The organism is Kurthia sp. ISK08 (assembly GCF_046159805.1).
GTDB lineage: Bacteria > Bacillota > Bacilli > Bacillales_A > Planococcaceae > Kurthia > Kurthia gibsonii.
Window position 1 is genome coordinate 1 of sequence record NZ_JBJXHL010000008.1, and the last position, 110,563, is coordinate 110,563.

Here is a 110,563-nt window from a genome sequence, read left to right on the forward strand (position 1 = left end):
CTTTTTTTGTGTTTCAAGAGGGGGGGAACCCTTGAAAAGATTTAAGGAGGATTGCCAAAGAGCACGACATTCATTTAGAAAGGTTGCTTTTGCTCTTGTATCTCTTTATTCGTTTTTCAAAGTGGAAATTGATCTAAATAATCCTGTATGGTTTTTAGAAAACCATACAGGATTATTTGTGTTTAAAATACTTTTGTTTTAAGTTCTTTTAATATATATGATGTAGTTTAAAAGCTTATTTATATAAGTTGTAAGGCATTTTATATCTTCTAGAGTATTATTTACCTTATGACTATTAAAAGCGCACATAGGGCTTTTATAGAAAGAGTTAGAAATAACATGAAAATATCGGATAATAAAAATTTTCATATTATATCTGAAATAAAAATGAAAATCAAATGTTTTTAAATTAGCTTTCTTCAAAAGTTTGTGAAAAATAAAAATAAGTAATAATACCTAATTTATTTATATGTGAAAATAATCACAAAAGTATGTTAAAAAATTCACAAATATAATAAAAAAGCGTATAAAACGCTTGCTCACTTAATCACAAAAGTAAAAAGCAAATGAAAAGTATTTGTGAAAATGTGAGCAAATGTGAAATATTACAAAATAGTGAACGAAATATCCTTTTTCTTGAAAGCTTGAAATATATCGCATATGATATGGAACTATGAAACGGAAATAATGAACATTCGAGAAGATACGGTTTTTTTCGAGCGAAGGAGGAAATTGAGATGAGTAATGCAAAGTTGAGCAGAGAGTCTTTAGAACTACATGAGAATTTAAGAGGTAAAATGAAGCTACAACCCAAAATTGAGGTGAAGTCTTCGAAAGAATTAAGTTTGGTGTATTCACCGGGAGTAGCAGAACCATGTTTAGCCATTCAACAAAATCCTAAAAAAGTATATGACTATACGATGAAAGGGAATTTAGTTGGTGTTGTATCAGATGGTACAGCAGTACTTGGTTTGGGAGATATCGGTCCAAAAGCGGCAATGCCTGTAATGGAGGGGAAAGCTTTATTACTTCAGCAATTAGCTGGCGTAGATGCGATGCCAATTTGTTTAGACACAAAAGATGTTGATGAGATTGTGATGATTGTTAAAAATATCGCCCCGACATTTGGTGCGATTAATTTAGAAGATATTTCAGCACCACGCTGTTTTGAAATTGAAGATCGTTTAAGAAAAGAATGTGATATTCCTGTATTCCATGATGATCAACATGGTACAGCTATCGTTGTATCAGCAGGTTTACGTAATGCGTTAAAAGTTGTTGGCAAACAAAAAGAAAATGTAAAAGTTGTTATTAATGGTGCAGGTGCTGCTGGGGTGGCAGTGATGAAGCTGTTACTTACAATGGGGTATCAGCATGTAACGGCATGTGACTCAAAAGGAATCATTTATAAAGGTCGCCCGTATGGTATGAATACCGAAAAAGAATATATGGCAAATCTAAGTAGTGCAGAAAATCAAGAGGGTACATTAGCAGATGCTTTAGTTGGTGCAGATATCTTCATCGGTGTATCGGTTGCAAATGTTTTAACAGAGTCAATGATTCAGTCGATGAATCAAGATCCGATTGTTTTTGCATTAGCGAACCCAAATCCTGAAATCACTTATGAACACGCGATGGAGTGGGGCGTACGTGTGATTGCGACAGGGCGCTCAGACTATCCAAACCAAGTGAATAATATGCTAGCTTTCCCAGGTATCTTCAAAGGTGCTCTAGCAGTACAAGCGACAGATATTAATGATGAGATGAAGATGGCCGCTGTAAAAGCCATTTCAGAATTAGTGACAGCTGAACAAATTGAGCGTGGTATTGTTATTCCAAATGTTTTTGAAACAGATGTTACAGATGATGTCGCACAAGCAGTGATGCAAGCAGCAATCGATAGTAAGGTTGCACAAAAGATTCCAAGTCTTATATAATGGAGAAACTTAAACATTATATAAGGAAGTGTCACTTTGGGAAAGAAAACAGTTTGGTATGAAGTTCAGGAAACAGAAACAATTGAAGCATGCTTAGAGCGTATGCGACAAGAAGGCTATATGCCGGTAGGACGTAGAGAAGAACCATTATTTGAGATGCAAAATGGTGAACCTGTACCTGTTCGACAGCTCATTCAGTTTAAAGGTTTAAAAATAGAAGAATAAAAACACGAACGATAAAATAATTTATTTCATAAATAGTTCGCATCTTTGTTGACTTGTTTGCTTTGCATTGTTACAATGTACATGAAAACAACAAATCCCACATATATGCTAGAGGATAGGCTCTAGCGTCTCTACCCGGCACCGTAATGTCGGACTATGCGGGAAGCAACAAGACTTTAGGATATTACAAATATTGCTTAAATGTTTTGTAAATACGAACATTTGTATATTTGAACCCCTTAAGTAGCTGCTTTTCGCACGTAGTCATATGACTATGGTGGAGAGCGCGTTACTTTAGGGGTTTTTTATTTGTTCAAAGGGGCGTATAAAAAATGAATCCGAAAATTGGCGTTATTATGGGCAGTTCAAGCGATTGGGAAACAATGAAACATGCCTGCGATATTTTAGAAGAATTAGAGTTAGATTACGAGAAAAAAGTTGTTTCTGCACATAGAACACCAGATTTAATGTTTGAATATGCAGAAGAAGCAAGAGCAAGAGGAATTCAAGTAATTATTGCAGGTGCTGGTGGTGCCGCACATCTACCAGGAATGGTTGCAGCAAAAACGACGTTACCAGTTATTGGTGTACCTGTGCAGTCACGTGCGTTAAATGGTCTTGATTCATTATTATCAATTGTACAAATGCCAGGTGGCGTACCTGTAGCAACTGTAGCAATTGGTAAAGCAGGTGCGACGAACGCAGGATTACTCGCCGCGCAGATTCTATCAATTACTGATGTAGAAATCGCAGAAAAATTAGAAACCAGAAGACAAGCAATGAAAATGAAAGCAATAGAAAGCACAGGTGACCTAAGTGAGTAAAATCATATTTCCAGGACAAACAATCGGCATCATTGGCGGTGGACAATTGGGAAGAATGATGGCCATTGCTGCAAAAGAAGCAGGATTTAAAATTGCGGTATTAGAACCCGCAATGGACTCACCTTGTGGTCAAATTGCTGATATTCGCATCGTAGCACCATATGATGATGAAGCTGCTTTAGAAGAGTTAGCTGAAGTCAGTGATGTGATTACATATGAATTTGAGAATATTGATTATGCAGGATTAAAAAGATTAACAGAGATTGCGTACGTACCACAGGGGGCAGAACTTGTACAAACGACGCAAGATCGTATTTTAGAAAAAGCTGCCTTAACGAATGCAGAAACACCAGTAGCACCTTATATTACAGCTCGCAATTTTCAAGAGTTAGAGCAGAAAATTGAGCAAGTTGGTTATCCTTGTGTTGTGAAAACAGCACGCGGAGGTTATGACGGTAAGGGCCAGCAAATTGTAAAGACAGCTGAAGATTTATCGCTAGCAAAAGACTTATTCACACATTCGGCTTGTGTGGCAGAAGCATTTATTCCATTTGAAATGGAGATTTCAGTTATCGTACAACGTAATGTACATGGTGAAACATATTGCTTACCAGTTGGTGAAAATATTCATGTGAATCATATTCTGCATGAAACAATCGTGCCAGCACGTATTATACAAAGTACCGAAAAATTAGCCATAGAGGCTGCTGAGAAAATTGCAGATGAATTGAATTTAGTAGGAACACTTGCTGTTGAAATGTTTGTATTAGCGTCAGGAGAAATTTTGATTAATGAATTAGCACCGCGACCTCATAACTCAGGTCATTATTCAATTGAAGCATGTAATATTTCGCAGTTCCATCAACATATTCGTGCCATTTGCGGCTGGCCATTACGTAAACCAAAATTATGGAGTCCATCGATTATGGTGAATATCTTAGGGCAACATGTCGTACCTGTAACGAATTCAATCTCAAAATACCCTGATTGGTCCATTCATCTTTACGGAAAACAAGAAGCAAAGAACAATCGAAAGATGGGTCATGTTACAATAATGACGGATGATGTAAATCATACCCTAGACGAAATCAAGAACTCTGGTATATGGGCAGAGTAGAAGGAGACTTTATTTATGATCGCACGTTATACACGACCTGAAATGGGAGCTATCTGGACAGAGGAAAATCGCTATCAAGCATGGTTAGAAGTAGAAATTCTAGCATGTGAAGCTTGGGCAGAGTTAGGGATTATTCCAAAAGAAGATGTTCAAAAATTACGCGAAAATGCATCGTTTGAAATCGATCGTATTTTAGAAATCGAAAAAGAAACACGTCATGATGTTGTTGCATTTACACGTGCAGTATCAGAAACATTAGGTGAGGAACGTAAATGGGTACATTACGGTTTAACTTCAACAGATGTCGTTGATACAGCTCTTTCTTACCAAATTAAACAAGCTAACGATATTATCCGTAAAGATATTCAAAATTTTATTGATATTATCACTGAAAAAGCAAAAGAACATAAAATGACGGTTTGCATGGGACGTACACATGGTGTGCATGCAGAGCCAACAACTTTCGGTTTAAAACTAGCACTTTGGTTAGAAGAAATGCGTCGTAACCAAGTTCGTTTTGAAGCAGCTGCTAAAACGATTGAAGCAGGTAAAATTTCAGGCGCAGTTGGAACGTATGCAAATATCGATCCATTCGTAGAAGCATATGTATGTGAAAAATTAGGTTTAACACCTGCACCGATTTCAACACAAACATTACAACGTGATCGTCATGCAGAATATTTCTCAGTGCTTGCACTAATCGCAACATCAATCGAGAAGTTTGCAACAGAAATTCGCGGCTTACAAAAATCTGAAACACGTGAAGTGGAAGAAGGGTTTGCAAAAGGACAAAAAGGTTCTTCAGCAATGCCACATAAACGTAATCCAATCGGTTCAGAAAATATGGTTGGTATGGCACGTTTAGTACGTGGTCATATGGTAACTGCATTTGAAAATGTTCCTTTATGGCATGAACGCGATATTTCACACTCATCAGCAGAACGTGTCATTATTCCAGATACAACGATTGCACTGAACTATATGCTAAATCGTTTTGGTAACATCGTGAAAAACTTAACAGTATTCCCAGAAAACATGAAGCGTAACATGACACGTACATTTGGTTTAATTTACTCACAACGTGTGTTACTTGCGTTAATTGAAAAAGGTCTGTCTCGTGAAGAAGCATATGATACAGTTCAACCATTAACAGCTCGTTCTTGGGATGAACAAATTCAATTCCGTCCGTTAGTAGAAGAGAATGAAAAAATTTCTTCATTACTATCACCTGCTGAAATTGAAGACTGCTTCGATTATAACTATCATTTGAAAAATGTAGACATGATTTTTGAAAGATTAGGCTTAAACTAAACAACCTATTTCATTCCATCTCATCAACGGTTCAATTCGTTGATGGGAAAGGAATGGATGAACTTTTAAAAGTTTTAATATTTCAAAAAAACGCAATACTTAAAATTATTTACCGGGGGAATGAACGTGGAAAAAGGTCAACTATTGTATGAAGGTAAAGCGAAAAGATTATATGCGACAAATGAGGAAAATGTATTGTTTGTAGCTTATAAAGACAGCGCAACAGCTTTCAACGGAGAAAAGAAAGAAGAAATTGCTGGTAAAGGTGTTTTAAATAATAAGATTACATCACTTATTTTTGAAAAACTTCATGCAGCAGGTATTCCATCACACTTTATCCGTCAAATTTCCGATACAGAACAATTGGTGAAAAAAGTTGAGATTATTCCAATTGAATTAGTTGTACGCAATATTGCAGCAGGTAGTTTAGCAACGCGATTAGGAATTGAAGAAGGTACAAAACTAAAACGTCCAATCGTTGAGTATTACTACAAAGATGATGCATTAGGAGACCCGTTCATTACAACAGAACATATTGATATTTTAGAAATTGCAACACCAGAAGAAGTGGAAACACTTTATCAAAAAGGCTTAGAAGTAAACGCTGTGTTACAACCATTTTTCCATGAAATCGGTGTAACGCTCGTTGACTTTAAATTAGAATTTGGTCGCGATGAACAAGGCACTGTACTATTAGCAGATGAAATTTCACCAGATACATGTCGTCTATGGGATGAAGAAACAAAGCAACACTTAGATAAAGACGTGTTTCGCCGTAATTTAGGAAGTTTAACAGAAGTATACGAAATCATATTATCTCGTCTAGGAGGATTTACAAAATGAAAAAAGTAAAAGTTTATGTAACACTTCGTGAAAGCATTCTTGATCCACAAGGCTCGGCAGTACAAGGTTCCCTACATAACATGGGGTACGAGGAAGTAGCAGATGTACGAATCGGTAAATACTTAGAGCTACAAGTCGAACCAAAAGAGCGCGACATGGATACGTTAATTAAAGAAATGTGTGAAAAACTACTAACAAATACAGTGATTGAAGACTATCGTTATGAAGTCGAGGAGGCCAACTAACATGAAATTCGCAGTACTTGTATTCCCAGGTTCAAACTGTGACTTAGATATGTATCATACGATTAAAGACGTATTAGGCGAAGAAGTGGAATACGTATGGCATGATGCAACAGATTTAAGTGCATATGACGGTATTTTAGTACCTGGTGGATTCTCCTACGGTGATTACTTACGTTGTGGCGCAATGGCGAACCAATCGAATGTAATGGAAGAAGTAAAGAAAGCAGCAGAAGCTGGAAAGCCAGTATTAGGCGTATGTAATGGATTCCAAATTCTAACGGAAGCAGGATTACTACCTGGTGCGTTATTACGTAATAAGAATTTAAAATTCATTTGTAAGGACGTAAATTTACGCGTTGTAAATAATGATACGTTATTTACAAATCAGTACGACAAAGATGAAATTATCACAATTCCAATTGCACATGGTGAAGGAAACTATTACTGTGACGCAGAAACATTGGAACAACTACAACAAAACAATCAAATCGTGTTCACATATGAATCAGAAAATCCAAACGGTAGTTTAGCGGATATCGCAGGTATTGTGAACGAACGTGGGAATGTTTTAGGTATGATGCCACACCCAGAGCGTGCAGCAGATGAGGTACTTGGGAATGCGCAAGGTCTTGCTTTATTCAAATCAATTGTAAAACAGTGGAGGGAATCAAATGTCAACCAAGCTTGAGCCAACAGCACAACAAATTAAGGAGCAAAAATTATATGCTTCTATGGGGTTAACAGATGAAGAATTTGCGTTAGTGGAATCGATTTTAGGACGCACACCGAATTGGACAGAGACAGGTTTATTCTCTGTTATGTGGTCAGAACACTGCTCATATAAAAACTCAAAACCAGTTTTACGTAAATTCCCAACAGAAGGAAAACACGTACTACAAGGTCCTGGTGAAGGTGCAGGGATCGTTGATATTGGTGACGAGCAAGCGGTTGTATTTAAAATGGAATCACATAACCACCCTTCAGCAATTGAACCATACCAAGGTGCAGCAACAGGTGTTGGTGGAATTATTCGTGACGTATTCTCAATGGGTGCACGTCCAGTAGCAATGTTAAACTCACTTCGTTTTGGTGAATTAGATGCTTCAAAACGTGTGAAATTCTTATTTGAAGAAGTTGTTGCAGGAATCGCTGGTTACGGTAACTGTATCGGTATTCCAACAGTAGGTGGCGAAATTCAGTTCGACCCTTGCTACGAAGGAAATCCTCTTGTGAATGCGATGTGTGTTGGTTTAATCGACCATAAAGACATTCAAAAAGGTATTGCTTCTGGTGTTGGGAACACAGTGATGTATGTAGGTGCAAAAACAGGTCGTGACGGTATTCATGGTGCAACATTCGCTTCAGAAGAATTAGACGAGAATGCAGAAGAAAAGCGCCCAGCAGTTCAAGTAGGTGATCCATTCATGGAGAAACTATTATTAGAAGCTTGTTTAGAACTTGTGAAGTTCGAATCATTAGTTGGTATTCAAGATATGGGTGCAGCAGGCTTAACTTCTTCAGCAGCAGAAATGGCTTCTAAAGCAGGCATGGGTATTGAGATGAATCTTGATGCTGTTCCACAACGTGAAACAGGTATGACAGCTTATGAAATGATGTTATCTGAATCTCAAGAGCGTATGTTAGTCGTTGTGAAAAAAGGTGAAGAACAACCAATCGTTGATCTATTTGCAAAATACGGATTAGATGCCGTATCAGTAGGTGTTGTAACAGACGATAAAATGTTCCGCTTAAAACATAAAGGTGAGATTGTTGCAGAAGTGCCAGCAGATGCATTAGCAGAAGATGCACCTGTTTACCATAAACCTTCAGCAGTTCCAGCTTATTATACAGAGTTCCAACAAATCGAAAATGTAGAACCAGAAGTAACAGATTATAAAGAAACATTAAGTGCATTATTACAACAAGCGACAATTGCTTCAAAAGAATGGGTTTATGAACAATATGACCATCAAGTAAGAACAAATACGGTTGTAAAACCAGGTTCAGATGCAGCGATTATTCGCGTACGTGGTACGAATAAAGGTTTAGCAATGACAACTGACTGTAACTCACGTTATATCTACTTAGACCCTGAAACAGGCGGTAAAATTGCAGTTGCAGAAGCAGCACGTAATATCGTATGTTCAGGCGGTCGTCCATTAGCAATTACAGACTGTTTAAACTTCGGTAACCCAGAAAAGCCTGAAATCTTCTGGCAAATCGAAAAATCAGCAGACGGTATTGCAGCAGCATGTCTAGCATTAGAATCTCCTGTAATCGGCGGTAACGTATCACTTTATAACGAACGTAGTAATGAAGCTATCTACCCAACACCGACAATCGGTATGGTTGGTTTAGTAGAGGATTTACAACACGCAACAACACAAGAAGTAAAGCATGCAGGTGACTTCGTTTATGTAATTGGTGACACGAAAACAGAATTCGGTGGTTCAGAATTACAAAAATTAATGAACGGTCGTATTTTCGGACAAGCACCATCAATTGATTTAGAAGTAGAAGCAGCACGCCAAAAAGCATTACTACAAGCAATTCAAGCAGGACTTATTGCATCAGCGCATGATGTAGCAGAAGGTGGTTTAGCTGTGGCAATCGCAGAAACAACATTCGGTACAAACTTAGGTGTGAATGTAACGTTAGAAGGATCAGCAACAACTGCTCTATTCAGTGAATCACAATCACGCTTTGTTGTAACTGTAAAACCAGAATTTGCAGCACGTTTTGAAGAAGTGGTAGCAGATGCAAAACAAATCGGTGTCGTAACAGAAGAAGCCAACATTGTCATCAATTCATCCGAACAACAACCGTTAATTGAAGGCACTGTAGCAGAATTCCAAGATGCTTGGAAAGGGGCAATACCATGCTTGCTGAAATCAGAGGCTTAAATGAAGAATGTGGTGTTTTTGGGATTTGGGGTAATCAAAGTCCAGCACACCTAAGCTACTATGGTTTACATGCTTTACAACACCGAGGTCAAGAAGGCGCTGGGATTGTTGTATCAGATGGTCATCATCTAAAAGCAGTTAAAGGCGAAGGACTTGTAAATGATGTATTCAACGAAGAAAAGTTAAAGTCTGTAGACGGTAAAGCAGCGATTGCACATGTTCGCTATACAACAGCAGGAGGGGCGGGGATTGAAAATGTTCAACCCCTTCTTTTCCACTCATCTACAGGTAGTTTATCGATTGCGCATAATGGTAACTTAGTAAATGCGAATCGCTTGAAAAAATATTTAGAGCGACAAGGTAGTATTTTTCATTCAAGTTCAGATACGGAAGTATTAGCGCATTTAATTAAAAAGAGTACACATGCAACATTCAGCGAAAAAGTTAAAAATGCATTGACGTTATTAGAAGGCGCGTATTCATTCTTAGTGATGACGAAAGACGAGATGATTGTAGCGCGTGACCGTAATGGTTTACGCCCACTTTCATTAGGTAAGCTAGGCGAGGCTTATGTCGTAGCATCAGAAACATGTGCATTCGATTTAATTGGTGCTGAAACAGTTCGTTCAGTGGAACCAGGTGAGATGCTGATCATCAATGATGAAGGTGTTCAATCAGTTCGCTTTGCAGAAATTCAAAATCGTGCGATGTGTGCGATGGAATATGTCTACTTAGCACGACCAGATTCTAATATTGATGGCATTAATGTGCATATGGCACGTAAACGTATGGGTAAACAATTAGCAAAAGAATGCGCTCATATCGAAGCGGATGTAGTAACAGGCGTTCCTGATTCAAGTATTTCTGCTGCGATTGGTTTTGCAGAAGAAAGTGGTATTCCTTATGAATTAGGTTTAATTAAAAACCGTTATGTTGGTCGTACATTCATTCAACCAACACAAGAATTACGTGAACGTGGTGTGAAGATGAAATTATCACCAGTTGTTCAAGTCGTAAAAGGCAAACGTGTCATCATGGTAGACGATTCGATTGTACGTGGTACAACATCACGTCGTATTGTCAAAATGTTAAAAGAAGCTGGCGCAGCAGAGGTACATGTTGTCATCAGCTCACCACCAATGACAGATCCATGTTATTACGGTATTGATACATCAACACATGAAGAATTGATTGCTTCAAGTCATTCAGTGGATGAGATGTGTGAAGCGATTGGTGCAGATTCCTTAACATTTTTATCAGTGGAGGGCATGGTTGAATCGATTGACCGTCCATATGAAGGGGAGAATAAAGGACTTTGCTTAGCTTGTTTCACAAGTAAGTATCCAACAGAAATTTTCCCAGATACGATTTTACCGCACGAAAAAGAATTATTAGTCTAGGAGGCCAAGATCTTGTCAAAAGCATATGAACAAGCAGGCGTAAATATTGAAGCAGGTTATGAAGCTGTACAACGTATGAAATCACATGTAGAACGCACAGCAAGAAAAGGCATCATGGGTACATTCGGTGGTTTTGGTGGTATGTTCGATTTATCTGAACTGAATTTAAAAGAACCTGTATTAATTTCAGGTACAGATGGTGTAGGAACAAAATTAAAATTAGCATTTATGGTGGATAAGCACGACACAATCGGAATTGACTGTGTTGCGATGTGTGTAAATGATATTGTCGCACAAGGCGCAGAACCACTTTATTTCTTAGATTATGTAGCAGTAGGTAAAGCAGTACCAGAAAAAATCGAGCAAATCGTTAAAGGTGTAGCAGATGGTTGTGTACAATCAGGGGCTGCATTAATCGGGGGCGAAACAGCAGAGATGCCTGGCCTATATGAAGAAGATGAATATGATTTAGCTGGATTTGCAGTAGGTGCAGCTGAAAAAGCAAATATTGTAACAGGTGAAAAAATCCAAGAAGGTGACGTACTTGTAGGGATTGCTTCAAGTGGTGTTCACTCAAACGGTTATTCACTTGTTCGTAAAATTATGTTTGCAGATGCAGGCTTCACACCAGATACAGTTGTAGCAGGTTACGAGCAACTTGGTCCAATTGGTGAGGCATTATTAACGCCGACAAAATTATATGCAAAACCGGTACTAGATGTATTAAAAGAAGTGGATGTACATGGTATGGCACATATTACAGGCGGTGGTTTCTATGAGAACTTACCACGTATGATGCCAGCAGGTTTAGCAACGGAAGTTGATTTAGGCACTTGGCCAGTTCTACCAATCTTTGATTTACTAGCAGAACAAGGAAAGTTACAACAAAAAGATTTATATAATGTGTTCAACATGGGAATCGGTTTTGTCTTAGCTGTTCCAGCAGCACAAGCTGAAAAAGTCATTGAGTTAGTCGAAAAACATGGCGAAAAAGCTTACACAATTGGTCGTGTGGTTGCTGGTGAAGGTGTGCGATTCAACGGTGAGCATGATGGGAGTTTAGTGTAATGACTAAAAAGTCCATTGCAGTATTTGCTTCAGGTAGTGGTTCGAATTTTCAAGCCATTGCTGAAGCAATTGAACAAGGGGAACTGCAAGCAACGATTCGTTTAGTTGTAACAGATAAACCAGATGCGTACGTGATCGAACGTGCAAAAACAAAGGGGATTTCAGTACTAGCCATTCGTCCAAAAGATTTTTCTTCTAAACAAGCTTATGAAGCAGCGATTTTAGAAGTATTAGAAGAAAAAGAAGTGGAGTGGCTTGTACTAGCGGGATATATGCGTTTAATTGGTGAAACATTATTAGACGCATACCGTTCACGAATCGTGAATATTCATCCTTCATTATTGCCTTCTTTCCCAGGGAAAGATGCAATTGGACAAGCACTCGATCACGGTGTGAAAGTGACAGGTGTAACGGTTCATTATGTAGATGAAGGAATGGATACAGGCACGATTATTATGCAAAAGGCTGTTGATGTGATTGATGGAGATAGAGAGCGAACAGAAGCGGCAATTCATGCAGTTGAGCATGATGTGTATAAAGCAGCTTTACAAAAATTGTGGCATTAAATCTTTACATATAGGGAATTTCCCGCTTAAATCTGAGGAGGAAAAATTGTGACAAAAAGAGCGTTAATTAGTGTTTCGGATAAATCAGGTGTATTAGAATTTGCAAAAGAACTTGTAGCATTAGGCTACGAAGTATTATCAACAGGCGGTACGAAAAAACATCTTCAAGATAATGGTGTACCTGTGACATCTGTTGATGAAGTAACAAAATTCCCAGAAATCTTAGGTGGACGTGTAAAAACATTAAATCCGATGATTCATGGTGGACTTCTTGCAAAATATGATGACGCTGAACACCAAGCACAAATGAAAGAACATGGTATTGAACCGATTGAGATTGTATGCGTTAACTTATATCCATTTGTTGAAACAATTTCAAAACCAGATGTAACATTCGAAGATGCAATTGAAAACATCGATATTGGTGGTCCAACAATGCTACGCTCAGCTGCAAAAAACCAACAATATGTAACAGTAATTGTTGATGCAAATGACTATGAAGGTGTCTTAGCTGAATTAAAAGATGCAGGTCAAACAACTTTACAAACACGTCGTCGTTTAGCAGCAAAAGTATTCCGTCATACAGCAGCATATGATTCATATATTTCGAATTATTTATCAGCAGAATTAGGCGAAGAATTCCCTGAACAAATGACTTTAACTTATGAATTAAAACAAACATTACGTTATGGTGAGAACCCACATCAAAAAGCTGCGTTCTATCAAAAACGTCTTGCTTCTGATTTCTCTGTTGCTTACGCAGAGCAATTACATGGTAAAGAATTATCATATAACAATATTCAAGATGCAAATGCAGCACTTCAAATCATCAAGGAATTTAAACAACCAGCAGCTGTCGCGGTGAAGCACATGAACCCATGTGGCGTTGGCACAGGTGAAACGATTGCAGAAGCATTCAATAAAGCATACGAAGCAGACGCAACATCCATCTTCGGCGGTATTGTTGCGCTAAATCGTGAGGTTGATGCAAAAACAGCAGAGCAATTAGCTTCTATTTTCTTAGAAATTATTATTGCACCTTCTTTCTCAAAAGAAGCAATTGAACTATTAACAGTGAAGAAGAATATTCGTTTACTAACAATCTCTTTCGATCAACATACACAAGATGCATTTAATACAGTATCTGTAGAAGGTGGTCTATTAGTACAAGAGCCAGATCGTTATGGTTTTGATGAAGCAGATATTCAAGTTGTAACAGATCGTCAACCAACAGAAGAAGAATGGGCGGCTATGCGCTTAGGCTGGTCTGTTGTGAAACACGTGAAGTCGAATGCCATTGTAATTACAGATGAGCAAATGACACTTGGAATTGGTGCGGGTCAAATGAATCGTGTAGGTTCTGCAAAAATCGCTTTAGAACAAGCCGGTGAAAAAGCAGCGGGTGCAGCACTTGCATCTGATGCATTCTTCCCAATGCCAGATACAGTTGAAGCAGCTATTGAAGCGGGCATTACGGCAATCATCCACCCAGGTGGTTCAAAACGTGACCAAGAATCAATTGATGCAGCGAATAAAGCAGGCATCACAATGGTTTTAACAGGCGTTCGTCACTTTAAACATTAATCTAAATTAAATTGGGGCTGTCCTATCATATTGGATAGTCCCTATTTTTAACAGGAGGAATAAGGAGTATGAAAGTTCTTGTAATTGGTAGTGGCGGTCGTGAACACGCGATTGTCAAACAGTTTAAAAAAGCACCATCTGTTGAGCAAGTTTTTGTCGCACCAGGAAATGACGGAATGAAAGAAGATGCAACCATTGTGCCAATCGCACAGTCTTCTTTTGATGAGTTAATTAATTTTGCGATTACAGAAGGAATCGGTTTAACATTTGTTGGACCTGAGCAGCCTTTAACTGAAGGAATTGTCGACGCATTTGAAGAAGCAGGTCTTCGTGCATTCGGTCCTCGTAAAAATGCAGCACAATTAGAAGGTAGTAAATCCTTTGCGAAAGATTTAATGAAGAAATATGAAATTCCAACAGCAGCATATGAAACATTCTCACAAGTAGATGAAGCTGTTGCTTACATTCGCGCACAAGGTGCACCAATTGTGATTAAAGCAGATGGTTTAGCAGCAGGTAAAGGTGTTATTGTTGCGATGACGGAACAAGAAGCCATTGAAGCAGTAGAAGATATGATTGGCAACCAACGTTTTGGTGATTCATCTTCTCGTGTTGTTATTGAGGAATTTTTAGATGGTGAAGAATTCTCGTTCATGTCATTCGTTCATGCAGGACAAATCTACCCAATGGCGATTGCACAAGATCATAAACGTGCATATGACGGCGACAAAGGACCGAATACAGGAGGTATGGGTGCTTATTCACCCGTTCCACAAATTCCGCAGTCAATTGTTGATGAAGCATTTGAGACGATTGTGAAGCCAACTGTTACAGCGATGGATGCAGAAGGTACACCATTCACAGGTATTTTATATGCAGGATTAATTTTAACGAAGAATGGTCCAAAAGTGATTGAGTTTAATGCACGCTTTGGTGATCCAGAAGCACAAGTCGTATTACAACGTATGGCTTCTGATTTCGGCTTATTTATGGATGCACTTCTTGCGGGTGTTCCATTTGATTTACAATGGTCGGATGAATCGGTTCTAGGTGTTGTCATTGCTTCAGAAGGTTATCCGCAATCTGTTGAAAATGGACATGCACTACCGAACTTAACGGAGTTAGCGAAGACACATAATATCTTCCATGCAGGAACAAAAGCAGCAGGAGAAGGTTTTGTCGGAAACGGTGGTCGTGTCTTATTAGTAACATCGACAGGCAAAAACTTAAAAGAAGCACAAGAAAAAGTATATGCAGGATTAGCACAGAAAGATTGGCAACATTTCTTCTTTAGAAAAGATATCGGTTGGCGAACTTTTTCAGCTGTAAAATAAATAATCTAAATAAAGGCAGAGGATGACTTCATCTTCTACCTTTATTTTTTCACTTGTTAAATCTAAAGTGTATAGTTATGTAAATATTTTTATAACTTAAAGGTTAATGATAGCGTTTTCATAGACGAAGTTATAAAATAGAATATGCATAAAATAGAAAATTAATTCGAAATTCAACAAAAGTTTGTACATTCTAAATTAAGCTTGTTCCATGAACGACGAGTGTGATAGCATATTATCACTCATGCGTTGTATTCATTAATCATCATAAATTAATGCAACAGACTTATAGGAGGAGATGTTTAAGGTATGAAGCACATAAATTGGAAAATACATGACATACGCGAACAAGTCGCAGTCATTGATGGAAAGAAATCTCCTTCAATGGTGATTACGAATGCTCGCTATTTGCACAGTATTTATAAAGATTGGGTAGAGGGAAATATTTGGATTTTAGGAGAGCGTATTGTATATGCAGGGCCTAAAATGCCACCGAAGATGGAAGGCACAGAAATCGTGGATGCAGCAGGTAAAACAGTTGTACCGGGTTACATTGAGCCACATGTTCATCCATATCAACTCTATAACCCATTAACATTAGCAAACTATGCAGGACAGACAGGAACAACGACATTCCTTTCAGATAATTTAACATTATTTTTATCATTAAAAAATGAAGAAGCATTTCGTATTATGGATGCATTAAAAGAACGACCATTCCACTTTTATTGGTGGATGCGTTACGATTCACAAACAGAATTGCTACGAGAACACAATCTCTTTACATCAGCTTCATTAATGGAATGGGGAGAGCGTCAAGATGTATTGATGGGCGGCGAATTAACAGCTTGGCCACGATTACTAGCTGGAGATGACCAGTTATTGTATTGGCTGCAAGGTACGCGTGCGCATCATAAAAAGATTGAAACACATCTACCAGGTGCTTCTTCACGTACATTAGCTCGTCTAAAATTATTCGGTGCAGATGGTGACCATGAAGCGATGACAGTAGAAGAAGTAGAAGAACGTATTCTACACGGCTATGCGGTAACATTACGTTATTCATCGATTCGTCCAGATCTTCCTGATTTATTAAAGGGAATTGTGGAACGAAAACTGAAAATCTTTGATCATTTAATGATGACAACAGACGGTGCAACACCAAGCTTTTATGAAAAGGGCTTAATGGATCAATGTATTCAAGTGGCACTCGATGCAGGTGTAGAGCCAATTGATGCATATCAAATGGCATCTTACAATATTGCGAACTACTATGATGTGACACATTCACATGGTCTAATTGCGACAGGTCGCTTTGCTACATTGAATATTTTAGAAGATGAATACCACCCAACACCAACAGATGTATTATCAAAAGGTGTATGGTTAAAGCGCTCAAATGAACGTGTTCATACGATGGAAGATATTGATTGGGGAGATTTTAAAGAGTTTTCAATGCCGGTCGAATTAACAGAGGATGACTTCCAATTCTCAATGCCATTTGGAATTGAGATGGTGAATGATGTCATTACGAAGTTGTATAGCACGAACTTGCATACAAATGAAGGTACATTAAGCTACGACAATGATGAATGTTATTTAATGCTTGTTGACCGAGAAGGTAAATGGCGTGTAAATACACTTATTAAAGGTTTTGCTAGCTCATTACAAGGCTTTGCGACGTCGTACTCTTGTACGGGCGATATTATTTTAATTGGTAAAGATATTCATGCGATGCACCAAGCTTTCAACGAAATGAAAAAAATGGGTGGCGGAATCGTCTTAATCGATGATCATAAAGTGCTAGCTTCTATTCCACTAACAATGGGTGGATATGTGTCAAAACAACCAGTTGAAGAAATTATCGAACAAGAAAAAGAACTAAAAGAAGCATTAAAGGAACGTGGCTTCCATCATGGCGATGCCATCTATACATTATTATTTTTACAATCAACACACTTACCATATATTCGCGTAACGCAGCGTGGTATTTTCGATGTATTGAAAAAACGCGTACTCTTCCCATCTGTAATGCGCTAAAATACTTTAACGATTTACAGAATAAAAGTGTTAATACTTTTTTCTAATCAATTCTGGTGATAAAATAGAATTGTAAAGAGAACGATGCAATTATAGAATAGAAGTGGAAGGGGGCCCTCGTTTACGATGCAAATTGAAAAAATTAAGGGTCATCAAACAGACCAATTATTTAAAGCTGTATTAGAACTAAAAGATTTAGACGAGTGCTATAAGTTTTTTGATGATTTATGCACAATGAGTGAGATTCAATCACTTGCGCAACGTTTTGAAGTAGCGCACTTATTACGATTGAAAAAAACATATGAAACAATCAAAAACGAAACAGGTGCATCTACAGCAACAATTTCACGCGTACGTCGTTGTTTCGATTACGGAAATGATACGTATGATGAGATGCTTGGACGTTTATATCCAGATGAACAACCATTTGACGCATCTCGTAAATAGGCTTTCAGCTTAAAAAGAACAGAAAATGTTAAAACAACATGAAGATGTGTTTTGACAAGACAAAATGAGAAATCGCAGTTTCGAGCGATTTCTCATTTTTATTGAATCCCTTCATTTTCATGTGAGTTTTAGTATACTAATGATAAGAATAGAGAGAATGGGTGGTAAGAGTATGGAATTTAAAAGTTGGCAGCATGTTTTTAAGTTAGATCCTGCGAAAGAAATTTCGGATGAACATTTAGAGAAAATTTGTGAATCAGGTACGGACGGCATCTTAGTAGGTGGTTCAGATGATGTGACAGAGGATGGTGTACTGGACTTACTCGCGCGTGTACGTCGTTATTCAGTACCTGTTATCTTAGAAGTTTCTACAATTGAATCGGTCACACCAGGTTACGATTATTTCTTCATCCCAACGGTATTGAATAGTACAAAAACAGAGTGGGTGAAAGATTTACATCATGAGGCTATTAAAGAGTTTGGTGAGCTGATGAACTGGGATGAACTTGTTGCTGAGGGCTATGTTATTTTGAATCCAGACTGTAAAGCAGCAACCTTAACAACTGCAAAAACAGACTTATCACTCGAAGATGTTGTAGCCTATGCACGTATGGCAGAACATTATTTTAAATTACCAATTCTTTATTTAGAATATAGCGGTATGTATGGCTCAGAAGAAGTAGTAGAAGCTGTATCCCACGAATTAGAACAGACACAACTGTTTTATGGTGGTGGCATTTCGGAGCCAGAACAAGCACAAAAGATGGCGCAATACGCGGATACAGTCGTTGTAGGGAATATTATTTATACAGATTTAAAAAAGGCTTTAAAAACTGTTAAAGCTGTAAAAGGTACGATATAATTTAAGAACAAATGTTTGTAGAAGGATGGTGCATGATGAATCAACTAACAAAAAATTTATTAAAAGGTATGAACGAACAACAAGCTGAAGCTGTTCAAGCTACAGAAGGACCTTTACTAATCATGGCGGGAGCAGGTTCTGGTAAGACGCGTGTATTAACACATCGTATTGCTTACTTGGTAATTGAAAAAATGATTAAACCGTCAAATATTTTAGCCATCACATTTACGAATAAGGCAGCACGTGAAATGCGCGAACGAATTGATGGTATTTTAGGTAACGGTACAGGCGATCGCATGTGGGTTTCGACATTCCACTCGATGTGTGTACGTATTTTACGTCGTGATATCGACCGAATTGGTTATAATAAAAACTTTTCGATTTTAGATACAACAGATCAGCTTTCTGTTATTAAAAATGCATTAAAAGAATTGAATATGGACCCGAAACAACATGAGCCACGTTCCCTTTTAAATGCGATTAGCTCAGCAAAGAATGAAGGCATTACATCAAGTGATTTTTCACAACAAGCTGACGCAAATAATCCATACGACCAAGCTGTAGCGAAAGTATATGAAAACTATCAACATCGTCTACGCAAAAATCAATCACTGGATTTCGATGATTTAATTATGATGACCATTCGATTATTTAAAGAAGTACCAGATGTGCTTGAGTATTATCAACAACGCTTCCAATACATCCACGTAGACGAATATCAAGATACGAACCATACACAATATACGTTGGTTAAGTTACTAGCAAGACAACATGAAAATATTTGTGTGGTAGGAGACTCAGACCAATCGATTTATCGTTGGCGCGGAGCTGATATTCAAAATATCCTATCATTCGAAAAAGACTACCCAACTGCTAGAACAATTATGTTAGAACAAAATTATCGTTCAACTAAAACGATTTTAAAAGCAGCAAATGATGTGATTCAAAATAATACAAGCCGCATAAAAAAAGAGTTACGAACTGATAATGAAGAGGGCGAAAAAATTGCGGTGTTCCGCGCATATGATGAAAAAGCAGAAGCGCAGTTCGTTGTCAAAACGATTCAAGAGCAAATGCTTATGAATAATCGTAAGCCAGAAGATTTTGCGATTCTTTATCGTACGAATGCACAATCACGTGTTATGGAAGAAATGCTTGTAAAATCGAATATGAGCTATACGATTGTTGGCGGTACAAAATTCTATGATCGTAAAGAGATTAAAGATTTACTAGCTTATTTACGTCTTATTGCAAATAATGATGATGACTTATCATTAGCGCGTATTATTAATGAGCCAAAGCGTGGTATTGGTGCGACATCATTTGACCGTATTGCAGTGAATGCATTAGAAGCGGACCGTTCGATTTTCGATGCACTAGCAGAAGTCGACTTTATGGGACTATCAGGGAAGGCGACAAATGCTGCGATTCACTTCCACTCAATGATTCAAAATCTAACGCAAATGCAAGAATATATGTCTGTCACAGAATTAGTTGAAGAAATTTTAGAGCGCTCGGGTTATCGCGAGATGTTAAAGAATGATAAGACGATTGAAGCACAAAGCCGTTTAGAGAACATCAGTGAATTTTTATCGGTAACACAAGCATTTGAACAACAAAGTGAAGATAAATCACTAGTTGCATTCCTAACAGACCTTGCATTAATTGCAGATATTGATTCACTTGGTAAGGAAGAAGAACAACAAGGAACAGGTGTCATCTTAATGACGATGCACTCAGCTAAAGGTCTAGAGTTCCCAGTAGTTTTCATTATCGGTATGGAAGAGAATGTCTTCCCACACTCACGTTCATTACAAGATGACGATGAGATGGAAGAGGAAAGACGCTTGGCTTATGGTATGAAACGTTTGTCAGAAATCGCGTAAATCGTGAAGGATTGGCAGGGTTAGTAAAAATTTTACTAGCAACAACTGATATTATGACACCACGGCGGAGAACCCAAATAATCTCCGTGACTAGATGGAAGCTAATACTCCCACATGCAATACTGGTAACAGATTGTGTGAAGTTGGGTGAAGACGCATTAAGTAGCCCTAACAGGTCAAGCTGAGGAAAGGTTAAACATACTGTGAACATGGTGCGGGCTGGGAACTGTATATGGTTAGGATTTAGATAGCTAATGACGAACCACTGAATGTACGTCTCGTAGAGCGGGCGATAGAAATATTGTCTAATTAACTATATTCCAAAAGGTTTATCGTATGGAATTCTGATGGATAGAACTAACGGGTTGTTCTACTGGAAAGATATAGTCGGGATAAAGGTGGAACCTAAGTACAGTTATACACCTAATAATATCGGAACGTTTGAGACCCCTAACGTTTAGTAATTGCTTGGGGATTGCAAATTGCATGAAAGAGCATGAATAGGGGAGTCAGTAGGGGCATAGTACTGCAGAAGCTTCTGTAATGGAAGTGGAGGGAAGGCCCCAAGTCTAACATCAATAGTAATCGCTATCCCATGTGGAAAGAAGGCGATGAATATGAAGGTCAAAGACAAGGATATTTGGCGATATGGTATTAATGATGTCGAACAAATATTATTTGATAAAGCATTAACTAAAACACGATTTAACCACTTGTGGCAATATGTCATTGATGAAAGAAATATTATTTGTTCAATTAAAATTATAGGTAGTAATAAAGGCAAGAAAACAGCAGGTCCAGATGGTATAACCTTTAATGACATTATGAAATTAGATATTGAAGATGTTATAAAGGAAATCAAAAATCGATTATTTGGTTCAAAACGAGGTAAAGCAAGGCATGTAATGATACCGAAAAGCAATGGAAAAATGCGATCTTTAGGCATAACCAATTTATATGATAGGATTGCACAACAATGTGTTAAAAATATCCTTGAACCTATTCTTGAAGCACAATTTAATCCTGAAAGTTTTGGATTTAGGAAAAATCGTAATGCTCAAGAGTGTATGTCCTATATCGCAACTACTTTACAATATAATAATGAAGGTCATATATACGATTGCGACTTGAAAGAATACTTTGATACTGTAAAAATTGATAAAGTACTTGATAAGTTAAAGTTAAACCACAATATACATGACTTAGCATTTCTAAAATGTATAAAGCGATTAATGTGGATTGACCTGATACAACCAAAAGAAAAATATAATGGAGTTGGATTAAGACAAGGAACAATTTTAGGACCAATACTCGCCAACGTTATGTTTCATGATTTTGAGCTTCGCCTTCATAAAATAAATGATTTTGAGCGAGAAAATGGTCGTCAAATTATCCAAAACCCCAATATTCATAAAAACCATGGTAAAAATTACAAACGTGGACGTGAATTTTACTTTAATTGGTTGAAACATCGTAGAGTAGTAAAAATTATTCGATACGCAGATGATTTTGTATTAATTAGCAAAGGGAAATATGATATATACGATGCAATAATGATGCTAGAAGATTGGTGTAAAGAAAACGAATTAGAAATAAATCGTGATAAAACAAAGTTAATACCAATTCATGGTGATGCACAACTGAAGTTCTTAGGATATAAATATCGAAAAACATACAGTACCAAACAAAATTCATTTATCATTTCGGTAAAAGACCAAAAGAAACTTTGGAGAGAAACTAAACTTAGGCTTGAATGGTGTTTATGGAAAGGCAATTTGGATTACTTCATCGTATATATAAGAGGAATATTTAATTATTACAATATCTGTACGAATTTAACATGGCTAATAAGTAGAATACATTTATTGCTTATAAAAAAGATGTGTAGAAGTCGACAAAAAGTACAAATTGATAAAGTTCGAAATCCTCATGTTAGCTTTATCATAAATGGACAACTACTTAATCTGTGGGAAATGAGACAACATAGTGTGAAAAGTACAGCAGATTATATGTATGAAGTACACAAACTATGGGAACCGAATCAAACGAGATATAAGGCACTTGAATGGTTGGACTATTTCTTTGAAAATCGAACAAAAACAGGGAAAAATAGTAGTAACATTATTTATATCCCAAGTCTCTTGAATCAACAAAAGAAAGATCCGATTTTAGATAAAGAATATCTATATATGGATCCACAAGAAATTCATATACATCATAAAATACCGTTAAGTCTAGGTGGTACGGATAATTATAGTAATCTCATAATGTTGAGTAAAACATCGCATAAATTCGTACATGATGTGAATTTGAAGTTAAAAGATTTACCTGCCTATATTAATTTAAAACAATTGAACAAATATAGAAAATTATGTGGTTATGAAGTATTAAAATAATGCGAATTTGACTATTGATGATTAGATGGAGCGCCGTGTGCGGGGAAACTCGCAAGCACGGTGTGGGGTGGGGGAAAACCTGGAGATCATATCAAAGGGTTACCTATCACCATTCGGCATTACAAGAGCGGAGCAGCAGTTAATTATTACATGTGCGCAAACACGTACTTTATTCGGACGTAGTAGCTTTAATAGTCCATCTCGCTTTATTCAAGAGATTGATTCTGCAATTTTAGAAGAAATTGCTTCTACAAGTTTCGGTTATCAAGCAACTTCAAGAGAGCCACGTCGTCAATCATCTGGCTATCGCAAGCCAATGAATACAGGAACAAAATTAAAAACAACAACGAATTATAAAGAATCTGGTGGCGATAAAGTAACATGGGCTGCTGGAGATAAGGCATCACACAAAAAATGGGGTATTGGTACAGTAGTAAGTGTAAAAGGTGAGGGTGAAGGAATGGAACTCGATATTGCCTTCCCAAGTCCAACAGGCATCAAGCGTTTACTTGCGAAATTTGCACCAATTGAAAAAGTATAGTCTGAAATAGATGGAGGAAAAAGAATGGACAGAAAAGAACTGGAACAGAAAGTCGCAGAATATAATCGGTTATTACATGAATACGGACATGCCTATTATGTATTAGACCAACCGACTGTACCTGATCATGTATATGACAAGATGTTGCATGAATTACTTGCGATTGAACAAGAATATCCGGATTTGATTTATCCAGATTCTCCAACCCAACGTGTCGGTGGCGAGATTTTAAAAGGATTTAATAAAGTAGAACATCGTTATCCGATGCTTAGTCTAGGGAATGCGTTCAGTGAAGCCGATTTAAAAAGCTTTGATGAGCGTGTTCGCCAATCGATTGGCGATAATTTCTCTTATGTATGTGAATTAAAAATAGATGGTTTAGCCATCTCACTAATGTATGACAATGGTCTATTTGTTCGCGGTGCAACACGTGGAAATGGTTCTGTAGGGGAAGATATTACAGAGAATTTAAAAACAGTGCATTCGATTCCTCTTCGCTTAAAAGAACCAGTGACGATTGAAGTGCGCGGCGAATGTTATATGCCGAAGAAGTCATTCACCAATTTAAATAAAGTACGTGCAGAGCAGGGGGAAGAATTATTCGCGAACCCACGTAATGCAGCTGCGGGTTCTTTACGCCAGCTTGACCCGAAAATTGCAGCAAAGCGTAATCTTTCAACATTCATCTATGCTATTGGCGGTAGTGGTGAAGATTATGGTCTCGCAAGTCACAGTGATGCACTAGATTATTTAGATCAACTTGGCTTCACTACGAACCACGAACGTAAAAAATGCCAAACAATTGAAGAAGTATTTGCATACATTCAAGAATGGACAGAAAAAAGACCAAACTTAATTTATGAAATTGATGGGATTGTAGTAAAGGTAGATCGCTATGACCAGCAACAAGAGCTTGGGAATACAGTGAAAGCACCGCGTTGGTCAATCGCTTACAAATTCCCCGCTGAAGAAGTCATGACGAAAGTTTTGGATATTGACTTAACAGTTGGACGTACAGGTGTTGTTACACCAACTGCGATTTTAGAACCTGTTCAAGTTGCTGGAACAACTGTCCAGCGTGCAACGCTACATAATGAAAACATCATTCGCGAAAAAGATATTCGTATTGGTGATGCGGTCATTATTCGTAAAGCTGGTGATATTATTCCAGAAGTAAAACAAGTATTATTCGACCAACGACCTGAAGGACTAGAGCCTTTTACAATGCCGACGCACTGCCCAGCTTGTGGCAGTGAATTAGTACGTATTGATGATGAAGTTGCGCTCCGTTGTGTAAATCCAAGTTGTTTTGCACAAGTCGCAGAGGGATTATCGCACTTCGTTTCACGTAACGCGATGAATATTGAGGGTATCGGTGAACGTGTAGTTAGTCAGCTACTACGCGAAGGACTTGTGAAAGATGTTTCAGACTTATATACATTAAATAAAGAAGAATTAATTGCCCTTGAACGAATGGGTGAAAAATCTGCACAAAATTTATTGGATGCAATTGAAGCTTCTAAGAAAAATTCACTGGAACGATTGTTATTTGGTTTAGGAATTCGTCACGTAGGTGCAAAAGCAGCACGCCTATTAGCCGAGGAATTTGAATCAATTGATGCATTAATGGATGCGACAGTGGAGCAGTTGACAGAAGTATTTGAGATCGGTGATAAGATGGCTGATTCCATTGTCATGTATTTTGAAAAAGAAGAAGTTCGTGAATTAATCGAACGTTTACGCCAATTAGGCGTCAATGTATATTATACTGGTAAGAAAATCAATACCGAAGAAATTGATAGTGTATTTAATGGAAAGACGATTGTATTAACAGGTAAGCTTTCACAATTAAATCGCTCAGAAGCGCAAAAGAAAATTGAAGAGCTTGGCGGCAAAGTGACAGGGAGTGTGAGTAAGAAAACAGATCTTGTCATTGCAGGTGAAGATGCGGGCTCTAAATTAACAAAAGCTGAACAACTCGGAATTGAAGTGTGGAATGAGGAACGTCTCATAGAAGAATTATCTTAAATGAAGGAGTTTTAGGAAATGATGAAAAAACGCCGCTTAATTCCTGCGATACTAGCTGCTGCTTTATTAGCTGGATGTACAAGTCCTCTTTCAAAAGAAGAGAAGAAAGTTGTAACGCAAGACAAAGATGATAGTCAATCAACGATTGTGCCGAATACGGTCACAGAAGGTAAATATTATCGTACATTATTACCTTATAAAGAAAGTGCAAGTCGTGGTCTCATTGTATCGAATATCTATTCAAACTATGATATTCAAGAAGCAGAACAAGGATTAACACGTATCTCGCGTAATGTATATGATCCAGACGAATACTTCTTCCAAGAAGGACAATATTTAGATAAAGAAACCGTACAATCGTGGTTGGCGCGTAGAAATCAATCAGCTGAAGGTCTAAATCCAAGCGATAAAGGTATGAGTCCAACAGAGCGTGCAAAAAAAGCTCCTGTTTACTTAGCACACATTATCGAACAAGATTATTTAAAACAATCGGGTTCGAATAAAGTGAAATTAGCAGGTATTTCAATTGGTTTAGCGTTAAATTCAGTTTACTACTATCAAAAGGAAGATTATGGCGCAACGTATGATGAGCCGATTCCAGATGCTACATTAAATGCAGAAGGCAAAAAAATTGCTGAAAAAGTTGTAAAGCGTCTACGTGGTATGGATGGTTTAGCGAATGTACCAATTACGATTGGACTGTATAAACAATCTGCACGCGGAGATATTGTACCAGGAACGTACATTGCCTATGCAGAAGTAGGCGAAGGTAAGTCAACAATTAGCGATTGGAAAAATGTTAGCGAAAAGTATTTACAGTTCCCAATGTCAAACCCTGAAGATAAGTACCGTGAAGTAAATGACAACTTCATCGCATTCAAAGAGAAAATTGATTCGTACTTTACAAACTCAGCGAATATCATTGGTACAGGTTACTATACACAAGATCGTATGCAGAGTTTAAAAATCAAAATTCCAATTAAGTTTTATGGTTCTTCAGAAATTACAGGTTTTACACAATATGCAGCTTCTGAAGTCGTGAAACAATTCCCGAAAGATTTAAAAGTAGAAGTAAGTATTACGTCTGTAAATGGACCAGAGGCATTGATTGTGAAAAAGAGTGGCGAATCCGAAACGTTTGTCCATCTTTATAACGAATAAAAAAACGTAAGTGATGTGACATCCATCACTTACGTTTTTTCATGTACTAAAACCGATGTTAAGCTGTGAACAAACTCAAAACTTTTAGAAAACCCTTTATTTTCAAGATGTTACGAGCGCTTTACTACATAAAAGTACCTTGCTTACTGTATGAAAGAAATGATATTATCATAGGTATGGTTATCGAATTTGGAGGTGTAATAAATGGCAAAACTTTCAGTAGAAGAAGTGAAACACGTAGCAAAATTGGCTCGTCTTGCAATCACTGAGGAAGAAGCGGAAAAATTCGCAAGTCAACTCGCTGCAATTACTGATTTTGCGGCACAATTGAACGAATTAGATACAACGAATGTAGAACCAACAACGCATGTTCTACCGCTTGTAAACGTACTTCGTGAAGATGTGGCAGCAGAAGGTTTATCACGTGATCTGATGATGAAAAACGTCAAGGAACAACAAGATGGACTAGTTAAAGTACCACCAATTATGTCTGAATAAATTAATTGAAGGAGGAACAATACGGATGTCATTGTTTAAACATACATCTGCTGAGATGCAAGAACTTCTAAAAAACAAAGAAGTAACAATTGCAGAATTAACAGCAGAAGCATTTGCTCGTATCGATGCACTTGATGGCGAAGTAGGTGCGTTTTTAGCACTAAACAAAGAAGTAGCTACTGCACAAGCAGCTGAGATGGACAAAGTACCTTTCGAAGAACGTGGACCACTATTTGGTTTACCAATCGGTGTAAAGGACAATATTGTAACTGAAGGACTTGAAACAACTTGTGCTTCAAAAATTTTAGAAGGATTCAACCCAATCTATGATGCAACAGTCGTACAAAAATTACGTGATGCAGGCATGATTACGGTTGGTAAAGTTAACATGGATGAATTTGCGATGGGTTCTGCAAACGAAAATTCAAGCATCAAACCTGTTCACAATCCTTGGAATTTCAATCATGTACCTGGTGGTTCTTCAGGTGGTTCAGCAGCAGCAGTAGCAGCAGGCGAAGTACCATTCACATTAGGTTCTGATACAGGTGGTTCAATCCGTCAACCAGCAGCATTCTGTGGTGTAGTAGGTATGAAACCTACATATGGTCGCGTATCTCGTTACGGTTTAGTAGCGTTTGCATCTTCTTTAGATCAAATTGGACCAATTACACGCAACGTGCGTGATAACGCATTATTATTAGAAGCGATTTCAGGCGTTGATGCAAATGACTCAACTTCTGCAAACGTAGAAGTACCAGATTTCGCTGCACAATTAACAGGCGATATTAAAGGTCTTAAAGTAGCTGTACCAAAAGAATATTTAGGTGAAGGTGTTTCTGCTGGTGTGAAAGCACAAGTACAAGCAGCGATCGACAAGTTAAAAGAACTTGGCGCTACTGTAGATGAAGTATCACTTCCACATTCTAAATATGCTTTAGCAGCTTACTATATCCTTTCTTCTTCTGAAGCTTCATCTAACTTATCTCGTTTTGACGGTATCCGTTACGGTTTCCGTGCAGAAGCAGATAACTTAGAAGATTTATACTTACAAACACGTGCGCAAGGTTTTGGTGATGAAGTAAAACGCCGTATTATGTTAGGAACTTACTCATTATCAGCTGGTACGTACGATGCTTATTATAAAAAAGCACAACAAGTTCGTACATTAATCAAACAAGACTTTGATGAAGTATTCAAATCGTATGATGTCATTGTTGGACCTACAACACCAACAACTGCATTCAAACTAGGCGAAAATATCGAAGATCCAATGACGGTTTATGCGAATGATATTTTAACGGTTCCAATTAACTTAGCAGGTGTTCCAGCTATCTCAATTCCATGTGGTTTTGACGGTGACCTTCCTGTTGGTTTACAAATCATTGGTAACTATTTCGAAGAAGGAACTGTTTACCGTGTTGCAGATGCATTCGAACGCGTAACAGACTTCCATACAAAAACACCTCAAACTTGGGAGGTAAAATAACATGACAAATTTTGAAACAGTTGTCGGTTTAGAAGTACACGTTGAGTTAAAAACTAACTCAAAAATTTTCTCACCATCTCCAAACCAATTTGGTTCTGAACCAAATACAAATACATCAGTAATCGACTTAGGATATCCTGGCGTATTACCTGTTGTGAATAAAGAAGTTGTGAACTATGCGATGCGTGTAGCTCTTGCGCTAAACATGGATATTAACCAACATACAAAGTTCGACCGTAAAAACTACTTCTACCCTGATAATCCAAAAGCATATCAAATTTCACAATTTGATAAACCAATTGGTGAAAACGGTTGGATTGAAATCGAAGTAAATGGCGAAAAGAAACGTATCGGTATTACACGTATTCATATGGAAGAAGATGCCGGTAAATTAACACATGGTGCGAACGCTTCATTAGTGGATTATAACCGTCAAGGAACTCCACTTGTTGAAATCGTTTCTGAGCCAGATATTCGTACACCAGAGGAAGCATATGCGTACCTTGAAAAACTAAAAGCGATTATCCAATATACAGGCGTTTCAGACGTTCGTATGGAGGAAGGTTCTCTACGTTGTGACGCGAACATCTCAATCCGTCCTTACGGTCAAGAAGAATTCGGTACACGTACAGAGCTTAAAAACTTAAACTCATTCAACTTCGTTCGTAAAGGGATTGAGTATGAAGCACAGCGCCAAGAAGCTGTACTAAAAGCAGGCGGCGAAATTAAGCAAGAAACACGTCGTTTCGACGAGAAAACAAGTAAAACTGTATTAATGCGTGTAAAAGAAGGTACGGATGATTACCGTTACTTCCCAGAGCCTGACTTAGTAGATATCGTAATTGACGACGCATGGTTAGAGCGCGAAAAAGCGATGATCCCAGAATTACCTGACGCTCGTAAAGAACGTTATGTAGCAGAGATGGGCATCCCAGCTTATGACGCACACGTATTAACTTTATCAAAAGAAACAGCGGATTTCTTTGAAGCGACTGTTGCAGCTGGTGCAGATGCAAAATTAGCATCAAACTGGTTAATGGGCGAAGTAAATGCTTACTTAAACGCAGAGCAAAAAGAATTAGCTGATACAGCTTTAACGCCAGAAGGTCTTGCAGGTATGATTAAATTAATCTCTGCAGATACTATTTCTTCTAAGATTGCGAAGAAAGTTTTCAAAGAGCTTGTTGAAAACGGTGGTAACGCAGAAGAAATCGTTAAGGCAAAAGGTTTAGTACAAATCTCTGATGAAGGTGCTTTATTAGCCATGGTGACAGAAGTCCTAGATAATAATGCACAATCAATTGAAGATTTTAAAAATGGTAAAGATCGTGCGATTGGCTTCCTAGTAGGTCAAATTATGAAAGCATCACGCGGTCAAGCTAACCCTCAAATGGTAAATAAATTACTAATTGAAGAAATTAACAAACGTTAAGTAAGTTGAAAAAGTCGTTCATGGTTCGTTTGATACCACTGAACGTCTTTTTTATTTTTTTAAGAAGTATTTATTTTAAATGGGGTAATAAAGTATGGAAAAGATTTGTGACTATTTTCCACTATCATTTGCCCTTTTTGTAATATAAAATTTATATTGGTGTAATAAATGTTATATTTAATGAAAAAAATGAAACTTTTTAAACCTTAAATCGTTAGAATAAAAGGTGGAAAGGAGCGTACAAATGGTAAATAAAGAAAAAAAAGAAGAAGAAAAAATGAGTGTTCCGCGAGCAATTGGTCAAACGTTCTTTTATTTTGCCATTATGGTGTTACTTGTATTAATTTACGGTTTCCATGATATGAGCGCGGGTCCATTTATATATACCGAGTTTTAGTGAAAGGAAGTGCATATTATGAATGTGCTACAACAAATTGCATCTGTTGCAAAGGAACATCCAGAAAAAGTAGCGTACCGATCAGCAGGTCAAACGGTTACTTACGGTGAACTTTGGGAACAATCAAATGCATTGGCGCATACCATAAAAAAAATGAATTTGCCTAAAAATAGCCCGATTACAGTTTACGGACATATGTCTCCTAAACAAATTATCGCATTTTTAGGAGTTGTAAAAGCAGGTCACCCATATATCCCACTCGATATTTCGATTCCTTTAGAACGAATTTCACATATCGTTGAGGCATCGAAATCTTCATTTATGATCACAACGGAGCAATTCGATTTAGAAATTGCTGTGCAACAACAAACAGCTAATGATTTGATTGTAAAGGGAGAAGGAGCTCAAAACGATCCAACTACATGGGTTAGCGAAGATGAAGTATTTTATATCATCTATACATCAGGTAGTACAGGAAAGCCAAAAGGCGTACAAATCTCTGAATCAAATTTACGACATTTTGTTGCATGGATTAACGAAGCTTGCTCGCTTCCAAATGGTGTGTATTTAAATCAAGCACCTTACTCCTTCGACTTATCCGTAATGGACCTATATCCAGCCTTAACAGGTGGAAGAGAGTTACATGCGATAACAAAATCTCAAATTGAAAATGCTGGTTTATTATTTGAAGAATTGCATGATTCCTCAATTAATGTGTGGACATCTACACCATCATTCGCGAAGATTTGTTTAATGAATCCAGAGTGGAACGATGAACAAATGCCTGATTTACAAACATTCTTGTTCTGTGGAGAGGTACTACCATTACAAGTTGCTAAAGAATTAAAACAACGATTCAAAAAAGCGACAATCTATAATTTGTATGGCCCAACAGAGACAACAGTAGCTGTGACAGCTGTTGAAGTAACAGATGATATGATTGAGACATATGAACAATTACCAATTGCGCCAGTCGATACAGGGATTTTAAAAATCATGAATGAACAAATGGAAGAAGTAACAGATGGGGAAAAGGGTGAACTTGTCATCTTTGGACCAACTGTAAGTACATCAGGTTACCTGTATGCAGAAGAACAGACGAATAAAGTTTTCAAAACGCATGAAGGCGAACGTATTTATAAGGCAGGCGATTTAGGATATATCCAAGATGGACATATTTTCTACGCAGGGCGTTCAGATTTCCAAATTAAATTACATGGTTATCGTATGGAGATTGAGGAAATCGAAAAGCAAATTGAAGCTTTAGACGAGGTCGGTGCATGTGTCGTGTTACCTGTTAAATCAGGAGAAGAAGTAACCGCACTTACAGCATGTGTTGCATTGCACAATGAAATGACTGAGAAGCCATTTAAAGTGACAAAGAATTTAAAGGAAAAGCTGTTAAAAGCCATTCCAAACTATATGGTTCCGAAAAAGTTTGTCTATTTAGACTCACTACCACTCAATATGAATGGTAAAGTAGACCGTAAAAGATTGGCGGTTGAAGTAGGCTTATGATTCCATATAGTGATTTTCTATTCTTCTTAATTACAGCAATTGCGCTGTTACCAACGATTATTCTTGGTTTCTTAGGAAAATCATCTCGAAAATATAATCTGTTTATTACAGTTGTTATGTTAGCATTGATTTTCGGTCTAGATATGGGGAATTATACGATTAATTGGAAGGCAACCATTTCGATTTTATTATTTACACTTTTCCAAGTGTTATTAATTAAGGGTTACCATTCGTATCGTAAAAATAAAAACCATACAGCCGTTTTTGTCATTGGTGTATTACTAGCGATTTTACCGTTAGTTCTTGTAAAAGTTTTACCGTTCTTTAATTTACACATCTTCGGATTCTTAGGTATCTCATATATTACATTTAGAGCGGTACAAATGATTATGGAAACACGAGACGGCATGATGAAGAAGGATATTCCAATTACAGAATTGGTTTATTTCCTACTATTCTTCCCGACTGTTTCATCTGGTCCAATCGACCGTTGGAAACGATTTGATCGTGATTTTAAAAAAGTACCAACGAAAGAGGAATACCGAGAGCTAGTTTATAAAGGGATTAATAAGATTTTCTTAGGTTTCCTTTATAAATTTATTTTAGCCTTTTTACTTTATAACAAAATCTTAGTGTTCTTACCGGATCGTACATACGGTGTTCTAGATTCTTTTGGAGGGCATCTAGCGTACATGTATGTATATAGTCTGTATTTATTCTTTGATTTTGCTGGGTACAGTTGTTTTGCGATTGGTGTCAGTTATCTAATGGGTATTCGTACACCTGAAAACTTCAACTTACCATTCATTAGTCGAAATATTAAAGAGTTCTGGGAACGTTGGCACATGAGCCTGTCATTCTGGTTCCGTGACTACGTATACATGCGCTTTGTATTTTGGATGATGAAAAACCGTTGGATTAAAAATCGCTATACAGTATCGTATATCGGTTACTTCTTATTGTTCTTATTAATGGGTGCGTGGCATGGCTTAGAGCTTCACTACATTGTGTATGGTCTGTATCAAGCATTACTCATTATTTGTTTCGATGTATTCGAACGATGGAACAAGAAGAAGAAGTTTTGGAAAAATAATAAGTGGACGCATGCGATTTCAGTATTCATTACATTCAATTTTGTATGTTTTGGTTTCTATATTTTCTCAGGCGCACTATTCTAATACGTAAGGGAGATTTTAAAAATGGACAAAGAAAAAGTAATTCAAATTATTGCAGATGTTTGTGAAGATGATGTTGTTTTAGAGGAGCGCGATTTAGATTTATTCCAAGAAGGTTTACTTGATTCATTCGGTACAATCAACTTGTTAGTAGCATTCGAAGATGAATTAGGCATCAATGTACCAATTACAGTATTTAATCGTGAAGAATGGAATACACCGAATAATATTGTAATGCAATTAGAAGAGCTTGCATGAAAAAAGTAACGTTTGTACCGCTGTTTGTTGCGGTTGCACTCTTTCTAGTCTTCTTATTCTTTCCGAATAAATGGCTTGAAAAAATGATTTCAGATGAACAAGTAGATGCTGCAAAAACAGAAATGAATCCACTTGTTTATCAAGGGAAATATATGCAATCGCGTATGTTACAACAAGATAATATGATGCCGATTTTAGGTTCATCTGAACTTGTACGATTTGATCCATTCCATCCGTACAATTATGCAAAAGCTACTGACGCACCATACGATACGTATCTTGTAGGGCGTGGTGGTATGCAAAGTCTAGTTCACTTTTTAAATATTGTGGAACAGAAGAAAAACTTAAAAGATAAAAAAGTTGTATTCATTGTTTCACCACAGTGGTTTGTAAAAGAGGGATTAGATGAATTCCATTTTTCACCGAACTACTCGATGTTGCAATCTTATGATTTAGCTTTCAATAAAGAAATCGATTCAGAGATTAAAAAGCGTGGTATGAAGCGTCTGCTAACATTTGATACAGTTAAACGTGATACAGTACTACGCACCATGTATGAATATGAGTTATCCAACCATAAAAAATATCCGATTGTCGGTAAAATGGCGATGGCTGTCGGAAGTATGACGCGTAGTATTCAACATAAAAAAGACTTGTATTATTCGCTATTTATTGGACATGATCCACGTAATCTAAAAGCAGATGACACATTAGTGAAAGGTCGTACATTTGAGCAACAACTTGCTAATGCAGAAGCATTCGGTAAGCCGCGTGTGAATAACGAATATAGTATTAAAACAAGCTATTATGATAAAAAAGTTAAGCCTAAGCTACAAGAATTAAAAGGTTATAAAAAAGACGAAGAATATACCAACTCACCAGAGTATGCAGATTTAAAATTAGTTATGGATGCTTTTAAAGATGCAGGTGCAAAACCAATGTTTGTTTCTATTCCGATGAATGGAAAGTGGTATGATTATGCAGAATTTGATAAAGAACGTCGTGATGATTATTACGCAAAAATGAATAAATTCTTGCGTGAATCAGGTTATGCTTATGTAGATATGTCACAACATGAAAATGAAAATTACATGTTCACAGACACACTGCATATCGGCTGGAAAGGCTGGGTTTACATGGACCATGCGATGGATGATTTTTGGAATCACAATCGCTAAATAAAAGTGCCTGACACAAAAGTATTTTTAACATAGCAAATCCCGTATGATTTTTCAAAATCATACGGGATTTGTTCGTTCAGATCAATTTTCGCTTCGAAAAACGCTTTCCGCGGGCATGGCTTCAAACTCCTCGTCACTGCGTTCCTGTGGGGTTTTCAGCTCATGCTATTCCCGCAGGAGTCGTTTTCTACGCGTTCAATTGATTTGATTATTCGTACTTGAGACCTATTATTTTGTTCTGTCTCAGGCTCTTTTTTTATCGCGGTAAGATATGTTTAAATTGTTTTCGGATGTCATCTAGCTGCTCCAATTTTAAAAGAGACTTTTGCGATTGTTCCTTCCCAATAGCAATTATAATATTTTCAATTAAAAAAGTAGGTGCAATCATTGAGTGAAATTCCCATAGTTCTCCTCTACTAGCAAATAGTAAATAATCTGTATAATGATTGAAATCTGATACAAGACAATCTGTCATCACAATAGCAGGTATCTGTAATGCCTTTGCATATTCTAATAACACTTGTGATTCAGGGTGCATTTTGACAAAACCAAATACAAAAATAAGATCTTCACTCGTGAAATGAATTAATTCCTCATAAATTTCATGTCCACTTTTAGGTAGTAATTTAATCGAGAAACCTAATCTAGAAAGACGAAAATGTAACAAGTTACCTAAACCTTCTGATGGACCAGGACTATAAATATAAATATTTTTTGCATGAATCATTTTTGACACCATTATTTGAAATTGTGATTCATCAAATTGTGCTAGCGTAAGTTCTAAATGTTTTTTACTTAAATCCATCATTTGCTGTTGTAAAGTGGAAGACTCCATTTGATCCATAATGTTTTCAAGCTTGTGTGCTGGTGAAACAGTAATTTCATTTTTATAATTTTGTTTAAAATCTTTAAAGTTCTTAAAGCCAATTTTACGCCAAAATCTTGAAACGGTAGCGTTACTAACGTGTAAAGACTTCGCAATTTCATCCTCTGTAAAAGTGAGGATATGCAATCCATTCTTTGAAATAAAGTCAGCAATATTTTTTTCATTTGGTGTTAAGTCAAATTGATCAAAATGTAGGTGTTGCATCTAAATCACTCCTTCTCTTATTCATTTATAGCATATTTTCACTTTTAAATGAAAAAAATTTTTCATTTTTTATAAAAAGAATATTAATTTACATAACGTTTTCAATTATCTGGAATTAAATTTACAATTCACTTCTATACTAAGCTTATCAACTAAAGGAGGTAAGTGTATGTCTGTGAATACTACGTATCAATTAACACAGTCACAAAAAATGATGGTTTTTGTTTTATCAATGTCTCTCTATGGTTTATCCAATATGTTTACGGAATTAATCCCATCCGTACAATTGGGTGTAATTGAATTGTCTGTCGAATATTTTGCTTTTATTCCTTTAACACTCTGCATTTTATTTCATCCTTTATACGCAGCAATTGGTGCATCGCTTGGAGAGATTATATTTGGTGAATTGATGTTAGGACAGTTTGGCGGTATTGGTGAGTTAGAAAAATTCATTACTTTTTCTTTAGGAATGTTCATTGCAGGAATATTAGTGCGTAATCCACTTAATCGTAAACAAATTATTATAGCAGTATTTACAGGATTATTAGTACATCACTTGTTAGGAACGATGATTGATATCGGAAAAGTATGGGTAGGTGTAGAAGAATTTGAAGCAGTTCCTGGACTTGCTGAAAGTATTGTGGTTATCGAAGGAGTCGCATTATTAAATGACTTACTATTTTCTGGTGTACTATTCGCATTACTACCTACACTTTACTTAGTTCCAAGACTGTATGGAAAAATTGAGCCTTTACTTGGGATGAAACCACGTGACCGAAAAGTAGAATATTCTATTTTTCAAATTGTTACACCTAAGTTAGTCGCAGTGTCAATTTTATTATCTGCTATCGCCATTTTATCAGAGTTTTTATCAGAGACAGAATGGGCATTCGGTGAATGGGAGCCAGAATTTTTAGGTATATTTGGTGAATGGTTTATATGGATTCCAATTGGTATTGCTACGATTGTAGTCTTAATTACAATCCAAGTCATGCGTTCTAAATCGAAAAAGAATTTAAAGGGGAATGAAAACCTTGGCTAAACCGATCATTCAAATGAAAGATGTTACATTTACGTATCCAGGTGCAGAGAATCCGATATTAAAAAAAGTAGATTTAACAATCTATGAACATGAATTTGTGGCGATTATAGGTGGAAATGGTTCAGGTAAATCAACCTTATGTAAAACATTCAATGGGCTTATCCCTCAATTTTATGTAGGTGACTTTGAAGGAGATGTTTGGCTAACGGATTTTCATACTGCAGAACATTCAGTGGGTGAATTATCAAAACATATCGGTTATGTCTATCAAGACTTTGAAAATCAAATTATGCGACCTACTGTTTTAGATGATGTTTCCTTTGTACCTTTAAATTATGGTTTGAAAGATTATAAGGAAAGAGGACTATGGGCTTTGGAAGTAACAGGACTCAGTTCAATTGCTAATGAATACATTTGGCAATTAAGTGGAGGTCAAAAGCATTTGTTAGCGATAGCTGGTGTGCTCGCAATGAAACCAAGAATCTTAATAGTGGATGAACCAGTTGCGCAATTAGACCCTCAACATGCAGAAGAAGTATATCGAGTGTTGAAAAAATTAAACGAAGAATTAGGCATGACAATTATTGTAATTGAACATCACACAGAATTCATTGCCGATTACTGTCATCGCGTCATTTTAATGGATCAAGGCTCTATTCAATGGACAAAGCCAACAAAACAAGCACTTTCAAGTATTAAAGATTTAATTGCACGCCAAATATATCCACCACAGGTAACACAAGCAGCTTATCAAATGGATCAAAAAAATATAAAAAATCTTCCTATAAATTTAGAGGAAGGAATGCAATACTTTATAAATTTAATGAAAAAAGAAAAGAGAAATCAACAAGTTATAACATCTTTATTTCCGAAAATTGAGCGATTGCCACTTATTTCATTTCAAAATGTATCGCTAGAGTTTAAAGACTTTCGAAAGCAAATAAAACAGGTATTAACAAATATTCATACGTCAATTTATGAAGGGGAGCGTATTGCAATTGTTGGAAATAATGGTGCGGGTAAATCTTCATTAATTAAATTAATAACAGGAATTACAAAACCGACTCGTGGAGAAATTCAGATTTGTCATTTACAAGCTAGTCGTTCCACACCAGAAAAACTAAGTCAACATGTCGCATACGTTTATCAAAATCCAGAAGAGATGTTTATAGAAGATTCAGTTAGAAAAGAAATTGAGTTATTTTTAAAATCTAGAAAAGTTGAAAACTATCCAGAAAAAGTGGAACAAATTTTAAAGGACTTTTCATTAGAAAAAATCCAACATGATGATGCGCGTTTATTAAGTGGGGGACAAAAAAGACGCGTATCTTTAGCGATTGGTGCAGCCATGCGTCCGGAAATCATGTTATTGGATGAACCAACCGCTAACTTAGATATTGCTACGAAAAGGCACGTTATTCAAATGTTGAATTCGTTGAAAGAGCATGTCAAAACCGTAATGATTGCTTCACATGATATGCAACTTGTTTCTGAATGGGCGACTAGAATTTTAGTTATGCACGAGGGAAAGGTTATCGGAGACGGTACGAGAGAAGAGATTTTTAGCAATCCTTCTTTACTTGAAAAAGCCGGACTAGTAATGCCACAAATTATGAAGTTGAGTCAAAAAATGAATTTAGAAACACCTTCTTATACAATTGAAGATTTTTGTGAAAACTTTATTTGTTTAGAAAGTGATGGTGTAAAACATGAATATGTATAAAAATTTAACAGAAAAATTTTCACTTGAATATATTAAAGGAGAGCTATTAAAAACAGCCTATGGTGGAAGAGGAACTTATTTAGGAAAACTGGATCCACGAACGCTCATTATCTGGTATGGATTTTTCGCTATTGTTCCCTGGTTTATTCATAATAAAATAATTCTCGTTAGTTTTCTTGTACTTATGTTAGGTATGACATATCTTGCGAAAGTGAGTCCCATGATTTTATTTGTACTTGGTATAGGATTATTGAGTGAGGTGGGTGTACTATTTATTGTTTCCATGTTATTTGGTGGAGATCTTACTTCCGTCGAACCAATGTTTTGGTTAACGATTAAACTGGCTGTTATATCATTAGCGAGTGTAGCAGTATTTACTAGTTTAGATCCTGAGGAGTTTAGTGATGCTCTATTAAGAATGGGTGTACCTGCCCAACTTTCATTCAGTGTATCTTATTGCTATCGTATTTTACCTACATTAATGGAGGAGTTCCATAAAGTTATTTTATCTTATCGTTTGCGTGGTAAAGCACCTAGTAAAGCAGGGTTTTTATACTGGAGATCAATTGTTTATTATATGAAAATCCTTATCTTATCGTTTTATCCTCTTATTTTAAATGGTGCTAAACGATCTCGTACAACTGTAGAAGCACTTGAAACAAAAGGGTTTGGTGGTGTGACATCCAACCAGCAAATGAAACAATTAAAAACTTCATATTTTCGTTTTCGAAAGACTGATTATACGTTTTTGAGTGTTTCCGTTTTATATATTATTACTAGTTTTACATTAAGTATTTATTATTAAAAAAGGACGTGCATAGAGATGAATTTTGATTTTCATACACATGGTAAGCTTTCAAAAAAGGTAGATTTTTCATTAGAATATTTTAAAAAGATGATTCACAGTGCGAAAGAGAGCGGATTGAATGGTTTTGCACTGACAGAACATTTTAATACGCATAATTTTGAAGATGTTTATAATACACTTGACGCACACTATTCATATACAAAGAATTATTATGAAGTAGATGGATTAAAAATCTTTCCTGGTATGGAGGTAGATATCCGAGAAGTAGGACATATTCTCATTATTGCAGATCGTATGGATATACGTGCAATGCGTATGTTATTAGAGAATTATACAAGTAAAGAGCAATTTATTCCTTTCCCCCAATTATTTGAGTTGGCTGCACCATTTAATCCGTTAATTATTGGAGCACATCCATACCGCGAAAGCACACCTTTATACGAATTAGATCCTAGTTTGTTACAGCAACTCGATGCTTTTGATTTAAACGGAAAGGATTTACATTCAATCGGCATTGAAAAGAATCAGGAACTGGTTTATCGTTTTGCTGAAAAACTAAATAAGCCTGTAGTAGGTGGTAGCGATACACATCATTCTTTACAATACGGTTGTTTATGGAATCAGTTAAATAAAGAGTGTCACACAGTAAAAGATTTGAAAAAAGTTATATCAAATGGTGATTATACGATTCACATAGCAAGTGATTTAGATAGTCGTGTGAAAAATGCCACAAAACAAAAAGCTATTGAGAAAAAAGCGATGGAGAAACAGCAGGTTTAATGTACTTTAAAAAGAGTTTAGTATAGACAAATGGGCTGAGGCATAAGTACAGAAAACAACCATCCCACATGAGCATAAGAAAAACTGGAATCGCGTTGTAGCACGGTTCCAGTTTTTTTTGTTGTGAACGCTAAAAAAGAGAAGTGAGATATTTTGTTCCAGCTTGTTTATTCTATTGAAAATCCTTTTGTTTCCTTCTTTTTTATGAAGCTTGTCGTTTCTGACGAATTAATAGGAATACACCATACACACAAGCGACTGCTGAGATGCCTGTTAGCATGAAGTAGAAGTTGTGTCCGCCGAATACATTATACACATAACCACCAATTGCGGATGCTACCATACCTGAAAACCCAAAGAATAAGAGTGCAAGTAAAGTTTGTCCTGTTGCACGCCATTCGCGTGGTACTAATTTATATAAGTACTGAATTGCCGCTGTATAAAAGATTGGGAATGTTACCATCTGTAGCAGTTGTACAGCAATTAATGCATAAGGATTATCCACAATTCCTGATAAGAAGAATCGTACTACATAGAAGAAGATGGAAATCGTGATGAGTAATAATTCTTTCCCAGGCTTTAACCACATAAAGCTTAAAGCGAAGATGACAATTTCACTTGCCGCTGCGATAAAGAACGCAAGCCCAACAAGTTTGTTATCGCCATTCAACGTAATTACGTGAATACCTAAAAATGTATCATTCATACGTGCAGAGATAGAAGCGATTAATATTAATAGAAGAAACAGTAAAATTTCTTTATTTAAAATTAATTTTTTAAAACCTTCAATCGTTACAGGTACAGGGCTTGGTGGTGCATCACGTAATAACCAGACAGATAGAAAGGCAAGTATTCCAGCTACAGCAAATAAATAAGAAATACTATGTAGACCAAACCAGTCCATTATGTAGCCGACAATTAATGATAGAACTGCATAACCAAGTGCGCCATATGTGCGAACAGAGCCATAAGAGATTTTTAATGTTTCAGCTGTTGTAAAACTTAATGATTCACAAAGTGGATCTAAAGGCATTAAAAAAGCATACACCACTAACGTAAAAATAACGATCCAGGTCATGCTAGATGCTTGATATAAGAAAAAACCACTAATGGTTGTGAGAAAAATTAAAACGAGCATTACTTTACGAATCGTTTTCAAACGATCACTAATCATACCGAATGTAGGTTGCACAATGATTGTAATAAGACTACCTACACTAATTAAAAGCCCTACTTTTGTTTCCGACATTCCCTGTGCTTTCATAAAAACGGGAAGAAACGGAATAAAGAGGGCGAGCATTCCAAATAATAAAAAATTATAGCTTTTGATGAGTGACTTTTGGATAAAATCAAGTCCTTTCAGTAAGAAGAATAAGAAATTCAGTTTAGTTAAAAATATGGAAATAGTCAATAGTAAATGAATTTGTTACAATAAAGACACAAAAGAAATAAAAAGAACGAGGAGGGAATGGAATGAAAACAGAACAACAGTATTTTGAAGAAGGAAAACCACTTGCTTTATATATGGACGAAATGTCGACTTTAAAAGATAATTCATATCGTGTTTATAATGGATTTACATTACCAGAGGACGAGGCTTTTATTGAGGCATTGAAAGCGAAAAAGCCAAACATTTTAGTGATTACAGAAGATTGGTGTGGAGATGCGATGATTAACAATGCCATCTTACGCAAGATTGCAGAAGCTGCTGACTTAGACGTACGTGCAGTATTACGCGATGAGAACCTTGATTTGATTGACCGCTATCTAACAAATGGTGGACGCGCTATTCCGATTTATATCTTCTTATCTGAAGAAGGTGAAGTTTTAGGAACATGGGGACCACGCGCACCTGAATTACAAGCTTACGTGATGAAGTGTCGTCAAGCATTACCACCAAAAGAATCAGAAGAATTCGATGCCGCTCAAAAAGAGATGTACACAATGATTGGTGAGGAAAATGCTTCAAACGATCAATTTTGGCATTGGGTGTATGCAAGTCAAAAACAAGCTTTAGAAAAAGTAATCTAATTTCATATAATAACGCATATTCCATTCGAAAAGAGTGGAATATGTATTTTATGGAAAAAAATGAACGAAAAGTGCAACATCTTAAGTAGAGAATTCGTTTTAGCAATAGGGGAAATTTTGAGAAGCAGGAAGGTATAAGAATGAAAAGAGCAAGAATCATATATAATCCAACTTCTGGGCGTGAAGCTTTTAAAAAACGTCTACCAGAAGTATTAGAGAAGTTTGAAATTGCTGGTTATGAAACTTCTTGTCATGCAACAACTTGTGAAGGAGATGCGACTGTAGCAGCGAGAGAAGCGGTTAAAAGAGATTTTGAGTTAATCGTAGCAGTTGGTGGTGACGGCACATTGAACGAAGTCGTTGCAGGTGTAAGTGAGTTTGAAAATCGTCCGAAAATCGGTTTGATTCCAATGGGAACAACGAATGATTTTGCCCGAGCTGTCCGAATTCCACGAGACATTAACAAAGCAGTCGATATTATCTTACAGGGTGATACATTACCCGTTGACGTCGGCTTAGCAAATGACCGTTACTTTATTAATATTGCAGGTGGTGGTCGTATTACAGAGTTAACCTATGAAGTACCAAGTAAATTGAAAACTGTTTTAGGTCAACTTGCATATTATTTAAAAGGTATTGAAATGTTACCATCGATCAAAGCAACGAATATGCGTATTGAATATGATGGTGAAGTTTTTGAAGAAGAAGCGATGATGTTTTTAATCGGTCTAACGAATTCAGTTGGTGGATTTGAAAAGTTAGCGCCAGATGCAAGTATTAATGATGGGTTATTCTCCGTATTCATCTTAAAAAAATGCAATATCGCTGATTTTATTAAACTTGTTACACTTGCTGTACGCGGTGAACATTTAAAAGATTCACATGTGATTTATACAAAAGCAAAAGAGGTAAAAGTTTATTCAGAGGATAAGATTCAATTGAATTTAGATGGTGAATATGGTGGAGATGCACCAGCTGTGTTTAAAAATTTAAAACGCCATATTGAATTATTTGTACCAATTGAAGATATTCGTGCAGAAGATCGTATAGAAGCAGAATAAGTTTAGAAATATGGAAGCTGTAGAAACATTTTGAGATAAATGTTTTCTACAGCTTTTTATTGTTCTATAGAATTTAAACAGAAAATGAGTTTGTAAGAAAAATAAGAAGGGGTTAGCGGACAATAGGTACGTCTTTTTTATATTGTCTGTTTACAACTTCATTAATATTTCACAATAAAAAATCACGCGTCATTTTAAAAATCAAGGGCATTTGTGTGACATTCATCACTGTCACATGAATGGCAATTTTTCCTCACACTTTTCACATGAATACGTAGCATTTCTGTCAAGAGTTAGCGATTTAAAGCTGTTTTAAAGGGGTATAATAAGCGTATGAAGGGGAGAAGCCTATGTACAAAAAGCAAGAACGGATTCTAATTTGGACTTGTGGCATTGCAGCAATTATTATGCTCATATCAATTGTAGTTAGTTACATTTTTTAGCTAAGGAGGCTAAGCAACATGGTGAATGAAAGTTCAGTATTTTTCAGTCGTCTGTTAACAGAATTCACGTTAACATTCCACATTATCTATGCAACAATCGGTGTCGGAGTACCCTTAATGATTATGATTGCACAGTGGCTTGGGATTAAAAAGAACGACGAACACTATATTTTACTCGCACGACGTATTGCGCGAGGCTATGTAATTACCGTAGCAGTTGGGGTTGTAACAGGTACCGCATTCGGTTTACAACTATCACTCTTATGGCCAAGTTTTATGGAAGTAGCAGGTAATGTTATTGCGTTACCACTCTTCATGGAAACATTTGCGTTCTTCTTTGAAGCAATTTTCTTAGGAATTTACTTGTACACATGGGATCGATTTGAGAATCAGAAAAAACATTTCTTATTATTAATTCCAGTAGCAGTTGGTTCAGCAATGTCAGCAGTATTCATTACAATCGTAAATGCATTCATGAACTCACCTCAAGGGTTTGATATTCAGGATGGTCAGTTAACTAATATTCAACCGATTGTAGCGATGTTCTCACCATCTATGCCTACAAAAGTAGGGCATGTACTTGTATCAGCCTTTATGACATCAGCGTTCTTACTTGCAGCGATTGCAGCGTATCGCATGATTCGCGGTTCAAGACATGCTTATTATAAGAAATCACTTTTCTTATTTATGAAGATTGGTTTAGTATTCTCTATTGCAACAGCCATTGTCGGGGACTTCTCAGCAAAATATTTAGCAGAATACCAACCAGAAAAATTAGCAGCAGCAGAATGGCATTTTGAAACAGAAAAAGATGCCGACCTCATACTCTTTGGGGTGCTAAATGAAGAAACAGAGCAAATTAAATACGAAATTCGTATTCCAAAAATGTTAAGTTTCCTTGCACATAATAACTTTAACGCAGAAGTAACAGGTCTAAATGCATTCCCGAAAGATGAAACACCACCGCTTTACATTCACTATCTATTCGACTTCATGGTAACAATTGGCGTATTCATGATTCTATTAAGTTTAGTGTATGTCATTGCGAAAATTAGAAAATGGTTATTCGTTGATTCAAAATGGTTCCGCTGGCTCATCGTACTTGGTGGACCACTAACATTCCTAGCAATTGAAGCAGGATGGTGGTTAGCAGAAGTTGGACGTCAGCCGTGGATTCTTGTGAAGTATATGAAAGTCGCAGATGCCGCAACAACGAGCGGAAACGTCGGCTTAATGGCTATTCTATTCGGTATTCTATATGTCATTCTTGGAATCGGTAGTGTGGTCGTATTAGTTAGAATGTTTAAATCAAACCCTGTAGAACGTGAATTAGCGGATCGTAAAATGGAAGGCGGGGATTCGAAATGAACATCGAAATTTTAGGGATTACGGTACTTTGGATCTTCCTATTCGGTTATATCCTTGTTGGTTCAATTGACTTCGGTGCAGGATTCTTCAACGCACATGGAATTATGACGGGGAAGCAACACATCCTGTCTAAAATCATCCAACGCTATTTATCACCAGTATGGGAAGTAACGAATGTATTCTTCGTATTCTTCTTCGTTGGAATTATCGGATTCTTCCCGAAAACAGCTGTTTACTTCGGTCAACCGATGTTGATTCCAGGAAGTATCATCTTAATTCTTTTATGTATTCGTGGTTCGTATTACGCATTTGAAGCATACGGTGCAAGAGGACATAAAGGATATGCAACGATGTACGGTATTGCAGGTGTCTTAATGCCAGCCGCACTATCAATCGTATTAACAATTTCAGAAGGTGGATTTGTTGATATTGTAAAAGGACAACCTGAATTGAACTATAAAGCATTATTCACAAGTCCATTAACGTGGAGTATCGTTGTACTATCTATCTCAGCTTGTCTGTATATCTCTGCAACATTCCTAACATGGTATGCGAATGAAGCAAAAGATATGGCAGCGCGTGACTTACTACGCAAATATGCGTTAATTTGGGCAATTCCATTAGTCATCTCAGTAATCGGTATTATGGTTGAATTAAAAAGCCATAATCCAGAACACTATGATCGTATGGTAGACCTATGGTATCTACTCGCACTATCAGCGCTCATGTTCATCGGTACAATCTATCTATTATTCAAAAAGATGAAGTTTGGCTTAGCAATTGGATTAGTAATCGGGCAATTCCTACTTGCGTTCTTCGCATACGGTATTAGTCATTACCCATACTTGATGTATCCACATTTAACGCTATATGATTCATTCACAAATCAAACGATGGCGATTGCGCTCGTTGTTACATTCATTTTAGGTCTGTGTTTACTTGTACCAGCCATGTGGTTAATTTTAAAACTATTTGTCTTCAATAAGAACTATGCAGAAGGTAAAGAAGATCATCACGCTTAAAGGAGTGTGTTCCAAATGGAAAACTTTTTAATATTCTATGCACCATTTGTGATTGTTGTTGTTTCGATTATCATCAGTTTCTGGATTGCAAAAATGGATGGTCCAGCTACAAGAGATGAAAAAGAATAGTTCGTATAGGGAAGAGGGAGTCGATTCAATCGATTCCTTCTTTTTTGCCTGTTTGTTTCGTGGTACAATAATAAGATTGAATGAAGCAACTGTGCATACGCTCGTTACGGCGTTTTGTATCACTGGATACAAGTAAGTTAAAAAGGAGAACGCACATCGAAAAGACGTAACATTATAAGCTTTTATAAATTTTCGATTGCGAATGTGAACAATGACTGTACCTGTAAAGAAGAATGACCGATTAACGGTTCATATAGAAGATTTAACGCATGACGGTGCGGGTGTCGCAAAAGTAGACGGTTACCCGCTATTCATCCAAGGTGGTTTACCAGAAGAAACAGCCGAAGTACATGTATTAAAAACATTGAAAAATTATGGTTTTGCGAAAATAATCGACATCACCGAACCATCACCAGATCGTGTCGAAGCACCCTGTCCGATTTTTCATCAATGTGGTGGTTGCCAACTACAACACTTGTCATACGAAGGACAACTAAAGTGGAAACAAAACATGGTTGAAAATGTGATGAAACGAATCGGTAAGCTCGATGTACCTGTGCACCCTGTAAAAGGAATGACAGAGCCATGGCATTACCGTAATAAAGCGCAAATTCCATTCGGATTAGAGGGAGAAGTACCTGTAGCTGGTTTTTATAAAACGAAGTCACATGCGATTGTTGATACGAATCGCTGCTTGATTCAAACAACTGAAGCAGATGCCATTTTAGAAGGGTTAAAGCCGAAACTATGGGCGCTCGGTTTAACCCCTTATGACGAAAAAACAAAACAAGGCTTACTTCGCCATGTCGTCGTTCGTAAAGCACGCACGACGGATGAAGTGATGGTCGTACTCGTAACGAAGAAACGTAAACTCGCGCAAAAAGAAGCCATCATTGAGACGATTCGTACACTTGTACCAAATGTACGCTCGATTATGCAAAATGTGAACGGACAAGATACGAATGTGATTTTCGGTAACGAAACACTACCTCTATGGGGCGACGAAGTAATTGAGGATTATATTGGAGATGTCCGCTTTGAAATTTCAGCACGCTCATTCTATCAAGTGAACCCAATCCAAACAGAAGTATTGTATGAACAAGCATTAGCTTACGCAGATTTAACAGGTAATGAGACCGTAATTGATGCGTACTGTGGTATCGGAACAATCTCGTTATTCCTTGCGAAACAAGCCAAATCCGTGATGGGTGTTGAGATTGTGCCACAAGCGATTGAAGATGCCAAACGTAACGCAGCACTGAATGGCTTTACGAACACATACTTTGAAGCAGGCCCAGCAGAAGAAGTGATTCCTCGCTGGTATAAAGAAGGCAAAACAGCAGATGTACTGATGGTAGATCCACCACGAAAAGGCTGTGACGAAGCACTTTTAACAACCATCTTAGAACAAAAGCCGAAGAAGGTTGTCTATGTATCATGCAACCCAGCAACACTAGCCCGCGACCTTCGAATTCTCGAAGACGGCGGCTACAAAACAAAAGAAGTACAACCAGTCGACATGTTCCCGCATACAGCGCACATTGAGACGGTAGTATTGATGTCGAGGCTGTAATATAAGCTGTTTTATTTCTAAAAAAATAAGGAGAAAAACTTATGTTAAGAAAAGCAATAATATCCGATTTGAATACAATAACGCAATTAGCAATCCTTCTATGGCCGGATAATGAATTTGATGACCTAAGGCAGGAAATGAAAGAATTGATTTTAGATAAAGAGGCTGTATTTTTTTTGTATTTTGATAATGATATTCCTGTCGGGTTTGCACAATGCCAGCTTCGACATGATTATGTTGAAGGTACAGACAGCAGTCCGGTTGGCTATTTAGAAGGTGTTTTTGTAATGGAGAATTATCGAAATAAGGGTATTGCTACGCAATTGCTCCAACACTGTGAACTGTGGTCTAAAGAAAATGCTTGTACTGAGTTTGCCAGCGATTGTGAAATTAGCAATGCAGAAAGTTATGTTTTTCATATGAAATTCGGCTTTCAAGAAGCCAATCGTATCATTTGCTTTAAAAAGGATATCACACTACAAAGTTAGAAATCACTGGAAGACAAATCTACACAAAACACAAATGACTGTACTTTTTCTGTTTGAGGAAACAAGTCCATAAAGCCGCTTTTTGATAGTCATGTGGTCAGATTAGATGTCATAGCTCGGTGAGTGGTCGGGTTGGATGTCGGCGTTGGCAAGTGGTCGGGTTAGATGTCGGGGGTCGCGAGTGGTCAGGTTGGATGTTTTTTCGGAAACTTTTGAGGTTGTGTGGTCGGGTTGGATGTTGGCTAAAAAACATTGCTATTGTAACGATAAATTAGAATTTGAACGGAGAAGGTGCATGGTAAATAAAAAAGATGCCATTGAGATAATTTTATACGCCGAAGAAAATGGAATTGCCATTTGGTTAGATGGTGGCTGGGGCGTTGATGCTCTTTTAGAAGAAGAAACAAGGCTCCACAACGATATTGATTTATTTGTGGAAGAAAATAATAGTAAAAAGTTTATTGAAATAATAAAAGAAAAAGGTTTTGCGGAAGTTACAGAAGCATATACCACTACAAATCACACGATTTGGAAGGACGCTCAAGACAGGATAATTGATTTTCATATATTTAAATTCAACGAACAAGGATACATTGTTTTTGAAGGAGAAGCATATCCCCCAAAAGTGTTTAGTGGTATTGGGAAAATAGGCGATAAAATGGTTAGATGTATTGATGCTGAAAATCAAGTATTATTTCATCTGGGCTATGAGCATGATGAAAATGATATGCATGATGTAAAACTATTGTGCGAGAAATTTAATATTCCTGTTCCTAGTGAATACAAGTAACTGAAAAATTCCAATTTCTCTATCAATAGTTCAATAAATTAGAAAACTACATGAAAGAGAATCGACTAAACTGTACACAGAATGTCGGATGAGTAAACGCACCCTTTGATAATATTGATGATGAAAGGAGGTTGTTCAATGGATTCTTTGAGAAGTATGAATAATGCATTGGCATATATTGAAGAGCACTTAACAGAAGAAATTGATTATAGTGAAGTATCTAAAATTGCTTACTGTTCAGAGTATCATTTTAAGCGGATGTTTTCTTTCTTAGCAGGCATAAGTTTATCAGAGTATATTCGGAGAAGAAGACTGACATTGGCTGTACTAGATTTGAAAGATAGGGATTTGAGAATAATTGATGTAGCCGTCAAATATGGCTATAATTCGGCTGATTCATTTTCCCGTGCTTTTCATTCCCTGCATGGCATTCTCCCTTCTGAGGCAAGAAGTGAGAATACACAATTAAAAGCTTATCCTCGAATGACCTTTCAATTATCAATTAAAGGAGGATGCGAAATGAACTATCGTATTGTTGAAAAAGAGTCATTTAAGTTAGTAGGATTTAAGAAGAGAGTTCCAGTTATTTTTGAAGGTGTCAATCCAGAGATTGCAAAAATGACCGAACTTTTAACACCGGAGGTTATTAAACATTTAAAAGCAATTTCAGATATGGAACCAAGAGGTATCATTAGTGCTTCTACTAATTTTTCAGAAGGTAGAATGGAAGAGAAAGGAGAATTAGATCATTACATTGGAGTAGCAACATCAAGTAATGATACTGCAGATTTTGATGTATTAAAAATTGATGCTAGTACCTGGGCTGTATTTGAATCAATTGGACCATTTCCGGAAACACTTCAAAATGTGTGGGGTAGGATATACTCAGAGTGGTTTCCATCTTCAGGATATGAGGCAGCCCCAGGTCCTGAAATTTTGTGGAACGAGAGTCCAGATACCGGAAATCCAAAGTATCGAAGCGAAATCTGGATTCCAGTAAAGAAAAAAGACTATTAATTATATCAATGTTAATGGTTGAGGGTGCTCCTTAGTTAGAGTGCCCTTTTCTTTAACAGCGGTATAGAGAAAGTCGATATTTTCCCACAAACGAGAGCCAATATTGGATATGTTTCCATTTACGAGCGTGGATATTTTCCCAAGTTCGAGGGTGGGTAAAAATAGAACTAAAATGCCGTTTTGACAGCTATTAAGACCTCTCAAAACATGTGGAGGTGGTAGCGTTGATGTCAAGAGTAGATGAATAAGTGTAGTTAAAGCGTTGATGTAATAAGGTTTATAGGGTTTCGTCTTCGTTTATTTTATGTGAATAAACGGGCGGAATCATTTTTGTTGTTGGTGTTGGAAGTGCTGGAATTTGGGGTTGAGTTGACAGAATGGATGACTTTCTATATAAAATGAATAATATATTTTTCATTTTATATAGAGCGATTTTTTTTAGTGAAAAAATAAAAAACTATTGACAGATTTTAAAAAGTGGTGTATATAATAATTAGAGTTAGCACTCAACGACAGAGAGTGCTAATAATGAGGATGAAAATAAGTAAAGGAGTGGTTATTATGGCAGGATTAATTCCATTCAACAGAAAGCGAAATGATGTAGCGAATACTGGTTTTGAAGATTTTTCCAACATGATTGATGACTTTTTTACAGGTAGCTGGCCATTGCAACGAAGTTTAGCGGCAGATACATTTAAGATTGATATTCAGGACAATGATCCAGAGTACACAATTGAAGCAGAGCTTCCAGGAGTAAAGAAAGAAGATGTAGAGATTACGCTTAACGAAGGAAGACTCAACATTTCAGTGAAAAAAGAAGAAGTTTCTGAAGATAAAAACAAAAAATATATTCATCGTGAAAGAAAATATGCTCAGATGTCACGAAGCATATTCCTTGCAGATGCAAATGAAGAAAGTGTTCAGGCAAAACTAGAAGAAGGTGTGTTGACAATTAAGGTACCTAAAAAGGAACAGGTCGACACCTCTAAACGCATCATGATCGAGTAATGAAAGGACAGTACATTAGCACACTGGCACAACAACATGCCGGTGTGCTAATGCTTTTTAATTGAGAAACAGTAGCGTAAGTTCATTGGTATAAACATCTGAATTAATATAGAATAAAATATAAGTGGAAATAAATGGTATTAAAGACGTAAGTGGTTACTTGAAGAAACAGTTTATGAATCAAATCAAAGCATTGCTTGAAGCTGAAAGTGATCTTTAACGTAGGCATATAAAGTATGATAACAAAAACAAAGGAAACTAACTCTTTTTTATAAATGAAAAGCTGTTCCTAAAACTATTTTAAGCGACTATAGAGAGTTGGATATCAGGTGTGGTGTAAATTAATATTTTTCCTAGCTAATTGTATTATAACTTGACTTTTCAATATTCCTATCGCATTACTAGATACCAATCAAAGGATTGGAGGTAATGCAAATGACTAATGAGCAAAAAGAGAAAATTATTGAATTAAGGAAGTTAGGGATAGGCTATCGCAGCATTGAATTGTCTACACTTGATTGGACAACTCCTATGAGGGAGGTTATTGTTAAATTAAAGCAAGTAGGCGATTTTTTATGACAAGACTTCTGAAAGTTAGTAGTACCGGTCGATGATTAAGGCTGAGCCATTACCTTTGGAAAGTGAGGTATTATAAAAACAGCAATAAGATAAAATTCAATACGAAATTATGGCTCTACAATAAATAACGTTGGTGAAGAAAAAAGCACCGAACTCACATGAGATCGGTGCTGGAACTTCACTAGCGTTATTTTTTATGTCAAACCATAGAAAACAAGTGAGTTTCCCGATAGAATAAAAGTCGACTAAAACCCATACTAAAGGAGAGACTCACTTGCACACTACTCATGATATTAAAAATTTACTAGATATACAAGACCCAAACATCACTTTTTCCGATGCATGCGTGGAAATAAAGCAAGATAGAGGAAAGGTATGTAAATTTATTTCCGCTACACTTACTTATATACCGACCCATTGCGCGGTTTGTGGTATGAAAAATGAACACTTTTCCGTGATTAAAAACGGGACACAAACCTCTCGCATCACGCTGCCACTCACGGGGGTGCATCGTACCTTCCTTTTACTTAAAAAACAGCGCTTCTTTTGTAAAAGCTGGTCCTGTACTTTCGTGGCGCATTCGTCTATTGTCGATCGCCATTGTTTTATTTCCAATCAAACGAAAGCACGCGTTACGATGAAAGCGACCGAAGCGCAATCCATCACGTTGATTGCCCAAGATGCGATGATTTCGGTGTCTTCTGTACAACGCTTTATTCAAGCGTATGCGAACGAATGCTTGAAACCAACGAATCGACTACCGGAAAACTTGTCGTTCGATGAATTTAAATACGCCAAAGGGCGCATGGCTTTTCAATATATTGATGCCCAAACCGGCACGATTTTAGATATTTTACCGAGTCGCTTCAGTTTTCATATTAAGAACCATTTCTACACGCGTTACAGCTATCGTGAACGCTGTTCGGTCAAAACCATTACGATTGATATGAATGCCGGATATGAAAAACGCATACAAGAACTGTTTCCAAAAGCGAAGATCATCATCGACCGATTCCATCTCGTTCAATTGATCAGTCGTTCGATGAATCAACTGCGAATCCAAGTCATGAATGGTTTTAGACGTGGGCACAACGAAGATCAGAAGAAATATCGTCGGCTGAAAAGATATTGGAAACTACTTTTAAAAAACGAAAAAGACCTGACCTATACCCTTTATAAACAGTTTGGGTTATTTGGGCAAACGACGGATAGGACCGTTGTCGATACATTATTGAACTATGATGAACGTTTACAAGTCAATTATACACTGTATCAATCCCTATTAAATGCCATGAAAGACAAAGATATAAACGTCTTACAAACGCTCTTAAAACAGCCTTTACACGAAGAAATTTCACTCGATTTTAGAAGAAGTATGCGCACATTAAAGCATCACTTAAGTTCCATTGAAAATAGTTTTATGTATCCATTCAATAACGGAAGAATTGAAGGCATCCACAATAAAATCAAAGTCTTAAATCGTGTTGCCTATGGGTATCGTAATTTCACGAACTACCGTCAGCGGATCTTCATTCATTTCAAATTGAAAAGAGCGAGTTGCGTTTCATAAATGAAACACAACTCGCTCGAAAAACCGACTCGTTTATTCTGTTAAATAGTCTCACCAACGTCATTTGACAAAGAACCGAAATTATCTTATTGCTGTTTTTGATTTATATTCCAAACTCTTTTTTAATATAAATTTCTTTATTTAGTGTAACAGTTTATTTACTTTTAACTATTACTTCATCATTTTCAAGTACGATATCTACATGTTTTACGTCTGTATGATCTAAGTAGTAATCTGTGATTTTGTCGCGTACTTCTTGTTCAACAACACGACGTAACGGACGCGCACCCATTTGATCGTCGTAGCCTTTATCAATTAACCAATCTTTGACATCTTGTGTAACGTCCATTGTGATTCCTTTTTTATCTAATGTTTTTTGAACATCTTCTAGTAATAAGTTCACAATGTCTTTTAATGCATCTTTACCTAAATGATTGAATTTAACGATACCATTGAAACGGTTAAGGAATTCAGGGCGGAAGTATTTTTTCATTTCATCCATAATATCATCAAACTCTTCATTTCCATCACCAAAGCCAGCATTAGAAGTACAAATAATAATTGTGTTTTTAAAGTTAATGACATTACCTTGACCATCTGTTAAGTTACCATCATCCATAACTTGTAGTAATAAAGTTAAGATTTGTGGATGCGCTTTTTCAATTTCATCAAATAAGATAACTGAGTACGGGTTACGTCTAACTTTCTCTGTTAATGTGTTTGAATTATCATCATAACCTACATAACCAGCAGTTGTTCCAATCATTTTAGATACAGCAGTTTGATCACTATATTCACTCATATCTAAGCGAATTAATGCATCTTTATTACCGAATAAATCAATTGCTAACTGCTTTGCAAGTTCTGTTTTACCTACACCTGTAGGACCTACGAAAAGGAAGCTACCAATTGGGCGGTTGCCCTCATCAAATCCAGCACGGTTACGACGAATTGCACGAGAGACAAGATCAACAGCCCTATCTTGACCAATAATTTTATCTTTTAAACGCTTATTAATATTTTTCAATCTTTCGATATCACTTGCATCCATTTGAGATACAGGGATACCAGTTAAACGTTCAATTGAATCTAAAACGTCTTTTACAGTAGCTTTAGTATTATGTGCAACATTGCTATTTTTTAGTTTATCTTCTAGTTCTTTAATTTCTTTTTGAATTTTGTCAGCTTCTTTATATTCTTCATTACTCACGGCTTTACTTTTATCATCTTGTAATTGTGTAATGCGCTTTTCAATTTCCACTTTATCTATTGCGGGACTTTGTGCTGACAAGTGAGCTGCAGTAATATCTAGTACGTCAATAGCTTTATCTGGCAATAAACGTTGAGGAATATATTGAATGGATAAATCTACACAAGCTTTTAATACATCATCTGGTAGTTCAACATGGTGATGTTCTTCAAATTTTTCACGTATACCCTTTAGAATATTAAAAGTGTCATCAGCACTTGGTTCATTAACAAGTACTTCATTAAAACGACGTGCTAATGCAGCATCTTTTAAAATATTATTCCGATATTCATCTTGTGTAGTTGCACCAATAACTGAAATTTCACCACGACTTAATGCAGGTTTAATAATATCTGATAGCCCTTTGCTACCAGAATCACTGCCAGTTGAACCTGAACCAATAATTTGATGGATTTCGTCAAAGAATAACACAATATTTTTCGCTTCTTTAACCGCTGCAACTAATTTTTGAATATTTTCTTCAAAAGCACCACGATATTGTGTACCAGCTTCTAAGGAAGAAATATCTATTGAGATGATTTCTTTATCTTTAATAGATGATGGTACATTGCCTTTAACTATAGCTTGTGCTAAACCTTCAACAATAGCCGTTTTACCTACACCAGCTTCACCAACTAAAATAGGATTGTTTTTAGTACGTCTACTTAAGACTTCAGCAGTTTTTTGGATTTCTTTATCACGACCAATTACTGGGTCTAATAAACCATCGCGTGCTTCTTGTGTTAAATTACGGCCAATTTGATTTAAATAATTACCTTCATCATTTTGTCTTTGAGAATTAGATTGTTGAAATGCATGCGCGTTTTGCTCAGCAGAATTCCCACCTTGCTGCTGTCGTAATTGTGCTAATTGTTCCGGAGAAACTTCTTTGCCATTGATATAATATCTTTTAGTACCACTATTGACAGATTCTTGCATATCTTGGAATATTCTTCTGAAAATTGAATCAAAATCATTATTGAAATATCCGTTATTCATACATATCACTCCTAAGAAATTTTAGAAATACTTAAGACAACAATAAATACTTAAGACAACAATTAAATCATATATATTATAATGAACTAATTGTACAAAATGGTACAATAGAACAAAGTGTCCATGATATCCCTTTTTTTAATGAGATAAAATATCTCCTCTTCCATAAAGTAACACTTCATTCTAAGTGTTATTTACAAGCATAATAAAATATACCCTGGAATATCAATACTAAACTGTACAAATTATTTAGAGTGCATCAACTTATATTCAGTAGGTGTTAAATAATCTAATGATTCATGTATTCTAATATTATTAAACCAATGGACATAATCAAAAAGTGCAAGATCAAGTGCTTGTTGGTCAGGGAAATTGGTACCATTAATAAATTCTGTTTTGATTGTTTTAAACATAGCTTCTGCTACTGCATTATCATAAGGGGACCCTTTTTCACTCAAGAATCTTTCGATTCCAAACGTTTGGAGTACAGCCTCAATTAATTGGTTTTTAAATTCATTTCCCCTATCTGTATGGAATAATTGGAGCTCGCTTAGATTGTATGGTACCGAAGCAAAGGCACGCTGAACTAGAGCTGCAGTTTTGTTCGGTCCAGAACTGTAATCAATAATTTCACGATTATATAAATCAACTAAAATGCAGGTATAATGCCATTTTAAATCAACACGAACATAAGTTAAATCACTAACAACGACCTTCAATGTTTCATCTTGTTCAAATTCTCGATTTAATACATTATCAATCTCAGATTCATTGCATTTTGCTTTTTGAGATTTATATTGTGCAATAGTATATTTTGAAACAATTCCTTGCTCTTTCATAATACGGCTAATTCGTTGGCGTGAGTTTGGAACAAAAACATCACATTGGAACAGAATATTATGTTCCTGGAACAAAAAAGAAGTTCGTTACATAGTTAGGAACAGCAATTAACTTATGTCGTATAAGGGTTTGTGAAAAACTTGTTCAAATGTTCCAAGAAAAATATGATATTAGGAAAATATAAGAATATAGGATGAAATCACGCAAATACGCAAATACGCGCGTAAGAAAGTTTAAAAACGTTTGGAACAGGAGAGTTTGGAATGCGAGAAAAATCTATCGAGTTGATAGATTGTCAAATTAACTGCACCACCTGATATTCAAATGCTTCTTGCGTGGTGTTCCAGTTGAGGCACTTTCTTGGTCGATTGTTGATCAATGAAAGTGCTTTTTCTATTTTTGATGGTGTTAGTTGTCCCAAATCCATTCGTTTTGGGAAAAATTCGCGTAAAAGACCATTACTATTTTCATTCGTGCCACGTTGCCATGGCGCGTAAGGATCAGCGAAGTAAATTGGGATGCCGTACTGTTTTTCGATGTCAGCGTAACAGCTAAATTCTTTTCCTCGATCCGTCGTAAACGTTTGAAAACATGGTCTTGGATAACGCGAAATGAGCTGTTCAATCGCCCACTTCATCGATTGCGCCGAGCGATTCGGTATTTGAATGCCGACATCGAAACGTGTTTTTCGCTCGGCGAATGTCGCGATACATCCTTTCGTACCGCGTGCTGAAACGACGGTATCTAATTCCCAATGGCCAAACGTTTCACGCGTTTTGACTTCTTTTGGGCGATGCTGAATAGAAGTTCCAACGTTGAAACGCCCACGTGTTTCGCGTGGTGCCTGACGCTTTCCTTTTTGGCGAAGCACTTGAAGCGTCACGTGAAGTTTCCCTGAATAAAGCCAGCGATAAATTGTTTTGAAAGATAATTTGCCTTGAAACAAGGAACCGACAATCTGTTCAGGAGACCATGTCGCTTTTAGTTTTTCTTCGATAACTTTACGCAGTTTGTCGGTACACTTTGAACGCGCACCACATTTTTTCTTCTGCGCAGCCGCGTGCCATTGCGCCTTTTCAGCTGACCATTCATTCAATCGCTTTAATTCACGAGAAATCGTTGTATGAGAACGGTTGAGATGACGCGCAATGGCACGACAAGAGTACCCTAATCCTTTTAAAACCTCTATTTTCGAACGTTCAGATATGGTAAGATGATAATAGCTCATTCAATATGGCCCCCTGTTGATTTTGGTGTAGGAACTTTAATTATACAGGTTCATATTGAATGGGTCTTTTTTATTTATTTTGAGTGGTGCACTTAATATTACAATTCGTCATTTACAAAATCAAATTTCAGCTGAAGTTATTCAGTTTGAAATTAAAGAGTTATAAGTTGAAATTGTAAGAGAAAAACTTGGACAAATTTCGGTCCAAGTTTTTTTATATGGACTTCATCTGTACTATCCTGAAATATATAATATAAAGAAATATTGTATAGGAGGAAGTTTAGATGTTGCAATTTGTTCAATGCCCAGTATGTTATGTGGAAAATAAACGTCCACTACATGATTCAGTCGAAAATTTTATTTGCCACCATTGTTCTCATGAATGGAGTCAATAAGAAGTGACGGCGTTAGCTTATGAAAACATTCAAAAATTACGTTTATCTGTGAGTAGTTTTGATGCGGGAGAGGATATATATGAATTAGATTTTGTTCAATCGTCTATTCATTTTAAAAGACCCTTCAATCAGCCCTCTATTGATACACACGGTATATTAAGCGAAAAAGAATTAAAACGTATTCGAAAGCGATTAATACAGCTTGACGTACTGAATTGGTCAGACGAATATATCATGGAGCATGTCCTCGATGGCACGATGTGGTCACTGCAAATCGACACACCTTTCGAACGAATTGACAAGCATGGGCATCAAGAATTCCCAAAGTAGTGGGATTCATTTGTACAGTGCTTAGAAAATGCACGTCGAAATGCCACCATTTAATTTTTACCACCACGCCAGAGGCTAGTTCTTCTGGCGTTTTTTTCATGTCTTTTTCTAGTAAAAATCGTTCAATCTGCCTTGCTTTCGTTTAATCCTTTTTCAAAAGGGAAAAAATGTAGGTGTGTATAGCATAAATTGACCGATAAAATGGGAGAGGATGAGTGAGTATGAAGAACGAACATTTAATTGATCCGCGTAAGAAGTTTTCGAATGATGGGTTTCCAGAGCAAGAGCAGGATACGCCTGCTTTACAGCAAAAGATGAAGCCGATGCCGGATTGTGGTGAGACGTCTTATAAAGGTTATGGTCGTTTGAAGGGGAGAAATGCACTCGTAACAGGAGGCGATTCGGGTATTGGTCGTGCAGCGGCGATTGCGTATGCGCGCGAAGGAGCGAATGTAGCGATTCAATACTTCCCAGGTGAAGAAGTAGACGCCCATGAAGTGAAGGAAATCATCGAACAAGAAGGTCAGAAGGCACTTTTACTACCGTATGATTTACGTGAAGATGCGGCTGCTTCTGAGATTGTCGAAAAGACAGTCGAAGCATTTGGCGGTGTCGATATTCTTGTATTAAATGCGGCACAGCAAATTGCACAAGACAGCCTACAGGATTTACACATTAAACAGGTAGAAGATACGTATAAAGTGAATGTTATTAGTATGTATGAAACAGTGAAAGCGGCTGAACCACATTTAGAACCTGGAAGTGCCATTGTTACGACGACATCTGTACAAGCTTTTAATCCTTCTACGCATTTAATGGATTATGCAGGAACGAAAGCTGCGATTGCGAATTTCACTTTGAACTTATCCAGTTATTTTGCGCCAAAAGGAATTCGTGTGAATGGTGTAGCACCTGGTCCAATTTGGACACCACTTCAATTAGATCATGGTCAATTGGAAGGAACGATTCCAAAGTTTGGTCAAGATACATTACTTGGTCGTGCAGGGCAACCTGTAGAGTTGGCACCTGTATATGTCTTATTTGCTTCTGATGAAGGGAGTTATATTACAGGACAAATTTATGGTGTGACAGGTGGCGAAGCGATTGATTTGTAAAATGATGGATTTAATGACTTAAAAAAATCATTTTAAGTGAAAATTTTTATTGTACATTGATTTCAAGTTTGCTAGAATTACTATTTGAAATAGCACACCTTTAAGAACAGTCCAGAGAGACTGAAAAGGGAACAACTTGAGAGCGAACTGTCTACATTTTTAGATGTCTTTGTTTATTCATGCCCTTTTTGTCTACTTTTGGACGAGAAGGGCATTTTTATGTGCTAATAAGTTGCGTCACTCTTTTAAAGGTGGTCCTGTGAGGCCCAAAAGGAGAATGGAGTCTTTTCATCATCCATTCATCATAAAAGAGCTCGGTTACATCTTAGAGAACATTGGAGGATTTTGAAATGGACTATCGTAAAAAGACCGTCGTCGCGTCGGTCGCAGGTTTGACTTTAGAAGGTATGGACATTATGTTCATCTCATTTGCGATGACGATGATTATCGCAGAGTTTCACATTGATTTAGCAACAGGTGGATTGATTTCATCAATCACAAACATCGGCATGTTAATCGGTGGTATTCTATTCGGAGTACTAGCTGATAAATATGGTCGTGTCAAAGTTTTCACATATACAGTTCTACTGTTCGCAGTAGGAACAGCTTTAACAGGTCTTGCGACAAATATTGAACAAGTGTACTTATTCCGCTTCATCGCTGGTCTTGGCGCAGGTGGTGAGTACGGTATTGGTATGGCGCTTGTTGCAGAAGCTTGGCCAAAAAATAAACAAGGTCGTGCATCTTCTTATGTAAGTGTCGGCGCGCAGTACGGTGTTATTTTAGCGGCATTACTAAGTGCAGTCATCTTACCAACATTAGGTTGGCGCGCACTATTCTTCGTAGGCGTAGTTCCCGTTATTTTCGCTTTCATCGTACGTAAAAATTTAGACGAGTCACCAGAGTGGTTAGAAGCTCAAAAATTGAAAAAAGCAAGTAACAAGCGTGAGAAAAATAAATTAGGTCAGTTATTCAACTCATCAAAGACAACATTTACAACGATTGCATTAATGATTATGGCGACAGTACAAATCGCTGGTTATAACGGTTTAATGATTTGGTTACCGTCGATGTTACAACAATCACAAGGCTTATCGGTATCAGGTTCAGCACTTTGGACGATTAGTACGGCAGTCGGCATGATTATCGGTATGTTAACATTTGGTCAGTTCTTAGACCGTTTCGGTACAAAACGTGCTTTCGGTATTTTCTTACTAGCATCAGCGTGTGCAGTGTTCATTTACGCATATGCGACAGGTAGTGCCGGTGTATTAATCGGTGGAGCCATCGTCGGTTTCTTCTCAAATGGTATGTTTGCAGGATACGGTGCATTAATCGGCGGTCTATATCCAACCGAAATCCGCAGTACAGCGACGAATACAATCTTCAACTTCGGTCGTGCAGTTGGTGGTTTCTCCCCAATCTTAGTCGGTTACATCTTACAAAATTACGATATGAAGATGGCGATGCTTTATTTAGCGGGCTTATACATCATCTCATTCGTTATGATGTTAACATTGAAAAAAGGAAGTACAACACAGGCAACACAGCTTGCGAGTTAATCAAAAATGGCTTCGACATGGCAACATGTCGAAGTTTTTTATTTTGAAAAAATCAAGCCTAATTTAGTGCAAAAGGGTTATTTCGTTCGTTTTTCATCGAAAAAAAGACGAAAAAATGTTGGTTGATTCTAAATTTCTCTGATTTCATGCACGTATAATTTGTACTCCAAAATCAAAAGTAGGTATGATGTGAGAAAGAAGTTTTATCTACAAAAGGAGAGATGGCACATGGATGTAAAATATCCAATTGGTCAATTACAAGTACCAGAAGAAGTAATGTTTGAAGATGTTCAAGGGTGGCTTGAACAAATCGACACATACACAGATCGTTTACGAAATATTGTAGACGGATTAAGTGATGAAGAACTTGAAAAAACGTATCGTGAGGGTGCATGGAATGTCCGTCAACTAGTTCATCACATTGCAGATTCACAATTAAATATGTATCAACGTCTAAAGTTGGCACTAACAGATGATTGTCCAACAGTTCCAGCCTTTTTAGAAGAAGAATGGGCGATTACACCAGATACAGAAGTACCTGTGGAATATTCGATTCGCATGCTAGAAGGAATTAATGGGCGTATTATCGCATTAGGTCAAACACTTACAGAAGATCAACTGAATCGTTCATTTATCCATGAACAAAATGGTGAGATTCTCGTCTCAACGAAGATGGCGAAGTTGGCATGGCATGAAGAACATCATTTAGCGCATATTCAAATCGCATTAGAAAAATAATTTAGTGGCTGGGACTTTTCCTAGCCTTTTTACATAGAGGAGTTGTGGTGAGATGAAAACAGTTTATGTAGCTGGTGGATGTCTATGGGGTGTCCAAGCATTTTTTAAAACATTACCGGGTGTAGTTGAGACAGAAGCAGGGCGTGCAAATGGTACAAACTCGACATTAGAAGGTGCATATGACGGTTATGCAGAATGTGTACGTGTTACATTTGATGAACAGGTAGTGACAGTCACGCAGTTAATGGGATATTTATTCGAAGTGATTGATCCGTATAGCGTCAATAAACAAGGAATCGACGTTGGTGAAAAGTACCGTACAGGATTATATAGTACAGAGGCGAAGCATTTAGAAGAAGCGAGAGCGTTCATTGATGCACGTTTGGACCATGCAAAAATCGCAGTAGAAGTGAAGCCACTGACGAATTATGTGCGCAGTGCAGAAGAACACCAAGACCGCCTTGCGCGTTGTCCAGATGACTACTGCCATATCCCGAAAAATCTGTTAGAGAAATACGTTTTGAAAGAAGAATCTCCATTGTGAGGTTCTTTTTTTTTATACAACATAGTTGCAAAATATAGCTAGTTACGATTCGAAATTAACCTGTTAGAGTAAAAGATAAAGGAATCGATTCATCACATGGTATTGTTGAAATAGTAAGGAGGGGGAAGTGGTGGTGAAGTTTGTGGTAACAATTGATGAAAAAATTGAAGATATAGAAGTGCATATCCATGCAGCTAATTATTCAGAAGAAGTAGAAAAGCTAGTAGAATCTTTAAAAACACCTAAGATGAAAATGATAGCAGGTTATAGAGAACAAGAAGTGCATATGTTGAAAATAGAAGATATTTTTTCTATTTTTACAGAGGATGGAAAAGTCTATGTACAAACAGAGTTAGAAGATTATCAAGTTAAAAAGAAGTTATATGAGTTTGAAAGTCTACTATATAAAGAGTTTGTCAGAGTTAATAAATCTACTCTAGTCAATTTACAGTATATTCAATGTATACGCGTTGGTTTATTAGGAACTACAAATCTTTATTTAGAGAACGAAGTCTGTTACCCAATCAGTCGCAAATATTTACGTGAGTTAAAAGATAGGTTAGGTATTGGAGGGAATATGGTATGAGAATGATTCAAAATGGTTTGTTAGGTATGTTAATCGGCTTAAGTATTTCTTATTTTATGGTTGCTTTAAGTATTTCACAGGTGGATGAAGCAATTGCAGGACACGAATTGTTTAATCAAATGATGGTCTCTGGAACTATGGGGACAGTAATTGGTTTTGCTGCTACTATTTTTCAAGTTGAAAAAATTCCTCTTTTTTATCAATTCACGAGCCATTTTCTTTTTGTAATTTTATGTGTATCTATTAGTGGCTATTTTGCAGGATGGTACAATCCTTCAGAATTGAAAAGTTGGTTTGTATTAATTGGGAAAGTAGGCGCTATTTATTTAGTCACTTGGTTTTTTATTTATATGAGTACAAAAAGAAAAATTAATGAATTAAATGAACTAATCCAAAATCGTAAACAACACTAATGTCCATTCGCCTTTCTCGTCGTTCAATGTTAAACTATTGAAGTAAAGATTGTAGGAGGTTTAACATGACAAATAACGATATTTTAATTCGTCTACGTTATGCGTTAGATATTAAAAATACAGATGTAGTAGAGATGTTCCGTTTAGGCGGTATGAAGTACACAAAGGATGACATCTTAAATATGCTGAAAAAGGTGCAAGAAGATGAAGCACCACCAGCAGGTTATATTGAGGTAACGAATGACATGTTAGAAGCCTTTTTAAATGGCTTAATTACATTCAAACGTGGACCACAAAAGCCAAAGCCAGGTCAAGAAAAACCAAAAGTGGAAGCAGTGAAAGATCATGCGAATAATATGCTAATTAAAAAAGTGAAAATCGCATTATCGATGACAAGTGAAGATGTACTCGACACACTATATGATGGTGGTGTAAGTGTATCAAAAGGTGAGTTAGGCGCGATTTTACGTAATCCAACACATCGTAACTATAAAGCTTGTGGCGACCGCTTCGCCCGTAATTTCTTACGTGGTTTAACAATGCAATATCGCGAAGATACAAAAGCATAAATGATGACACCAAAACGCAATTGTGTTTTGGTGTTTTTTTATCTATTTTCTATTCATGTTGTCGATATTATAAAAAAACAACTAGGAGCTACAACATGAAACAATACATACTTATTCTACTTTTATTTTTAAGCTGCCTTACGTTCGCATTTGAAAAGAACGTAAAAGCTAAAACAAACACCATTACTTTTTCGAATAAACAAGTGATGAAAACTTGGTTTTATCCTTATCGAGATCCAGCAGGGAAGGTTGCGCCAAATGAGATTCGTAGTCTACAAGGTTTTACAATCAATACGAAAAAGGATATTTATGTGAGCTATGCGACAGATGACAAAACAACATATGGCTATATTTATCACTATTATTCAACAGGAAAACTAGTAAAGAAAAGTACGCGTCTTGTGATAGGACATGGACAAGCGATTTCTAATTATAAAGGTTCAATTTATGTCGTTGCAGATATTTCAGGTAAGAAAAGCTATCAAATGTACAAAATCGATGAAAAAACATTGCGTGTGAAGCAGTCATGGACACTACCATCCAACATTCACCCGAACGTACTCTACATGCATAATGAACGCGAAGCTTCTGTCGTATCGAAAGTAACAGAGGGTTATCATATCAATCGTATTACATTAACAGGTAAGCAAGCTGTACTGGATACGAAGAAAAGAATCGTTGTAAAAGGATTAGTTGGAACAACAGTTAAAAAACCAGTTCAAGGCTTTACGTATGAAAAAGGGCTTTATTATATTTTGTCAGATGGTCAATATGGTGTGGTTGATGCGAAAGGTAATCTAAAACGAGTAGCACTGCAGACAAAACGAGAACCAGAAGGAATTGGCTTTGTGAATGGGAAAATGGTGATGGCATTTAATAATCTGAATGAACTATTCAAACAAAAATAAAATGCGTCAAATCAATTGGTAGAAAATGATGGGAAACGGTTGTGTGAAAGGGAACTTAGGCATAAAATGAGAACGTACGATATTTCGCCTTTTTTCTTCTGAAAAATCATGATTTATGCAACTTCTTTCGTTTTTTGAGGTCCTATTAGCGTAGAAACCGAACAAGCGGTAGAACCTCAATGACTTTAATCGTTTGAAAAAACGATGAGAGGGTATGGATTGTGTAGCATTGAACAAGAAGGAGTACGATCGTATGACACAACAAAACCGACAAAAACAGACATTAAAAGATGATGTAATCGATCAACTAATGGCGATTGGCGTATATAAAATCAAAGACTTACAACTATATCAAGTTCCATTACATATCCTTGTTCAGGAGTATAGAAAACACGTAAGTTAATTGAAAAAAAGCGAGAAGAATACAAGAAAAAATGTTAAAATGAAGAGATTGAAATAGGACATTGATTGTAATAGATAGGAGAATATAAATATATGTGTGGATTTACAGGATTCGTAGGCGAAGTAGCAAACCCAGATGTGGTTTTAGAAAATATGATGAACCAAATTATTCATCGTGGTCCAGACTCAGCAGGGGCTTATACAGATGGTGAGGCGGCACTTGGTTTCCGTCGTTTAAGTATTATTGACGTAGAGCATGGTAGCCAACCAATTTACAACGAAGATCGTTCACTTGTATTGATTTTCAACGGTGAAATTTACAATTTTGAATCAATTCGTGAAGACTTAATTGCAAAAGGACATACATTTACAACACATACAGATAGTGAAGTATTAATTCATGGTTATGAAGAATACGGTACAAAATTAGTACAAAAACTACGTGGTATGTTTGCGTTCGTTATTTGGGATAAAAATAACAAAAAATTATTTGCGGCACGTGATATGTTTGGTATTAAACCACTTTATTATGCGCAAATGAACGGTACATTAATGTTTGGTTCAGAAATCAAAAGTTTCTTACCACACCCTCATTTCGAAAAAGCATTAAATGAAAAAGCGTTAAAACCATACTTAACATTCCAATTCCCTGTGTTAAACGAAACATTCTTTAAAGGCGTATTCAAAATGCCAGCAGCTCATTATATGACATATGAGAACGGTAAAGTTGAAATTACGCGTTACTGGGAACCAAAATTCAATCCAGAAGAGCGTCCACTAGATGAAATCGTAAGCGAAATTGATGATACAGTACGTGAATCAATTAAGGCACACGAATTCTCAGATAAGACCGTAAAAGTAGGTTCATTCCTATCTTCAGGCGTAGACTCTAGTTATGTAGCATCTGTTTTAAAACCAGATAAAACATTCTCAGTCGGTTTCGCAGCGAAAAAATTCTCAGAAGTAGACAACGCAAAAGCATTATCTGATGAATTAGGCATTGAAAACGTAAGTGAAGTATTAGATCCAGAAGAATGCTTCAATAAAATTGGTGATATTCAGTACATGATGGATGAACCACATTCAAACCCATCAATCGTACCGCTTTATTTCTTAGCAGAACTAGCGCGTAAACACGTAACTGTTGTTCTTTCAGGTGAAGGGGCAGATGAATTATTCGGTGGTTACGAAGAATATGATGATTCACCAACAATGCGTAAATATAAAAAAGTACCAGGATTCATCCGTAAACCGATTGGTAAAGTAGCAGAAGCATTACCAGAAGTACGCGGTAAACACTTCTTAATGAAGGGTGGCTTACCTGTTGAAAAAACATTCATCGGACAAGCACACATTTTTGAAGAAGATGAATCAGCAGCAATCTTAAAACCAGAATTCTTAGATGCGCCAACAGTTGAAGAAATCGTTATGCCTGTTTATCGTAAAAATCCAAACGAAGATGATTTAACGAAAAAACAATTACTAGACTTAAATTTATGGTTAGTAGATGACATTCTATTAAAAGCAGATAAAATGTCAATGGCACATTCAATTGAGCTACGTGTACCATTCTTAGACCGCGAAATTATGCGTGTCGCTTCAAAAGTACCTGCACGTTACCGTATCAATGAAGAAAATACAAAATATGCATTCCGTAAAGCATCTGAACGTGCGTTACCACAAGAGTGGGCAAAACGTAAAAAGATTGGTTTCCCAGTGCCAATTCGTCTATGGATGCAAGAGGAAAAATACTATAACCAAATTAAAGCAACATTCGAATCAGATACAGCAGCGAAATTCTTCGATCAAAAAGCGATTGTACAATTGTTAACAGATCATTATGAAGGAAAAGCGAAAAACCAACGTAAAATTTGGTCAATCTATGTATTCCTTGTATGGTATAACCAATATTTCGGATAATCTGATTGAGGGAGCTAATGACATTGTTTAAGAGAAGTAAAGTCAGTTTGTCTTTGCTCCTCTTTTGCATTTTATTACTTAGTGCATTATTAGGTGGATGTACGAGCATTTTTCCTGCAAAAGATGAGCAATCAGAAAAAGCGATTAAAATATTGATTGTGGAGTTCGGAAGCGGGACGCCTATCCCTAATATGAAAGTGAACATTCGTGACGCGAATACGAATGAGTTGGTTATGGAAAAAACAGCAGATGCCAATGGAGAAGTGGATATCTATGGTTTACAAGACGGTAAGAAGTATCTCTTTACGCCGTCTTCTATTTATGAGAGTGAGAGCGAAGGGATTGCTCAACTTGTCAAAATAGAAGAATCGACAAGTTATATTCGTTTAGAAACGTACTATGTGCGTAATCACAAAGGAGCCAACGTACCTGTTGTTTTACAAAGGCCTGTTTTTCCACATGGGTGTGAAATTACAGCATTAACAGCAGTTCTACAATTTTACGGAGCCAATGTGACAAAAGAAGTCATGGAGAAAAAATACTTACCAAAAGAGCCACTTGTACGAGCAAATGGTGTTTGGATTGGTCCTGATCCAGCGAAGAAATATGCTGGTAACCCTGCAAGCGAAACAGACGGTATGTATGCTTTTGCGCCTGTAATTGAAAAAGCAGCACAAAATTACATCAAGCAAACAAAAAAAGTATTAAAAGTTCGCAACATGACAGGTGCTTCAAAAGAACAAATTTTAAATAAAGTAAACAAAGGAATTCCGGTCATTACATGGGTGACACTTGATTTAACACCGCCGCAGATGAAGCAAGGGTGGACGATTAAAGGAACGGATCATCCCATCGAAATGTATCGTAATTTACATGTTGTTGTCGTGACAGGCTATCAAGATGGAAAAGTTATTGTAATGGATCCATTAAAAGGATACGTCGTCCATAATGAAGAAGACTTTTTTAAAAGTTTTAAAGAGATGAAATCACAAGCAATCGTGCTTGAAAAATAAAGATAAGGCAGATGATGAACAAGTGGCAGAGCAATCATTTTTACCCATTTTAATAGGTTCCGACATGAATGCCTATGGAATGGCACGTGCTTTTTACGAAGCATATGGAATTAAATCCGTCGTTATTGGACGCGCACATTTAACACCAACACAAAATAGTCGTATTTTAGACTTCTACGAAGAACCAAAGCTAAAAGAAGACTTTTTAGCGATTATGCAACGTACTGCGAAGAAATTTGCAGGGCAAAATTTATTATTAATGGGTTGCGGTGATGATTATGTAAAACTCATTATTAAAAATAAAGATGAGCTTGTAAAAGACTTTACGGTGCCTTACATTAATGAAGAATTAATGGATCAAATTCTCTTAAAAGAGAATTTCTACGAGATGTGTGAAAAGTATAATTTCAGCTATCCGAAGACAGATATTGTTACAGCTGAAAACTACGAGAACTTCTCGCCAGATATTCAATATCCAATCATTTTAAAAGCATCGAATTCAGTGGAATACTGGGCTTGTTCATTCCCAGGTAAGAAAAAAGTATTCGTTGCACAAGATGAAGCTGAAAAAACTGCGATTTTAAAAGCAATCTATTCATCGTCTTACCAAGATGCGATGATTGTACAAGAATTCATTCCTGGTGACGACTCATATATGCGTGTATTAAATGCGTATATTGGAACAGATGGTAAAGCGAAATTAATGTGTTTAGGTAATCCAATTCTTGAAGAACACTCACCTGAAGGAATCGGTAGTTACGCAGCAATTATTACAACATATGACAAAGAGTTAATGGACCAAGTGAAGTTCTTCCTAGAAGATATCGGTTTTGAAGGTATTGCCAACTTCGATATGAAATATGATTACCGCGATGGTAAATATAAATTATTCGAAATTAACTTACGAAATGGTCGCTCAAGTTACTATGTGACAGCAGCTGGCTATAACTTAATGCAATATGTAGCAGATGACTACATGCTTGGTAAAAAACAAGATTTAGTCTATGCAGATAATGAGCATTTATGGACGGTTATTCCGAACGGTGTATTATTCAAATATGCACAAAACCCAGAGTTGAAAGCAAAAGCACGTCAACTCATTAAAGAAGGTAAAGTAACGAATTCATTATTCTATAAGGAAGATATGAATGTAACACGCTACGCAAAACTGACATTAAACAGTCTGAACTATTACCGCAAATATAAAAAATACTTTAATAAGAAGGGCTTGTCTTAATCTATGACTAAGAAAACATTAGGTATTATTGGTGGTGTAGGTCCATTAGCAACGATGTTGTTAGGGGAGATGATTGTCCGAAGAACGAAAGCTTCGACAGACCAAGAGCATATGCATTGTATCATTGATAATGATACGAGAATACCTGATCGTACAGCTTATATTTTAGATCATACAAAACCCAACCCTCTTCCTGTCATGGTACAAGATGCGGGGAAATTAGTCGGAATGGGTGTAGATGTAATCTGCATTCCTTGTAATACAGCACATTATTTTTATGACGATTTAGCAAAAGACACAGCCGTACCGATTTTGCATATGATTCGTGAAACTGCACAAAAAGTGAAAAATCTCGGTGCAAAAAAAGTAGGTGTCCTTGGAACAAAAGGAACACTTTCAACGAATTTATATCAAAATGCTTTACGCGAACAAGGGATTGAGCCAATCGTTCCAGATGATGCGTTACAAGATGTATTAATGGAAATTATTTATGAGTATATAAAGGCTGGGCGCAGCATTTCGAGAGAGATGTGGCAGCGTATTGAAGATGCAATGTTTGCAGAGGGCTGTGACTATATTGTATTAGGATGCACTGAATTATCCATTGTCAATCGTGATTTTGCATTGGACCAAGATTCACGTTACGTGGATGCGATGGTAACATTAGCAGATCGTGCGATTGAAGTATGTGGATATGAACATGTATAAATAAGCATCAGAGAGAGGGAGGAATCACAGCATGTATGTGGTTTCTCCTTCTTCTTGCAACCTGAATTCATGGAAACGTAGGAATTTTGTATAAAACAGATGCTCACATAGCGACAATTTATGTTTTAATTAAAGAAGATGAAAGAAGGTGGCGTTAAAATGACTTTTTTAACACAATTAAATGAAGATTTACAAGCAAAATGGAAATTTGAAAAAACAATGCCGATTCAAGATGAGATGATTCCAGCGATGTTAGCTGGACATGACGTAATTGCTGAATCGCCAACAGGAACAGGGAAAACATTAGCGTATGTCTTGCCAATCCTTCAACAAGTAGATGGTACAAAGAAAAATACACAGGCGTTAATCGTTGCACCGTCACAAGAACTTTGTATGCAAATTACAGATGTTATTCGTGACTGGACGGCTGGAACACCGATTACAGTTGTACCGTTAATTGGTGGTGCAAATACAGCGCGCCAAATCGAAAAGTTGAAGAAAAAACCAACAATTGCAGTGGGAACCCCAGGGCGACTAAACGAATTAGTACGTGCGAAAAAATTAAAATTACATGAACTGCGTTACATCGTATTAGATGAAGGTGACCAATTACTTGGACGTGAATCACGTGTGATTGTGAAATCATTCATTGATGGCGCAAATCATGACCGTCAAGTGGCTCTTGTATCAGCTACAATTACAGATGAGATTGAATTAGTAGGCGAACGTCTAATGTCTGAACCGAAGCGTTTTAAAGTACGTCCAGAAGACATTCCAGACCAAGGGAAAGTCATTCATTCATATATGAAAGTAAGCGTACGTGAAAAAACAGAATTACTACGTAAACTATCTCATATTGAAGGGTTACGTGGTCTTGCATTTGTGAATAACTTAGACCAATTACTAATGAAAGAAACAAAGTTACAATATTTAAATGCACCGATTGCTGTACTGCATGCAGAGATGAAAAAAGAAGAGCGTAAACAGGCGCTTGAAGCATTCCGTAAAGGAAAAATCCGTATTCTAATTGCAACAGATGTGGCGGCACGTGGTTTAGATATTATGGGCTTATCACATGTGATTCATGTGGATGTGCCACATAACCGTGAACAATATTTACACCGTTCAGGCCGTACAGGTCGTGCAGGTAAGAGTGGTGAAGTTTTAACACTTCTTACTTCATTCGAAGAAAAAGAATATAAACAATATACACGTGAACTAGAAGACCGTCCGACTGAACGTATTTTAAAAGGTGGACAGCTGATGGATGGTAAGGGTGAATATCCACATGCTTCACGTAAACCAGAAGAATTACGTCGTAAACAACAGAACCGTCGTGGTGGTAATGGTGGCAATCGTGATTCCAAACAAGCAAATGGTTCAAAAAAACCGTATAATCAAGGTGGAAGAAAATTTTCAAGCAAGAAAAAATAAGTAAATAAAGGGGTATGATGAGATGAGTTTTGAAGAAAAATTAGCGCAATTTGCAGAATTAGCTGTAAAAGTAGGCGCAAACGTTCAAAAGGGGCAAACACTTTTAATTAATACTTCAACAGATACAGTTGAGTTTACACGTATGGTTGTGAAAAAAGCGTATGAAGCAGGGGCAGCACGTGTAACTGTTAATTTTTCAGATGAAGCAATTGATCGCGCATTATTTGATTATGCGCCTGAAGAAGAATTTGAAAAATATCCACGCTGGATTGCAGAACAACGCGATGAATTAATCGAGCGTAAAGGTGCATTACTGTGGATTGATGCAGCTGATCCAGACTTATTAACAGGTGTTCCTGTGAATAAATTATCAACACATCAAAAAGCAGCAGGTAAGGCACTTGAAAACTATCGTGATGCTGTAATGAACGACAAAATTGCATGGTCAATTATCGCCATTCCTTCAAAAGCTTGGGCGAAAAAAGTATTCCCTCACTTACCAGAAGAAGAGCAAGTCCCAGCACTTTGGGAGGCCATCTTCAAAACAGTTCGAATTGGTGAAGGTGATGCAGTACTAAATTGGGAAGAACATCTGATTAAATTACATGCACGTGCAGATTTATTAAATGCCAAACGCTATACAAAATTACACTATACAGCACCAGGAACAGATTTATGGATTGAATTACCTGAAAAACATATTTGGCAAACTGGTTCAAGTCGTACACCAGAAAAAACAGAATTTGTAGCGAATATGCCAACAGAAGAAGTCTATACATTACCTTCTAAGTATGGTGTGAATGGCTATGTATCGAATACAAAACCACTTGTATATCAAGGAAATATTATTGATAAATTTACACTGGCATTTGAAGATGGTGTCATTGTCAAAGCAGAAGCAGAGATTGGACAAGACTTATTACAAGAGATGATTTCTTCAGATGAAGGTTCAAAATATCTTGGTGAAGTAGCACTTGTACCGCATGAATCACCTATTTCTGCATCAAATATTTTATATTACAACACATTATTCGATGAGAATGCTTCAAATCATTTAGCTGTTGGTGCAGCATATCCAACATGCTATGAAGGTGGAAGCGAATTATCTGAGGCTGAACTAGACGCACATGGTATTAACTCATCGATTACACACGAAGATTTCATGATTGGTAGCGGTGAGATGGATATTGATGGTATTTTGGCAGATGGTACAGTTGAACCAATCTTCCGTAAAGGAAATTGGGCATTTTAAATAAATAGAAACAATAGTTTAGGTTATAGGTGTAAACACACCATTTGATATGAGTATAAGAAAAACTGGAACCGTGTTGTGGCGCGGTTCCAGTTTTTCGTTGCGCACTCTAAAAAGAAAAGCGAAATGTTTTATCTATTCGTAGACATCTAGTTGACGTATAAACAGGGTAAAATAAGCATACGTGAATAAATGAGGAGCGAATGAACATGAAAGTATTAATTGTTGAAGATGACCAAGCCATTAGCCAAGTGTTAAAGGTTTATTTACGTAAAGCAGGTTTTGAAACAGAACAAGTCTTTACAGGTAGTGAAGTTTTTTTTATATTTGAACGTTTTCAACCAGACCTTGTATTACTTGATGTGATGTTACCAGGAAAAGATGGTTGGACAATTTTAAAAGAAATTCGTGAGCAGTCACAAACACCTGTGATTATGTTGACTGCACTTGGTGACACACATTTTAAATTAGATGGTTTAAATGGTGGCGCAGATGACTACATTGCCAAGCCTTTTGAAGCAGAGGAAGTGGTAGCGCGGATTAAAGCCGTGTTAAGACGCGTGAATCAACCACAACATGCAGTGAAGCAGTTTGGAGCTTTACAAATTGATTCAACAGCGCATCAAGTTCACCTGCACGGAGAAGAAGTGACACTCACGCCACGTGACTTATCCGTACTATTATTTTTAGCAGAACATCCAAATCAAACATTCACACGTGATCAATTATTAGAGAATGTGTGGGGCTGGAACTACGATGGAAGTGACAGAGCAGTTGACTTATCTATTAAAAGACTGCGTAAAGCGTTACAAGCGTGGGCAGCTGATGAGGGTGAAATCCGTACACTGCGAGGATTGGGGTATCAACTACGTGTTCAAAAATCGTAAACGTATCTCACTACAAACGTATTGGATGACGCGTTATTTACTCGTATTACTCATTGGCTTAGCGATTGTGGCATTTATTTCAGCCATGTGGATTCGTCATACGAATGTATCGTATCGCATGGATACAATGGAAGTACTAGCAGAACAAATAACAAACCAATTAACAGATGTAGAGAATCCAACAAATGATGTGCCGAATCGTTTTATTGGCGATCCTGAGAAGTTCTCAAGACAAGATATAAAACCAAAAGTCTATATAACAAATACAGACGGGGATGTACTAAATGAACGTGCTATGGGACCAAAAATTACCAAAATTCCAAAAGAGGTACTAACTTCTTCAGATGAAAAACAGACACTAAAAGACTTAGATGGTATATCGCAAACCTACTATATGGTGAAGAAAAAAGTAGAAATGGATGAGAAGCATGTAGGCTGGGTTGTTGTTATGGAAGATGAAAAAATGATGACGCGCTCGAATCAAGCATATGGTCAACTAGCACTAATGATTGGAGCACTTGCACTCATTGGACTTGGAGCTATCTATTATTTAACTTCTCGATTAGTTCGTCCAATTCGGGAGGTAGCTGTAGCAGCCAAGCAAATTCAAGAAGGGAATTATGCTATCTCTCTGCCAGATCATCCAAAGGAACGAGAAGTATATGAACTTGTCACATCATTTACTGAGATGGCGAATCGTCTTGAACAACTTGAAGCGATGCGTACAGAGCTTTTAGCAGGTGTAACGCATGAATTAAAAACGCCTGTAACAGCAATTGACGGCTTACTTCAAGCATTAAAAGACGGTGTTGTGACTGGAGAGGAAGCACGTGAATTTGTACAGATGGCAATGGTCGAAACGAAGAAAATGAAAACGATGGTAGGTGACTTACTTGCTTTTAACTCGTTTGCAGTCAATGCCATCCCACTTAAATTTGAAACAAAAGAAATCAATTCGTATGTAGAAAATACAATGAAACAATGGCAAACTACACAAGAGTTTGAAGAAGTTCAGATTACATTAGATGAACATGTAGAACCAATTCACCTCTCAATTGATCCTATACGTTTCCAACAGATTTGTACGAATTTATGGACGAATGCAGCACAAGCAATGCATGAACAAGGTCAGATTCATATTCGTCTACAAGCAGATAAAGAAAAAGTGCGTATTTTTGTTCAAGACGAGGGAAGTGGTATTCCAAAAGAAGAACAACCATTTATTTTTGACCGCTTTTATCGAGGGGAAAATAAAAAATATGCAATTCGTGGATTAGGGTTGGGATTACCACTTAGTAAAATGATGGCTCAGTCGATGCAAGGTGACTTACGTTTAGTGCATAGCGATGAACAAGGTACGTGTTTTGTGATTGAACTGAAAAGAAATGAAGCATGACGTCTCGTTGACACATTCCTTCTTTATAGTGAAGATAGTTCAAAAATAAGGAGTGTCAAATAGATGAAAAAGAGAATGATCTGGGCAATCGCTATCATCTTTGTTTTAGTTGTTGGAAGTGGTGTATATTATGCAACAGCCAAAACAGGATATGTCGCAAAAGTAGGCGATACGAAAATTACACAACAGCAACTGAATAATGTTTTAAATAAACAATATGGTAGTGCAGCGCTTGAAACATTAATTCAAGATCAAGTAATTACACTTGAAGCAGAAAAACAAAAAGTAACAGCAAGTGATGCAGAAGTAGATGCACAATATAAAAAAGTCGAAACACAATATGGCGGAGCAGATGCACTTGAATCAGCACTTGAATCAAATAACATGTCTAAATCTGATTTTAAAGCGAATTTAAAAACGTATGTACTCGCATCTAAAATGATTGAGAAGGATTTAGATACATCTGACGAAACATTAAAAGCTTATCTAAAAGAAAATCAATCTACATTCGATACAGCAGCGCAAGTGAAGGCAAGTCACATTCTTGTAGAGAAAAAAGCAACTGCGACAAAAATCAAAAAAGAGTTAGATGCAGGTGGTGACTTTGCAAAATTGGCGAAGAAATATTCAACTGATACTGCCACGAAAAGTAAAGGTGGCGACTTAGGCTACTTTACGAAATCAGAAATGGTGGAAGAATTTGCGACACAAGCTTTCAGCATGAAAAAAGGTGATATTAGTGACCCAATCAAAACAGATTATGGTTACCATATTATCAAAGTAACAGGTACAGTCGATGCAAAAACAGCGAAGTATGAAGAGGTCAAAGACAAAGTAAAAGAAGCGTATATTGAAGCGCAAATTAGCGCACAATATTCAAGTTGGTTAACAGAGAAAATGGCAGACTACGACATTACAAATACACTCAGTAAATAACAAAAGAAGCAGTATGAGAATTATCTCAGCTGCTTCTTTTTCTTACATAGTTGTACTTTTTTGGTTTAATACTTGAATGCCGCGAACGATATTCCAAATGACAATCGCCAATGAGAATAAAGCCATGAAAATGATGAAAATAATGACACCTATACCAAGTGCAGCACCTGTTGAATCACTCATTTCAGCTGATGCAAAGATACCCATTGTTGCTAAAATAATAAAGAAAATAACTGCAGGAACATAAAGTAACAAGTGAGAAATAAGTGCATGTGTTGCGTGTTTTTTTACATCACGATCTTTTACAACGAGCATAACAATCAGCGGTAAAATAAAGCCTGCAAAGAAAATACTGAAGTAACAAAGTGATGATAAAATACGATTATTCTGTTCCATGATAACCCTCCCTTTTGTTCATAATAACTTATATACGTATAAAAATGGAAATCGTTTCATGCTATTGCTATATTTCGTTAAATTCAGTAGAATGAGAGTGTTCAAAAATAATGATGTAAACCACAAGGGGTGCATACGTGCTGAGAGAGAGTTTCGACTCCAACCCTTCGAACCTGTAAGTTAACACTTGCGTAGGAATGTGGATAGAAACCGACATATAACGATGTCAGGCTCTGTCCTGATGTCGTTTTTTTTATCTAGATTACCACAGGAATTGTGTAAGACATCAAATCAATGGAGGTTCATAAAGATGAACAAACAAAGATTATTAATGATGATTGAGGTGGCCATTTTTGCGGCGATTGGTTTTATTTTAGACAAACTATCGTTTTCGATTTGGGCACAGGGTGGTTCCATTAGTTTAGTTATGGTACCAATCGTATTGATGGCGATGCGTTGGGGAACATTACCAGGGCTTGCGACAGGTCTTATTGTAGGGGTACTACAAGTTTTAACAGGTGCAAGTATTTTAACCCCATTACAAGGATTTTTAGATTACTTCTTTGCGTTCACAATTGTCGGGATTGCTGGAGTTTTCCGTCCGATGGTTATTCGTGCTTCAAAACAGAAAAAAGATGGCGCAATGCTTGGCTGGATTTTAGTGGGTACAGCAATTGGTGGAATCCTACGACTGATTTCACATACAGTAGCAGGCGCAGTATTCTTCGCAAGTTATGCGGGCGACCAAAACCCATGGATTTATTCTGTTGTTTATAATAGCTCGTATATGATTCCAGCTATTATTTTAACAGCTGTCGTGATTTATCTATTGTTTAGAGCAGCACCTAAGTTATTCGTTCAAAAGACGTATTAAGAATAAAAACGTAGCGACTAAGAAATCGTTACGTTTTTTATTATATATATATCCACCTAAATAAAAACTTTTACTGAATGTATGAAAGAATGCATAGACTTTTTATATGTATCTACAAAAATTATGATATAGTTAAGAGTAGAATTTTATATAGAAGGGACCGTTATACATGATTGCAACAACTCAACAAGAAATCGATGCGTTATTAAAAGCGGGTCGTGCCATGGCAGAAATTCGCGAGGCAATGAAAGCTGCGACAAAACCAGGCGTTACAACAAAAGAGCTAGATGAATTAGCTGGTAAACTATTTGAAGAAAAAGGTGCAGTATCTGGACCAAAAGCAGAATATGACTTCCCAGGTTTCACATGTATTAGTGTAAACGAGGTCGTAGCACATGGCATTCCAAACGATACACCTCTAAAAGAAGGCGATATGATTAATATTGATGTATCGGGTCATGTGGATGGTTTTTATGCAGATACAGGTATTTCATTTATCGTAGGTGATGCTGAAAAGCCAGAATTACAAAAATTATGTGATGTAGCACAGTCAGCTTTTGATCGTGCTATGACAAAGGTTAAACCAGGTTCTAAATTGAATCAAATTGGTAAAGCTGTAGAACGTGAAGCGCATGATAATGGTTTAAAAGTAATTATGAACCTAACAGGTCATGGTGTAGGACACTCATTACATGAAGAACCACAATATGTATTGAACTATTATGATGCATGGGACGCTACTTTAATGAAAGAAGGTATGGTTTTCGCAGTAGAACCATTCATCTCACAAGCAGCTGAAAATATTATTGAAGGTACAGATGGTTGGGCGTTTTTAACACCAGATAAATCATTTGTAGCACAACTAGAGCATACAGTAATCGTGACAAAAAATGGCCCGATTTTAACAACAAAAATTGATTAATAAAAAGAGGAGAACGATTTTTTCGTTCTCCTCTTTTCTATAGTGTAAAACATGTTAATAGATTGTTCTTGGCTTTTTACGCATAAATAGAATACCAGCAAGTAATACACCACTTAAAAATAATGCAGCTGTTGTTACTAATAATTCCTCAAAGTTATTTTGTACAGCAATTCCTAAATAGAACCAGATGAATAGAATCGGGAAGTAAGGATCGTAATGATGAAAGCGGATGTGAAGTGCAATGGCTACAAAGACAGTCAATAAGATGACGGCCCATAGCGGTTGACTTAATCCAAAACCATCCCAACGTGCTGCAACAAGTAAGATTGCTAAATTGAACATAATAAGTAATACGAGCCATGCTAAATAAAGTGATATAGGTAGGCGTGTGGTCATCGTATTCTTTTCAGGTAGTAATAAATACATACCTGCAAGTGCAAGTGTACTGAATACGAGTATCATACATGCGATGATGAACTGACTATTTTGCCAGTAATAAATCCAAACGATTGAAAGGACCATACTAATTGTAAATAAAAAACTTTGTACATGTGTAATCGCAAATTGTTTCTTTGCAAACATTTGCCATTGTTTGTAAATCCAATATAATATAGAGAGATAGATGAGTGCCACTACATAAAAGACATAGTCGGATGGATAAGCTAGAATGGTATAGCTATTTGCAACATCCACTGTCGTTTGACCATTGAATGGAAGAATGGCAGCAGATACGCTGACAATCATCATTGCTAAAAAACTGATTGTCATTAACAATAGTCTGCCCAAAAGATCTCCTCCTCATCAAGATTTTTCGTATTTAAAAATACTAACTATCATTATACACGTCTTTCATAGTGCAATCATTTTCAATTTGGTGAACGTTTCATAAAAAAAGGGTATATATAATCAGATTCAGGAAAAGGAGTGTTTACATGACTCAATCTTTAGAAGAATTAAATATGGATAAGAAGTTTAATAGTAAGAAGTCGTATAAAAAAGAATTAAAAAAATTACAGCTAAAAATGTTAACGTTACAACAGACGTTGCATCGTAATAATATCGGTTTAATTATTGCCTTTGAAGGAATGGACGCAGCTGGAAAGGGTGGCGCGATTAAGCGCTTGATTGAACGATTAGATCCGCGTGGTTATGTTGTACATCCAATTTCTGCTCCAAAGCCACACGAATTACGTCACAACTACTTACAACGTTTCTGGCGTAAGCTACCGTTTAGAGGAAGTATCGGTATTTTTGACCGTAGTTGGTATGGTCGTGTATTAGTAGAGCGAATTGAAGGTTTTGCAACGGAAGCTGAATGGACACGTGCTTACCGTGAGATTAATGAGTTCGAGCGTGTACTGACAGATGATCACTATATTATTTTGAAGTTCTGGCTACAAATCACAGAGGAAGAACAATTGAATCGTTTTAATGCACGTGAGAAGGATCCATATAAATCTTGGAAGCTAACAGATGAAGATTGGCGCAATCGTAAAAAATGGCCTCAGTATGTTCAAGCAGCAAATGATATGTTTGCTAAAACAGATCATCCGAATGCACCATGGATTTTAGTTGCAGGTAATGATAAAGAATATGCAAGAATCAAAGTATTAAAAGAAACAATTAAGCATTGTGAATCGAAAATTAAAAGTATGGGAATTGAGATTGATTACCCAGATGAGAAATAGTTTTTTAGTTAAAAGCTGATGAAATTGTGTAGAGAGAGATGATGTGGCATGCTTTACTTAGAGAGCGAACGCTGTATATATCGCGTATTAATTGAAGAAGATGCGGAAGCATTAACAAACCTAGTTGTACAAAATAAGCGATTTTGGTCCATCCATGAGCCACTTCATAGTCCTGAATATTACACGAAGAATTTTCAATTGAAGCGAATTAACGATTCGATGCATCAAATGAATATGCGTCGAGAGTATAGTTTTGGAATCTTCCTTAAAAATACGAAAGAGTTAATCGGTCATATATCGATTTATTCCATTAAGCGCTTGCCTTTTTCGAGTGCGTTCATCGGTTATTCCTTAGATGAGCGCTTTACTCGTAAAGGAATTACAACAGAAGCGGTGGAATGTATTACAAAATTCGGCTTTGAAAATTTGGATTTACATAGAATTGAAGCCTATGTATCGCCAGCAAATGAAGGGTCTTATCGTGTGCTAGAAAAAGTCGGTTATCAACGTGAAGGATTGTTAAAACAATTACTTTATATTAATGGTGTATGGGTAGATCATTATCTATATGCGAAGCTCGCAGAGGAACATTGAAAAGGTAAGACACTTTGGTATAAGTGGAAAAGACAATTTAAAAAGAAATTTTAAAAAAGAACCGCTGTCTTATCAAGGCAGCGGTTCTTTTTATTATTATAGGTCGTAACCGTTTGTTACAAGTTCAAGTTCGCCTGTTTTTGGATCAATGATTAAACCATGTACAGGTACATCTTTTGTGACTAAAGGATGATTACGTACAACATTTACGCTGCGTTTCACTTCTTCTTCTAAATCAGTGAAGCCTTTTAACCAATCCTCAACATCAATTCCTGTATGTGAGATGATTTCAAACGTTTTGTCATCTACCCCACGTGATTTAATTTCGTTGATAACTTTTGATGGATCCATTGAATTCATACCACAGTTTTTGTGTCCAACTACAAGTACTTCCTCTGCTTTTAAAGCATAGACTGCAACTAGTACACTTCGCATGATACTGCCGAATGGATTATTAATTTGTGCCCCCGCTGTTTTGATCATTTTCGCATCACCATTTTTAATGTTGATTGCTTTTTGTAATAATTCAATTAAGCGTGCATCCATACAAGTTACAATTGCTAACTTTTTATTCGGTACTACATCCGATACATATGATACATAATCTTGGTTTTCTACAAACTTTTTGTTAAACTCTAAAATCTCATCTAATTTTCTCATTACAAACTCCCCTCCCACATTTAATTTTATCTAAAAAAAGTAAAAAATTAAACGTTTATGGTAAAAATGCATAAAAAGAACGATTATTTAAGGTAATGTAGTGTTTCTGTTGAGAGACCTGTACCAATCGCAACCGCTTCAAGAGGAGATTGTGCTCTGTAAACTGGAATAAATAGTTCATTTGCTAACCATTCATCTAATCCTTGTAGTAAAGATGTCCCGCCAGCAAGAACGATACCACGTTCTACAATATCACCAGCAAGTTCTGGTGGACAAGATTCTAGAGTACGACGAATCAGTTCTAAAATCGCTTGGAATGTTTCAGATAAGCAATCTTGTAGCTGCATCGAATCAATTGTAATACTACGTGGTAATCCTGTGACTAAGTCACGTCCTGTTACGGTCATTTGTGCTACTGCATGTTCAATTGGTGCATGCCCAATCTCAATTTTGATTTCTTCAGCAGTTTTAGCACCAATTAATAAATTGAATTCTTTGCGTAGATAGTGAATGATATCATCGTTAATTGAGTCGCCACCAATTTTGGCAGTTGCCGTTGTTACAATACCACCTAATGAGATGATTCCAACTTCAGTTGTACCACCGCCTAAATCAACAATTGCGCTCGCTGTAGGCTCGTTTACAGGTAACTCTGCCCCAATAGCTGCAGCAACAGGTTCATCAATTAAAAATGCCTCTTTAGCTCCACATTGGCGTGCAGCATCCTGAATAGCTAAACGCTCAATCGATGTTGCCCCAGAAGGTGCACAAATAACGATGTTCGGTTTTTTAAATCGTCCTTTGTCTTTAAAGACGCGATCTAAAATCGTTTTTAAAAGAGCAGTTGCCATATCAAAATCTGCAATGACACCATCTTTAAGTGGATGACATACTGTAATATTCGGTGGTGTTTTTCCAATCATTGCTTTGGCTTCATGACCAATCGCAATTACTTGTTTTGTCGTTGTATTGACAGCCACGACAGATGGCTCATTCAAAATAATACCTTTATTTTTTACGTACACTAATGTGTTCGCTGTACCTAAATCAATTCCAAGAGCTGAAGATGTAAACATCAAACAACGCCTCCTCTAGCTTTATATAAATATCTAATATGATAAAAAAATAACAAATCAGTCGTTTTAATAGTATAAATGAAGAAAAAAGGGAATGATAGTTTAAATATGAAGGATAAAAAAGGAAATAAAAATAGAGTTGTTGATATATCAATATGTAAAGGCTTTTATTAGGATAAAAGTCTACTATTTAATCTTTTAAAATGCGCTAAATGTGTTAGAAGAAGAAAAAATATTTATCCTACATTTTAATAAAAAATTGCTTTTTTATGATGTCATATAAAAAAACGCCTCGTCTTAAAGACGAAACGTTCTTTTAAATGTTTCCACTAGAGATTAAAATGCCCAATTTCCGTTACGGAATACAGGAATACGTTCACCATCTTTTGTAATACCATCAATCTGCATATCACCAGAACCAATCATAAAGTCGACATGTGTCATACTGCGATTTAATCCTGCTTTTGCGAGTTCTTCTTGTGACATTTCTGTTCCGTTTTCTACACAAAAAGCATAGGCACTACCAATCGCTAAATGGTTTGAAGCATTCTCATCGAATAGTGTGTTGTAGTAAAGGAGACCAGAGTTTGAAATAGGTGAATCATGTGGTACAAGTGCTACTTCACCTAAGAAGTGAGATCCTTCATCTGTTGCAACTAAATCCTCTAATACTTGCTCACCTTGTTCAGCTGATATATCTACAATACGACCATTTTCAAAAGTAATTTTAAAGTTGTCAATAATTGTTCCACCGTAGCTTAATGGTTTCGTACTGCTTACATAGCCATCTACACCGTCTTTAAAAGGCGCTGTGAAAACTTCTTCAGTTGGGATATTCGCCATAAAATCAAAACCAGCTTCATTCTTACTACCGCCACCGCTCCAAATATGGTGTTCAGGTAATTCGATTGTTAAATCAGTACCAGGTGCTGTGTAGTGAAGCTTGTGGAAGTGATAACGATTCAATTCATCTACCTTCGTACTAAGCTGTTCATCATGTGCTTGCCAAGCTTCAACAGGTTGTTCTAAGTCAGCGCGTGTCGCTTTAAAAATAGCTTCCCATAGAGCAGGAACTTGTTCTTCAGTTGGTAAGTCGGCAAACATCATAGCAGCCCAGTCTTTTGAAGGTGCTGCAGCGACAGTCCAACTAATTTTGTTTGCTTGTGAAGCTTGACGATATTTTTCTAATCCTTGACCTGCAGCTTTTTGGAATGCCGCAATTTTTTCTGGCATAATACCTTTTAATAAGTCAGGACTAGATGATTTTACTTTAATAAAAGCAGCCCCATGTTCAGCTAGCCATTCTTTTTCAACTGTTTGCCAAATAGGGAAGTGATTGAATTCTTCAAGTGGTGCATGTTCAAAATGTAAACGACTAATAACATCATCATCATAATGTACAAATACTTGTTTTGCGCCTGCTTCATATGCTTTTTTAGCTAATGCTTGAGCAAGCTCTGTATTCTCAACTGTCACATCAATAAATAGATATTGATCTGGTTGAAGATTTGATCCAACACGAATTAAAAGTTCTGCATAATTTTCTAATTTTTCTTGAAAACGTAACATTTAAACCCATCCTTTGTTAATATAGAATTAATAGAAACTTCTATTCTATTTTCAACTATTTCGGGTAACGAATCAAGTTAAACATATAAAATCAAAAGAATAATAACAACTGGTACTAAACACTCTATTATATGTAATTTGGCAGTGAACGTTTGTACATAGAAATTTTCATGAAATATCCAATGAATGTAGTAGATGTTTATTAAGATTTAAGAATTTACACCGAAATATAAAGAAGAATGACGACTTTGGAGGTTCTGAAATGGATATATCATCAGTTATAGGGATTATACTTGGACTTGTCTCTCTTATTGTAGGGATGTTCTTTAAGGGTGTAACACCGGATGCCTTACTTAATCCAGCGGCGCTCTTTATTATCATTTTAGGAACGATTGCTACTGTTGTAATTGCCTTCCCAATGAGTGAGCTAAAGCGCATACCAAAATTATTTGGTGTTTTATTTAAGGATAAAAAATTAGTAAGTGATTTAGAAATTATTCAATTATTCTCAAGTTGGGCAGATTTAGCTCGTCGAGAAGGTTTGCTTGCCTTAGAGAGTAAAGTGGATGAAGTAGACGATTCATTCCTTAAAAATGGTTTAACATTAGCAATTGATGGTCAAAATGCAGATTACATACGCGATGTGTTAACAGAAGAAGTAGAATCAATGGAAGAACGTCATAGTGCAGGAGCGCAAATCTTCACACAAGCAGGTACTTATGCGCCGACACTAGGTGTATTAGGGGCTGTAATTGGTCTGATTGCAGCATTAAAAGAATTAGATGATGTTGAAAAATTGGGTTTAGCGATTTCAGCTGCCTTCGTTGCAACATTACTCGGTATTTTTACAGGTTATGTATTATGGCATCCATTCGCAAATAAATTAAAGCGAAAGTCAGCTGTTGAAGTAAAACAGAAGATGATGATTATAGAAGGTATCCTTTCAGTATTAGAAGGGGAGGCTCCTCGCGTAATCGAACAAAAATTGGCATCATACTTACCGAAAAGTGAACGTGCTAAAATAATTGGCGAAAGCGGGGCGGATGGCCTTGGCAAAGAAAGCTAAAAAACATAAAAAACATGAGGAACATATTCCAGAGTCTTGGCTAATTCCATATGCAGATATTTTAACGCTATTACTAGCACTCTTTATTGTATTGTTTGCATCTTCATCTGTTGATGTGAAGAAGTTATCACAATTATCCGCTGTATTTAGTACAGTATTTGATGGTGGTTCAGGCGTTATGGATAATCCATCACCTGTCGAAACAGATACGCCAAATAGTGAAACATTAAGTGCGTATCAAGAAGACCAACGTCAGTTAAAAGAAATTGAAACAGATGTGGAACAATATATCGCAAGTAAAGAATTAGAAGGAAAATTCGATACAAAGATGACAGAAGATGGTCTACTCATTACGATTAAAGCAAGTGTTCTATTTGATCCAGGTCAGGCGGTCATCTCATCTAAGTATGAATATATTGCAAAAGATTTGGCGAAAGTACTTAATTTAAAACCAAAACGTTCGGTTGTCGTGTCAGGTTATACAGATACAGTACCAACTACGGGTAGTCAGTTTTCTTCAAACTGGGAGTTGAGTGCAATTCGTGCAGTAAACTTTTTAACCTTACTTGTAAATTCGAATAAAGAACTAGATCCTGCTTATTTCAGCGCCAAAGGATATGGTGAGAACAATCCTGTCGCATCGAATGATACAGCAGAGGGAAAAGCTAAAAACCGTCGTGTAGAGGTTCTTGTGCAGCCTTTAGTAAAAGAAGATGGTTCATCATATGAACAAACAAATAGTAAATAGAAAAAGAGGGTGGAGTAAAATCCAGCCTCTTTTTATTGGTTAGATATAGTACATAAAAAAAGAAGTACAATGGGAAAATCCCAAAGCACTTCTTTTGCTTATTTACGCAGTGAACCAAGTTCTGCTACGATTGCTTGCATTTCACTTGGACTAAAAGCATCACGCTTATGTACTAATTCATATAAGTACACAAGATCTTCGTAACTCTCTGTGTCGAAGTTTTCAGGCTTCATGGCATCTGCATTGACCATGCGTAATTTTTCTTTAATCGCTTCAATCATGAAGTGAATATTTTCTGTAGATGGTGTTGTTAAATCCAAAAGGAACCCCTACCTTTCAAAGTTGGTTACCTTTTATAATTCCATTCATACAGACAATTGTCAATGACAATTTGATTTAAGATTTACTAGCACGTAATGCTAATTTTTCTTCTTTTAATGTTTTTTGAATAATACGTGTTTCAGCTACAATAACACCTGATAAACCGACAAGACCGATTAAGTTAGGAATTGCCATTAAGCCGTTCGCTACATCCGAGAATGTCCATACAAGATCAAGAGATGATGTTGCACCTACATAAACAAATAATACGAAGATGATACGATATATTGTCCCAGCGATTGGTGTCTTTACAAGATATTGTAGACACTTCTCACCATAGTAAGCCCAACCCATAATTGTTGAAGAAGCAAAGAATACAAGACCGATTGCTACAACATATGGACCCCATGCGCCTAGGAATGTATCAAATGCAGCAGTTGTTAATTCGTTCGCTGCCATATCTTTATTTGTATAAACACCTGACATAACGATTGTTAAACCTGTAATTGAACAGATTAAGATGGTATCTAAGAATACTTGTGTCATCGAGATTAAAGCTTGACGACCTGGTAAGTCTGTTTTTGCAGCAGCAGCAGCGATTGGTGCAGAACCAAGACCAGCTTCGTTTGAGAAAATCCCACGTGCAACCCCGTAACGAATCGCAGCACCGACAGCACCACCACCAGCAGCAGAGAATGAAAATGCATCTTTAAAAATAATACCAAAAGCAGCGGGTACATCTGTAATGTTCGTAAAGATTACAATTAAACCAGCAAGTAAATAGAAAATTGCCATAACCGGTACAAATACAGCTGTTACGCTACCGATTGATGAAATACCACCTAAAATAACTAACCCTACAACAATGGTTAATACAATACCTGTAATCCAAGGCGCAACGTTGAACGTGTTACTTACAACACCAGCAACTGAGTTCGATTGTGTACCATTACCGATACCAAATGATGCGATAACACCGAAGAAAGCGAATAGAACAGCTAGCCATTTTTGCTTTAGACCACGCTCTAAATAGTACATCGGTCCGCCAGCCATTTGTCCTTTTTCATCTTTCACACGATATTTTACGGCTAATAGTGCCTCACCGTATTTTGTTGCCATACCTAATATTGCAGCTACCCACATCCAGAAAATTGCTCCTGGTCCCCCTAGAATAACAGCAGTGGCTACCCCGACAATATTACCTGTTCCAACTGTCGCAGCTAAAGCTGTCGTCAGTGCTTGGAATTGTGAAATATCCCCTTCAGCCGATTTGTCATGGTTTTTTGAAAATACTAATTTTAAAGCAGTTGGTAACAAACGAATTTGTAAAAAACCAATACGAATTGTTAAGTAGATCCCTGTCCCTAAAATTAAGACGATTAGCGGTATCCCCCATAACACGCCTGAAACCTCGCCTAAAAATGCATTTAACTTATCTCCCAAAGCCCCCATTGAATTACCCCCTAAAAATGTAATTTTTCTTTAAAATGGAAAAATTAAAGCATATAACTATTTTCATAAAATTCTGTTAAATTGTCAATACCTAAAATGAATTTACATTATAACTATTTGTTATAATAGAATGTATGCTAGCATAACGGTTTACTCACAAAGGAGAAGGGTACTATAATTGGGATTAGGAAATACATAAAAAACCGGAGGAGATAAATATGGGAAAAAAATTAGTGTATGGTATTTTAGCGGGAGCAGCAATTGGAGCAGCAGTAAGCTTAATGAATCGCGAAACACGAGAAAAAGCAGTACAAAAAGTAACGAACTTAAAAACAGATGCACAATATTACTATTACAATCGTGATGAGCTAAAACAAAAAGCAACAGAGAAATTTAGCAAAGTGCAGGGCATTGTAGAAATGGTAATGGAGAATAAAGATTACTATTTGGAAAAAATTGCTGAATTTAGAGAAACACCTAAATTGACGGAAGAAGTAAAAATTGCGAAAGAGGTAACGAATCAAGGTGTGGACGATGTGAAAAAAGCTGAAGATGTCATTCACCTATAAACTTTAAGAAGGGGGAGGTTTATATGGCGAGGAAGGCAAAAGTTAAACATTCATCTGAAATGTTCGAGCGTTTAAAAATGATGCAAGTGAAAAAGAGACAACGTGACACAGAAGTAGATGAACTCGATTACACAACGCGTAAAGGATATATAAAAGGCGTAATAGAAGGTATAAAAAAAGCAGATGTATCAAGTTCAGGAGCACAACTGGCCTATTTCTTCCTTCTATCATTATTTCCATTACTTATTTTTATTTTAACGCTTGTTCCATTTTTAAATTTGCGTCCAGAACAAGTTTTTGTATTTTTAGAAACAGCGTTACCGTCTGAAACCTATAATCTGATTAGTTCCACATTGAGAGAAGTTTTGGATACGCGTAGTGGAAGTTTATTATCCATTGGTATTATTGCGACTTTATGGTCTGCATCCAATGGAGTAAATGCACTTATCAAGAGTTTAAATCGCTCTTATGGAATTGAAGAAACAAGACCTTTTTTAATTGCTAGAGGAATGTCACTTATTTTAACCTTGATGTTTATTGTGTTAATTATTGTAGCTTTAGTCTTACCTGTATTTGGGCAAACTATTGGAAAAACTTTGTTTAATGAAATTGGATTAGGAGATAACTTTTTAATAATTTGGCAATACGTCCGAATTATTTTACCACCTATTTTAATAGCAAGTGTATTAATAATTGTTTATTGGGTGGCACCGAATATGCCGTTATATTTAAAAAGTGTCATTCCAGGAGCTATTTTTGCCACTGCTGCTTGGATTGCTGTGTCATATGGTTTTTCATTCTATATCAGTAATTTTGCCAATTATTCCAAAACATACGGCAGTATTGGAGGAATTATTATTTTAATGTTATGGCTTTATATTATTGGTATTGTATTAGTGATTGGTGGACAGTTAAATGTAGCGACACAAAGAAGAACTGAACAGAAGATGCGAAGAATGGATCAAGTATCTAAGCAAGAAGAAAAAGGTAAAATTTCAACAAAAGTATCTTCAATTTAACGGAAAAAGAGCAACCTCTAAAATAAAGAGGTTGCTCTTTTTTTTTATTAAATTTTTGTGCGTAACATACGCAAACCATTTAGAATAACTAGAATCGTACTACCTTCATGTCCGATAACACCGAGTGGTAAGTTAACAATTTGCAAGAAGTTAGAGATAACTAATAACATAATAATAGAAATAGAAAAGATAATATTTTGTTTCACGATTCGTTGCATTTTACGTGCTAGTTTAATGGCATGAGGAATTTTTGATAAATCATTTTTCATCAGTACGACATCTGCTGTTTCAAGTGCTACATCTGTTCCTTCACCCATCGCAATTCCTGTTGTTGCTGTTGCAAGAGCAGGCGCATCGTTAATGCCATCACCAACCATACCAACGAATTTATATTCTTCCATTAATTCTTTTACATGTTTTACTTTTGTATCCGGTAGACATTCCGCAATCGCTTGTTCAACGCCAGCTTCTTTTGCAATGACGTTAGCTGTATTATGGTTATCACCTGTTAGCATAACTGTGTGAATACCCATTTCATTCAACTGTTGAATCGCAAGTTTTGACTGTTCACGTACAGTATCTTTTAGGGCAACTAATGCTACAATCCCTTCATCATTTGCCATGAAGATGACTGTTTTACCTTCGTTTGTTAATTGATCTGCTAGATTGTTTTTAAATGCATGAACACGTTCAAAACCGACGAATTCAGGTTTACCAACTTGATACACTGTGCCATCAATTGTTCCTTTTAATCCCCAACCAGGCATGTCTTCAATTTGCGCTTTGCGGAAAGTAGATACATTTTGTTCTTCTGCATACGTTGTAATTGCGATTGCAAGTGGGTGATTAGATTGTGATTCAATCCCTGCTAACATCGCAAGCAATTCTTTTTCATCTAATCCATCTGCAGTGACGAAATCTGTTACTACTGGTTTACCTTGTGTTAATGTTCCTGTTTTATCAAAAGCAATAGCACGCAATGCACTTAAATGTTCGATGTGTAGACCACCTTTGAATAAAACACCACTACGAGCGCCACTTGAAATTGCTGATAGTGTTGCAGGTGTAATCGCTGCAACAAGCGCACATGGAGAAGCAACAACTAGTAATACCATCGCGCGATAAAATGTTGTGTTCCAGTCCCAATCTAATAAATAGTGGGGAAGGAAGAGCATAAGACCTACAACGGCTAAAACAATTTTGACATACGTTCCTTCAAAACGTTCGATGAATTGTTCAGAAGGTGATTTTTCACTTTGAGCTGATTGTACTAATTCAATAATCTTTGAGAAAAGTGAATCTGTATTTGGTTTTGTCATTTCGACAATTAATGTACTTGTTAAGTTGACTGTACCAGAGAATACTTCGTTTTGAATTTGTTTTGTTACAGGAATTGATTCACCTGTAATCGCTGATTCATCAATTGTTGAAATCCCTTCAACGACTACACCATCTGTTGGCACACGTTCGCCTGGTTTAATGAATAGACGATCCCCAACTTGTAATTCAGAAACTTGTACACGCTTTGTTGTACCATCTTCTAATAGTAAGTTTGCGACTTCAGGTTGTAAGTCCATTAGTGCTGAAATCTCTTTATGGCTTTTGTTCATCGCATAAGTTTCCATTGCACCACTTACTGCGAAGATGAAGATTAAGATGGCACCCTCTGTCCAATAACCGATAATTGCTGAGCCAATTGCAGCTAAAATCATCAATAATTCAACGTTTAAGGTTTTTTCTTTAATTGTCTCCTCAATACCTTCTTTTGCTTTTGCAAAGCCACCAATAATGAATGCAGCTAAGTATAAAACAACTACTAATGTAGTCTCGCCAATATTTTTGCTTAGAATCCATGCCACTAAAATAAGTACACCTGATAATAGGGCTGCAATCATTTCATGGTGTATTTTCATTTTCTCAATTAACGATTCATTTGTTTTTGTCATTCTTCTTACCTCCTTGAGAATGGATATCATTATCGAAATGGATATAAAATCACTTAAAAGCTTAAATATCAATGATTTTAGTTCGACTTATTTCTTTTTATTAATTTATAATTATTATAAATAAAGAGAGGTTAAAAGTCAACTAAATGAGAAAATGACATTGGTTATCAATTAGATAGAGGGTTTAAATTAGAATGATTATCATTAATGATTAGATAATAATATAAAAAAAGCCGTAACGAAATGAATCGTTACGACTTCGATTTGTTTATTAGAATACGCGTTCAGCGTGATCTGCTAATTTTTCAAGTGATGATTTTTGAACATCTGCATGTAATGAGTTACCGTGAGAATCCATTGTAACTACCGCTGTGAAGTCTTCAACACCTAAGTGCCACATTGCTTCAGGAATACCGAATTCAAGTAAATCAACACCATCTACTGATTTAATACAGTCAGCATAGTACTGAGCAGCACCGCCGATTGCATTTAAGTATACGCCGCCATGTTCTTTTAATGCTGCAAGTGTTTTTGGACCCATGCCGCCTTTACCCATTACTGCGCGAATACCGAATTTTTTCATGATGTCGCCTTGGTATGGTTCTTCACGAATAGAAGTTGTTGGTCCAGCTGCTTTTACAGTCCAGTTACCATCTTCATCTTTAGCCATTACAGGACCACAGTGATAGATGATTTGACCATCTAAATCAACTGGTGCATCGTGGCTCATTAAGTGGTGGTGGATTGCGTCGCGTCCTGTGTACATACGACCAGAAATTTGAACAACATCTCCAACTTTTAATGAACGGATTTTTTCTTCTGTAATTGGTGCAGTTAATTTTACAACTTCACCTTGTTGTTTTGTTTCAGCTTTTGCTTCTTCTTCAAAGCTGATTTTTTCGCCGTCTTGGTAGTGCCATTCCATAATTTCGCCAGTTTCAGCGTTGATGTTAACAGCCATACGACGGTATGCCCAACAGTTGTACGCTACTGATACGAAGAATGAAGCAGGGATACGGTGCATAACGCCGATTTTACAACCAAGTAATGTTGCTTCACCGCCGAAGCCCATTGTACCGATACCGAATGTGTTCGCTGTTTTAACAACATATTCTTCTAATTTCGCAAGGTCTTCATTTGGATTCACATCATCTACGTGACGGAATAATTGTTCTTTTGCTAAATCGTATCCAGATGAACGATCGCCACCGATTCCAACACCGATGAAGCCTGCTGAACAGCCTTGACCTTGTGCTTGGTAAACTGAGTGTAAGATACATTTACGGATACCGTCTAAGTCACGACCAGCACGACCTAAACCTTCTAATTCAGTTGGTAAGCTATATTGAATATTTTTATTCTCACAGCCGCCGCCTTTTAAGATTAACTTCATTTCGATGTAATCTTTTTCCCACTGTTCAAACTTGATAACTGGAACACCTTCGCCAAGGTTGTCACCGCTATTTGCGCCTGTTAATGAATCAACAGCGTTTGGACGTAGTTTTGCGTCAGCAGTTGTTTGTGCAATTGCTTTTTTAATCATTTCTTTAATTTCGATTTGGTTTACGCCAACAGGTGTTTTAATTTTAAATGTTGGTAGACCTGTATCTTGGCAAATTGGTGATACATTATCATCTGCCATGAAAATATTGTTTGCTATTGTGTCTAAACTCATTGCAGCACGAGTTCCAGCATTTTCAGCTTCTTTCGCTTTTTTAATAGCACGACGAACGTCTTTTGGTAAGTTAGTAGATGTTTCTGTTACTAACTTATAAATGCTATTCTCAAGGTTTTGTAAATTCATAATAAAAAGTCCCCCTCAAAAGGTTTTATGTGAATCATTTTATATTATAACGTGTCTGAGATGGGAGAAAAAGAGAATATATAGAAATGCAGTGATTTTTTCAGAAAATTGTATGCAACATAGACAGGAAAAGTGTGAACAAAAAAAGAACAATTCGACTGTAATCGATTGTCCTCGTTTCGTTTATCTATTCTTTTTCTTCTGAATCCGTGCGGTTTTTAAATGTATCCATTTTTACTTCGATATCATCTACCATGGCAATTAAACGATCGATATCTTCTAACTCAGTCGTTTCAGGGTCGATTGCGTCCAGTACTTCCATGAAAATTTGCAGACGTTCTTTTAAATAGCTTACTTGCTGATCTTTATTTGTAATTGATTTACCCATCAGTACACCTCGTTTCATTGCTAGAATAACGGATTTATAACATTTTAGCAAATCCAAACAGAGCTCATTATTATCCGAATTTTCCGTTTATACATGAATGTATATTTACTAGGACTAAAATATGATACGATATGTTTCGGCTTTCAATTTATAAGCAAATTTATCTGTAGAAAGGAAGAAACTTGGTGAAAAATAACGATATTGCAAAAAAACGTTTTTGGATATTAGTCATCATCGTGTCGATTTCGGGTTTTTCTCAAGGAATGTTATTGCCGCTTATTTCAATCATTTTTGAAAAAGACGGTGTTGCTTCCTCACTCAATGGTTTAAATGCCACAGGTTTATATATAGGAACATTGCTCATTGCACCATTCGTTGAACAACCTTTACGTCGTTTTGGCTACAAGCCTGTCATCGTTACAGGTGGGGCACTCGTATTTGCTTCATTATTTTTATTTCCATTATGGAAGAGTGTATTATTTTGGTTCATTCTACGATTAGTTATCGGGATTGGAGATCATGCACTTCATTATGCAACGCAAACATGGATTACAACGACAGCACCAGTTGAAAAGTTAGGGAAGAATGTCGCAATTTACGGTTTATCATTCGGTCTTGGTTTCGCTGTTGGTCCTCAATTCGTTCCATTAGTCGAAATTAATGAAGCATTGCCATTCATTGTTTCTTCATTACTATGTTTAGCAGCTTGGTCACTAATTTTCTTCTTGAAAAATGAAAAACCAGAACCGATTCAAGTGAATCAACATGGAAACACATTCGTGCGCTATAAACGTGCGATGAAATACGCGTGGGTCGCATTTTTACCACCGCTTGTATATGGCTTTTTAGAATCTTCATTAAATGCCATCTTCCCAGTCTATGCAGTAAGAAATCACTTTGATTTATCGATGCTTGCCTTTACACTATCTGCTTTTTCAGTAGGGGGTATTCTAACACAAGTACCACTTGGAACACTTGGTGATCGCATTGGTAGACGAAAAGTATCGCTCATTGCACTTGGTGGTGGCGGTTTAATGTTTTTATTTGGTAGCTTTTTCGAATCATCTGAGTGGATTATTTTAATTAGTTTCTTATTAGCTGGTATGTTCTGTGGTTCTGTATTCTCTCTCGGTATCTCGTATATGACTGATTTAACACCGAAAGAGCTATTACCAACAGGGAACTTACTATGTAGTATTTTCTTCAGTGTTGGTAGTTTAGCAGGACCATTCTTAGGTGGTGCGTATGTACAATATGTGAATGCAAGCTTCCTCTTATTAATTGCAGGACTTGTATTATCCGTATTCTTCATCGCATTAATTTTCGGTAAAGAAAATAAAAAGGCAGTATAAAGAAAGAGGTAGGGAAAATTCCCCACCTCTTTTTTGTATGCTAATCAATTTTAAATTGATTAATCGCTTGTTTTAATAAGCCAATCTGATCCGATAAATCAGTTGCAGACTCAGCCACAATTTGAACAACTTTTTGTTGTTCTTCAATCGACTCAAATACTTCTGAAGTAGCAGCAGCATTATGCTGGCTAATTTGCGCGCTATGGTCAACAGAAGTTACAATGACGTCTTTTTGTGTCATGAGTTGTTGCACACTTTGGTTCACTTCTGTAATGGCTGTTTGAATTGAAGCGACTGTTTTTTGAATTTCTTCGAAAGATGTACCTGTATGTGTTACCGCATCGTTTTGTTGTTGAACAATTGCAGCTGTGCGATTAATTTCAGTATTTGCATTCATCGTTTCTGTTTCAATGCCTTTTAACGTATTTTGTACACTCTTTGTCGAAGAAGCAGTTTGCTCAGCTAGTTTACGCACTTCTTCTGCTACAACTGCAAATCCCTTACCATGTTCACCAGCACGTGCTGCTTCGATTGAAGCATTCAGCGCTAATAAATTCGTCTGTTCAGAAATCATATTAATCGATGTGATAATATTTTCGATTTCTTTCATTTTAGAAGATAGGTTGTGGAATACATCTTGCACATGTTGTACCAGTTTTGCTGATTCATTCGATTTTTCTTGAAGAATCGAAAGTTGTGTTAAACCATTCGCATTTGCTTTTTCCATCGTATTCGATGTTTGTAACATATGCTGGTTCTTTTCATGAAGTTCTGTAATCTCTTCTGTTAAATGATCTGTCGCTTGTTTTGTTGATCGGCTGTCAGCTAATTGTTTATGCGAACCTTCAGACATTGTTTGAACACTATTTGAGATTTCATCTGTTGAAGCAGCTGCTTCTTCAGAAATAGCTGTTAAACTCGTTGATGTATCACGAATTTCTACGATGGATGTATCAACATCTTGGATCAGCTGTTTTAAACTAACTACCATACTATTAAAGTGATTATTCAATTGACCGATTTCATCTTCACGTTTTACTTCATCTAAAGGAATTGATAAATTGCCACTCGCGATTTCTTTTAATTTAGCTGTTAGTTTCTGAATAGGACGAGCGAATGTACGAGCTAAACGTAATGTTAAGAAGAAACCAATAATTAATGAAATGACAAGAGCAATAGACATCATTAATAATAACTGATTCGCAGGTGCATTAAAGTCTTTTTTGTATGAACTGGCTGCAACAATCCATCCCCAATTCGGATCGACTTTTGAGTATGTAATTTTATCAGCCGTTTTATCCATATTATCTGGCAGGTGGAATGGATACGATGTAAAACCGCCACCTTTTTCAGCCGTTTTAATAATATTACGAATGAAATATTGTCCGCTACTATCTTGTAAATCCCATGACTGTTTATCTTCAATATTAGGGTGACCAATCATCATACCGTCTTTTTCTAAGAAGAAGATGTAACCACTCTCACCTAAATCTGTTTTATTCGTAATCGGACGAAGGCCTTTATCATTCTTTTGTCCAATCGTTACTTCTTTCACTTTTTCCTGTGCTTCTTCAAGTGATAACTCACCTGATTCGACTTTTTGGTTGTATCCATCGATCAATTGCAATGTCGAGGTCACACTGTTTTTTACAATCGTTTCGCCTAATTCATTCATACTATTTTTTGCGTTGATGAAACTTACGATTCCGATGATTAAACAAGGAATCAGCATAAGGAGTAAAGAATTCAGCATAATTTTCCAATAAATTGAATTTAGTATTTTCTTCACAGTTACCTCCTAATAAGATGTGTCAATATATCTATTATGTATTCACTTAAAAAATAAATCAACATATTTGGAAAAAGAAGGTATAAGAAATTTTGTTTTTAAATAGCATTTTCTTTTAGAAAGAGAGAAAGTGATGATTTATTAGACTTTTTTTGTAAAAAAATTGACGTTTTTAATATAAAATAAGATGAAAGTATAGGCAGGGAGATGAAAGTGATGGGAGATAGAGTAGCTTATTTTTTACACCTTGAAAAAACATTAATGTATGGGCGATCAGATGATTTTAAAGAGTTATTATCAAATGACTTTGTTGAATTTGGAACATCTGGACGTATTTATAATAAAGAGATGCAATTAGATTCCGTAGATACAAAAGGATCGGCGGCATGTCCATTTATTATTAAAAATTTTTCTGTTCAGCAACTCGCACCGACGATTGTTCACATTACATATCAAACCGAGGTGATTGACAATGGAAGTCGATCTAATCGCAGTTCAATCTGGAAGTATGAACATGAAAAATGGCGCTTATATTTTCATCAAGGAACACCGACAATATCATTTTAATATAATAGAGGAAGAAGGCAGATTATATGAATGAATTTTGTAGTTGCGAAAGATTAACACATATAAAAGTAGAAGCAGATTTTTATACAGATCCACTATGGTGCAGTATTTGTGGTTATAATTTAGATATTGATGAGTTTCCACTAAGAGAACTAATAAAAGAGAAGTTAATGTTATGGGTAGAAAAATATGAAGCCGTATTAGGAGGGAATTTCCATCAATCGTCATTTGAATATGAACTTAACAAGCGAGAATATAATCAAGTTGGATTAGAATTAACAGAAGAAATCAAAAAGGATATAGGTCATCAATATAATATCTCATTTTCATATGTATAAATAAAAAGAAGATGAACATTTCATTTTCCTTATTTAGAGTTCGCAACGAAAAAACGGAACCACATGGTAGCGTGATTCCGTTTTTTCTTATGCACATATTAGATGGTGTTTTATACGTATGTCCCATCTTCTTTTTAGTTTTATTTTCTCAATGTCAATAATGTCACGCTTTCAACGTGGGCTGTTTGCGGGAACATATCTACAGGTTGAATGTATTCAATGTGATAGATTTTCGTTAATTGTGCTAAGTCTTTTGCGAGTGTTGATGGGTTGCATGATGTATAGACAAAGCGTTTTGGTTTAATTTTTAGAACGGCATCAATGAAGCTTGGTGCAAGTCCTGTACGTGGTGGGTCTACTGTTAAGACATCTGGTACAAAACCTTCTTTTTGCCAACGAGCTAACCAATCTTCAGCAGTGCCTGTTTTATAGATGGCGTGTTGAATGCCATGATTTTCAGCATTTTGTTTTGCGTTATCGATACTTTCAGGAATAACATCCATTCCACGAATTTCGCTCGCATCTTTCGCTAACCAAAGTCCAATTGTTCCAACACCACAGTAAGCATCGACAACTTTTTCTGAACCAGTGAGTGCCGCTGCTTTTTTAATTTGATTGTATAGATGAACCGTCTGCGTTGGGTTCAATTGGAAGAAAGCACGTGCAGATAGATCAAATGCAAATTCACCTAGTTCCTCATGAATCGTTTCTTTTCCTGCTAATACACGTGTAACGTCACCGAAAATAAGCGATGTATCTTCAGAATTAATATTTTGAACAATGGATACAACACGCTCATCAATGTGTTGTAACTTTTCAATCAGTTCTTCTTTTTGCGGGAAGTTTTTACGCGTTGTAACAATGACAAGTTGAACTTCACCTGTGCGAACGCCGACACGTACCACAATTGTACGAATAATACCTTTTGTTGAGCGACCATCGTAAACTGGAATATCCAACTCCTCGATGATTTTTTTCGTTTTGTTCGTTACAAATGTCGTCATTTCATGTTGAACAGGGCAATCATTTAAGTCGAGTAATTTATGACTATTTTCAGCAAATAGTCCAGCCATTACATGTTTCCCTGGTTTTCTCACTTGGAATTGACTTTTATTACGGTAGTGCCATGGGTCATCCATGCCAATTGTTGACTTCACGTTAATTTTCTTCGCTTGATTCGGTACATATTTTTGAAGTGCTTGTAATACTACATGACGTTTTGCGACAAGTTGACTGTCGTACGTCATGTGTTGCAACTGACAACCACCACATGCTTCATAAACAGGGCAGGGTGGTGTCACACGATGCTTGGATTTTTTTTGTACTTTTAATACTTTTGCTTCTGAGAAGTTTCGGCTCACTTTCGTAATTTCAGCGTAAACTTCTTCGCCAACAAGCGCGCCAGGGATGAAGACGATATTTCGCTTATAGTAACCAATTCCTTCGCCATTAATCCCTAATTTTTTTATATTCAATGGAATGCGTTTGCCGACTTCCATTATTGTTTCTTGTGCCATACGTGCCACGTCCTTTTGCCATAATCAAAAATCATTTCTCCATTATAGCAGATTTGAAAGGGCGTCATACAGTTTTGGATAATGGAATGTATAACCATGTTCTAATAAAACAGTTGGTTTTACATTTTGACCTTCCAATACCATCTTACTTTTTTCACCGAGCGCTGCTTTTAGTAAAGGGGCTGGTGTCGGGAACCAATGCGGTTTACGCTTAATTTCAGCGATTGTTTTGCCGAATTGTTCCATGCGAACAGGATATGGTGCGGTTACATTAACTGGGCCTGAAATTGTATCGTCTGAAATAACGAAATCAATTGCACCGACAACATCATCAATGTGTACCCATGATACCCACTGCATACCTGAGCCGAGTTTTCCGCCAATATAGAAATCATATGGCATGGCCATTAATTTTAATGCGCCACCACCTGAACCTAGAATGACACCGAAACGTGTGAAAACAGTTCGTACACCATAGGCTTCCGCACGTTTTGCGATTTCTTCCCATTTCTTTACCGTACGTCCTAAAAAGTCGGTTGATTTTTGTGTAGAAGACTCGGTATAAACAGCCGCTTTTGATGTTGGATAAATACCGACTGCACTTGCGTTGACTAATACGTTTGGTTTATTTTCAAGGTCTTCAATGATTCGGATGATTTCAGTAGTCGCTTGCATACGACTTTTAAAGATGGCTTCTTTGCGTTCATCTGTCCAGCGGCCTTCATTTAATGAAACACCTGCTAAATTTATAAAGGCATCTGCATTTTCAAGTAATTCATTTGGTTTTGCATCTGGTTGTAACCACTGACAGTATTGTACATTCCCAACACGATGACTTTGTTTACGAGTTAGAATAATGACCTCATGTCCTTGTTGCGTGTAAAAGTCAGTTAACCCTTGTCCTACGAATCCACTACCACCTGCAATAACGATTTTCATAAAATACATCATTCCTTTTTCTAGTTTCCCTTATTGTACCCTTTATTTGACTTAGACATGCAATCAAAAGGTCTGGGTTGTCACGTTGAAAAGATGTATAATGAGAGGCAGGGTGGAGGTGATGATGTGGCACGCGTGATTACGAAAATTACACGACAAAAAAGAAATGAAGAACGCTATAATATTTATTTAGATGAGAAATATGCGTTCAGTGTGGATGAAGCCATTATCATTCAGTACGGTCTAACGAAGGGGAAGTCTCTTGATGAGATGGCGGTTGGAGAGATTGCCTTTGATGATGAAGTATCACGAGCTTATAATCGGGCCTTATCTTTTTTAGCGTATCAAATGCGTAGTGAGCATGAAGTACATCAGAAGTTGCTGAAAGCAGAGTTTGGTGAGGCAGTTATTCAAGAAGCCATTCAAAAATTAACACGACTTGGTTTTTTAAATGATGAAACGTATGCGACAGCCCTCGCAGAAACGAAAAAACGCACATCTAAAAAAGGACCAAAAGCGATTTTACAAGATTTAAAACAAAAAGGAATCGATCCGAAGTTACAACAAGAAGTTGTGGAAGCTTTTTCTGAAGAAGAGCAATTGAGTATGGCGATGGAGCTTGCGGAGAAAAAAGTACGACAAGAGCAACGCAAAACACCAAGTCAAATTAAACAAAAAGTGCAGGAATTTTTAGTGCGAAAAGGATATAGTTTTTCAATCGTACAACAAGTACTTGAAACGATTGTCATTCAACCAGAAGAAGATGAATGGACGAGCCTGATTGATTTACAAGGAGAGAAAGTTTGGAGAAAATATAGTCAGAAGTATGAAGGCTATGAACTTCGTATGCGTGTTAAGCAAGCTTTGTATCAAAAAGGTTTTCCAGCTGAAGTGATTGAACAGTATATAGAGAAGAGGGAACAGGAATAATGGAAAAAAAGTATAGTGAGATGACACCAACTGAATTACGCGAGTTGATTGCGACATTACGTGAAAAAGCGCGTCGTGCAGAACAATTAGGTATTCTAAATGAGTTTGCAGTATACGAGCGTAAAGCGATTTTAGCACAAGCTTTTTTATTAAACCCTGAAGATTTTAAAGTCGGAGAAATCTACCGTATTCAAGGAGACCCAGGTGTATTCTTTAAAATTGATTATTTAAAAGGAGTATATGCATGGGGATATCGTTTAGGCGGAGAACAGCAAATCGAAGCGATTCCTATTTCGATGTTAGTAGATGTGAAGGAGGCTTTTTAACTTGAAAACAAAAATTCAAGAGTTGGCAGAGTTACTGCAACAATCGAATGAGAATTTAAGTGAAGAAAAGGCACGTACATGGATTGAGTTATTATGGTCTGATTTTGAATCAACTTATGCGCGAGCAGGTTATTCATATAAGGGTGAAGAAATGACAGAGAAAATGGTACGTCAGTGGATTGAAAGTTACGGTTCGACACTACATGAATTTGTAGCGCGTAATCCAAAATACAAAGATTTATTAAATTAAAAAAGTGAGGTAGCGTGTCGAATACGCTATCTCACTTTTTACATGTTATAACCGAAAGAAAGTAGTAGAAGTGTAAGAACGGAAAGTAAAATGATACAGAGGCTAAGTACGATGACCGTCCAAATGACAAACACTTTGGACAGTTTCTTTTGATTTTTTAAAATAATAACGAGTGTAATTAACAATAATAAAAATAAAAAAAGGAATAAAGCAAATAAAGGGAAACGTTCTTTTGCTAAAAATAGTAAATCGATTGAAAACACCTCTTTCTATATAGTTAAAAAGCACAATGAGATTTAATCCACATTGTGCTTTTTTAGTTTTAATCTAATTTCGAACGTAATTTTTCTTCTGAGAAAATCCAGCCCGTATAAGAATTAACGACTTTTAAATGTTCGTCTACTTGCGCTACCGCAACGAATGGATAGCGATTATTACTGCGGTAGCGTAAATCGATTAGCCGCACTTCGGTTAAATTATTTTTGATTTTACGAATTTCAAAACGATAGATGGGTGAAAAGGATAGAAAACTTCTTAAATTTTCATCTTGAATAGCAACTTCGAAAAGTTCTTCTTCGGGTAGTGGCTCGATCTTAAATTTGTCGAGCAAAGTAATTGAACGTCCATAAGCTCTTGCAACATAATGATGTGTATCGGAATTCGCTGCTACACGATATTGGAAGAAGTAACGTGTAGGCGATAAATAGATGTCTTTTACATCTGGAATGGTATTTTGAACAGCTTGTTTTACAGCATGATGTAGCCAAGTTCTTATGATATAGTAAATGACGAGTGTGCCATATAAAATCGACATCGTGATGACAGGATCAGCACCGAATGCCCAAATCATAATGGCAATTACATTCAATCCAAAAATAATCGGATCAAACGTATTAATAATCCCAAGCGCAATCCATTTTTTTGTGAATGGCCGCAAAGCTTGAGTACCATAAGCATTGAAAATATCTACAAATACGTGTAAGGCGACTGCAAAAAAAGTCCATAACCAGAGATGAAGTACATTGGCATCTGGTAGTAACAGTAATAGGACAAGTGTGATTAATGTAGGCCAAATAAAGACTGCCGGAATCGAGTGTGTAATCCCTCGATGATGACGAATGTAGACGGCATTATTGCGAAGCTTTAATACCGTATCAATATCAGGCGCTTGTGATCCTAACATGACGCCAGCGATAACCGCTGTCGCTGTTGCAGTACTTGCTGCAACGGTTGGATCTGCAAATGTCAGGCCACTAATCGTAATGCCCATAACTAAGTGAGTCCCAGTATCCATTTTTTCAACTCCTTACAATACGAATCGCCTTTTAAAGTTGCTATACCCGATTTATCTTTATTTTAATTCAAGGAGGCCCCCAGTGTCATATCAATACAAAAAAGAGTTTCAACAATTTTTAGTCGAATGGTTCCAACGTGAAAAGCGAGATTTACCTTGGCGAAAAACGAAGGACCCTTATAAAATCTGGGTTTCAGAGGTGATGTTACAACAAACGCGTGTAGACACCGTCATTCCTTATTACGAAAATTTTTTAGAAAAGTTCCCAACTCCAGAAGTACTAGCTGAAGCGGAAGAATCCTTCTTATTAAAGCAGTGGGAAGGATTAGGATATTATTCACGTGCGCGTAATTTACAAGCAGGTGTACGTGAAGTCGTTGAATCTTACGGATCAATTGTACCAAATACACGTGATGAAATCTCGAAATTAAAAGGTGTCGGGCCTTATACGGCAGGTGCTGTTTTAAGTATCGCGTACGGTGTTCCTGAACATGCTGTTGATGGGAATGTCATGCGTGTATTAAGTCGTGTGCTATTAATTGAAGATGATATTGCGTTACCGAAAACAAGAAAAGTATTTGAAAAAGCTGTAATGGATTTAATTGATCCAGATCATCCATCTGATTTTAATCAGGGATTAATGGAATTAGGAGCATTAGTTTGTACGCCTACTTCTCCGAAATGTCTACTTTGCCCTGTTCGTGATTATTGTGGCGCATTTGCAGAAGGAAGAACAGCAGAGTTACCTGTAAAAGTGAAAAAAACAAAAGTGAAAAAATTGCATTATGATGTGTATGTCATTGAAAATGAAGCAGGACAGATTTGTATGGAACAAAGACCTGCTACAGGACTTCTTGCGAATATGTGGCAATTCCCAATGGTCGAACAAACGGCAGATTATTCAGGCATTGCACAGTATACAAAAGAACATGAAATTGAATTACATGGTCAGGAAGAATTAGTTGAACTAAAACATATCTTCTCACACATCGTTTGGCATCTAAAAGCTTTCTATGTTAAGGGCGAATCGAAGTCGGGTAAGTGGTTCACATTAGATGAAATCGAACATCTACCATTACCTGTACCGATGCAAAAGATTTTACAATCGTATCGCGTGCATACCAAAAAGCTTTAATTAAAATGTTAGAAAAAGAAGGAATTTGAAGTTTTTAGTGGAACATGACTTTTTTGCTACACGTTTAATGTCTACATTGATATAATGTTACAAAGAAGTTCTTTAAATGACTACGTTTCACAAAGGTGGGCTAAAAATGACAATTCCAGCAGAAGGGGACATTGTACAAATTCATAGCTACAAGCATAACGGTCAAATTCATCGTGTATGGCAGGAAACAATGGTCCTCAAAAGTACACCGAAGATTTTAATCGGTGCAAACGAGCGCACATTGGTGACAGAGTCAGATGGAAGAACATGGTTGACGCGTGAACCTTCCATCACTTATTTCCATACAGAGCTGTGGTTTAATATTATTTGTATGTTGCGTGAAGATGGTGTCTATTATTACTGCAATATGAGTTCGCCATTCGTATTTGATCATAATGCGATTAAATACATTGATTATGATTTGGATGTGAAAATTTTTCCCGATATGTCATACACATTATTAGATGAAGATGAGTATGAACAGCATAAACAAGAGATGAATTATCCACCAGTTATCGATAGTATTTTAAAAGCAAATGTGAACAAATTAATTAACTGGATTCAACAAAGAAGGGGACCTTTTGCACCGGACTTTATTGAAGCTTGGACGAATCGCTATGAATTTTATAAGCAGATTAAACAGCAAGAAGAGTAGTAAGGACAAGAACAAAACGCATAGTCTCATAGAAGAGAGAACGGTCTTAGAAATCCATTCGGTTTCTGAGAACGTTTTTTTATTTCGACTGGAAAATTTTAAACCTTTTCTATTTACGAAATAAAACTTATAATGAATTTTGCGACAATATAGGTCGTGTGAAATTTAAAGGAAGTGATCCAAATGGATAGTATGAAACGGTACATGAAATTTGTAAAACCGTATAAATGGGATATCGTATTTGCTTTTATCCTCGGTGTAATCAAATTCATGATTCCCTTAGCGATACCGTTATTAATTAAAGTCATCATTGATGATGTTATTAGTAATGATGGTTTACCACCGGATGAAAAGACAAAAAAATTATTCATGTGGATAATTTTCATGGCATTTTTATTCTTTATTGTTCGTCCACCAATCGAATATTACCGTCAATATTTTGCACAGCGTATTAGTAACCGTGTGCTTTATGATATTCGAACCAATATGTATGGACATTTGCAGAAATTAGGTCAGAAATTCTATGCGAATAATCGTGTAGGAGATGTTATCTCTCGTACCATTAATGATGTAGAACAGACAAAGGAATTTATTGTGACGGGGTTAATGAATGTCTGGATTGACCTTGTGACAGTTGTTATTGCGATTGGTATCATGTTATACATGGATTTCAAATTAACACTTGTAACGTTAATCGCGTTGCCATTCTATGTTATTAGCGTAAAGTTCTTCTTTACAAAATTGCGTACGTTAACGCGTGAACGTTCAAAAGCTTTAGCAGGTGTTCAGAGTTATCTACATGAACGTGTTCAAGGAATGAGTGTCATTACGAGTTTTACACTGGAACAACATGAACAAGGTGTTTTTAAAAAAGCAAATGGCAATTTTTTAGAAAAAGCTTTAGACCAAACACGTTGGAATGCGAAAACATTCATGGTTGTTAATACAGTTACAGGTATGGCGCCAGTAGCCGTAATTGGTTATGCAGGTTATCAAGTGATTCATGGTAGTTTAACACTTGGTGTACTAGCAGCATTCATCGGCTATATTGATAGTTTATATAATCCACTTCGACGCCTTGTTAATTCTTCAACTACTTTAACGCAATCTGTTGCTTCAATGGACCGTATGTTTGAATTAATGGATGAAAAGTATGACATTACAGATCGTGAAAATGCGAAAGAATTACAACAAGTAGCAGGTAAAGTAACGTTTGATGATGTCGCATTCCGGTATAATGATGACGGTCGAAATGTCTTAAATCAATTGAACTTTACGATTGAACCAGGACAAACAGCTGCATTTGTTGGTATGAGTGGTGGTGGGAAATCAACAATCATTAGTTTGATTCCACGTTTTTATGATGTGACAGGCGGGTCGATTAAAATAGATGGTCAAGATATACGTGATTTAACGATTGAATCTTTACGCCGAAATATCGGGATTGTTCAACAAGATAATGTATTATTTAGTGACTCAATTAAAGAAAATATTTTGATGGGGAATCCACAGGCGACAGATGAAGAAGTCTATGCAGCAGCGAAAGCAGCGAACGCACATGATTTTATTATGTCATTCCCAGATGGTTATGACACATTAGTTGGAGAACGTGGCGTGAAATTATCTGGCGGTCAAAAACAGCGTGTTGCTATTGCACGTGTATTTTTAAAAAATCCACCGATTTTAATTTTAGATGAAGCGACTTCAGCGCTTGATTTGGAGAGCGAAGCACTTATTCAAGAATCATTAGATCGCTTAGCGCATAATCGTACAACATTAATTGTTGCGCATCGTTTATCGACAATTACGCATGCCGATCAAATTATGCTCATCGATCATGGTGAAGTAAAAGAACATGGAACGCACCAACAGCTTATGCAAGCAAGCGGAGCATATCATGATTTATTCCAAGTACAAGTATTAGATTAAAACAGAAAAACCGAAATCGCATCATAAGGCGCGATTTCGGTTTTTTTAAATAACTTCTTCATTTTCTTCTTTGAACGATTCAGATGCATGGTGTTGAATGAACGATGTAATCAGTGTATTTAGATGTTCTAAGTTCTCTTCATAATCTAAAATGCGTGAAAGAATGTGTAACAAGTGGTAACTTGAGAATTCTTCTTCACTTTCACTCGCATGTTCATGTACGATATGTTGCGCGAAAATATCCATGACTTCATTACGTTGTAAGAATTCTTCTTCGCCAATCCAAGTCGTATGTTCAGCTTTTAACTTACCCGTATATTTTAGCAATAGTTGCTCGTGATATGTTAGTAAGAAATCAAGACGTTCTTGAATCATAATATGGAACTTTTCAGGAAGATGCGATAATTCATTTTCATGAAGGTGAAGACGATTTAATACCTCGATACTTTTCGTCATCGTAATTAACATTTGACGATAGACGACAAGTTTACGGTGTTTCATATTTCGTGCTTTTTTTGTATAACCACGTTCTTCTTTAAATAATTTGTACAAATTATTTACACGTTCGAACTGTTTGCGAAGTCGACGTAAAGATTGTTTTGTTGATGTATGTTCAGATGCTTGACGAACAGCGAGACGAATCCACTTAATAATATCTGTTTGTAAATACTTAATCGATGTGAATAATCTTTCTTCGTATTTAGGCGGTAAGAAAATTAAGTTGATGATGAATGCTGCAAGTACACCGGTCATGACTGTGACAAATCGCCACATCGCGAACTCGATGAAAGAGCCTTCTTGAAATTCCATAATCACAATAATCGTTACGAGAGCAAGTGAGATGCTCCCTTCTAATTTGAACTTCATCATAATGATGAGTGTCACCACAACAGCAAATCCAACGACTACATAGGAATGACCAAATGTAAGACCGAAAATAACGGCGATAACAGCGCCGATTAGATTCCCTTGAACTTGTTCAATAATGGTTTTGTAAGACCGATAGATGGAAGGTTGTAAAGCAAAGATTGCCGCGACTCCTGCGAAGATAGGAGCAGGTAGTTCAAACCAGTTCGCTAGGTAAAGTGCGAAAACAATTGCTACACCTGTTTTTAATATCCGGGCACCTAATTTCATGTGAAAGTGGGTAACCTCTCTTTCATTATTTATCGTCGTAACTTTATATCATATTGTAGAAACGGTCAACTATTTTTTCATTGTATATAAAATTCACGATATTTACCAAATATATTGTTACAATAGAAATAATTCAATTCATGGAGGGATTTAGATGGAATCATTGAAAAATAAAAAAGCACCTTTATTTACATTACCAAATGAAAAAGGGGAACAAGTAGCGTTAGAAAATTTCTTAGGTAAAAAGAATGTAATTTTATACTTCTATCCAAAAGACATGACACCTGGTTGTACAACAGAAGCTTGTGATTTTGCTGCAGCTTACGAAGATTTTTCAGATTTAGATGCTGTCATTCTTGGTGTAAGTCCAGATCCAGCTGAACGACATGAAAAATTCATCGCAAAACATAACTTACCATTCTCTTTATTAGTTGATACAGATGTCAAAGTAGCAGAAGCCTATGGTGTATGGCAACTGAAAAAGAATTTTGGTAAAGAGTACATGGGAATTGTACGCTCGACGTTTTTAATTAATAAAGAAGGTATTGTTCAAGAAGAATGGCGTAATGTTCGTGTCAAAGATCATGTTGCGAAAGTAGCAGCAGTTTTAAGAGGTGAGAATGAATGATTTATTTCACATTTGATCCACGACCAGATTTAAAAAAGGATTTAGAACAGTTCATGCCAGAAGAACAAATCATCTATGAGACAAAAGTAGATAACAATCATTTGAATGAAGCAGAGATTCTTGTAACATATGGAGAAGACTTAACGCCTGAGCATATGAAGTCCATGAAAAATCTAAAATGGATTTTTGTTGCTTCTGCTGGAATTGAGAAAATGCCGCTTGCAGAGTTAGACGAAACCGAAATTATTGTGTCAAATGTAAGAGGCATTCATAAAAAGCCGATGGCAGAATCCGTTTTAGCACACATTCTTTCATATTATCGTTCGTTACCGGCAATCTATGCAGAACAACGCGCACATAATTGGAAAAGAAAAATGCCTTCAAAAGAGTTAAATGGTGCAACAGCTCTTATTTTAGGACCAGGTGCAATTGGCAGTGAGATAGGGCGTTTACTTCAAGCTTTCGGTGTAAACACAATTGGTTGTAATCGTTCAGGTAAACAGGCAGATTATATGGATGAAATGATTGCTTTCAATCAATTATTAGACACATTACCTCGAGCTGAGATTGTTTTGTCTGTTTTGCCAAGTACAAAAGAAACAAAATATTTATTAACAGCAGATCATTTTAAAGCGATGAACCCCGACACATTATTTTTGAATTTTGGACGAGGCGATTTAGTTGCGACGAATGTGTTAATAGAAGCGTTACAACAAAAAGAGATTGCCTATGCAGTGTGTGATGTATTTGAACAAGAACCTTTACCATCAGACTCACCACTATACGACTTAGAGAATCTAACTGTGTCGCCACATGTCTCAAGTCAGTCTTCTCGTTATCTTGAAAGAAGTTTCGATATTTTTAAAGAAAACTATCGTCACTATCGTAAGGATGATTATGATCAAATCACAAACCAAGTAAATTTAAAAAATGGTTACTAATTTTCAATACCACGCTTCTATTTGAGAATAGCTGCGTGGTATTTTAATTTTGAGTATAAGAAGTTGACAGTAACTACTAATATTAGATAAACTAATTATAACGATTATAATTAAAGAATACTTATGAAAGAGGGTGCATGGCGATGTCTGAAATGCAATTAGAAACTGCGCTAGACACGCTCAAGAAAACAGGCGTTAGGATAACACCGCAGCGTCATGCGATTTTAGAATATTTGATTGAAGCGATGTCACATCCAACAGCTGATGAGATTTATAAATCATTAGAGTCAAAATTTCCGAATATGAGTGTAGCCACTGTTTATAATAATTTACGTGTATTTAAAGAATCTGGATTAGTACAAGAATTAACATATGGCGATAATGCAAGCCGTTTTGATTTTGTTACAAGCAAACACTATCATACGATTTGTCAGTCATGTGGTAAGATTGTAGACTTCCATTACCCTGGGCTTGACGAAATTGAACATTTCGCTTCACACGTAACAGGTTTTAAAATTAATTCACACCGTTTAGAGATTTATGGTGTATGTCCTGAATGTCAAGAAGAGCAGTCGCAATAATAGTAAGAGGGAGTTGCATAACGCAATTCCTTTTTTTATTGTTAACTCTTGCCGAGTGACGTTCGTTTTAATATGATTAAAGATAGAGATGAATCTATGCATGTGTCTGGATTTCATTTTGTGCGTTTTCGAACATGACTTTCTAATGAGTAGAAGCAGGGGGAATTCAAGTGGAACATATTTTACGTCCAATTTATCAAGAGCGAGCAAGTGATCCAAATACATTAGGTGCTATCTTAGTCGAAAAGATTGATGATCTAAGTCCTGAAACAGATAATATAGATGCAATTCTTCTTATATTAGTAGCAGAAGCAGAGCTATCTGTTTTTACAAAACACTATACATATGAAGAACATCATGCAGCTATGCATATCGTGACAAACAAACAATTGCGTAAATGGTTACTGTTAGGTACGAATAAAAAAATTATCAATTGGATTATGGACGGTCGTGTTGTATTTGATCGTAATGAAACAATTTATTCACTGCGACAAGAGATGCGAAATAATCCACGATACGGTCGACATGTAAAACTTGGTATTGAATTTTCAAAGCTACTTAGAAGATTTCAAGAAGGTCGTGTGAGTTTTGAACAACGTGATTATGTAGATGCTTTCTTTCAAATGATGGAATGTCTACATCATGTAGCAAGACTTTCTATTATTGAAGTAGGTGTTTACCCAGAGTTAAAAGTGTGGGAACAAGTAAAAACATATAATAATGAAATTTATGATTTATATGAAGGTTTTATTGAAAAACCACGATCTATTGAACAAAAGATTTTAGAAGTAATCGTTTATATAGAAAGTTTTATAGATCAGAAGGTTGTTGAGAGCGGTCGTCATATTGTTGAAGTAATGAAACAAAAAGATGTATGGACGATTCAAGAATTACATGAGCATGAAGAATTGAAAAATTACTCGATTAACTTAGAGGTATTTGTTGAATACTTAATTGATAAAGGTTATATTAAGATAGAACTTTTACCGACGAAGTCGAATGATGTAAAACATCGTTTATATAAGGTTGAATAAAGTTTTTAAAAAAGTTTATAAAAAGTGTTGACTTCGAACAAGAAGTTATTGTATTATATTAAATGTCAGTAAGGCATGACAACAAAACAACACATCAACATTGATTGATAAGTCGAAAAAACTTTTTTAAAAAAGTTGTTGACAAACAAATCGATAAGATGATAAGATATTGAAGTCGCTAAGAAACGACGCAATAACATGAACCTTGAAAACTAAACAAGCAAGAAGATAATCACAAACAAGTCTTATCACG

The 110,563-nt window shown here is 36.5% G+C and carries 104 protein-coding genes, 3 pseudogenes and 2 riboswitches; of the genes and pseudogenes, 87 read left to right on the forward strand and 20 right to left on the reverse strand.

The annotated features are described in order from the left end of the window. From ACKVQX_RS13100 to dltD, 31 genes and pseudogenes are all read left to right on the forward strand, one after another. Positions 1 to 202, forward strand: a 202-nt coding sequence (locus tag ACKVQX_RS13100; protein ID WP_409136397.1) for a hypothetical protein, incomplete at its 5' end; no start/stop codon positions are given. Between the two features lie 535 nt (positions 203 to 737). Next, entirely contained in the window at positions 738 to 1,937 is a 1,200-nt protein-coding gene (locus ACKVQX_RS13105; RefSeq protein ID WP_325943782.1) for a malic enzyme-like NAD(P)-binding protein, read from the forward strand. 36 nt (positions 1,938 to 1,973) lie between these two features. Next, a complete protein-coding gene (locus tag ACKVQX_RS13110; protein ID WP_087682262.1) occupies positions 1,974 to 2,162 on the forward strand; it encodes an NETI motif-containing protein in 189 nt (62 codons plus the stop codon). Positions 2,163 to 2,241: 79 nt separating this feature from the next. Then, positions 2,242 to 2,339, forward strand: a riboswitch (purine riboswitch). Positions 2,340 to 2,494: 155 nt separating this feature from the next. Continuing rightward, the gene (purE, locus tag ACKVQX_RS13115; protein WP_068450736.1) at positions 2,495 to 2,986 is read left to right on the forward strand and encodes a 5-(carboxyamino)imidazole ribonucleotide mutase; all 492 of its coding nucleotides are present in this window, start codon (positions 2,495 to 2,497) and stop codon (positions 2,984 to 2,986) included. Beyond that, positions 2,979 to 4,103: a 5-(carboxyamino)imidazole ribonucleotide synthase gene (gene purK, locus ACKVQX_RS13120; protein WP_409136398.1), complete on the forward strand. Its 1,125-nt coding sequence runs from the start codon at positions 2,979 to 2,981 to the stop codon at positions 4,101 to 4,103. Before purE ends, purK begins: the two co-directional genes overlap by 8 nt. Before the next feature lie 15 nt (positions 4,104 to 4,118). Continuing rightward, complete coding sequence (gene purB / locus ACKVQX_RS13125) at positions 4,119 to 5,414, forward strand: adenylosuccinate lyase (RefSeq protein WP_087682261.1); 1,296 nt, start codon at positions 4,119 to 4,121, stop codon at positions 5,412 to 5,414. A 126-nt stretch (positions 5,415 to 5,540) separates the two neighbouring features. Continuing rightward, complete coding sequence (gene purC, locus ACKVQX_RS13130; RefSeq protein ID WP_068450742.1) at positions 5,541 to 6,257, forward strand: phosphoribosylaminoimidazolesuccinocarboxamide synthase; 717 nt, start codon at positions 5,541 to 5,543, stop codon at positions 6,255 to 6,257. Next, positions 6,254 to 6,502: a phosphoribosylformylglycinamidine synthase subunit PurS gene (gene purS / locus ACKVQX_RS13135; RefSeq protein ID WP_409136399.1), complete on the forward strand. Its 249-nt coding sequence runs from the start codon at positions 6,254 to 6,256 to the stop codon at positions 6,500 to 6,502. The genes purC and purS overlap by 4 nt, the downstream gene beginning before the upstream one ends. Before the next feature lies 1 nt (position 6,503). Continuing rightward, positions 6,504 to 7,190 carry a phosphoribosylformylglycinamidine synthase subunit PurQ gene (gene purQ, locus ACKVQX_RS13140; RefSeq protein WP_068450747.1) on the forward strand — a complete coding sequence of 229 codons (687 nt, stop codon included), beginning with the start codon at positions 6,504 to 6,506 and terminating at the stop codon, positions 7,188 to 7,190. After that, a complete protein-coding gene (purL, locus tag ACKVQX_RS13145) occupies positions 7,174 to 9,405 on the forward strand; it encodes a phosphoribosylformylglycinamidine synthase subunit PurL (protein ID WP_409136400.1) in 2,232 nt (743 codons plus the stop codon). The genes purQ and purL overlap by 17 nt, the downstream gene beginning before the upstream one ends. Continuing rightward, positions 9,381 to 10,805 carry an amidophosphoribosyltransferase gene (gene purF / locus ACKVQX_RS13150; protein ID WP_068450751.1) on the forward strand — a complete coding sequence of 475 codons (1,425 nt, stop codon included), beginning with the start codon at positions 9,381 to 9,383 and terminating at the stop codon, positions 10,803 to 10,805. Before purL ends, purF begins: the two co-directional genes overlap by 25 nt. Before the next feature lie 12 nt (positions 10,806 to 10,817). Further along, positions 10,818 to 11,873 (forward strand): phosphoribosylformylglycinamidine cyclo-ligase, encoded by a 1,056-nt coding sequence (gene purM, locus ACKVQX_RS13155; protein ID WP_068450754.1) that lies wholly within the window; start codon positions 10,818 to 10,820, stop codon positions 11,871 to 11,873. Continuing rightward, a complete protein-coding gene (gene purN / locus ACKVQX_RS13160; protein WP_068450756.1) occupies positions 11,873 to 12,439 on the forward strand; it encodes a phosphoribosylglycinamide formyltransferase in 567 nt (188 codons plus the stop codon). Before purM ends, purN begins: the two co-directional genes overlap by 1 nt. Positions 12,440 to 12,487: 48 nt before the next feature. Further along, a complete protein-coding gene (gene purH / locus ACKVQX_RS13165; RefSeq protein ID WP_068450758.1) occupies positions 12,488 to 14,023 on the forward strand; it encodes a bifunctional phosphoribosylaminoimidazolecarboxamide formyltransferase/IMP cyclohydrolase in 1,536 nt (511 codons plus the stop codon). Positions 14,024 to 14,091: 68 nt separating this feature from the next. Beyond that, positions 14,092 to 15,357 (forward strand): phosphoribosylamine--glycine ligase, encoded by a 1,266-nt coding sequence (gene purD / locus ACKVQX_RS13170; RefSeq protein ID WP_087682259.1) that lies wholly within the window; start codon positions 14,092 to 14,094, stop codon positions 15,355 to 15,357. Between the two features lie 309 nt (positions 15,358 to 15,666). After that, entirely contained in the window at positions 15,667 to 17,397 is a 1,731-nt protein-coding gene (locus ACKVQX_RS13175) for an adenine deaminase C-terminal domain-containing protein (RefSeq protein ID WP_409136401.1), read from the forward strand. 126 nt (positions 17,398 to 17,523) lie between these two features. After that, entirely contained in the window at positions 17,524 to 17,844 is a 321-nt protein-coding gene (locus ACKVQX_RS13180; protein WP_068450765.1) for a YerC/YecD family TrpR-related protein, read from the forward strand. 172 nt (positions 17,845 to 18,016) lie between these two features. Then, positions 18,017 to 18,706: a heptaprenylglyceryl phosphate synthase gene (locus ACKVQX_RS13185; RefSeq protein ID WP_068450768.1), complete on the forward strand. Its 690-nt coding sequence runs from the start codon at positions 18,017 to 18,019 to the stop codon at positions 18,704 to 18,706. Positions 18,707 to 18,741: 35 nt separating this feature from the next. Continuing rightward, positions 18,742 to 20,583, forward strand: a pseudogene (gene pcrA / locus ACKVQX_RS13190) (DNA helicase PcrA); the annotation flags it as partial. A 626-nt stretch (positions 20,584 to 21,209) separates the two neighbouring features. Next, complete coding sequence (locus ACKVQX_RS13195) at positions 21,210 to 22,988, forward strand: reverse transcriptase domain-containing protein (protein ID WP_068450771.1); 1,779 nt, start codon at positions 21,210 to 21,212, stop codon at positions 22,986 to 22,988. A gap of 103 nt (positions 22,989 to 23,091) precedes the next feature. Then, positions 23,092 to 23,529 (forward strand): annotated as a pseudogene (locus ACKVQX_RS13200) (ATP-dependent DNA helicase PcrA); the annotation flags it as partial. Positions 23,530 to 23,553: 24 nt separating this feature from the next. Next, on the forward strand, positions 23,554 to 25,557 hold the full coding sequence (ligA, locus tag ACKVQX_RS13205) for an NAD-dependent DNA ligase LigA (RefSeq protein WP_336664002.1): 2,004 nt from the start codon (positions 23,554 to 23,556) through the stop codon (positions 25,555 to 25,557). An 18-nt stretch (positions 25,558 to 25,575) separates the two neighbouring features. Next, the gene (locus ACKVQX_RS13210; RefSeq protein ID WP_335339056.1) at positions 25,576 to 26,718 is read left to right on the forward strand and encodes a CamS family sex pheromone protein; all 1,143 of its coding nucleotides are present in this window, start codon (positions 25,576 to 25,578) and stop codon (positions 26,716 to 26,718) included. Positions 26,719 to 26,922: 204 nt separating this feature from the next. Beyond that, positions 26,923 to 27,216 (forward strand): Asp-tRNA(Asn)/Glu-tRNA(Gln) amidotransferase subunit GatC, encoded by a 294-nt coding sequence (gatC, locus tag ACKVQX_RS13215; RefSeq protein ID WP_068450780.1) that lies wholly within the window; start codon positions 26,923 to 26,925, stop codon positions 27,214 to 27,216. Positions 27,217 to 27,271: 55 nt separating this feature from the next. Further along, complete coding sequence (gene gatA, locus ACKVQX_RS13220; RefSeq protein WP_409136417.1) at positions 27,272 to 28,702, forward strand: Asp-tRNA(Asn)/Glu-tRNA(Gln) amidotransferase subunit GatA; 1,431 nt, start codon at positions 27,272 to 27,274, stop codon at positions 28,700 to 28,702. A gap of 1 nt (position 28,703) precedes the next feature. Beyond that, positions 28,704 to 30,134 (forward strand): Asp-tRNA(Asn)/Glu-tRNA(Gln) amidotransferase subunit GatB, encoded by a 1,431-nt coding sequence (gatB, locus tag ACKVQX_RS13225; RefSeq protein WP_068450787.1) that lies wholly within the window; start codon positions 28,704 to 28,706, stop codon positions 30,132 to 30,134. A gap of 244 nt (positions 30,135 to 30,378) precedes the next feature. Next, entirely contained in the window at positions 30,379 to 30,531 is a 153-nt protein-coding gene (locus ACKVQX_RS13230) for a teichoic acid D-Ala incorporation-associated protein DltX (RefSeq protein WP_231726972.1), read from the forward strand. 18 nt (positions 30,532 to 30,549) lie between these two features. Next, positions 30,550 to 32,049, forward strand: coding sequence for a D-alanine--poly(phosphoribitol) ligase subunit DltA (dltA, locus tag ACKVQX_RS13235; protein ID WP_240626067.1), 1,500 nt, complete (start codon positions 30,550 to 30,552; stop codon positions 32,047 to 32,049). Next, on the forward strand, positions 32,046 to 33,227 hold the full coding sequence (gene dltB, locus ACKVQX_RS13240; RefSeq protein WP_068450793.1) for a D-alanyl-lipoteichoic acid biosynthesis protein DltB: 1,182 nt from the start codon (positions 32,046 to 32,048) through the stop codon (positions 33,225 to 33,227). Before dltA ends, dltB begins: the two co-directional genes overlap by 4 nt. Before the next feature lie 21 nt (positions 33,228 to 33,248). Next, complete coding sequence (gene dltC, locus ACKVQX_RS13245; RefSeq protein WP_087682254.1) at positions 33,249 to 33,482, forward strand: D-alanine--poly(phosphoribitol) ligase subunit DltC; 234 nt, start codon at positions 33,249 to 33,251, stop codon at positions 33,480 to 33,482. Then, entirely contained in the window at positions 33,479 to 34,660 is a 1,182-nt protein-coding gene (gene dltD, locus ACKVQX_RS13250) for a D-alanyl-lipoteichoic acid biosynthesis protein DltD (protein WP_121177606.1), read from the forward strand. Before dltC ends, dltD begins: the two co-directional genes overlap by 4 nt. Before the next feature lie 259 nt (positions 34,661 to 34,919). Here dltD and ACKVQX_RS13255 read toward each other — a convergent pair whose 3' ends face one another. Continuing rightward, entirely contained in the window at positions 34,920 to 35,753 is an 834-nt protein-coding gene (locus ACKVQX_RS13255) for a MurR/RpiR family transcriptional regulator (protein ID WP_338838243.1), read from the reverse strand. A gap of 169 nt (positions 35,754 to 35,922) precedes the next feature. On the opposite strand from ACKVQX_RS13255, the gene ACKVQX_RS13260 reads away from it, so the two are divergent. Genes ACKVQX_RS13260 through ACKVQX_RS13275 form a run of 4 tightly spaced genes read left to right on the forward strand, consistent with a single transcriptional unit; the run spans position 35,923 to position 40,106 of the window. Beyond that, positions 35,923 to 36,795, forward strand: a complete 873-nt coding sequence (locus ACKVQX_RS13260; RefSeq protein WP_285215460.1) for a cell division protein FtsQ — start codon at positions 35,923 to 35,925, stop codon at positions 36,793 to 36,795. Continuing rightward, positions 36,788 to 38,518 (forward strand): ABC transporter ATP-binding protein, encoded by a 1,731-nt coding sequence (locus ACKVQX_RS13265; RefSeq protein WP_285215459.1) that lies wholly within the window; start codon positions 36,788 to 36,790, stop codon positions 38,516 to 38,518. The genes ACKVQX_RS13260 and ACKVQX_RS13265 overlap by 8 nt, the downstream gene beginning before the upstream one ends. Next, positions 38,505 to 39,323, forward strand: a complete 819-nt coding sequence (locus ACKVQX_RS13270) for an energy-coupling factor transporter transmembrane protein EcfT (RefSeq protein ID WP_285215458.1) — start codon at positions 38,505 to 38,507, stop codon at positions 39,321 to 39,323. The genes ACKVQX_RS13265 and ACKVQX_RS13270 overlap by 14 nt, the downstream gene beginning before the upstream one ends. An 18-nt stretch (positions 39,324 to 39,341) precedes the next feature. Next, positions 39,342 to 40,106: a PHP domain-containing protein gene (locus ACKVQX_RS13275; protein WP_285215457.1), complete on the forward strand. Its 765-nt coding sequence runs from the start codon at positions 39,342 to 39,344 to the stop codon at positions 40,104 to 40,106. A gap of 202 nt (positions 40,107 to 40,308) precedes the next feature. Here the strand turns inward: ACKVQX_RS13275 and ACKVQX_RS13280 are convergent, their stop codons facing one another. Beyond that, positions 40,309 to 41,490 (reverse strand): MFS transporter, encoded by a 1,182-nt coding sequence (locus ACKVQX_RS13280; RefSeq protein WP_409136418.1) that lies wholly within the window; start codon positions 41,488 to 41,490, stop codon positions 40,309 to 40,311. Between the two features lie 89 nt (positions 41,491 to 41,579). Here ACKVQX_RS13280 and ACKVQX_RS13285 point away from each other — a divergent pair, with 89 nt between their 5' ends. The 12 genes from ACKVQX_RS13285 (at position 41,580) to ACKVQX_RS13340 (ending at position 53,185) form a co-directional block, all read left to right on the forward strand. Next, complete coding sequence (locus ACKVQX_RS13285; protein WP_409136402.1) at positions 41,580 to 42,137, forward strand: thioredoxin family protein; 558 nt, start codon at positions 41,580 to 41,582, stop codon at positions 42,135 to 42,137. A gap of 140 nt (positions 42,138 to 42,277) precedes the next feature. Beyond that, positions 42,278 to 43,198 carry a diacylglycerol kinase gene (locus ACKVQX_RS13290; RefSeq protein WP_068450803.1) on the forward strand — a complete coding sequence of 307 codons (921 nt, stop codon included), beginning with the start codon at positions 42,278 to 42,280 and terminating at the stop codon, positions 43,196 to 43,198. Positions 43,199 to 43,659: 461 nt separating this feature from the next. Next, positions 43,660 to 45,009, forward strand: coding sequence for a cytochrome ubiquinol oxidase subunit I (locus ACKVQX_RS13295; RefSeq protein WP_068450804.1), 1,350 nt, complete (start codon positions 43,660 to 43,662; stop codon positions 45,007 to 45,009). Beyond that, positions 45,006 to 46,031, forward strand: a complete 1,026-nt coding sequence (locus ACKVQX_RS13300) for a cytochrome d ubiquinol oxidase subunit II (protein WP_087682251.1) — start codon at positions 45,006 to 45,008, stop codon at positions 46,029 to 46,031. The genes ACKVQX_RS13295 and ACKVQX_RS13300 overlap by 4 nt, the downstream gene beginning before the upstream one ends. 15 nt (positions 46,032 to 46,046) lie before the next feature. Beyond that, positions 46,047 to 46,160 carry a cytochrome bd oxidase small subunit CydS gene (cydS, locus tag ACKVQX_RS13305; protein WP_409136403.1) on the forward strand — a complete coding sequence of 38 codons (114 nt, stop codon included), beginning with the start codon at positions 46,047 to 46,049 and terminating at the stop codon, positions 46,158 to 46,160. A 211-nt stretch (positions 46,161 to 46,371) separates the two neighbouring features. Further along, on the forward strand, positions 46,372 to 47,733 hold the full coding sequence (gene rlmD, locus ACKVQX_RS13310; RefSeq protein WP_409136404.1) for a 23S rRNA (uracil(1939)-C(5))-methyltransferase RlmD: 1,362 nt from the start codon (positions 46,372 to 46,374) through the stop codon (positions 47,731 to 47,733). Between the two features lie 41 nt (positions 47,734 to 47,774). Next, a complete protein-coding gene (locus tag ACKVQX_RS13315) occupies positions 47,775 to 48,221 on the forward strand; it encodes an aminoglycoside 6'-N-acetyltransferase AAC(6')-E526 (RefSeq protein ID WP_128470137.1) in 447 nt (148 codons plus the stop codon). A 295-nt stretch (positions 48,222 to 48,516) separates the two neighbouring features. After that, positions 48,517 to 49,011 carry a nucleotidyltransferase domain-containing protein gene (locus ACKVQX_RS13320; RefSeq protein ID WP_128470136.1) on the forward strand — a complete coding sequence of 165 codons (495 nt, stop codon included), beginning with the start codon at positions 48,517 to 48,519 and terminating at the stop codon, positions 49,009 to 49,011. A gap of 138 nt (positions 49,012 to 49,149) precedes the next feature. After that, positions 49,150 to 50,028 carry an AraC family transcriptional regulator gene (locus ACKVQX_RS13325; RefSeq protein WP_128470135.1) on the forward strand — a complete coding sequence of 293 codons (879 nt, stop codon included), beginning with the start codon at positions 49,150 to 49,152 and terminating at the stop codon, positions 50,026 to 50,028. Positions 50,029 to 50,589: 561 nt separating this feature from the next. After that, positions 50,590 to 51,036 (forward strand): Hsp20/alpha crystallin family protein, encoded by a 447-nt coding sequence (locus ACKVQX_RS13330; RefSeq protein ID WP_409136405.1) that lies wholly within the window; start codon positions 50,590 to 50,592, stop codon positions 51,034 to 51,036. 435 nt (positions 51,037 to 51,471) lie between these two features. After that, a complete protein-coding gene (locus ACKVQX_RS13335; RefSeq protein WP_156422325.1) occupies positions 51,472 to 51,615 on the forward strand; it encodes a hypothetical protein in 144 nt (47 codons plus the stop codon). Between the two features lie 274 nt (positions 51,616 to 51,889). Beyond that, complete coding sequence (locus tag ACKVQX_RS13340) at positions 51,890 to 53,185, forward strand: ISL3 family transposase (protein ID WP_409136406.1); 1,296 nt, start codon at positions 51,890 to 51,892, stop codon at positions 53,183 to 53,185. Positions 53,186 to 53,339: 154 nt separating this feature from the next. On the opposite strand, the gene ACKVQX_RS13345 is transcribed toward ACKVQX_RS13340, so the two are convergent. The 3 genes and pseudogenes from ACKVQX_RS13345 to ACKVQX_RS13355 all read right to left on the reverse strand — a co-directional run bounded on the left by ACKVQX_RS13345 (position 53,340) and on the right by ACKVQX_RS13355 (position 57,501). Next, entirely contained in the window at positions 53,340 to 55,433 is a 2,094-nt protein-coding gene (locus tag ACKVQX_RS13345) for an AAA family ATPase (protein ID WP_068450814.1), read from the reverse strand. Between the two features lie 245 nt (positions 55,434 to 55,678). Beyond that, a pseudogene (locus tag ACKVQX_RS13350) lies at positions 55,679 to 56,296 on the reverse strand (IS3 family transposase); the annotation flags it as partial. A gap of 272 nt (positions 56,297 to 56,568) precedes the next feature. Continuing rightward, a complete protein-coding gene (locus tag ACKVQX_RS13355) occupies positions 56,569 to 57,501 on the reverse strand; it encodes an IS30 family transposase (protein ID WP_409136407.1) in 933 nt (310 codons plus the stop codon). A gap of 398 nt (positions 57,502 to 57,899) precedes the next feature. Here ACKVQX_RS13355 and ACKVQX_RS13360 point away from each other — a divergent pair, with 398 nt between their 5' ends. The 19 genes from ACKVQX_RS13360 to ACKVQX_RS13450 all read left to right on the forward strand — a co-directional run bounded on the left by ACKVQX_RS13360 (position 57,900) and on the right by ACKVQX_RS13450 (position 75,846). Beyond that, the gene (locus ACKVQX_RS13360) at positions 57,900 to 58,226 is read left to right on the forward strand and encodes a hypothetical protein (protein WP_068450820.1); all 327 of its coding nucleotides are present in this window, start codon (positions 57,900 to 57,902) and stop codon (positions 58,224 to 58,226) included. A gap of 221 nt (positions 58,227 to 58,447) precedes the next feature. After that, entirely contained in the window at positions 58,448 to 59,341 is an 894-nt protein-coding gene (locus tag ACKVQX_RS13365; protein WP_368634478.1) for an SDR family oxidoreductase, read from the forward strand. Positions 59,342 to 59,691: 350 nt separating this feature from the next. Next, positions 59,692 to 60,903, forward strand: coding sequence for an MFS transporter (locus ACKVQX_RS13370; RefSeq protein ID WP_068450826.1), 1,212 nt, complete (start codon positions 59,692 to 59,694; stop codon positions 60,901 to 60,903). 228 nt (positions 60,904 to 61,131) lie between these two features. Further along, positions 61,132 to 61,641, forward strand: coding sequence for a YfiT family bacillithiol transferase (locus tag ACKVQX_RS13375; protein ID WP_068450827.1), 510 nt, complete (start codon positions 61,132 to 61,134; stop codon positions 61,639 to 61,641). 52 nt (positions 61,642 to 61,693) lie between these two features. Beyond that, on the forward strand, positions 61,694 to 62,185 hold the full coding sequence (locus tag ACKVQX_RS13380) for a peptide-methionine (S)-S-oxide reductase (RefSeq protein WP_409136408.1): 492 nt from the start codon (positions 61,694 to 61,696) through the stop codon (positions 62,183 to 62,185). A 133-nt stretch (positions 62,186 to 62,318) separates the two neighbouring features. Next, a complete protein-coding gene (locus tag ACKVQX_RS13385) occupies positions 62,319 to 62,771 on the forward strand; it encodes a LytTR family DNA-binding domain-containing protein (RefSeq protein WP_068457210.1) in 453 nt (150 codons plus the stop codon). Continuing rightward, complete coding sequence (locus ACKVQX_RS13390) at positions 62,768 to 63,184, forward strand: DUF3021 domain-containing protein (protein WP_068450833.1); 417 nt, start codon at positions 62,768 to 62,770, stop codon at positions 63,182 to 63,184. The genes ACKVQX_RS13385 and ACKVQX_RS13390 overlap by 4 nt, the downstream gene beginning before the upstream one ends. Positions 63,185 to 63,249: 65 nt before the next feature. Beyond that, a complete protein-coding gene (locus ACKVQX_RS13395; RefSeq protein WP_068450836.1) occupies positions 63,250 to 63,753 on the forward strand; it encodes a DUF1456 family protein in 504 nt (167 codons plus the stop codon). Between the two features lie 95 nt (positions 63,754 to 63,848). Beyond that, positions 63,849 to 64,661 (forward strand): hypothetical protein, encoded by an 813-nt coding sequence (locus ACKVQX_RS13400; protein WP_409136409.1) that lies wholly within the window; start codon positions 63,849 to 63,851, stop codon positions 64,659 to 64,661. Between the two features lie 253 nt (positions 64,662 to 64,914). Next, positions 64,915 to 65,064, forward strand: a complete 150-nt coding sequence (fbpA, locus tag ACKVQX_RS13405) for a Fur-regulated basic protein FbpA (protein WP_409136410.1) — start codon at positions 64,915 to 64,917, stop codon at positions 65,062 to 65,064. A gap of 92 nt (positions 65,065 to 65,156) precedes the next feature. Further along, on the forward strand, positions 65,157 to 66,983 hold the full coding sequence (asnB, locus tag ACKVQX_RS13410; RefSeq protein WP_325922739.1) for an asparagine synthase (glutamine-hydrolyzing): 1,827 nt from the start codon (positions 65,157 to 65,159) through the stop codon (positions 66,981 to 66,983). Between the two features lie 191 nt (positions 66,984 to 67,174). Further along, a complete protein-coding gene (locus ACKVQX_RS13415; protein ID WP_409136411.1) occupies positions 67,175 to 67,996 on the forward strand; it encodes a C39 family peptidase in 822 nt (273 codons plus the stop codon). 64 nt (positions 67,997 to 68,060) lie between these two features. Beyond that, the gene (locus tag ACKVQX_RS13420) at positions 68,061 to 69,233 is read left to right on the forward strand and encodes a hypothetical protein (RefSeq protein WP_068457215.1); all 1,173 of its coding nucleotides are present in this window, start codon (positions 68,061 to 68,063) and stop codon (positions 69,231 to 69,233) included. 3 nt (positions 69,234 to 69,236) lie between these two features. Next, positions 69,237 to 69,941, forward strand: a complete 705-nt coding sequence (locus ACKVQX_RS13425) for an aspartate/glutamate racemase family protein (RefSeq protein ID WP_068450845.1) — start codon at positions 69,237 to 69,239, stop codon at positions 69,939 to 69,941. A 159-nt stretch (positions 69,942 to 70,100) separates the two neighbouring features. Beyond that, positions 70,101 to 71,375, forward strand: a complete 1,275-nt coding sequence (locus ACKVQX_RS13430; RefSeq protein WP_082701349.1) for a DEAD/DEAH box helicase — start codon at positions 70,101 to 70,103, stop codon at positions 71,373 to 71,375. Positions 71,376 to 71,397: 22 nt separating this feature from the next. Continuing rightward, on the forward strand, positions 71,398 to 72,627 hold the full coding sequence (locus ACKVQX_RS13435; protein ID WP_068450847.1) for an aminopeptidase: 1,230 nt from the start codon (positions 71,398 to 71,400) through the stop codon (positions 72,625 to 72,627). 209 nt (positions 72,628 to 72,836) lie between these two features. Continuing rightward, on the forward strand, positions 72,837 to 73,514 hold the full coding sequence (locus ACKVQX_RS13440; RefSeq protein ID WP_409136412.1) for a response regulator: 678 nt from the start codon (positions 72,837 to 72,839) through the stop codon (positions 73,512 to 73,514). Beyond that, positions 73,498 to 74,910, forward strand: a complete 1,413-nt coding sequence (locus ACKVQX_RS13445; protein ID WP_325943808.1) for a HAMP domain-containing sensor histidine kinase — start codon at positions 73,498 to 73,500, stop codon at positions 74,908 to 74,910. Before ACKVQX_RS13440 ends, ACKVQX_RS13445 begins: the two co-directional genes overlap by 17 nt. A gap of 63 nt (positions 74,911 to 74,973) precedes the next feature. After that, complete coding sequence (locus ACKVQX_RS13450; RefSeq protein ID WP_068450853.1) at positions 74,974 to 75,846, forward strand: peptidylprolyl isomerase; 873 nt, start codon at positions 74,974 to 74,976, stop codon at positions 75,844 to 75,846. A gap of 42 nt (positions 75,847 to 75,888) precedes the next feature. Here the strand turns inward: ACKVQX_RS13450 and ACKVQX_RS13455 are convergent, their stop codons facing one another. Continuing rightward, positions 75,889 to 76,242: a DUF4870 domain-containing protein gene (locus tag ACKVQX_RS13455; protein WP_068450864.1), complete on the reverse strand. Its 354-nt coding sequence runs from the start codon at positions 76,240 to 76,242 to the stop codon at positions 75,889 to 75,891. A 115-nt stretch (positions 76,243 to 76,357) separates the two neighbouring features. Continuing rightward, positions 76,358 to 76,457: riboswitch (TPP riboswitch) on the forward strand. Between the two features lie 95 nt (positions 76,458 to 76,552). Between ACKVQX_RS13455 and thiT the strand changes: the two genes are divergently transcribed. Together thiT and map are read left to right on the forward strand one after the other, a co-directional pair. Further along, positions 76,553 to 77,116 carry an energy-coupled thiamine transporter ThiT gene (thiT, locus tag ACKVQX_RS13460; protein WP_068450867.1) on the forward strand — a complete coding sequence of 188 codons (564 nt, stop codon included), beginning with the start codon at positions 76,553 to 76,555 and terminating at the stop codon, positions 77,114 to 77,116. Between the two features lie 169 nt (positions 77,117 to 77,285). Beyond that, the gene (gene map / locus ACKVQX_RS13465; protein WP_068450871.1) at positions 77,286 to 78,038 is read left to right on the forward strand and encodes a type I methionyl aminopeptidase; all 753 of its coding nucleotides are present in this window, start codon (positions 77,286 to 77,288) and stop codon (positions 78,036 to 78,038) included. A 54-nt stretch (positions 78,039 to 78,092) separates the two neighbouring features. Here the strand turns inward: map and ACKVQX_RS13470 are convergent, their stop codons facing one another. After that, on the reverse strand, positions 78,093 to 78,824 hold the full coding sequence (locus ACKVQX_RS13470; protein ID WP_131004905.1) for a tryptophan-rich sensory protein: 732 nt from the start codon (positions 78,822 to 78,824) through the stop codon (positions 78,093 to 78,095). 146 nt (positions 78,825 to 78,970) lie between these two features. Here ACKVQX_RS13470 and ACKVQX_RS13475 point away from each other — a divergent pair, with 146 nt between their 5' ends. Then, positions 78,971 to 79,726 (forward strand): polyphosphate kinase 2 family protein, encoded by a 756-nt coding sequence (locus ACKVQX_RS13475; RefSeq protein WP_285215440.1) that lies wholly within the window; start codon positions 78,971 to 78,973, stop codon positions 79,724 to 79,726. A 48-nt stretch (positions 79,727 to 79,774) separates the two neighbouring features. Next, positions 79,775 to 80,320, forward strand: coding sequence for a GNAT family N-acetyltransferase (locus tag ACKVQX_RS13480; RefSeq protein ID WP_068450881.1), 546 nt, complete (start codon positions 79,775 to 79,777; stop codon positions 80,318 to 80,320). Between the two features lie 96 nt (positions 80,321 to 80,416). On the opposite strand, the gene ACKVQX_RS13485 is transcribed toward ACKVQX_RS13480, so the two are convergent. From ACKVQX_RS13485 to ACKVQX_RS13495, 3 genes are all read right to left on the reverse strand, one after another. Further along, entirely contained in the window at positions 80,417 to 80,980 is a 564-nt protein-coding gene (locus ACKVQX_RS13485; RefSeq protein ID WP_068450884.1) for a carbonic anhydrase, read from the reverse strand. A gap of 83 nt (positions 80,981 to 81,063) precedes the next feature. Next, complete coding sequence (locus ACKVQX_RS13490) at positions 81,064 to 82,056, reverse strand: rod shape-determining protein (RefSeq protein ID WP_068450887.1); 993 nt, start codon at positions 82,054 to 82,056, stop codon at positions 81,064 to 81,066. A 336-nt stretch (positions 82,057 to 82,392) separates the two neighbouring features. Further along, positions 82,393 to 83,625, reverse strand: coding sequence for an aminopeptidase (locus ACKVQX_RS13495; protein WP_087682238.1), 1,233 nt, complete (start codon positions 83,623 to 83,625; stop codon positions 82,393 to 82,395). A 262-nt stretch (positions 83,626 to 83,887) separates the two neighbouring features. On the opposite strand from ACKVQX_RS13495, the gene motA reads away from it, so the two are divergent. Both motA and motB read left to right on the forward strand, forming a co-directional pair. Continuing rightward, the gene (gene motA, locus ACKVQX_RS13500; protein ID WP_068450893.1) at positions 83,888 to 84,691 is read left to right on the forward strand and encodes a flagellar motor stator protein MotA; all 804 of its coding nucleotides are present in this window, start codon (positions 83,888 to 83,890) and stop codon (positions 84,689 to 84,691) included. Beyond that, positions 84,675 to 85,439 (forward strand): flagellar motor protein MotB, encoded by a 765-nt coding sequence (gene motB, locus ACKVQX_RS13505; RefSeq protein ID WP_068450897.1) that lies wholly within the window; start codon positions 84,675 to 84,677, stop codon positions 85,437 to 85,439. The genes motA and motB overlap by 17 nt, the downstream gene beginning before the upstream one ends. A gap of 98 nt (positions 85,440 to 85,537) precedes the next feature. Here the strand turns inward: motB and ACKVQX_RS13510 are convergent, their stop codons facing one another. Both ACKVQX_RS13510 and ACKVQX_RS13515 read right to left on the reverse strand, forming a co-directional pair. After that, positions 85,538 to 85,759: a DUF1128 domain-containing protein gene (locus tag ACKVQX_RS13510; protein ID WP_068450900.1), complete on the reverse strand. Its 222-nt coding sequence runs from the start codon at positions 85,757 to 85,759 to the stop codon at positions 85,538 to 85,540. Positions 85,760 to 85,835: 76 nt separating this feature from the next. Then, entirely contained in the window at positions 85,836 to 87,212 is a 1,377-nt protein-coding gene (locus ACKVQX_RS13515; protein WP_068450902.1) for a sodium:alanine symporter family protein, read from the reverse strand. 218 nt (positions 87,213 to 87,430) lie between these two features. On the opposite strand from ACKVQX_RS13515, the gene ACKVQX_RS13520 reads away from it, so the two are divergent. Together ACKVQX_RS13520 and ACKVQX_RS13525 are read left to right on the forward strand one after the other, a co-directional pair. Then, complete coding sequence (locus tag ACKVQX_RS13520) at positions 87,431 to 87,781, forward strand: hypothetical protein (protein WP_068450907.1); 351 nt, start codon at positions 87,431 to 87,433, stop codon at positions 87,779 to 87,781. A gap of 23 nt (positions 87,782 to 87,804) precedes the next feature. Continuing rightward, positions 87,805 to 88,800 (forward strand): YihY/virulence factor BrkB family protein, encoded by a 996-nt coding sequence (locus tag ACKVQX_RS13525; RefSeq protein ID WP_231726973.1) that lies wholly within the window; start codon positions 87,805 to 87,807, stop codon positions 88,798 to 88,800. 47 nt (positions 88,801 to 88,847) lie between these two features. On the opposite strand, the gene ACKVQX_RS13530 is transcribed toward ACKVQX_RS13525, so the two are convergent. From ACKVQX_RS13530 to ACKVQX_RS13540, 3 genes are all read right to left on the reverse strand, one after another. Next, positions 88,848 to 90,746, reverse strand: coding sequence for a heavy metal translocating P-type ATPase (locus ACKVQX_RS13530; RefSeq protein WP_068450908.1), 1,899 nt, complete (start codon positions 90,744 to 90,746; stop codon positions 88,848 to 88,850). 271 nt (positions 90,747 to 91,017) lie between these two features. Continuing rightward, the gene (locus ACKVQX_RS13535; protein WP_068450910.1) at positions 91,018 to 92,550 is read right to left on the reverse strand and encodes a fumarate hydratase; all 1,533 of its coding nucleotides are present in this window, start codon (positions 92,548 to 92,550) and stop codon (positions 91,018 to 91,020) included. 187 nt (positions 92,551 to 92,737) lie between these two features. After that, positions 92,738 to 92,938 (reverse strand): SE1561 family protein, encoded by a 201-nt coding sequence (locus tag ACKVQX_RS13540; protein WP_068450912.1) that lies wholly within the window; start codon positions 92,936 to 92,938, stop codon positions 92,738 to 92,740. A 185-nt stretch (positions 92,939 to 93,123) separates the two neighbouring features. On the opposite strand from ACKVQX_RS13540, the gene ACKVQX_RS13545 reads away from it, so the two are divergent. Then, positions 93,124 to 94,290 (forward strand): MFS transporter, encoded by a 1,167-nt coding sequence (locus ACKVQX_RS13545; RefSeq protein ID WP_409136413.1) that lies wholly within the window; start codon positions 93,124 to 93,126, stop codon positions 94,288 to 94,290. A gap of 40 nt (positions 94,291 to 94,330) precedes the next feature. Here the strand turns inward: ACKVQX_RS13545 and ACKVQX_RS13550 are convergent, their stop codons facing one another. Then, positions 94,331 to 96,079, reverse strand: coding sequence for a methyl-accepting chemotaxis protein (locus ACKVQX_RS13550; RefSeq protein WP_368634472.1), 1,749 nt, complete (start codon positions 96,077 to 96,079; stop codon positions 94,331 to 94,333). A 216-nt stretch (positions 96,080 to 96,295) separates the two neighbouring features. On the opposite strand from ACKVQX_RS13550, the gene ACKVQX_RS13555 reads away from it, so the two are divergent. Continuing rightward, positions 96,296 to 96,646, forward strand: a complete 351-nt coding sequence (locus tag ACKVQX_RS13555) for a DUF4440 domain-containing protein (protein WP_068450917.1) — start codon at positions 96,296 to 96,298, stop codon at positions 96,644 to 96,646. 26 nt (positions 96,647 to 96,672) lie between these two features. Continuing rightward, positions 96,673 to 96,984 carry a hypothetical protein gene (locus ACKVQX_RS13560; RefSeq protein ID WP_368634471.1) on the forward strand — a complete coding sequence of 104 codons (312 nt, stop codon included), beginning with the start codon at positions 96,673 to 96,675 and terminating at the stop codon, positions 96,982 to 96,984. A 140-nt stretch (positions 96,985 to 97,124) separates the two neighbouring features. On the opposite strand, the gene rlmD (ACKVQX_RS13565) is transcribed toward ACKVQX_RS13560, so the two are convergent. Beyond that, positions 97,125 to 98,501, reverse strand: coding sequence for a 23S rRNA (uracil(1939)-C(5))-methyltransferase RlmD (gene rlmD, locus ACKVQX_RS13565; protein ID WP_409136414.1), 1,377 nt, complete (start codon positions 98,499 to 98,501; stop codon positions 97,125 to 97,127). A gap of 42 nt (positions 98,502 to 98,543) precedes the next feature. Then, the gene (locus ACKVQX_RS13570; RefSeq protein WP_409136415.1) at positions 98,544 to 99,440 is read right to left on the reverse strand and encodes a TIGR01777 family oxidoreductase; all 897 of its coding nucleotides are present in this window, start codon (positions 99,438 to 99,440) and stop codon (positions 98,544 to 98,546) included. 126 nt (positions 99,441 to 99,566) lie between these two features. Here ACKVQX_RS13570 and recX point away from each other — a divergent pair, with 126 nt between their 5' ends. Genes recX through ACKVQX_RS13585 form a run of 3 tightly spaced genes read left to right on the forward strand, consistent with a single transcriptional unit; the run spans position 99,567 to position 100,946 of the window. Continuing rightward, positions 99,567 to 100,370, forward strand: a complete 804-nt coding sequence (recX, locus tag ACKVQX_RS13575; protein WP_285215425.1) for a recombination regulator RecX — start codon at positions 99,567 to 99,569, stop codon at positions 100,368 to 100,370. Continuing rightward, a complete protein-coding gene (locus ACKVQX_RS13580; protein ID WP_068450931.1) occupies positions 100,370 to 100,696 on the forward strand; it encodes a YfhH family protein in 327 nt (108 codons plus the stop codon). The genes recX and ACKVQX_RS13580 overlap by 1 nt, the downstream gene beginning before the upstream one ends. Position 100,697: 1 nt before the next feature. Then, complete coding sequence (locus ACKVQX_RS13585; protein WP_068450934.1) at positions 100,698 to 100,946, forward strand: YfhJ family protein; 249 nt, start codon at positions 100,698 to 100,700, stop codon at positions 100,944 to 100,946. Positions 100,947 to 101,268: 322 nt separating this feature from the next. Here the strand turns inward: ACKVQX_RS13585 and ACKVQX_RS13590 are convergent, their stop codons facing one another. Further along, positions 101,269 to 102,240 (reverse strand): metal-dependent hydrolase, encoded by a 972-nt coding sequence (locus ACKVQX_RS13590; RefSeq protein ID WP_285215422.1) that lies wholly within the window; start codon positions 102,238 to 102,240, stop codon positions 101,269 to 101,271. 82 nt (positions 102,241 to 102,322) lie between these two features. On the opposite strand from ACKVQX_RS13590, the gene mutY reads away from it, so the two are divergent. The 3 genes from mutY to ACKVQX_RS13605 all read left to right on the forward strand — a co-directional run bounded on the left by mutY (position 102,323) and on the right by ACKVQX_RS13605 (position 105,989). Continuing rightward, positions 102,323 to 103,375, forward strand: coding sequence for an A/G-specific adenine glycosylase (gene mutY, locus ACKVQX_RS13595; RefSeq protein ID WP_068450941.1), 1,053 nt, complete (start codon positions 102,323 to 102,325; stop codon positions 103,373 to 103,375). Between the two features lie 136 nt (positions 103,376 to 103,511). Then, positions 103,512 to 104,060: a DUF402 domain-containing protein gene (locus ACKVQX_RS13600; RefSeq protein WP_068450943.1), complete on the forward strand. Its 549-nt coding sequence runs from the start codon at positions 103,512 to 103,514 to the stop codon at positions 104,058 to 104,060. Positions 104,061 to 104,243: 183 nt separating this feature from the next. Continuing rightward, the gene (locus tag ACKVQX_RS13605) at positions 104,244 to 105,989 is read left to right on the forward strand and encodes an ABC transporter ATP-binding protein (protein WP_325943815.1); all 1,746 of its coding nucleotides are present in this window, start codon (positions 104,244 to 104,246) and stop codon (positions 105,987 to 105,989) included. Between the two features lie 45 nt (positions 105,990 to 106,034). On the opposite strand, the gene ACKVQX_RS13610 is transcribed toward ACKVQX_RS13605, so the two are convergent. Then, positions 106,035 to 107,126, reverse strand: a complete 1,092-nt coding sequence (locus tag ACKVQX_RS13610) for an aromatic acid exporter family protein (protein ID WP_068450948.1) — start codon at positions 107,124 to 107,126, stop codon at positions 106,035 to 106,037. A 154-nt stretch (positions 107,127 to 107,280) separates the two neighbouring features. Between ACKVQX_RS13610 and bcp the strand changes: the two genes are divergently transcribed. The 4 genes from bcp (at position 107,281) to ACKVQX_RS13630 (ending at position 110,310) form a co-directional block, all read left to right on the forward strand. Beyond that, positions 107,281 to 107,754 carry a thioredoxin-dependent thiol peroxidase gene (bcp, locus tag ACKVQX_RS13615; RefSeq protein WP_068450951.1) on the forward strand — a complete coding sequence of 158 codons (474 nt, stop codon included), beginning with the start codon at positions 107,281 to 107,283 and terminating at the stop codon, positions 107,752 to 107,754. Further along, positions 107,751 to 108,695 carry an NAD(P)-dependent oxidoreductase gene (locus ACKVQX_RS13620; protein WP_325943816.1) on the forward strand — a complete coding sequence of 315 codons (945 nt, stop codon included), beginning with the start codon at positions 107,751 to 107,753 and terminating at the stop codon, positions 108,693 to 108,695. Before bcp ends, ACKVQX_RS13620 begins: the two co-directional genes overlap by 4 nt. Before the next feature lie 137 nt (positions 108,696 to 108,832). After that, complete coding sequence (gene perR / locus ACKVQX_RS13625; protein WP_068450958.1) at positions 108,833 to 109,276, forward strand: peroxide-responsive transcriptional repressor PerR; 444 nt, start codon at positions 108,833 to 108,835, stop codon at positions 109,274 to 109,276. 170 nt (positions 109,277 to 109,446) lie between these two features. Further along, a complete protein-coding gene (locus ACKVQX_RS13630; RefSeq protein ID WP_409136416.1) occupies positions 109,447 to 110,310 on the forward strand; it encodes a nucleotidyltransferase-like protein in 864 nt (287 codons plus the stop codon). Positions 110,311 to 110,563 lie beyond the last annotated feature (253 nt).

What these genes read in the sequence shown, in the direction of transcription:
- dltA (WP_240626067.1), top strand. Translation starts at nt 30,550, where the DNA reads ATGAATGTGCTACAACAAATTGCATCTGTTGCAAAGGAACATCCAGAA.
- map (WP_068450871.1), top strand. Translation starts at nt 77,286, where the DNA reads ATGATTGCAACAACTCAACAAGAAATCGATGCGTTATTAAAAGCGGGT.
- ACKVQX_RS13480 (WP_068450881.1), top strand. Translation starts at nt 79,775, where the DNA reads ATGCTTTACTTAGAGAGCGAACGCTGTATATATCGCGTATTAATTGAA.
- ACKVQX_RS13185 (WP_068450768.1), top strand. Translation starts at nt 18,017, where the DNA reads ATGGAATTTAAAAGTTGGCAGCATGTTTTTAAGTTAGATCCTGCGAAA.
- ACKVQX_RS13560 (WP_368634471.1), top strand. Translation starts at nt 96,673, where the DNA reads ATGAATGAATTTTGTAGTTGCGAAAGATTAACACATATAAAAGTAGAA.
- thiT (WP_068450867.1), top strand. Translation starts at nt 76,553, where the DNA reads ATGAACAAACAAAGATTATTAATGATGATTGAGGTGGCCATTTTTGCG.
- ACKVQX_RS13285 (WP_409136402.1), top strand. Translation starts at nt 41,580, where the DNA reads ATGAAAACAGAACAACAGTATTTTGAAGAAGGAAAACCACTTGCTTTA.
- ACKVQX_RS13180 (WP_068450765.1), top strand. Translation starts at nt 17,524, where the DNA reads ATGCAAATTGAAAAAATTAAGGGTCATCAAACAGACCAATTATTTAAA.
- ACKVQX_RS13400 (WP_409136409.1), top strand. Translation starts at nt 63,849, where the DNA reads ATGAAACAATACATACTTATTCTACTTTTATTTTTAAGCTGCCTTACG.
- ACKVQX_RS13495 (WP_087682238.1), bottom strand. Translation starts at nt 83,625, where the DNA reads ATGTTACGTTTTCAAGAAAAATTAGAAAATTATGCAGAACTTTTAATT.
- ACKVQX_RS13425 (WP_068450845.1), top strand. Translation starts at nt 69,237, where the DNA reads ATGACTAAGAAAACATTAGGTATTATTGGTGGTGTAGGTCCATTAGCA.
- rlmD (WP_409136404.1), top strand. Translation starts at nt 46,372, where the DNA reads ATGACTGTACCTGTAAAGAAGAATGACCGATTAACGGTTCATATAGAA.
- ACKVQX_RS13365 (WP_368634478.1), top strand. Translation starts at nt 58,448, where the DNA reads ATGAAGAACGAACATTTAATTGATCCGCGTAAGAAGTTTTCGAATGAT.
- ACKVQX_RS13175 (WP_409136401.1), top strand. Translation starts at nt 15,667, where the DNA reads ATGAAGCACATAAATTGGAAAATACATGACATACGCGAACAAGTCGCA.
- ligA (WP_336664002.1), top strand. Translation starts at nt 23,554, where the DNA reads ATGGACAGAAAAGAACTGGAACAGAAAGTCGCAGAATATAATCGGTTA.
- ACKVQX_RS13395 (WP_068450836.1), top strand. Translation starts at nt 63,250, where the DNA reads ATGACAAATAACGATATTTTAATTCGTCTACGTTATGCGTTAGATATT.
- ACKVQX_RS13390 (WP_068450833.1), top strand. Translation starts at nt 62,768, where the DNA reads ATGAGAATGATTCAAAATGGTTTGTTAGGTATGTTAATCGGCTTAAGT.
- ACKVQX_RS13105 (WP_325943782.1), top strand. Translation starts at nt 738, where the DNA reads ATGAGTAATGCAAAGTTGAGCAGAGAGTCTTTAGAACTACATGAGAAT.
- ACKVQX_RS13300 (WP_087682251.1), top strand. Translation starts at nt 45,006, where the DNA reads ATGAACATCGAAATTTTAGGGATTACGGTACTTTGGATCTTCCTATTC.
- ACKVQX_RS13555 (WP_068450917.1), top strand. Translation starts at nt 96,296, where the DNA reads ATGGGAGATAGAGTAGCTTATTTTTTACACCTTGAAAAAACATTAATG.
- dltC (WP_087682254.1), top strand. Translation starts at nt 33,249, where the DNA reads ATGGACAAAGAAAAAGTAATTCAAATTATTGCAGATGTTTGTGAAGAT.
- ACKVQX_RS13485 (WP_068450884.1), bottom strand. Translation starts at nt 80,980, where the DNA reads ATGAGAAAATTAGATGAGATTTTAGAGTTTAACAAAAAGTTTGTAGAA.
- ACKVQX_RS13195 (WP_068450771.1), top strand. Translation starts at nt 21,210, where the DNA reads ATGAAGGTCAAAGACAAGGATATTTGGCGATATGGTATTAATGATGTC.
- ACKVQX_RS13290 (WP_068450803.1), top strand. Translation starts at nt 42,278, where the DNA reads ATGAAAAGAGCAAGAATCATATATAATCCAACTTCTGGGCGTGAAGCT.
- gatB (WP_068450787.1), top strand. Translation starts at nt 28,704, where the DNA reads ATGACAAATTTTGAAACAGTTGTCGGTTTAGAAGTACACGTTGAGTTA.
- purS (WP_409136399.1), top strand. Translation starts at nt 6,254, where the DNA reads ATGAAAAAAGTAAAAGTTTATGTAACACTTCGTGAAAGCATTCTTGAT.
- ACKVQX_RS13260 (WP_285215460.1), top strand. Translation starts at nt 35,923, where the DNA reads ATGTCTGTGAATACTACGTATCAATTAACACAGTCACAAAAAATGATG.
- ACKVQX_RS13620 (WP_325943816.1), top strand. Translation starts at nt 107,751, where the DNA reads ATGATTTATTTCACATTTGATCCACGACCAGATTTAAAAAAGGATTTA.
- ACKVQX_RS13210 (WP_335339056.1), top strand. Translation starts at nt 25,576, where the DNA reads ATGATGAAAAAACGCCGCTTAATTCCTGCGATACTAGCTGCTGCTTTA.
- dltD (WP_121177606.1), top strand. Translation starts at nt 33,479, where the DNA reads ATGAAAAAAGTAACGTTTGTACCGCTGTTTGTTGCGGTTGCACTCTTT.
- ACKVQX_RS13230 (WP_231726972.1), top strand. Translation starts at nt 30,379, where the DNA reads ATGGTAAATAAAGAAAAAAAAGAAGAAGAAAAAATGAGTGTTCCGCGA.
- asnB (WP_325922739.1), top strand. Translation starts at nt 65,157, where the DNA reads ATGTGTGGATTTACAGGATTCGTAGGCGAAGTAGCAAACCCAGATGTG.
- ACKVQX_RS13420 (WP_068457215.1), top strand. Translation starts at nt 68,061, where the DNA reads ATGAATGCCTATGGAATGGCACGTGCTTTTTACGAAGCATATGGAATT.
- ACKVQX_RS13580 (WP_068450931.1), top strand. Translation starts at nt 100,370, where the DNA reads ATGGAAAAAAAGTATAGTGAGATGACACCAACTGAATTACGCGAGTTG.
- ACKVQX_RS13590 (WP_285215422.1), bottom strand. Translation starts at nt 102,240, where the DNA reads ATGGATACTGGGACTCACTTAGTTATGGGCATTACGATTAGTGGCCTG.
- ACKVQX_RS13315 (WP_128470137.1), top strand. Translation starts at nt 47,775, where the DNA reads ATGTTAAGAAAAGCAATAATATCCGATTTGAATACAATAACGCAATTA.
- ACKVQX_RS13275 (WP_285215457.1), top strand. Translation starts at nt 39,342, where the DNA reads ATGAATTTTGATTTTCATACACATGGTAAGCTTTCAAAAAAGGTAGAT.
- ACKVQX_RS13270 (WP_285215458.1), top strand. Translation starts at nt 38,505, where the DNA reads ATGAATATGTATAAAAATTTAACAGAAAAATTTTCACTTGAATATATT.
- ACKVQX_RS13380 (WP_409136408.1), top strand. Translation starts at nt 61,694, where the DNA reads ATGAAAACAGTTTATGTAGCTGGTGGATGTCTATGGGGTGTCCAAGCA.
- motA (WP_068450893.1), top strand. Translation starts at nt 83,888, where the DNA reads ATGGATATATCATCAGTTATAGGGATTATACTTGGACTTGTCTCTCTT.
- ACKVQX_RS13415 (WP_409136411.1), top strand. Translation starts at nt 67,175, where the DNA reads ATGAAAGTGAACATTCGTGACGCGAATACGAATGAGTTGGTTATGGAA.
- ACKVQX_RS13600 (WP_068450943.1), top strand. Translation starts at nt 103,512, where the DNA reads ATGACAATTCCAGCAGAAGGGGACATTGTACAAATTCATAGCTACAAG.
- ACKVQX_RS13375 (WP_068450827.1), top strand. Translation starts at nt 61,132, where the DNA reads ATGGATGTAAAATATCCAATTGGTCAATTACAAGTACCAGAAGAAGTA.
- purB (WP_087682261.1), top strand. Translation starts at nt 4,119, where the DNA reads ATGATCGCACGTTATACACGACCTGAAATGGGAGCTATCTGGACAGAG.
- purE (WP_068450736.1), top strand. Translation starts at nt 2,495, where the DNA reads ATGAATCCGAAAATTGGCGTTATTATGGGCAGTTCAAGCGATTGGGAA.
- ACKVQX_RS13255 (WP_338838243.1), bottom strand. Translation starts at nt 35,753, where the DNA reads ATGCAACACCTACATTTTGATCAATTTGACTTAACACCAAATGAAAAA.
- ACKVQX_RS13370 (WP_068450826.1), top strand. Translation starts at nt 59,692, where the DNA reads ATGGACTATCGTAAAAAGACCGTCGTCGCGTCGGTCGCAGGTTTGACT.
- purD (WP_087682259.1), top strand. Translation starts at nt 14,092, where the DNA reads ATGAAAGTTCTTGTAATTGGTAGTGGCGGTCGTGAACACGCGATTGTC.
- ACKVQX_RS13455 (WP_068450864.1), bottom strand. Translation starts at nt 76,242, where the DNA reads ATGGAACAGAATAATCGTATTTTATCATCACTTTGTTACTTCAGTATT.
- ACKVQX_RS13540 (WP_068450912.1), bottom strand. Translation starts at nt 92,938, where the DNA reads ATGGGTAAATCAATTACAAATAAAGATCAGCAAGTAAGCTATTTAAAA.
- ACKVQX_RS13330 (WP_409136405.1), top strand. Translation starts at nt 50,590, where the DNA reads ATGGCAGGATTAATTCCATTCAACAGAAAGCGAAATGATGTAGCGAAT.
- cydS (WP_409136403.1), top strand. Translation starts at nt 46,047, where the DNA reads ATGGAAAACTTTTTAATATTCTATGCACCATTTGTGATTGTTGTTGTT.
- purQ (WP_068450747.1), top strand. Translation starts at nt 6,504, where the DNA reads ATGAAATTCGCAGTACTTGTATTCCCAGGTTCAAACTGTGACTTAGAT.
- purN (WP_068450756.1), top strand. Translation starts at nt 11,873, where the DNA reads ATGACTAAAAAGTCCATTGCAGTATTTGCTTCAGGTAGTGGTTCGAAT.
- gatA (WP_409136417.1), top strand. Translation starts at nt 27,272, where the DNA reads ATGCAAGAACTTCTAAAAAACAAAGAAGTAACAATTGCAGAATTAACA.
- ACKVQX_RS13325 (WP_128470135.1), top strand. Translation starts at nt 49,150, where the DNA reads ATGGATTCTTTGAGAAGTATGAATAATGCATTGGCATATATTGAAGAG.
- bcp (WP_068450951.1), top strand. Translation starts at nt 107,281, where the DNA reads ATGGAATCATTGAAAAATAAAAAAGCACCTTTATTTACATTACCAAAT.
- ACKVQX_RS13475 (WP_285215440.1), top strand. Translation starts at nt 78,971, where the DNA reads ATGACTCAATCTTTAGAAGAATTAAATATGGATAAGAAGTTTAATAGT.
- perR (WP_068450958.1), top strand. Translation starts at nt 108,833, where the DNA reads ATGGCGATGTCTGAAATGCAATTAGAAACTGCGCTAGACACGCTCAAG.
- ACKVQX_RS13335 (WP_156422325.1), top strand. Translation starts at nt 51,472, where the DNA reads ATGACTAATGAGCAAAAAGAGAAAATTATTGAATTAAGGAAGTTAGGG.
- purF (WP_068450751.1), top strand. Translation starts at nt 9,381, where the DNA reads ATGCTTGCTGAAATCAGAGGCTTAAATGAAGAATGTGGTGTTTTTGGG.
- ACKVQX_RS13535 (WP_068450910.1), bottom strand. Translation starts at nt 92,550, where the DNA reads ATGAATTTACAAAACCTTGAGAATAGCATTTATAAGTTAGTAACAGAA.
- ACKVQX_RS13345 (WP_068450814.1), bottom strand. Translation starts at nt 55,433, where the DNA reads ATGAATAACGGATATTTCAATAATGATTTTGATTCAATTTTCAGAAGA.
- ACKVQX_RS13515 (WP_068450902.1), bottom strand. Translation starts at nt 87,212, where the DNA reads ATGGGGGCTTTGGGAGATAAGTTAAATGCATTTTTAGGCGAGGTTTCA.
- rlmD (WP_409136414.1), bottom strand. Translation starts at nt 98,501, where the DNA reads ATGGCACAAGAAACAATAATGGAAGTCGGCAAACGCATTCCATTGAAT.
- ACKVQX_RS13430 (WP_082701349.1), top strand. Translation starts at nt 70,101, where the DNA reads ATGACTTTTTTAACACAATTAAATGAAGATTTACAAGCAAAATGGAAA.
- ACKVQX_RS13320 (WP_128470136.1), top strand. Translation starts at nt 48,517, where the DNA reads ATGGTAAATAAAAAAGATGCCATTGAGATAATTTTATACGCCGAAGAA.
- ACKVQX_RS13355 (WP_409136407.1), bottom strand. Translation starts at nt 57,501, where the DNA reads ATGAGCTATTATCATCTTACCATATCTGAACGTTCGAAAATAGAGGTT.
- ACKVQX_RS13295 (WP_068450804.1), top strand. Translation starts at nt 43,660, where the DNA reads ATGGTGAATGAAAGTTCAGTATTTTTCAGTCGTCTGTTAACAGAATTC.
- ACKVQX_RS13530 (WP_068450908.1), bottom strand. Translation starts at nt 90,746, where the DNA reads ATGACAAAAACAAATGAATCGTTAATTGAGAAAATGAAAATACACCAT.
- ACKVQX_RS13440 (WP_409136412.1), top strand. Translation starts at nt 72,837, where the DNA reads ATGAAAGTATTAATTGTTGAAGATGACCAAGCCATTAGCCAAGTGTTA.
- fbpA (WP_409136410.1), top strand. Translation starts at nt 64,915, where the DNA reads ATGACACAACAAAACCGACAAAAACAGACATTAAAAGATGATGTAATC.
- ACKVQX_RS13605 (WP_325943815.1), top strand. Translation starts at nt 104,244, where the DNA reads ATGGATAGTATGAAACGGTACATGAAATTTGTAAAACCGTATAAATGG.
- ACKVQX_RS13490 (WP_068450887.1), bottom strand. Translation starts at nt 82,056, where the DNA reads ATGTTTACATCTTCAGCTCTTGGAATTGATTTAGGTACAGCGAACACA.
- ACKVQX_RS13450 (WP_068450853.1), top strand. Translation starts at nt 74,974, where the DNA reads ATGAAAAAGAGAATGATCTGGGCAATCGCTATCATCTTTGTTTTAGTT.
- ACKVQX_RS13525 (WP_231726973.1), top strand. Translation starts at nt 87,805, where the DNA reads ATGGCGAGGAAGGCAAAAGTTAAACATTCATCTGAAATGTTCGAGCGT.
- ACKVQX_RS13570 (WP_409136415.1), bottom strand. Translation starts at nt 99,440, where the DNA reads ATGAAAATCGTTATTGCAGGTGGTAGTGGATTCGTAGGACAAGGGTTA.
- ACKVQX_RS13520 (WP_068450907.1), top strand. Translation starts at nt 87,431, where the DNA reads ATGGGAAAAAAATTAGTGTATGGTATTTTAGCGGGAGCAGCAATTGGA.
- purL (WP_409136400.1), top strand. Translation starts at nt 7,174, where the DNA reads ATGTCAACCAAGCTTGAGCCAACAGCACAACAAATTAAGGAGCAAAAA.
- dltB (WP_068450793.1), top strand. Translation starts at nt 32,046, where the DNA reads ATGATTCCATATAGTGATTTTCTATTCTTCTTAATTACAGCAATTGCG.
- ACKVQX_RS13435 (WP_068450847.1), top strand. Translation starts at nt 71,398, where the DNA reads ATGAGTTTTGAAGAAAAATTAGCGCAATTTGCAGAATTAGCTGTAAAA.
- gatC (WP_068450780.1), top strand. Translation starts at nt 26,923, where the DNA reads ATGGCAAAACTTTCAGTAGAAGAAGTGAAACACGTAGCAAAATTGGCT.
- ACKVQX_RS13610 (WP_068450948.1), bottom strand. Translation starts at nt 107,126, where the DNA reads ATGAAATTAGGTGCCCGGATATTAAAAACAGGTGTAGCAATTGTTTTC.